Source organism: Micropruina sp. (assembly GCF_047602085.1).
Taxonomy (GTDB): Bacteria; Actinomycetota; Actinomycetes; order Propionibacteriales; family Propionibacteriaceae; genus Micropruina.
This window is the reverse complement of sequence record NZ_JASGID010000002.1, coordinates 1-114157: the sequence shown is the minus strand read 5'-3', so window position 1 is coordinate 114157 and position 114157 is coordinate 1. Positions and strand designations below refer to the sequence as shown.

Genomic DNA, 114157 nt, shown 5'->3' with positions numbered 1-114157 from the left:
CCGGCGACCAGGGCACCGACGATCTCAACGACTACTACCCGGCCGGCTTCTACGGTTCGGGACCACCGCTGAGCACCTGGATGTCGTACATGAGCGTGGCTCAGGACGGCCTGGAAGACATCGCCTTCGACGGGCCGACCCGGCGTGTCTCGACCCAGACGCCGAAGGCCCCGCGGACCACCAGCAAGCCGTCCAAGACGGCCAAGGCGTCCGCGAGCGCCACCACCGAACCGACCACCGAGCCCACGACCGAGCCGACCACCGAGCCGACGACGGAACCGACCACCAGGCCCACGCAAGAACCCACCGTCAAGCCGACGGCGACCCAGACATGAGCGTTGCGCAGGTGCTGGGCGGGGGTCTGGGCCGCCGGGCCGAGCGCGGCGGAGTCTGGTTCAACCCCCAACCGTGGGTGATGCTGGCCGGCACCGTGTCGTATCTGGTGCTGATGCTGCGCCAGTTGCCCTGCCAACTGGGCGGCTCGGTGTACAAGGCGATGTGCTACTCAGATATCGGCCCGCTGTTCTACGCCCGCGGGCTGTCCGAGGGCAAGGTTCCGTTCATCACCGCCGACGTCGAATACCCGGTGCTGACCGGTGCCCTGATGGACCTCGCCCGGCGGATCACGATCGCTCTGGGCGGGCAGACTGGCACCGATGTGACCGATTCGGCCATCGCCCACGCCGCGGCGCTGTTCGTGGGTGTGAACGCGGTGTTGCTGTTCGTCCTGTTCTTGGTGGTGTTGTGGGCGCACCTGCAACTGTCGCGGCCCTGGGACGCCATGATGATCGCCGTCGCTCCGGCGGTGATGACCACCGGCCTGATCAACTGGGACTTCCTGGTGCTGGCGCTCACCGCGCTCGGCGTCGTGGCCTGGGCCCGCAATCGTCCAGGCTGGGCGGGGGTCTGGTGGGGCCTCGGCGTCGCGGCCAAGCTGTACCCGCTGCTGCTGGTGGTGCCGCTGGTGGTGCTGTGCTTGCGCTCCGGACGGCTCAAGGCGCTCGGGCTGGCCGTTGGCGGCGCTGTCGGCAGTTGGGTGGCTGTCAACCTGCCGGTCTACCTGCTCAGCCCGTCCGGCTGGCTCTACTTCTGGACCTTCAACGTCGACCGTGGTGCCGACTGGGGCTCGATCTGGTACGCGCTGAGCTTGATGGGCCGCACGGTCGACGACGTGTCGGGGGCCCAGACCTGGACGATGGTGATCGGGACGGCGGCGATCTGCCTGCTGCTGTTGCTGGCGCCGAGACGGCCGCGGCTGGCGCAGGGGTTTCTGCTGCTGATGGTGCTGTTTCTGGTGGTCAACAAGGTGTACTCGCCGCAGTACGTGCTGTGGCTGCTGCCGTTCGTGGTGCTGGCCCGGCCGCGCTGGCGCGACTGGCTGATCTGGAGCGCGACCGAACTACTCTACTTCGGCGCCATCTGGGCGCAGATCGACGGCTCGCTGTCGTCGGGGTCGGGAGGGAACGGACTGTATGTGGCGGCGGTGCTGGTGCGTATCGCCGGGCAGTTGTGGATCGCCGCCCGGGTGGTGCGCGACATCTTCGAACCCGACTTCGACCCGGTGCGCAACCCGCAGTGGAACAGCCGGCACGCCACCGAAGAGCCGCGGCTGGACGACCCTGACGGCGGGGTACTCAACAACGCCCCGGACGCACCCTGGATGCGGCTGGTGCCGTGGCTGCGCTGACCTACGCCCCGACCCCGCAGGCGGCGCCGGTGGTGCGCGACGGCAGCCGCCTGGTGCTGCAGACCTGGCTGATCACCCGGCTGCTGATGGTCGGAGTGGCGCTGTGGGTGGGCCTGACCACCGGACGCTCGGCCGCCGACTTGCTGGCCAACTGGGACGTGCAGCATTACTTCGACATTGCCAGGCACGGCTATGTGGCCGACAACGACATCGCGTTCTTTCCGGGCTGGCCTCTGGTGCTGCGGACGTTCTCGCTGTTCGGGGTGCCGATGCTGTGGGCCGGGGTGGGGCTGGCCCTGATCTGCTCGGCGCTGGCCGCGGCGGCGCTGTTCCGGCTCGGCGGCCCGCTCGCGGCGGTGGCCTGGCTGCTGGCGCCCACCACGGTTTTCACCATGGTTCCCTATACCGAGGCGCCGTTTTGTGCCGCAGCCTTCTGGGCCTGGGAACGCGCTCGTGCCGGACGCTGGCCCGCGGCCGCCGGGCTGGCTGCAATCGCCTGCACGATGCGGGTGTCCGGGCTGTTCTTGCTGGGGGCGCTGGTGATCCTGGCGGTGACGCAGGCGCGGTCGCAGGCAGTTCGTTGGTCGAGCTCGTCCCGTTGCTGTAGCCCGTCCGGACTCTCTGCCCGGGGGCCGGTGGCGGAGGGGGTCTCGACTCGAGAAAACCAGCCTCGGTCGCAGGCTCCCTCGGCGGCCAGACCCATCCACATCTCGAGTCGAGACCCCCTCCGCCACCTCCCAGTTTTGCGGTGGTTTCGATCGCGGCACTGGTTTAGTCGCTTCCGTTGGTCGAGCTTGTCGAGACCCCTTCCAGCCGTGGAAGCCCCTCGCAGCCATCAGCCGTCCAGTTGGCCTGCGCCCGGCCCTTTGATGGTGGTGCGCGGCTGGTTTCGCGACCAGCGGGTGCGGGCGCTGGCCTGGCTCACGGTTCCGGCGCTCACCCTGTTCGCCTACATCGCCTACCTGTACAACCTGACCGGCGACTGGAACGCCTGGTACCGGGCGCAGTCGACCGGGTGGCCGCGTGGCTTCACCTGGCCCTGGGTGGCGTTGCAGCACACCTGGCAGGCGGCCACGTCGAACGCCTACCCGGCCTTTCCCGAGTGGGCGTGGGTGTTTCGCGGCGAGCTGGCGGCGATGGCAGTCGGGCTCATCGTCACGATCGTCTGCCTACGCAGGCAGCGCTGGGCCGAGGCCTCGTGGGTGGGCATTCAGGTGCTGGCGTTCTCGTGCTCGTACTGGTACCTGAGCGTGAACCGGGCGGTGCTGCTGTGGTTTCCGCTGTTCATCCTGATCGGTGAGCGGCTGTCGGGCGGCTGGAACCTGTCGCCGACGCGGCGGCGGTGGCGCATGCTGCTCACCACGTCCGGCTTCGTCGTGGCCTGCTACGTGTTGTGCTGGTGGTCGTGGCTGTTCTTCACCGGACGCTGGGCGAGCTGAGCCGGCGCGGCATGGTCGAGACTGCCGAAACCGCGCGAGATTACGTCACGGTTGTCGGCCGGTTGCGCTCGCGAGGCAGGGCGAGCGCGAACGGTGACGTAATCTCGCAGCCAAAGTTCCGAATGACTTGTGTGGATAACTGCCTCCCACGGGTTGAAGGGTGCTTCTGACCTGCTGCTATGGGGTGGTGGACGACCTCGACGACCTGATGATGATCACCTCGGTGATGGAGCGCAACGGCGGCGTGCTTCGCCAACGTGACCATCTCGCCTCTCGCCTCACATTCGATCGGCTGGTGAAGTCCGGGTCGATCGCGCGAGTGCTGCCGGGCACCTTCGTCAGCGTCGACCTGCTCACCAATCGGCACACGCGCTGCGCCGCGGCACTCGCCACCTATTCGGGATCGGTGCTGTGGGGCACCGACGCCGTGGCTGCGCTGAGCGGCACGCTGGCGAAGTCGCCGTTCGGTCCCAAAGACACCGTGCTGTTGGCGCACGCACAATCGCGGTACCCGCGCCCCGGGGTGACCTGGGTGCGACGCAGCGTGCCGGACGCCCACCGCGTCCGGGTGAACGGGTTGCGCAGTCCCTCGGCGGCTTATCTGGCGGTGGAGGCGTCCGCTCGCGACTCGGGAGCACTGATCGAAAAGTTTCTGCGTGCCGGCAAGGTCAGGCCGGTGGACCTGCCGGCGATCGTGCCGCTGCTGATCGGCAGCCCCGGACAGGACGTCCGGCGGCGCATTGTCGGCGCCAGCCTCGACAACCCCTGGTCGGGTGGTGAGCGCACGCTGCAGGAGTTGTTGCGCAGGAACCGGATCACCGGTTGGGTGGCCAACGCCGAACTGGTTGTGGGCGGGCAAACCTGCTTTCCCGACATCCTGTTCGAGGCGGCGAGACTGGTGCTGGAGTTCGACGGGTATGGCGTCCACTCGAAACCGGAGGTCTTCGAGTCGGATCGTCGGCGGCAGAACCTGCTGGTGATCGGCGGGTATCACGTGCTGCGCTACACCTGGAAGCAGCTCACCGAGCAGCCGGATGCGCTGATCGCTCAGGTGCGGACGATGCTGGCGCGTGAATCTACGTCTTAGTTGGCCGCACCGTGAGGCGGGTGAGGCGTCCTGAGGTCAAACTGTGACGTAATCTCACGCGTTCGGACGCCGCTGAGCCATGACGCCTCAGCGCTCGATCAGGGCTTCCAGCAGGGTGGTGAGCTGCTCGGCCAGGCCGTTCGGTCGGGGCTCACCGTTCAGCACGCTCATCACCACGGTGTTCTCATACACCGCGCCCAGCAATTCGATCACCGCCGGCGCAGGCATCGCCAATCGTCCGCCGACCCGTCGCGCCGCGATCTCGAGCAGCTCGCTTACCGCTGACGAGATGCCGTCGTGCACCGCGAGCCAGCCCGCGCGCAACTCGGGGGTACGCACCGCGTGCAGCCGCAACTCCATCATCGCGACCTGCTCGGGTACCTCTTTGGGCTGCGCTTCGAGAAAGACTCCGACTGCCTGCGCGATCAACTGCTCGGTGCCGGTCTGGCCGTCGAAGGCGTCGGGAATCACGTCGATCGCCACCTGCATCGCCGCCACATGCTGATCGCACTTGCGCCGCAGCACGTCCAGGCACAACTCGTTCTTCGACTCGAAGTTCGAGTAGAAGGCGCCGCGGGTGAAACCGGCGCGTTCGCAGATCTCTTCCACCGAGGCGCCCAGCACGCCGCGCTCGGCGAACAGTGCCACCGCGGCGTCCAGCAGTCGTTCGCGGGTCGCCAGGCGGCGGGCGCTGGGTTCGCGGGCGGCGATTGCGCCGGGGGTCGTCCGGCGGGCTCGGCCGTGAGCCTCTCGGGTCGTGGTCATCGCGAACATCCTAGCGGTTTGCATACAGACTTGTACTGAATACAATACTGCATCGAATACAGTTGTGTATCGAAACTGCGAGAGGGGACGGCCGATGTCGTCGATGCTGTACCGAATCGGGCGGGCAAGCTATCGCCACGGTCTGCGCGTGCTGATCGTCTGGCTGGTGGTGCTGGCCGGGCTCGGAGGCTCGGTCGCCCTGGCGGGTGGCCCGCAATTCAATGACAGCTTCAAGATTCCCGGTGCCTCCTCGCAGGTCGCCCTCGACCAGTTGAAGATGACCTTTCCGTCGGCTGCGGCCGCGACCGCCCAGGTGGTCTTGCTGCTACCCGAGGGCCAATCGCTCACCGATTCGGCTACCAAGGCCACGGTCGTCGACGCACTCGACACGTTCAAGACCCTGCCGATCGTCGACGACGTGATCACCCCTTACAGCGAGCACGTCACGGGCCTGATCAGCGACAACGGACGCGCCGGGCTCGCCAGCGTGCAGCTCAACGTGACGATGACCACCATCACCGACGTGCAGAAGCAGAGCCTGCAGCAGCAGGCCGAGCAGGTTGCCAGTCTGCTGCCCGGCTCTGAGGTGCACCTGGGCGGTGAGGTGTTCAGCACCCACATTCCGCACTTGAGCATCATTGAGGGTCTCGGCGTGGTGGTGGCCGTGATCGTGCTGCTGATCGTGCTCGGGTCGGTCATCGCGGCGGTCATGCCGCTGGCCACCGCCCTGATCGGCGTGGGCATCGCGGTCGAGATCACCATGGTGGCCTCGCGGGTGATGGAGGTGAACTCGACCAGCCTGATGCTCGCGGTGATGATCTCGCTGGCGGTCGGCATCGACTACGCCCTGTTCATCGTCAGCCGTCACCGCGACCAGCTCAGCGAGGGCCTCGAAGCCGAGGAGTCGACGGCCCGGGCCGTGGCCACCGCCGGTTCGGCGGTGGTGTTCGCCGGGTTGACCGTGATCGTCGCACTGGTCGGCCTGTCGATCTCGGGGGTGCCGTTCCTGGGCGTGATGGGCGTGTTCTCGGCGGTCGGCGTGGGTGTCGAGGTGCTGCTCGCCCTGACCCTGCTGCCCGCTCTGCTCGGCTTCGCCGGCGCCCGGCTGAAGCCCAAGGTGGCCAAGCCCGGCAACAACCGACGCGCTGCCGGCCCGCGGTTCGACCTGCGCCGGGTCTGGGTGCGCCTGGTCACCGCCGTGCCGCTGCTCACCGTTGCGGTGGTGGTGGCCGCTCTGGGCTTGCTCGCCCTGCCGGCCAAAGACCTGCAATTGGCTCTGCCCAACTCCGGACGCAACCCCACCAGCTACGGCGACCGGGTCACCTTCGACGTGGTCAGCCGCGAGTTCGGGATCGGCTACAACGGCCCGCTGGTGGTGACCGGCACGATCGTCGAGTCGGACGACCCGCTGGCGATCACCGACGGCCTGAAGGCCGAGATCGAGGCGATGCCGGGGGTGCAGTTGGTGCCGCTGGCCACCCCGAACGAGAACGCTGACACCGCGCTGATCCAGGTGATCCCGACCACCGGTCCGGACGACCCGGCCACGGCCGAGCTCGTCCAACGGCTGCGTGATCAGCACGACCACTGGTTCAACGAGTACGGCATCGACACCTCGGTGACCGGGGCGACGGCCGTCCAGATCGACGTGTCGCAACGACTCGCCGACGCCCTGTTGCCGTTCGCCATCTTCGTGGTCGGGCTGTCGCTGGTGTTGCTCACCTTGGTGTTTCGGTCGCTGTGGGTGCCGCTCAAGGCGGCGATCGGCTTTCTGCTCAGCGTGGGAGCCGCCTTCGGAGCCACCGCGCTGGTGTTCAATCAGGGCTTCGCCCGGCAACTGATCAACCTCGAAGAACCCGGGCCGGTGATCAGTTTCTTGCCGATCATTCTGATGGGCGTGCTGTTCGGCCTGGCCATGGACTACGAGGTGTTTCTGGTCAGCCGCATGCGCGAGGAATTTGTCCACGGCAACCGATCCGGCTACGTCGAGGACGGCTTCGTGCACTCGGCTCGGGTGGTGGTCGCCGCCGCGCTGATCATGTTCGCGGTGTTCGCCTTCTTCGTGCCCTCGGGCGAGGGTGCGATCAAGCCGATCGCGTTCGCGCTGGCCATCGGCGTGCTACTCGACGCGTTCGTGGTGCGCATGACCCTGGTGCCGGCGGTGATGAAACTCTTCGGACGGCACGCCTGGTGGCTGCCCGGCTGGCTCGCCAGGCGGCTGCCGGTGGTCGACATCGAGGGCGAGACCCTGGCCCATCAACTGAAGCTGCAGAGCTGGCCCGAGGCGGGTGGCCATCTGGTTTACGGCCGCGGCCTGGCCTGCGGCGAGGCGTTCGAGGGCGTCGACGTGGCGGTCAACCCTGGCGAGGTGCTGGTGGTCGAGGGCGAGCCGACGGCCAGACGAGCCCTGCTGATGGCGCTGTCCGGACGGCTGCCGCTCACCGCCGGCGATCTGGTGGTGGCCGGACGGGCGCTGCCCGAGCAGGCCTCCGAGGTGCGCCTGCTGGCGGCGGTGGCGACCACCGGCCATCCGTCGCCGATTCACAGCTTCGACGGCCCGGTGCTGCTGGTCGAAGAGGCTGACCTGTTCACCCGTCCCGAACGCGCGGCGCTGGCCGAGCGGCTGCGCACGCTCACCGAGGCGGGCGGCTGTGCCGTGCTCGCCCACGCTCCCGGCGCCGACCTCTCAGATGTTCTGCCGCCGGCGCATCGCACGTTGACCCTGCAAGGAGAACTCAGTCATGTCTGAAGCCACCCGCACCTTTTCGTGGCGCACCCTGCTCGCCCTGGTGATGATTCCGGTGCTGGTCGCCGGAGGCTTTCTGTGGGGCACCTGGAACGCCGGTGACCGGCTGCAGCAGGTGCAGGCCGCCGTGGTGAACCTCGACGAGGGGGTCACCCTGAACGATCAGTTCGTTCCGCTGGGCCGGCAGTTGTCGGCCGATCTGGTCGACACCAGCAAGGAGCAGAACTTCACCTGGGTGCTGGCCGACGAGGCGCACGCCTGGCCGGGCCTGGCGTCCGGCCGGTACGCGGCTGTGGTGGTGATTCCGAGCAACTTCTCGCGCGCGGCGACGTCGTACGGCAATGACGACCCGACCACCGCCGAGCAGGCCACGATCGAGGTACACACCTCGCCGGTGGCCGGGGTGGCGGATACCTGGCTGGGCAATGTGCTGGCCACCGCCGCGTCCCGCTCGCTGAACGCCACGCTGACCAAGGCCTATCTCGACCGCATCTACCTCGGCTTCAACGACACCGGCAAGCAGTTCCAGACCGTCGCCGAGGCGTCCGGCAAGCTGGCCGACGGCACCGACGAGCTCAGTGACGGCATTCGCTCGGCCGCCGACGGCGCGGGGCAGCTCTCCACCGGGGCGCGGCAACTGGCCGACGGCCTGGGCACCGTGGCGTCCAAGACGTCGTCGCTGCCGAAGCAGACCAAGAAGCTGTCTGAGGGCGTCTCGCAGTACGTCGCCGGCGCGAACAAGCTGGCCCAGACGACCATCGACTCACTGCCCGGCCAGGTCAAGCTCGCCGCCGGACTGCAGCAACTCAGCACAGGGACCAGCGGTGTATCCAGCGGTCTGACCACCTACCAAAGCGCGCTGAGCAGCAACGCGGAGCAGGCTGCCGCCGGCGCGAAACAGATCGCGAAGCTGCTGGCGGATGCGCAGAATGATCCGGCGACCTCTGGGCCGGCGGCGATCGCCGCGATCAAGCAGGCCTGCGGCGTCGACACCGATGCCGAGCACCTGGCCGTGGCCGGCGCGGGCTGCGTCGGCTCGCTGAAGGGGGCGGCCCAGGCGCTGACTCAGGCGGCGCAGGGTCTGGACACCAAAGACGGCGAATCGGGCGAGAGCCTGATCAGCGCCGCCGCGGCGGTCGCGTCCGGCATGAGTTCGGTCAGCGATCAGCTCCAGGACGCCGTGCCGGACGTGAGCACGACCACCAAGCAGCTCAAGCAACTGATCGCGGGCGGCACGCAGCTCGCGTCCGGCACCAAGCAACTGGCCGGCGGCATGCCCGCGCTGACCGCAGGCATCGGCAAGCTCGCCGACGGCTCCGATCAGCTTGCCGACGGGGTTTCCGCGTTGAACACCGGGCTGGGCAAGGCCGCCAATGGTTCTGGTCAACTGGCTGACGGCTCGCGCAAGCTCGCCGACGGCCTTGCCAAGGGGGCCGATCAGGTGCCCAGCTTCAGCAAGGCCGATCGCGAGAACCTGGCCACGGTGGTGGCTGCGCCGGTGAGCACCGACGGCATCGCCGGTGTGGTCACCCCGACCGTGTCGTGGGTCAGCCTGCTGATCGCGCTGGCCCTGTGGCTGGGGGCGCTGGCCACCTTCGCGGTGATCAGGCCGCTGGACTCGCGGCTCGCCCTGTCCACCGCGCCGACCGCCACGTTGATCGGCCGGGCCCTGCTGCCCGGGGTGATCGTGGCCGCGGCCCAGGCGATCGTGCTCACCGGCATCGCTGCCGCGGTGCTGGGCCTGGCACTGCCCAAGGCGACGGCACTGGCCGGGTTTCTCGTGCTCGCCGGGGTGGCGTTCGTGCTGGTCAACCACGCTTTGGCGGCCTGGTTCGGCAATGCGGGACGGCTGGTCTCGATCGCTTTCGCGGTGCTCACCACGGTGAGCGCGGTGACCAGTGCGGTGCCCGGGGTGTTCGACACCCTTCGTCCGGTCTCACCGGTCAGCCCGGCACTCGATGGCCTGCGGGCGATCATCACCGACGCCACCGGGGCGGCCCCGGCGGTGTTCACCCTGCTCGGGTGGGCGGTTGTCGCGCTGGGTGTGAGTACGGCGGCGGTGCTGCGGCGGCGAAGCGTCCGGCTGGCCGAGCTGAGCGCGCTGGCCTGAGCAGGCCACCGTTGGTCGAGCCTGTCGAGACCCTGGCTGGATGTCGACAGACTCGACCAACGGGGTCGGTCCCGCGCGTGCCGGTGCGCGAGCGGTAGACATCGCTCGGCTCGTGCCCGCGCTCTCTCCGGAGTAGATGTCGAGCACCTCCCTGGTCTCGGCAACGTCGAGAGAGCCGCCGATCGGTGGACCCGGCGTTCGTTGAGTTGGGGAGACGCTGATTTTTCGCTGGTCGAGCTTGTCGAGACCTCAAGCGGAGTGCTCCGGAACCGTCCCTTGAACCAGGCGGAACCGTCCCTTGAACCATCCGGAACCGTCCCTTGAACCAGGCGGAACCGTCCCTTGAACCATCCGGAACCGTCCCTTGAACCAGGCGGAACCGTCCCTTGAACCAAGCGGAACCGTCCCCTGAACCAGGCGGAACCGTCCCCGCGGGTGTCAGACCCAGGTGCCGCGGTACAGCACGCCGGTGACCTGCAGGTCGTCGTCCAGGACGACGAGGTCGGCGGGGCCGCCCACCGCCAGGTCGCCGGCGGTCAGGCCCAGGGCGCGAGCGGGATTCACACTCGCCTGCCTCACGGCCAACTGCAGTGCCGGTTCGCGGTCGAGGCCGCAGCTCAGCACGGCGTTGCGAAAGACCAGGTCCATGGTGGCGGTGCTGCCGGCGATGGTGGTGGTGCCGGCCACCCGGGCGACGCCGTCGGTCACGTCCACGTCGAGGGCGCCCAGGGTGTAGGCGCCGTCGGACATGCCGGCCGCTGCCATGGCGTCGGTGATCAGTGCGACCCGGTCGGGGCCGACCCACCTGGTCACGTTGCGGTACAGCGCCGGGTGCAGGTGGACGCCGTCGTTGATCAGTTCGATGGTCACCCGGGGATCCTCGACCAGGGCGGTGATCGGGCCGGGATCGCGGTGATGCAGCGGGCGCATCGCGTTGAACAGGTGGGTCGCTGCCCGTGCCCCCGCCTTGATGCCGGCCCGCGTCTGTTCGTAGGAGGCGTCGGTGTGGCCGATCGCGGCGACCGCGCCGGCGTCCGAGATGCGCCGGATCGCCGGCAGCGCGCCATGCAGCTCGGGGGCGATGGTGACCATCCGGATGGTGCCCTTCCCGGCGGCGAACACCCGGTCGATCTCGGACGGCTCCGGGTCGCGCAGCGCGGTGGGCTCGTGCGCCCCGCAGCGCTGGGCCGATAGCCACGGCCCCTCCAGGTGAATGCCGGCCAGCAGTCCGTCCTGCACCTGCTCGGCCAGCACCGCTACCTGCCGCAGCAGTTCCGCCGGATGCGCGGACACCAGCGAGGCGATCATGGTGGTGGTGCCGTGCTTCCGGTGCAGGTCGCGGCTGGCCAGCGAACTCGCTGCGGTCGCGTCCGGGAAGGCTCCGGAGCCGCCGCCGTGGGTGTGCATGTCGACGAAGCCGGGCACCACGGTGACCGCTCCTAGCGCGTGGGTGGGGGTGCCCGCAGGCACCCCCGCGCCCAGTCCTGAGCCCAGCCCGGTGACCACGGTGCCGGTGACCTCCAGCCAGCCCGGGCTCAACACCCCGGTGCCGGTGACGATCCGCTCAGCGGTGATCAACATGGGTGAATCCTCTCCCTCAGCCGACGGTCACAGGCCTTGCCAGGCCGGCTTCGAGGCATAGGTCTCGCGGTAGTAGCCGGTCAACTGCAGACGGCCCGCCGCGGCCTCATCGAGCAGCACCGTCACATGCGGATGATGCTGCAGGATCGTCGCCGGCCACAACGCACTGACCGGACCCTCGGCCAACTGATGGACGGCCTCGGCCTTCGCCGTCCCGCTGGCCACCAGCACCACGTGCCGGGCCGCCATGATCGTGCCGAGGCCCTGGGTGATGCAGTGCGTGGGCACCTGGTCGATGTCGCCGCCGAAGAAGCGCGCGTTGTCGATCCGGGTCTGCTTGGTGAGGGTCTTGATCCGGGTCCGGGACGCCAGTGACGAGCCGGGCTCGTTGAACCCGATGTGACCGTCGGTGCCGATGCCCAGAATCTGCAGGTCGACGCCGCCCGTCGCCGCGATCGCCTCCTCGTAGGAGGCGCAGAACGCGGGGATGTCGGCAGCCAGGCCGTCCGGGCCGTGCACGCCGCTGTCGTCGAAGTCGACGCGATGCACGAAGTCTCTGCGAATCACGTTGTGGTACGTCTCAGGGTGGTCGGACGGCAGGCCGACGTACTCGTCGAGCGAGAAGCCCTTGGCCTGGGCGAAGCTGACCTCACCGGCCTGGCAGCGGGCGGCCAGTTCGTCGTAGATGTGCAGCGGGGACGATCCGGTGGCCAGGCCGAGCACGGCCTCCGGCTGGCGTTGCAGCAGTGCCGCGATGGCCGCCGCGCCGAGCTTGCCGGCTTCGGAAGCGGTGGGGCAGATGACGATCTCCATGATTGACTCTCTCTTTCTCGGATGGGTGCGCGAGGGGTGGCGGACATCGGAGGAATGGTGTAGACCAATAGTTCAAGATTGGCATAGACCAATACGAAGCGTCAAGCTTTGGTCTCGGCAAGCGATGAGCAAGGCGTCCACCGTTGGTTGAGCGTGCCGAAACCCCTAGTGAGAGCACCCCGTCTGAGGTCTCGACACGCTCGGCCAGCGAAAGAGCAGCGTTTTCCTGGGCCAGTCGTCTCCTAGATTGGCCCCATGACCATGCGAACTCGTGAGGCAGGCCTGCTGCGGGTGCCCAAGTACTACCGGGTAAAGCAGGAGCTACTCGGTCTGATCGCCGATCTGGCACCGGGCACGGCGGTGCCCACCGAGCGTGAACTCGCGGCGCGGTTCGACACCTCACGCACCACGGTGCGCCAGGCCATCGCCGAACTGGTGGTGGACGGCCGGCTGGCGCGCACGCAGGGCAGCGGCACGTTCGTCGCCCAACCGAAGCTGATGGTGGTGCGTCCGCTCACGTCGTTCTCGCAAGATCTGGCCGCCGAGGGGTGGCGCCCCGGCAGCGTGGTGCTCGACATCTCGCAGGTGCCGGCCAGCATCGAGGCAGCCGAACGGCTGCAGGTGCCTCCGAACACCCTGGTGCACCGGGTCGAGCGGCTGCGCACCGCGGCTGAGGAGCCGATCGCGCACGAAGTAGCCCTGTTGCCGGGGCCGTTGCCCGAACTCGCTGAGCGGCTCGCCGAACATGAATCGCTGTACCGCACCCTGCGCGAGTCGTACGGCATCGCCTTGGCCACGGCCGAAGACACCGTCGAGACGGTGCTGGCCGACCCGATCACCGCAGACCTGCTGGGGGTGGATACCGGCCTGCCGCTGCTGCTGATCAACCGCACCGGATGGGATGCCCACGGGCGCAGCGTGGAGTGGTCGACCGGGCGCTTTCGGGGGGACCGGTTTCGGTTCGTCTCACGCCAGCGGCTCGACTGACCCGGTGCCGATCGCCCAACCACTTGCTGCCCGCCCGCCTGCGCGAGCCCAGGTAGCTTGAGCGAGCGATTTCGTGACGTCAGCCGCCGGAGGCGTTGGAGGAGGGGGTGCTGATCGGGGGCTCGGGGTTGGTGGCACTCTGGGCCAATTGCGCCGCCTGCTCGGCGGCCGCCTTGCGCAGTGCAACGGCCCGATGAAAGTCGGCCTGGGTGGGCATGCCGTAGGCGCGCGCGGTCGAATCGTGCAGTTCGACCACGTAGCGGTAGATGCGCTCGGCGAATTGGTGCGCGATCTCGCCCGGCGCCGCCTTCAGTGGACGGCCGAACACCACGTGAACGCTGGGACGCCCCTGCGGCGGCCGAGTCGTGCCGTACGGCATCGCGGCGTAGGCGCCGACCAGCGCGATCGGCAGCACCGGCACGTTGCGGCTGATCGAAAGCGCGGCGTGGCCGGGGGTGAAATTTTTCATCGCTCCGGTGCGTGAGCGGGTGCCCTCGGGGAAAAGCAGCAGGGGAACACCCTCACTGATCAGCACGCCGGCCAGGCCCTTGCGGTTGCGCAGCCCCTTGCGATCGACCGGGAAGGCATTGAAGAACAGCCGGGTGGCCGCCGTGGTGTACCACTTGGTGAAGAAATAGTCGGCGGCGGCGCCGGCGGCCAGATTGCGGCTCAGCCGCTGGGGCAGCGCGCCCATGATCAGCGGGGCGTCCAGATGGCTGGAGTGGTTGGCGACGGCGATGAAGGGTGGTTTCAAGGTGTCGAGATTGCGGCGTCCGTGCTCATGCACGTGCACCGCCGACCAGATGTAGGGCTTCATCAACAACTGCTGGGCAACGAACCGTCCGGCCACCCCGCCGGCCGACGAGTAGCGGTTGGTGTTGTCGTCGTCAGACACCATTCACCCTTCCGCCCGATCGGTCAGCCCATTGTGGCGCAGCAACCCGAGCGACCAGGTTCACTGCCTGCTGTGCTCAAGATACGGGAGGCCTGGCGGGCGGTGGAACGCGGCGCGTGCCTGGCTAGCACTTTCTGTAAGATTCCCACGCTCGGCGGGCATGGAAAAGACCCGCTGTTGTAGGCATCCACCAAAGCCAGCATCGCAATTCTGTCCAAATCCAAAGGTCTCTCACCCCTGTGCTTGGCGGTGGCCGGGCCGGTACGGTCAGGCATGGATACCGCGAAGACGATGCTCGACGCCGCCGAGGCCTTCGTTGCCCTGGTCAGCGAGATACCGCACGATGCCTGGGAGCGCCCGGCACTGGGGGTGTGGGACGTCCGGTCCCTGGTCGGCCACACCGCGCGTGCCGTCACCACCGCCCACGACTACCTGAGCCGCCCGGCCGCCGAGATCGAGCTGAGATCGGCGGCGGAATACCTGGCAGCCGGCTACCTGGTCGATCGGTCGATCCATGACGCGGTGGCAGAGCGGGGCGTCGCGGCCGGTCATGACCTTGGCGACGAACCGGCGGAGGTCGTCGAAACCATGATCGGACGGCTGCGCGCCGCCATCGCGGCTACCGACGGTGACCCGGTGATCGACACCATCCTCGGCGGCATGCGGTTCTCTGACTACCTGGAGACCCGCACCGTCGAACTGGTGGTGCACACCTCCGACCTGGCCCTCGCGGTCGGACGCGAGCCGCGGCTGCCGCCCGCCGCGGTCGCCCGGGTGCTGCACATCATCTGCGACGCGGCCGTGCTGAACGGTCGCGGGCTGGACGCGGTGCGCCAGTTGTCCGCCCGGGACGGTTCGGCGTTCGAACTGCTGTAGTCGCGCTGTTGGTGGCGATGGGCTGGTTGAGCTTGTCGAAACCCCTTTGCCAGCACCAGGTCCCCCCAAGGTCTCGACAGGCTCGACCAACGAACCCGATCTGCGACTGCTGGTCGACCCGTCCGGGCATCTCTGGCCACGCCCGGCACGCGCCGCACGACTGGCACGCAGCCTACACATGCTAATGTATGTGTATGTCGGTGATGGAGCGTCGGTTGCAGTTGCTGCTCGATGAACAGCGGTACGGGCTGGTGTCCGCCGAAGCGTCGCGTAGCGGGCGGAGCGTGGCGGCGGTGATCCGCGAGGCCATCGACTACCGATTCCTCGGCGCCGATGAACGCGGTGCGGCCATTGAGGTCTGGCTCGATCTCACCCGCGATCCGGCCGGCCCCGGGCTCGGCTGGAGCGAGATCAAGGACGGTATTGAGGACGACCTCGCCGGCAGTGTGCGCTGATGCGGCAGAGCTGGTTCGTCGACACCTCCGTGCTGCTGCTCGCCGCCGGCGGCGAGCACCCCGACCGCGAACCCAGCCGGGTGTTCCTCGATACCGCGGTCAGCACCGGACAGGCTGTGCACGCCAGCATCGAGGCGATGCAGGAGTACCTCTTTCATCGCATGCGGGTCACCGACCGGCCCCGTGCGTTGCGCGAAACCCGCGCCCTGCTCGCGGTGCTGCACCTGCACGAGGTAACGGCGGCGGTCTTCCGGCGCTCGCTGGGCGTCGTCGAATCGACCCCGTTACGCGGCCGCGGCGCACTGCACGCCGCCACGGCTCTGGAGGTCGGGTTCGACCGCATCGTTACCCTCGACCGCGACTTCGTGCAGGTACCCGGTCTCGTTGCCGTGCATCCCCGGGACGCCACTGCCGGTCAGTAGGGAGGCGCTGATTTTCGTTGGTCGAGCGTGTCGAGACCGTGGACGACCTGGTGCGACACGTGGTTTCGACACGCTCAGCCAACGGTGGGTGCGTTGGCCAGCGTTCCCTTGCGTCAGGCGCCGACGGCCGCCTTGGTCTCGCGGGCCATGGCCAGCTCCTCGTTGGTGGGCACGACGAGCACGGTCACCTTCGAATCCGGGGTCGAAATCACCCGCGGCTCCTTGGAGCGGACGGCGTTCGCGTCGTCGTCCAGGCTGAAGCCGAAGCCGGCGAGCCGGTCGATGATCGCCTTCCGCAGCACCGGGTTGTTCTCGCCGACACCGGCGGTGAAGGTGATCGCGTCCAGGCTGCCCAGCACCGCTAGGTAGGCACCGATGTAGTGCAGCATCCGGTGCACGTAGACCTCGAGGGCGAGCGTCGCGTCGGGGTCTCCGTCGGCGATCAGGTCATTGATGTCACGAAAATCGGTGGCCCCGCACAGCCCCAACATGCCCGACTTCTTGTTCAGCAGGGTGTCGATGTCGTCGATGCTCATGCCCACCTGACGGGCCAGGTAGGCGTGCAGTCCGGGATCGACGTCGCCGCTGCGGGTGCCCATCACCAGGCCCTCCAGCGGGGTCAGGCCCATCGAGGTGTCCACCGCGACGCCGCCGCGGATCGCCGAGATCGAGGCGCCGTTGCCGAGGTGGCAGACGATCTGGTTCAGCTCCTCATACGGCCGGCCGAGCACCTCGGCGACCTTCTTCGACACGTAGCTGTGCGAGGTGCCGTGGAAGCCGTAGCGGCGAATGCCGTGCTGCTGCGCCACGTCGCGGGCCACCGCGTAGGTGTAGGCCGGGGCGGGCAAGGTCGAGAAGAAGGCGGTGTCGAAGACCGCGACGTGTGGCACGTCCGGCAGCGCTTTGCGGGCGGCGTCGATGCCGGCGATGGCCGGAGGGTTGTGCAACGGCGCCAGCGGCGACAGCTCGCGCAGGGCGTCCAGCATCTCGTCGGTGACCAGCGTGGTCTCGCGAAACTGGGCACCGCCGTGCACCGTGCGGTGACCGACGGCGACCACGCTCGACAGCGCCGGGCCGTGTTGTTCGAACAACTGCACCATCACCGTCAAGGCACGTCCGTGGTTGGGGAAGCCACGCTCCTGATGAAAGGTCTGGCCGTTGACGGTGTGGTCGATGGTGCCGGACTCGTCCCCGATTCGCTGCACCAGGCCCGAGGCCAGCACGCTTTCGTCGTCGGCGTCGATCACCTGGTATTTGATCGATGACGATCCGGCGTTCAGCAGCAAGATGGGCGTGCTCATTCGGGCTCCTCGGAGTGGGGTCGGACGGGGTTTCAGTTGCTGTCGGCCTGGGCCTGAATCGCCGTGATCACCACGGTGTTCACGATGTCGTCGACCAGGGCGCCGCGCGACAGATCGTTCACGGCCTTCTTCAGGCCCTGCAGGATCGGGCCGATCGCCACGGCACCGGAGGACCGCTGCACGGCCTTGTAGGTGTTGTTGCCGGTGTTCAGGTCGGGGAAGATGAACACCGTCGCCTTGCCTGCGACCGGTGAGTTGGGCAGCTTGGTCTTCGCCACGTCGGGGTCGACGGCGGCGTCGAACTGAATCGGCCCCTCCAGCGCGATGTCGGGACGCCGCTCGCGGACGATCTCGGTGGCTTGGCGCACCTTGTCGACGTCGGCGCCCGAACCGGAGGTGCCGGTCGAGTACGACAGCATCGCCACCCGCGGCTCGATGCCGAACGCGATCGCGGTCTCGGCCGAGCTGATCGCGATGTCGGCTAGCTGCTCGGCAGTCGGGTCGGGGTTCACGGCACAGTCGGCGTAGACGTGCACCCGGTCTGTCATGCACATCAGGAACGAGCCCGACACCACCTTGACGCCCGGCTTGGTCTTGATGAACTCCAGGGAGGGACGAATGGTGTTGGCGGTGGTGTTGATCGCCCCCGACACCATGCCGTCGGCCATGCCCAGGTGCACCATCATGGTGCCGAAGTACGACAGGTCTTTCATCTTCTCGCGGGCCTGTTCGAGGCTGATGCCCTTGTGGGCCCGCAGTCGGGCGTACTCGGCCGAGAACTGCTCGACCAGTTCGGGGTCGTCCGGGTTGACGATGTCGACGCCGTCCAACACCCAGCCCATGGCCGAGGCGCGGGTCTTGATCGTCACCGGATCGCCCAGCAGGGTCAGGTCGGCGACTCCGCGCTGCAGCAGAATCGAGGCCGACTCGAGAATGCGGTCGTCGGTCGACTCGGGCATCACGATGCGGCGCCGGTGGCGGCGGGCAAGTTCATTGAGCTGGTAGCCGAACATCAGCGGCGTCACGACGCTGGCGGCCGGCACCTCGAGGGCCTTGATCAGTTCGGCGGAATCGACTCGCTCGGCGAAGATTCGCCGGGCCACCTCAACCTTGCGCGGCGACGAGGTGAAGTGGCCGCGGGTATTGAACACGTCCTGGGCGGTGGTGTAGGTGCCCTTGTCGGTCATGCCGATCGGCAGGTCGAGGTGCATGCCGTCGAATAGCTTCACCACGTTCTCAGGGATCGGGTAGCCGCCGGTCAGGATCACCCCGGTGAGCTGCGGGAACGAACCGGAGTGGTGAGCCAGGATCAGTCCGGGCAGCAGGTCGCCGGAGCGATCGCCGGGCATCAACACAGTGGCTTCGGTGACCAGGCGCGAGAGCACGTTGGGCAGCGTCATGGCGGCCACGATGGCGTCCTGCGATTCGCGGTCGAGCAGGTCGGGGTTGCCCAGCACCTGGGTGGCGCCGACCGCCTCGAACTGGGCGCGCAGGGTGGGGGCGATCAGCAGCGGCTCAGAGGGCAGTGCCGCGACCACCAGGTGGGTGAGCTGGCGCAGGGCGTCAGAGGTCTCGTCCAGGATGGCCGGGTCGACCCGATTGGCGATCACGCCGATGGTCTGCACATGGTGGGCGGTGAACTCGCTGAGCGCCGCGTCGGCCGCGTCGCGAATCTCACGCACGTCGCGTTCGAAGCCGTTGACCACCAGCAGCAGGGCTGCGTTCAAGTTGGCGGCGATGTCGGCGTTGAAGGCGAGCTCGGTCGGGCTGGTGACGTCGGCGTAGTCGGAGCCGAGCACCACGATGGCGTCGAAACGGGGGCTGATCCGGCCGAATTTCTCGACCAGAGTGGTCAGCGCACTCTCGGGGTCGGCGCGCATCTCGTCGTAGGTGATGCCCACGGCGTCGTCGTAGGTGAGGTTGATGCCCGGCAGCGCCAGCAGCATCTCGAGGATGTCGTCGTGCTGCCCGGCGGAAACCAGCGGACGGAACACCCCGACCGACTCGACCTCACGCAGCAGGGTGTCGAGCAACCCCAAGGCAACAACGGACTTACCGGTCTGGCCCTCGGGGGCTGCCACGTAGATTGTTCGAGTCACGCCGCCAGGCTATTGCCTGAGCCCGGACGCTGTCTGCTAGCAGTCCACGGGACGTTCCTGGTTCGGCGGTCGAGCTCGTCTTGCTCGTCGAGACCCGGTTGGTCGGGCGTATCGGCTACGTCGGGTGCACCTGTGGTTATGGGTTCCCGGGCCGGAGCGCTGATCAACGCAACCGTCGCTGCGTGAGCTACGTCGAAACCCCTTGCCAGACCCGGATAGCCTCAGACGGAGTGCTCTGACTAGGGGTTTCGACGTAAGCTCAACCAGCGGTAGGCGCAGTGATCAGCGCTTCGTTAACCCCGTGATCGATCCTGTCGAGACCCCCTACAGTCGATCGGCCAGCCAGGTGAGGTCTTTGACGTGGTCGTCGACGCCGCCCGGGGTTTCGATCACCACCGGGGCGTCCGCGCTACGCAGCACGTCGGCGATGCCCTCGGGGTCGCACTGGCCGGCGCCCCAGTTGGCGTGCCGGTCGGCGCCGGAGTCGAACGGATCGCGCGAATCGTTGGCGTGAATCAGGTCGACGCGCCCCGTGATCGCCTTGATCCGGTCGACCAGCCCCATCAGTTCGTTGCCGCCGGCGTGCGCGTGGCAGGTGTCGAGGCAGAACCCGACCCGATCGGCATTGGCCGAGGCGCCGATGGCCGCCCAGAGCCGGTCGACGCGCTCCAGGTGGCGGGCCATGGCGTTACTGCCGCCCGCGGTGTTCTCGATCAGCAGCGGAACGGCGATGTCGAGGCCGTCGACTGCTTTGAACCAGTTGGTAAAGCCAATCTCGGGGTCTTCACCGGCGCCCAAATGCCCACCGTGCACGATGACGCCGGCGGCACCGATCTCGGCCGCTGCGGTGAGCTGCTTTTGCAGGTGCTGCCGCGACGGTATGCGAATGCGATTGTTGGTGCTGGCCACGTTCAACACGTAAGGGGCGTGCACGTAGAGGGCAACTCCGGCCGCGGCCGCGTCTGCGCGCAGGGCAGCGGCGCCGCCTGCGTAGGCCACCTGCGGCCCCTTCCAGCCCTGCGGATTGCCCAGAAAGAACTGGCTGAGCTGTGCGCCGCGGGCCGTGGCCTCGGCGATCGGGTCGGTAGCGTCGACGTGGGCACCCATCGCAATCATGTGGCTGAGCCTAACCGGGGCGTCCGACACCTCGGGCTGCTCGGGTGCCAACGGTGGTTTGCTGCCCCTCACCCCGGGAACGCACGCGTGTCGAGAACGGAACCGTCGGGTGATCGTGTCGAGACTGAGATGACGATGAATGGGTGCGACAAGATGGCTGGTCGAGACCCAGGCAGGGCACGTCGAGACCTTTGAACGAAACGGGACTGAATGAAACGCGATCGGAAAGCGGGCCCCGAATGACCCTGCGACGCCGGTGGCTGGCTACGGCAGCCGCAGCGGTCGTGCTCGGTCTGGGCGGCGCTCAACTGGCCGGGTGCTCGGCGGCGGACGCCCCGGCTGTGCCCGGATCGGAGGCAGGCGCCAGCCCTGCTGGGGCACAGACAGGGGTGCCCACGGCAACGCCGAGCACCGGCGTGACGCTGTCGGCGACTCCGAGCATCGACCCGTCGCCCAGCGACGCGTTGCGGCCCTCCACCAGGCCGGTCGACGAGCGCACCGGCAAGGAACTCGGCCGGCCGTTCACGGTGAACGGAATCGTCGTGGTGTCGGCCGAGCACCCGGTGAGTGCCGGCTACCGGCCCACGATCGGCGACTTCGAGTTGACTCCGACGGCGGCGAAGGCGTTTCGGGCCATGCAGCGGGCCATCGAGAAGGCCGGGCTGCGGCTGTATGTCGTGTCGGGCTACCGCTCGTACGCCGAGCAGAAGGCGTTGTACACCCATCGGCTGGCCACCATGGGCCGGGCCTACACCCGCAAGTATGTGGCGGTGCCGGGCGCCAGCGAGCACCAGACCGGGCTGGCGGTCGACCTGCGCAGCCCGTCCGGACGCGGCACGTCGTTCGTTCGCACCCGGGAGTGGCGCTGGCTGCGGGCGCACGCGCAGAACTACGGGTTCGTGCTGCGCTACCCCGAGGGTAAGACGAAGCTGACAGGCATCGGCTTTGAGCCGTGGCACTGGCGTTACGTGGGGGTTCAGCAGGCGAAGGCGATCCGGGCGTTGGGCGCTGACGTGACGATCGAGCAGTACCTGCGGCTGGCGTGAGCGGCGCGATTGGCCCCGGTGTCGTCCGGACGGCTAAAGTAGACCCTTGGTGCCCCGTGGCACCATGCACACGCCCTCCTGCCATGGGAAATGCTCATGGCCGCTCGAGACCAGAGGAGGTGGAGTTCGCGTATGCGTCAATACGAAGTCATGGTCATCATCGATCCCGACGTGGACGACCGTCAGGTGAATGGCCTGCTGGAGAAGCCGCTCGCGGGCCTGACTAAGGCCGGTGGAACCGTCGACAACCTGGACATCTGGGGCCGTCGCCGGCTCGCCTACGACATTCGCAAGAAGTCCGAAGGCATCTACGCCGTCATCAACATCACCGCTGAGCCTGCCGACGTGAAGGAACTGGATCGCCAGTTCACCTTGAACGAGCAGATCATGCGCACCAAGGTCATCCGGCCCGACACCCGTTAGAGCGAAAACTGTCGGCCCCGGCTGGCACGCTCTGAGTGACATTCACCGATCGAAAGACACTCTCATGGCAGGCGAAACCATCATCACGCTCGTCGGCAATCTGACCGCCGACCCCGAACTGCGCTTCACCCCGTCCGGGGCGGCCGTGGCCAACTTCACCGTTGCATCGACTCCGCGCACCTTCGATCGGCAGACGAGTGAGTGGAAGGACGGCGACGCCATGTTCCTCAACTGCTCGGTGTGGCGGCAGGCGGCCGAGAACGTCGCCGAATCGCTCACCAAGGGCATGCGGGTCGTCGTGCAGGGCCGGCTCAAGTCGCGCTCGTACGAGACCCGTGAGGGCGAGCGGCGCACCGTGTTCGAGGTCGAGGTCGACGAGGTCGGCCCGTCCCTGCGGTACGCCTCGGCGAAGGTCAGCCGCAATTCCGGCGGCGGTGGTGGCAACTACTCCGGCGGGGGCAACTACTCCGGTGGCGGCAACTCCGGCGGTGGTGGCAACTATTCCGGCGGCAACAACAGCGGCAACAGCGGCAACGACGCGTGGTCGTCCGGCGGCAACAACCGCTCGGCCGGCAACGATCCGTGGGCCTCGGCGCAGAACGACGAGCCGCCGTTCTGATCACCCGCGGACGGGCCCCGTCCGCACCCAGCAAGCAATGTCATTCCGGCTTCGGCCGGGCTCACTGAAAGGGAGCACCACAATGGCCCCACAGCAGCGCAAGCCTGTGAACAAGAAGAAGATCGCGCCGGCCAAGTCGGTGCGCATCGGCCACATCGATTACAAAGACACCGCGACCCTGCGCAAGTTCATCAGCGAGCGGGGCAAGATCCGCGCCCGCCGGGTCACCGGTCTGTCCGTGCAAGAGCAGCGCAAGGTCGCGATCGCCGTGAAGAACGCGCGCGAACTGGCCCTGCTGCCCTACGCCTCGACCGCTCGCTGACCAGAAGGGACGACAGCATGAAGCTCATTCTGACCGCCCCGGTCGACCACCTGGGCATCCCCGGCGAGATCGTCGAGGTGAAGGACGGCTACGGCCGCAACTACCTGCTGCCCCGCGGTTTCGCGATCAAGTGGACCAAGGGTGCCGAGAAGCAGATCGAAGGCATCAAGCGGGCGCGTGATGCTCGCGAGATTCGCAACGTCGAGCACGCCAAAGAGATTCGCAACCAGCTCGAGGCGCTCAGCGTCTCGCTGCCGGCCAACGCGGGCGACAGCGGCAAGCTGTTCGGTGCCGTCACCCCGGCCGACATCGTGCTGGCAGTGAAGAAGGCTGGCGGCCCGGCCGTCGACAAGCGCGCCGTCGAGATCGCCAAGCCGATCAAGACCGTCGGCAGCCACACGGTGGGCCTCAAGCTCACCAGCGGCGTGGTGGCGCACATCAACGTGGCGGTCGTCGCCGCCTGATCACCTGTTCGGTCGAGCCTGTCGAGATGCGTCTCGGCAGGCTCGATCGGCGTTCGGACCGATCAGGGCCGCGCCGGGCGTCGCAACCCAAAGCGTCCACGAGGGTCGCATAGGGTGAATCGGTGAATGATCCAGGGGTTCGTCGGCGCGTGTTCAACTGGGGCCGAATCGCGCTGATCGCCGGTGCCGTCGCGGCGCTGGTGGCAGTGACAGTCGGCGTCCGGGCGCTCTCGGCACCGGTCGAGCGGGCCGGCGTTCCGACCATTGCGGTGCCCTCGCCCAGCGGCACCAGGTTTACCAGTCCGTCGCCTTCGCCCAGCGCGTCCGGCACCGAGAGCGGCACTGCGTCGCCGTCGGCGACCGCGTCGGCGTCGGGCACGCCGAGCAGCAGCATCAAGGCCTCAGGTGACTTCGACTGGGCGACCACGACGGCCGCCGCGGCCGGTTCGCAGGGAAAGCTGTACCGCTACGCGGTAGCGGTGGAGAGTTCGGCCAAGCTGAAGGCCAACACCGTGGCCGGCACCGTCGCGGGCGTGCTCAACGACCCGCGCAGTTGGACCGGTGACGGCGAGGTGCGCTTCGCGCTGGTGCCGCAGTCGAAGGCCACCGTGAAGCTGTACCTGGCCAGTACCAAGACCGCAGCCACGCTGTGCGGCTCTGACGGCGAGGCCGACTTCACCTGCGTGAAGGGCGATGTGGTGGTGATCAACGCCGGGCAGTGGAAGACCGCCGCCGCGAGCTACGCCGGTGACCTCGACGGCTATCGCACGTTCTTGGTCAACCACGCCATCGGGCACCTGCTCGGGCAGCGCGAGGCACAGTGCGCGGGCTCGGGCAAGAAGGCACCGGTAATGCTGCAACAGGGCGCCGGGCTCGACGGCTGCACGGCGAACCCGTGGCCCTAGGGAAGCGCTGACTTCTCGTTGGTCGAGCTTGTCGAGACACGGCTGCACGGCGAACCCGTGGCCCTGGGGAAGCGCTGACTTCTCGTTGGTCGAGCTTGTCGAGACACGGCTGCACGGCGAACCCGTGGCCCTGGGGAAGCGCTGACTTCTCGTTGGTCGAGCTTGTCGAGACCTCGAATAGAGTGCCCTGACCAGGGGTTTCGACAGGCTCGACCAGCGGTGGTTGCGTTGATCAACACGTCGGTGAGGAAGCGCTGCCCGTTAGTGCTCGTGCGGGTCGGCCTCGGCGTCGGCCTGGGTGGCATGGACGGTGCCCGGAAGATGATCGGGTGGCCCGTAGAGGGCGTAGACCTTCAGCGGCTCGTCGCCGATGTTGGTCACGTTGTGCCAAGTGCCGGCCGGCACCAGGATCGCCCAGTCGTCCTGCACCTCGCGGCGGAACGGAAGGTCGTGCTCGGCGGGACCCATCTGCACCAGGCCGCGCCCCTGCTCGACACGCAGAAACTGGTCGTTCTCGGGATGCACCTCAAGACCGATGTCACCGCCGACCGGAATCGACATCACGGTGAGCTGCAGGTGGGCACCCGTCCACAGTGTGGTGCGGAAATTGTCGTTCGTGACGGTCTTTGACTCGATGTCGAAGACGTAAGGCTCTGTGCCACGATCCTTGCTGTACCGGACGGTCATCGGAAACTCCTCGGTTGGGGACGGAACCCATCCTTGCCGAGGGCGCCGACATTTTCGAGCCTTCTGCTGGGTTGGGGAAGCGCTGATTTTTCGCTGGTCGAGCGTGCCGAGACTTCGAACGGAGTGCTCTCACTAGGGGTTTCGACGAGCACAACCAGTGGTTGAGCTGGGCTGTCGCGTTGCCGCAGCGGTACCTGTGAGCTCTCGACACGCTCAACCAACGATTGATCGGTGTTTCCTTGGGTCCGGTACCGACTGATGAGCGGTGCAGCTAGGGTCGATTGCAGGGCAAGGAGGTCGGCCGTGGGCGATGTCGTTCGCACAGCAGTGGTGGTGGGTGCCGGGGCGATGGGGTCGGGCATCGCCGCCCAGCTCGCCAATGCCGGGGTCGTGGTTCGCCTGCTCGATGTGGTGCCCGACGGCGAGACCGACGACCGTTCGCGGCCGGCCCGCGAGGCCATCGCCCGCCAGGTGAAGGGTGGCGGCTTCATGCTGCCGGCGTTCGCCGATCGGGTGACTCCCGGCAATGTGGTCGACGATGTTGCCGCCTACGCCGAGGCGGACTGGGTGATCGAGGCCGTGTTCGAAGACCTCGCGGTGAAGCGCGAGCTGTACGCGAGCATTGAACGCAACCGTGGGGCGTCCACGATCGTCACCTCGAACACCTCGACCATTCCGCTGGCCCAGTTGGTGCACGGTCGTGACCCCGGTTTCACCGCCCACTTCGCCATCACCCACTTCTTCAACCCGCCCCGGCACCTGCCGTTGCTCGAACTGGTGGCGGGCCCGGGCACCGACCCGGCCGTGGTCGAGCGGCTGGTCGCCGCCGGCGATCACCAGCTCGGCAAGACGGTGCTGCGCTGTCGCGACACCCCCGGATTTCTGGCCAACCGCATCGGCAATTTCTGGATGGCTGTCGCGGCGTCCGAGGCGCTGCGCGGTGAGGTCGGCATCGAGACTGCCGATGCCGTGATGGCCAGGCATTTCGGCACCCCCCGCACCGGAGTGTTCGGCCTGTTCGACCTGGTGGGCATCAACCTGGTGCCGCTGATCTGGACCAGCTTTCTGCAGCTACTGCCGTCCGACGACGCCTATCACCGCTTCGACATCACCACCGACCCCACCTTCACCGGTCTGCTCGAGCGCGGGTTGGTCGGACGCCGCGCAGCCGGCGGCTTCACCCGGCGACGCACGACCGCGGACGGCCCGGTCGACGAGGTGCTGGAGGTCGCCGGCTTCAGCTACCGGCCCCGGCAGGTGCCCACCGACCCGGTGCTAAACGCCGAAGGCCTGCGGGCTGCGTGTGAGACCGATTCGGCCGGCGGCCGCTACGCCTGGGCGGTGCTGCGCGAATTGGTGGATTACTGCTGCGCGACGGCACCAGCGATCGCCGACCACGTCGAGCTGATCGATGCCGCGATGACGCTGGGGTACGCGTGGCAGGCAGGGCCGTTCGCGCTGGCCGGACAGGTGGGAGCCGATTGGCTGGTCGAGAGGTTTGAGGCCGAGGGACGTCCGGTGCCCCCGTTGCTGGCCCAGGCCCGCGAGGCCGGAGGGTTCCGGCCCGGCCCCGGTGTGGTGCTGGCGTCCGACGGGTCGGTGGTCGAGGTTGCTCCGGGGCCGCTGACGGTCAGGCAGGCAAGCCGGGTGCTGGCCGAGAACGACTCCGCGGCACTGGTCGACCTGGGGGACGGGGTGGCCTGCCTAACCCTGCGGACCAAGATGAACGTGTGCCAGCCGGGGCTCTTCGACCTGATCGATCGCGCGCTCGAACTGGGCCAGCAGCAGGCGTTCCAGGCCCTGGTGATCGGGTCGGACCACCCGCGGGCCTTCTCGGCGGGCGCCAACTTGAACGTGTTCGCCGGCCTGCTGGAACGCAACGACGCCGCCGAACTGCGGGCCTTCACCGAAAGTGGCCAGCAGGCGTTCGCCCGGCTGCGAGCGGCTGGGTTCCCGGTCGTGGCGGCGGCCCGCGGATTGGCCCTGGGTGGCGGCTGCGAACTGATGCTGGCCGCCCATCATGTCGTGGCGGCGGCCGAACTGTATGCCGGTTTTCCGGAACGCAGAGTGGGACTGATTCCGGCCTGGGGCGGCGTCACCCGCACGTTGATCCGGGCCTCGCTGAGTGGTGTTCCCGATGCTGCAGCCCGGGCGTTCGGGCTGGCGTCGTCGTGCACGATCAGCGGCTCGGCCTTCGAGGCCCAGGCCGAGGGGCTGCTGCTGGCGTCGGACGAGATCGTGTTGAACGGCGCCCGGGTGCTCGAGCGGGCCAAGGCGGCCGCACTCGAACTGGTCGGGGTCGAACGCCGCCCAGAACCAGTCTCGTACGCCTTGCACAGCCCGAGCCTGGAGCCGCTGGACGCGCCGTGGGCGAGCGCGTCCGCAACCGATCGGCGCATCGTGGCTGCGCTGGCCGCGATGTTGACCGGCGACGAACCGGTGACCGAGGCCGAATTGCTGCGCCGCGAACTCGATGTGGCGCTGGAGTTGGTGGTGCTGCCCGCCAACCAGGCTCGGATGCGCCACATGCTGGCAACAAATTCACCGTTGCAGAACTAGAGGAAGCGCTGATTTTTCGCTGATCGAGCTTGTCGAGACCTCGGCCATCACGCTGGGGCAAGGGGTTTCGACAAGCTCAACCAGCGGTGGTTGCGAAATCGGCGCTTTCCTAGGCCCCGACGGTGGAGCCTTGTCGGACCCCCTCCTGAACCGGACCCCGGCGCGCCGTTGTCCACAGAGTTTCCCACAGTCGGGGATAACTACACCCATGTGATTAGCAGGCCCTCGGGGTGGGTACCGTCCGACGTTGCACAGGTTCGGTTTCGTTGCTCAGGTTCAAACCTGAGCAACGAAACCAAACCTAGGCAACGTCCTTCCCGGGTAGAGCTTGTGCGCGTTGGTGATGATGTGGTCTGCCGGGCGGGGCGGTGATCAGCGCTGCTCCGAGTTCAGATCGTGGTGAGCGTGCCGCCGCTCTGCTTGCGGATCGTGGCGACCTTGTTCTTGGTGAAGACGTTGCCGACCGTCGCCAACGTGCCCTTGGTCTTGACCACGATGCCGTATGTGTTGTTGCTCTCGAAGGTGACCGGTGCGGTGACCCGTCCGCTGGTGCTCTTACCCGAGACCACCAGCCCGCTGGCCTTGTTGGAGCCGACCAGATTGCCGGTTCCGCTGACGGTGAGCTTCGACTTGCCGCTGACGGTGATGCCATCTGCGCGGCCTGCGGTGATCTGGTTCGCACTGGCGATGGTCAGCGTGCCCTTGCCAGATACCGAGACGTTGCTGCGCTTCGACGTGGTGATCGTGGAGCTCTGCATGGTCGCCGAACCCTTGGTGGGCACCGAGAGGCCGTAGCGGGACGTCCCGCTGATGCTCACCCGGGCGAGGTCGACCACGGTGCCCGAGCCGGAGGCCAGCACGCCGTTGTATCGGTTATCGCTGATCACGCTGTCGTGGATCGTGGCCTTTACCCCGGCAGTCGTCCCGACACCGTGCCGGCCGTTGTCAGACAGCGTGTTGTCCGACAAGGTGACCTCGACTGAACCCGTCAGCGAGGCGCCGCACACCTTGTTCGACGACATGCTGGTGCCGGTCACGGTGGCCCGTGCCGAAGAGACGCCGAGCCCGTGCCCGATCTTCCCGGTGGTTGATCCGGTCACCGCGAGACCGTTGCCGTCGAGGGTGCTGGCCTTGATCGTGCCGACCGCTCCACTGGACAACTGCAGGCCGTTGCGCCGGTTCTTGATCGCCCGGACTTCAGTGGCGTTGAGCGTGGACGCTTCGCCGAGGTACACGCCGTCCTTGGCGTTGGCGGTGCTGGTCACCTCCGACAAGGTGAGCTGGGTCTTGGCGTAGCCCACGATGCCGTTCTTCTTCGCATTGCGAACAGTGAGGTCGGCCATGTTCAGCGTGGACGTTTTGGAGCCGATCACGTTGGAGGCCTTGCCGGCGGCGTCCCAGATGCCGCCGAAGACGCCGCCGTTCACCCCGTTGAACCAAAGCAGTTGGTCGGCCGACTTGGTGAGCGTGACGGTCGTGCCCGACTCGGCGATCAGAAAGACGTTGTTGGCGACTTTGATCTGCTCAGAGACCTTGAGCGTGCCAGAGGGCAGGGCGATCACTCGGGGCTGGTCGGCACTGGCTGCGGTCTTGGCGGCGGCGGCCAACTCGCTGGTGACGTCACCGGTATGAGTGATTCGGGTCACCTGGTAGCTGCCATCGACGCCGAGCGCCGCGATGGATTCGCTGAGGCTGGCGGCATGCGCAGTGGGTGTGATCGCGAAGCCGGCTAGTGCGGTGGTCGTGGCGAGAACGGTTGCGAAGCGGCGGGGGCCACTGGACATCTGATTGGAGCCTTTCTTGCTCGGCCGATGCTGAAATCCCCCCCGTGTCTCCCGAAGGCAGCAGTGTAGGCGTTGTCGCGACGGCACCTGACCGACGTCCGACCGGCGGCCGACCTGCGCGATGAAGCTCCGGTACGTGTCGATACCGGCTTAGCTCCCGGCCCAACTCGACCAGCGAGGGGGCGCAGCTCTCAAGCCGGCACAGTCGGCAGCGGGGAACTCTTCCACAAGGCCGCGCGAGCCATTGCTAATATCTGATCAAATGATCAGATAAGAGGAGCGCTGATGAATACCGTCAAGGGCCTCGACGCGTGCGTGGTGATCAGCGTGCACCCCGAGAAGGTGCGTCTGGCCACCGGCAACGCTCCGGACGCCGACGAGCTGGCCCGGGTCAGCGCGGTGTTCAAGCTGCTCGGCGACCCGACCCGGGCGCGGCTGCTGTACGCCCTGCTCGAGGCCGGCGAACTGTGCGTGTGTGACCTGGCCGCCGCGACCGCCACCGCCGAGGCGACCGTCTCGCAGGCGCTGCGGCTGTTGCGCGCGTCCGGCGTGGTGACCGGGCGACGCGAGGGCCGCAACGTTTTCTACCGCCTGTCGGACGCCCACGTGAGGTTGCTGCTGGACGTCACCCGCGAACACATAACGCACGGTTCGCTGAGCGCGGATCAGCGCGTGCGATGAGCCACGTGCATGCGCACGGACACGCCGGGGCCGGAGGACGGCACCGCTGGCGCCTCGCGGTCGCGCTCGGCCTGGTGGCGGTGTTCTTCGTCGTCGAGTTGGCCGCCGGCGTGTTCTCCGGCTCACTCGCGCTGCTGTCGGACGCCGGCCACATGGCTGCCGACGTCACCACGCTGGGCGCGGCGCTGCTCGCGACCCGGCTGGCCTCGCGTCCCGACAGCACCGGACGACGCACCTTCGGTTCGTACCGGGCCGAGGTGTTCGCCTCGGGGCTGGCCGTGCTGTTGATGATCGGGGTCGGGGTCTACATCGCGATCGAGGCGGTGGCGCGGATCGGTGCGCCGGCCGAACCGGTCGCCGGGGTGATGCTGCTGGTGGGCGTCGTCGGGCTGGTGGTGAACGCGGCCTGCCTGGTGCTGCTGCGGCCCGGGGCCGGAGAGAGCCTCACCGTGAAGGGCGCCTATCTGGAGGTGATCGCAGATTCACTGGGCTCGATCGGCGTGATCGCGGCGGCCGTGCTGGTCGGTGCCACCGGCAGTGCCTGGTGGGACACGGTGATTGCCCTGGCCATCGCGTTGTTCGTGGTGGTGCGTGCGGTGCTGCTGGGTCGTGAGGTGCTGGCCGTGCTTGGCCAGCACGCGCCCGAGGGCATGGAACCCGCCGCCCTGACCGGGGCTCTGCTGGCCGTCGAGGGGGTGACCGAGGTGCACGACCTGCACGTGTGGCGGCTGACCTCCGGAATGGACGTCGCCACCGCCCACCTGGTTACCAGCGCCACGACAGCGCCCGGACCGGTGCTCGAGGCGGCCAGCAGCACCCTGCGCGAGCGGTTCGAGATCGCGCACGCCACCTTGCAGATCGAGGCGCAGGGAACGCCCGGCTGCCAGGGCGTGGACTGGTGAGAGTGCTCGGCTCGTAGCGTGTCGAAGCCTTGAGCGGCAGCCGCCTGTGGGCCTCTGAGGTCACTCGTGCGGCGCCACGTCCAAGGTCTCGGCCGGCTCGGCTGGGGCAAGGGTCTCGACTGGTCCAACCAGCGGGGTTGCGTCCCGCAGCCATTTCGCCAGCTCTGCCGGTTGCAGGCCGAGCGGACGGGCGTCGATCCGCATCGTCGTAGGGTCCGGCAGGGCGCCGCGCCACGGGCGCGGGCAGACCGTCCGCCGCACCGGCTGGGTGAAGCTGAGCAGCACTGACGAGTCGGACTCATCGACTGCTGTGCAGTGGCTGAGCCGTGCCTGTTCGCGGCCCCAAACCGTCTCGTGCAGCACCTCGTCGTCGACCAGCCACACCGCCGTGGCGTTGCGCCGGCCGGTGAGCGCCAGCGCGCTCAGGGCGCCGAACCAGGCTGCCGGAACCAGCAACAGCAGCGACCATGGCAGCCAGCGGCCGCCGGCCGTCAGGTCGGCGATCAGCACTCCGGCGCAGAGCAAGGCCAGGGCAGAGTCGATCGCCACCTCGAGCCGGTGCTCGCCGGGCCAGGCCTGCACGCCGGCCCCCACCCGGCCCTGCACGGTGGCGGTGCGCGCGGTCGGCTGCGTCGCGTGCCGCACCCGGGCTGCCGCCGTGATGAGCAGGGCAACGGCACCGGTCACGCCGAAGCCGGCCAGCAGCCAGGTGGTCGGTTCGCTGCGGGCCCCGATCGTCCACAGTGCCCAGACGGCCGCGAAAGCCAGCGCGGACGCGACCAGCTCGACCGCCGCCAGGCCGAACCGCTGGCCCGCAGGCACCGGCCGCACCGGCAGGTCGGGCAGCCGGCTCACGGCCCGGACAGGCCTTTTCGACGCCACCACTCGCCCCGGCTCGGCCCGGGTGCCGGCGATGGCTCGCGTGGGTGGCCGGGACGGCTCACGCGGGCCGTCGTCGCTGAACCGTCTGCCGCGCTCGGGGGTGCTGCGGGCGGCCGGGTTCGACATGCTGGTCACGGTAGTGGTCGGGGTGCGGCTCGCACGTCCGGTCTTGTTCGTGGCCAGCACCAGTGTGCGCCGCTCGTCCTGCTCGACGCTGGGGTATTGGTGGTGCTGGGCGGCGGCAATGTGCAGGTGACCGGGTTGCCGTTCGAGGTGCCACCCGACCGGCGCAGAGGGCCACCCAGAGGCGGGCGAATCAATTTCGAACACACGTTGTCACAATGGTCACAACTGTTCGAAAAGTGTCAGAGGCGGCGCCTAGCGTTGCAGGCATGGAGAACCGCCTCGAGCATCACAGCGACGCCGCGCTGGTCGGCATGATCGACGCGGCTCTGACCGCTCTCACCGACGGCCGGCTGCGTCTGTCCAACGACGAGCAGCGGCTGCAGTTGCTGAGTGAGGCGGTGCGCCTCGGCTCGCGGGTGCAGGCCTGGCAGCAGGCGCTGGCAGCCGGTATCGAGGCCGACGAAGTGGCCCTTCGGGCGTACAACACACCAACCGGCACCTGGCTGGCCGACGCGACGCGGCTCACCCGGCGTGAGGCGCAACGACTGGTGAAGGCCGGGCAGGGGCTGGCTCAGTTTCCGACCCTCGGGGCGGCGGCGTTGCGTGGCGAGGTCTTGGCCGGGCAGGCCGAGTCGATCACCAGTGTGCTGGCAGACCTGCCCCGTGACCTCGAACCGGCGGAGGTTGCCCGGGGCGAGAGGCATCTGATCGAGTTGGCCCAGACGCACAACAGTGCCGAGTTGCGCCGGTTGTCGGGTCACTTGCTCGAGGTGCTCGCCCCCGAGACCGCCGATGCGTTGGAGGGTGCCGCGCTGCAGCGGCAGTTGAAGCGAGCGCAGGCCGGACGCTTTCTCGACCTGCGCGACGACGGGCAGGGCTCGACCGTGATTCGAGGCAGTCTGCCCACCGTCGATGCCGAACCGTTTCGGCTGCTGCTCGACAGCTACGCAGCCCAGCTCAAGCGGGGGTTCGAAGCGCTCGACCCGTTGCAGCCGGCACCGACCGCCGGTCAGCGACGAGCGGAAGCCCTGACCCGGCTGGTCGACCGGCACCAGCAGTTGTCGTTGGCCCCGGTGATGGGTGGCGACCGGCCGCGCATCGTGGTCACCGTGTCGTACGACAAACTGCGGCAACAGGCAGTCGATGCCGGCCTGCTCGGCACCATCACCGCTACCGGCGCGAGGGTCTGCGCCCACACGGTGCGACGGCTGCTGTGTGACGCAGAGGTGTTGCCCGTCGTGCTCGGAGGGCCTTCCCAGATACTCGATGTGGGCCGCGCCGAACGCCTCGTCACGCCCCCGATGCGGGTGGCACTGCACCAACGTGACCAGGGCTGCGTCTTCCCCGGTTGGGATACTCCACCTGAGGCCTGCCATGCCCACCACATCGTGCCGTGGCTGCAGGGCGGACCCACCGCCCTGTCGAACCTGGTGCTGCTCTGCCCGCACCATCATGCGCTGATCGAACCCGGCAGCGATCCGGCCGCCGACCGGTGGAGCCTCACCCTGCGCGACGACGGAGTGAGCGAGATCCGGCCACCACGCCGGGCCGACAAAGAACAGAGACCTCGGGTACACGCCCGCTTCCTCACCCGCCGACGTACCTGAGACAAATCCTCCTGCCGAAGGGTCTTAAGGAGTTCGACCGGTGGGCGAGGCGTGCTGCGCTCCACCACCGGTGGTTGAGCTACGTCGAAACCCCTTGCCGAAGACGCATATCCGAAGTCTCGACATGCTCGACCAGCGGTTGGTCGGGTTGATCAGCGCGAGCCTTCTTAGGGGGTGGCGGCCAGGTACACCCAGCGGCCGCCGCGCCGCACAAAGGCCGAGCGTTCACTCTGGCTGCCGTGGTCGTGCCCGGCCACCCAGTGGGCGGTGAACCCGACGATGCCCATCTGGTCGTCACAGGTGCCGTCCACCCGTTCGGTGATCGCAAGGCCCACCCAGTCGCGGTTGACGAGGCGCAGGGTTTCGGGACGGGTGCGCGGGTGCCAGGTGCGCAACAGGTGCTCAGAGTCGCCCAGGGCGAAGGCGGTGTAGCGCGATCGCATCAGCTGCTCGGCCGTGGCGGGCCAGGCCTCCCGGCGCAGGAATGGTGCGCAGCAGTCGCCGAAGCTGCTCCCGCCGCAGGGGCAGGCGGCGTTGCCAGGCAGCGTGGTCACGCCCGGCCCGGCCCAGCGAGCTTGTCGCCGAGCGACTCGATGCCGTTGATCACCCCGCCAGCCTAGACAGTGCTGATCATCGCCGCTCCAGCGCGTCGAGACCGCCGAGTTCAGCGCGCTGGGTCGAAGATTCGCGGAGACTTCCCACACCGCGGCGGACGAAGTGCCCGGGGATGTCGAGCCGACGATTCGACGCTTTCGCACCCGGTCGGCGCACGAAGCGATTGCCAGTCTGTGCAGCGAGGTTCGAACTCAACCACGGTTTGATCGGCACCCTCTTGTCGTGCACGCGGAGAAATGCGCGTATTGGTCTGGGCCTCCGTCGCGGTTCGGTCTCGGCGCGCAGAAACGAGCGTTATGGCTTGCCACGCCGCCGCCATAACGCTCGTTTCTGCGCGGCGGGTTCGGCGGAGGGTGACGGCCGCCCTGATAACGCACGTATCGCGGCGGGGCTCCGAGACGCAGAGCTGCACGCAGGTCTCGACGTGCTGTGACCAACGACGACCGGCGCTTCTCTACGCTGAGCCGCATGAACGTCAGAATCGAGTCGGCGGGTGACTTCGAACGCAGCGTGTACGACGGACGGGCCGCCGCCTACGACCGGCTGATCGGAGCCCGCTGGTACAACCGGCTGCTCTGGGACACCTCTCCCGACGATTACGCGGCGTTCGCACGCGAGGCGGTGGCCTCGGCCCGGGGACCGCTGCTCGAGGTGGCCGCCGGTACGGCCCGTGCCAGCGCCGAGTCGTTTCGGGCCAGCGACCGCACGATCGTGGTCACCGACCGCTCGCGCGACATGCTCAACCACGCGGCCGCTCATATCGCGGGGGAGGGGCCGTTGCGGCCGGGGATCAGGTTCGTGCAGGCAGACGCCTTCGACCTGCCATTCGGGTCTGGGGGCTTCGACACCGTGCTGTGCCTCGGCTTTCTGCATCTGGTGGACGATCCGGTGAGCTTCGTGAACGGACTGCGTGCCCAGGCCCGGCCGGGCGGACGGGTGTTCGTCAGTTCGCTGGTGGCCGCGACCGTCGTGGGCGCCCACTACCTCAGCCTGCTGCACCGGCTGGGCGAGGTTGCCACCCCGCGCACCCCCGCTGAAATTGGCCGACTTGTTCGAGGTGCCGGTGCGCCGGCGCGGGTCGATGGCCTACCTGGTGCTCGCCGCGTGACAATCGGTGCAGCGAGCCTCGACCAAGGGAAACGCTGATCATTCGCTCGTCGAGCTTGTCGAAACCTCGATTTGAGTGCTTTCGCTAGGGGTTTCGACGTCGAGGGTGCAAATGCAAGCTCAACCAGCGGTGGGCGCATTGATCAGTACCTCCCAAGGCCCGTCGCTTGATCGAAGCCGGCCTGATCGACGCCGGCCTGATCGACGCCGGCTCGACCGCACAGTTCCGACCCAGTGAATGCACAGTGTCGACCCAGCCCGGCGAGCGCGGTTGCGGCGTAGAATCCCGGGCATGGCCGACACCCGCACGTTCAACCCCGCGATCAACGCGGTGGGCGAGGCGATCCGCGCAGCGCTCGGCGAGGACGTGCGTCCGGTGTTACCCGGCGAGACGCCTGCGCCAACGTCCCGCAAGACGGACGAGGCCACGCCGCCGGTCACCACGGTGCGCACGTTCACCTTCGGCACCACCGCGAAGAAGCCGGAGTGACCGGTCGAACCCAGCCCGGGCAAGGCCGATAGTCGCAAGGCACCACCCCGTCGTCGAAGCGAGCGTAAGGGCCTCGACACGCTCGACCACCCAGGGCAACTTGACCACCAGGCTGGTCTCAGCCAGTGATCTTGGGCAGCAGCACCGTCGACTCGTCGTCGTCGGCCGGTTCGTCGGGCGGGCTCGTCTCACCGGGCAGCCGCACGATGAACTCGGCGCCGCCCTCGGCCGAGCGCCCGGCCTTCACCCAGCCGCCATGAGCCTTGATGGTCGCCGCCACGATCGACAGGCCGAGGCCCGAGCCGGGGTCATTGCGAGCCGACGGCGATCGCCAGAAGCGGTCGAACACATGCGGTAGCTCGTCGTCGGGAATGCCGGGCCCCTGGTCTGAGATGCGCAGCCGGTCGCCCTCGAGCAGCACATGAATCGTGCCGCCCGGTGGCGAGAATTTGACCGCGTTGTCGAGCAGGTTGGTGATCGCCCGTTCCAGCGAGTCGGGCTCGCCGACCAGAAACAGCGGATTCAGCTCCACGTCGAAGGTGAGCGATGGTCCGCGCCGCTTGGCCCGGGCGATGGATGAGTTGATCACGTCACGCAGGTCGATCGGTTCGGGGTGGGGCTCGACGACGTCCTCTCGGCTCAGATGCACCAGGTCGCCGACCAGTGTGGTGAACTCGCCCAACTGGCCGGCGATGTCGCGCAGAATGTCGCTGCGGGCGCCTTCGGGCAGCATTCGGCTGCGCTCGTCGGCGACCAGCAGCTCGACATTGGTGCGCAGCGAGGTGAGCGGGGTGCGCAGCTCGTGACCGGCGTCGGCGATCAGCCGCTTCTGCCGCTCTCGCGACGACTCCAAGGTGCCCAGCATGGTGTTGAACGAGCGTCCGAGTTCGGCCAATTCGCCCGAGCCGTCCACTGTGATGGGTGTCAGGTCGTTGGTGTCGGTGATCCGGGTGGCGGCCTCGGTGAGCCGCTGCACCGGACGGATCGCCGACCGGGCGATCACGAAACCGATGGCGCTCGACACCGCGGCGCCGAGCACGCCGAACAACACCAGCGACCAGGCCAGGGTGCCCATGATGTTGTTGGTGGCCTGCAGCGGCCGGCCCAGCACCAGGGCGAACTTCTCGGTGGACGACTGGAACGGCACGGCCACGATGCGGTACGGCTCGCCGGTGGACGACACGCCGGTGCGGGCCGATGACCCTTGTTGACGCCTGGCCACCGACAATTCCTGGGGGCCGGGCACCAGCGACACCTTCTCGCCGGGCAAGGTGGTGGGCCGGCCGTCGGACCGAATCAGCATGACGGTGACGTTGGCCGCCTTGAGCGCGTTGGTGTCGAGGCCACCCATGCCCTCGATGTCGACCGCCACCCAGTCGGCGGTGACGGCGGCCACATCGACCAGTTCGCCGTCGAGCTGGTTGTACACGGTGACGTTGGTGATCAGCCACGCCGCGACGCCGGTGACCGCGACGGCGGAGGCCACGGCGGCGGCCACCAGCACGGCGAGGCGGTTGCGCAGCGACCGCTCCCGAAGCGACAACAGCCGGGTCAGCCAACCGTTCACGGGGGCGTCTCGCGCAGCACGTACCCGATGCCGCGGACGGTGTGAATCAGCCGGCTCTCGCCCTCGCCCTCGGTCTTGCGGCGCAGATAGCCGATGTAGACCTCAAGAGAGTTCGCGGTGGTGGGGAAGTCGAAACCCCACACCTCGTTGAGCAGCCAGCCGCGTTCCAGCACCTTGCGGGGGTGTTCGAGAAACGTCTGCAGCAGCGCGAATTCGGTGCGGGTCAGGCTGATCCGCCGACCGGCCCGCTGCACCTCGCGGGTCTGGGCATCGAGCGACAGGTCGCCGAAGGTGAGCAGCTCGCTGCCCGTATGCTCCACGGCGACCGGCTTCGAGCGGCGGGTCAGCGCCCGCAGCCGGGCCAGCAACTCATCGAGCGCGAACGGCTTGGCCAGGTAGTCGTCGGCGCCGGCGTCGAGGCCGTCCACCCGGTCGCCGACGGCGTCGCGGGCGGTGAGCACCAGAATCGGCACGTCGTTGCCGGTGGAGCGCAGCATGCGGGTGGTTTCGAGCCCGTCGAGCCGGGGCATCATCACATCCATGATCACGGCGTCCGGACGCAGCGCAGACAGCCGGGCGAGTGCCTCGAGCCCGTCGCCGGCGGAGGTCACCTCGTAGCCCGAGTACTGCAGCGAGCGGGCCAGTGAGTCACGAACGGCCTGATCATCGTCGACAACGAGGATGTGCATGGGATCAGCCTGCCACGTTCGCCCCGGCGAGTGCCGCACGAACGACACCCAACGGCTCAAGTCGTCAGTTCGCGGACGCGCCGCAGCACCCCGGGCATCGCCGCCTCGACTGCGGCCAACGTGCCCGCGAAGCCGGACTCCGAGCCGTACCACGGGTCGGGGACGCCCGATCCCGGCTCGGCGCCGGGGTCGAAATCGGTCAGCAGCGCCAGGTTGTCGGCATCGGGCGCCAGCCGCCGCAGGTGGCGCAGATGCAGGGGTTCCATCGCGATCACCAGGTCGGCCTCGCGCACCTCCTGCGCCGTGACCCGGTGTGCCCGGTGGCCGCCGGTGGTGTACCCGGCACGAGCCAGCACGCGCTGCGCTCGGGCGTCGATCGGCTCACCCAGCTCTTCGCTCGACACCCCCGACGAGATGAACGACACGCCGGTCAGTCCCTCGCGTTCGGCCCAGCCCCGGGCCACCCGCTCGGCCATCGGCGAGCGGCAAATATTGCCCCAGCAGACGAAATTGACCGTCGCCACCTCAGCGGTTCACTTCGCTCTTGGAGGTGAACGACGAGTTCAGAATGAACGACACCACCGACACGATGAGTGCACCCCAGAAGGCCGACCAGAAGCCGTCCACGTGCCAGCCGAGGTTCAACTGGTCGGCCACCCACGAGGTGAGCCACAGCATCAGCGCATTGATCACCAGCAGGAACAGCCCCAGCGTGATCAGCAGCAGGGGTGCCGTGGCGAACGCGAACAGCGGCTTCACCAGTGCGTTCACGGTGCCGAAGATGATCGCAACGGCGAGAATGCCGACCAGGGCGTCCTGCGGTTCTCGCTCGCGCATGCTGATTCCCGGGATCACCCAGGTGGCGAAGGCCAGTGCCGCAGCGCTGAACAGAAACCGGATGACCATGGCGGCAATTGTGTCATGCCAGACTTCTACCATCGAAGCCTCGACCGAAAGCTGGCCCCGACGTGAACCTGCGCAACCGCCACTTCTTGAAAGAATTGGACTACCGCCCCGCCGAGTGGAAGCGGCTGCTGCAACTCGCCGCACAACTCAAGCGGGCGCGTCGCGACCGGGTTGAGCACAAGCGGCTGGAGGGTTTGACGCTGGCGCTGATCTTTGAGAAGCCGTCGACCCGCACCCGGTCGTCGTTCGAAGTGGCGGCCTACCATCAGGGGGCCAACGTCAGTTACTTCGACGAGACCGGCGCCCACATGGGGCACAAGGAGTCGATCGCCGACACCGCCCGGGTGCTGTCGCGGTTCTACGACGGCATTCAGTACCGCGGCTCGCGGCAGCAGATCGTCGAGACGCTGGCGCAACACAGCTCGGTGCCGGTGTGGAACGGCCTGACTGACGAGTGGCACCCCACCCAGAGCCTGTGCGACATGTTCACCATGCGTGAGTCCTCCGGGCTGGACGACCGCGACATCAGCTTCGCCTACGTGGGTGACGCCCGGTTCAACCAGGGCCGGTCACTGCTGATCGCCGGGGCGATGATGGGCATGGACGTGCGCATCGTCGCGCCGCCGGCGCTGCAGCCCGACCCCGACCTGGTGGTCACCGCGCGGCGGATCGGGGCCGGCACCGGCGCCCGGGTGGGCGTCACCGACGACGTGGCCGCGGTGCGCGGGGTCGATTTCGTGCACACCGACATCTGGGTGTCGATGGGTGAACCGAAGCAGGTGTGGTCACAGCGCATCGACCTGCTCACCCCGTACCGGGTCACCACCGAACTGCTGGAGCGCACCGAGAACCCCGAGGTGAAGTTCATGCACTGCCTGCCCAGCTACCACGACCTCGACACCACGGTCTCGCAGCAGATTCTGGCCGAGACCGGCAAAGAGGTGTTCGAGGTCACCGAAGAGGTCTTCGAGTCACCGGCCTCGCTGGTGTTCGAGCAGGCCGAGAACCGGTTGCACACGATCAAGGCGATCCTGGTGGCCACGCTGGCCGGCTGAGCGGTACCGCCCGCCGTCCGGGCGGCGACGTGTGCCCTACTTTTTCTTGATCGTCACCGGAATGCGCACCGTGGTGCCCGAGTCGTACGCCTTCAGCACCAGCGTGGCCCGTTGTGGCTTCACCCAGCCCGGAACGCGCACCGAGACGGTGGCTTGGCCGTCGTTCACGTCGCCGAAGCCGACCGGCGCGATGCCCATGCCCCACCAGGTGCGCTGTTTCACCTCAAGCCAGGCGATCACGTTGTCGTTGGCCACGCCGTTGGTCTTGAAGTCCAGGGTGTCCTGCGCCAGGGCGTCCTGCGGAACGCCGAGGGTGAACGTCACCTTCTTCTTGAGTTTCAGCCGGGTCGGCAGTTTGTGCACCGATACGGCGCGCAGGGCGAACGACGGGCTGATGGTGCCCTGGTCTTTGATCCAGCCCACCCACGACTCGAGGTCGGCGCGGCCGGCATCTTTGGTGTTGACGCCTTTCGCGATCTCGCGGAAGTTGTCGCCGCCGGCGATCAGGAACGAGCCCGACGCGATGGTGTAGAGCCGCTTGGGCTTGATCGGCTTTCCGCCGACCGAGATGGACGTGATCCGCGACCCCTCGGGCAGCGACGCATCGTAGGTGTAGCTGACGTTCTTCGACAGGCCGAGTTGCAGATAGGGCCGGCTGGGCACGTCGCCGGCCGAGTCGCGCTGCCACTGCTGTTCGAGCACCGTCTTGACCTGAGCGCCGGTCAACTGGGTGGTCATCAGCGAGTTCGCGAAGGGCAGAATGGCGGCGGCCTCCGCATAGGTGATCTCACCGGAGTTGAAGTCGGCGCGGTTGCCGCCCGGGTTCTGCATGCCGATGACGTACTTGTCGCCGTCGCCCAGCACATCGGCGAACATCTGCGCCACCAGGTTCGACATGGTCGACTCGCGCGCCCGGTCGTCACCGCTGATCGTTCCGTCGTCCTTGAAAATGAGCGCCCGGCTGATCGGTTCGGTGGCCGTGCCGATCACCTGCTGGCCGATCTCGGTGCCCTTGGCGATGGCCGCATCGACGATGGTCTTGGCCTCGACCACCCGGGGGTAGGTGGCCAGCAGGTCGCTGACCGGCGTGCTGGTCACCGGAAGCACCGTGGCGGCATAGCTGCAGGTCGCGCCGGTGCTGGCGTCGAGGGCGAGATTCACCCGGCCGACGTTGCCCGCGTAGCTTCCGGCCTGGAGCAGCGGACGGGTGCCGGCCCCGTTGGGCGCGTCGTAGGAGTACACCTGATGGGTGTGCGCGTTGATCACCACCTGGGCACTCTCGTCAAGATTGTTGACGATGTTCGCGAACGCCGTCGACTGCGCCACGTTCTGCGCCAGCGTCTGGGTTCCGTTCGGGGCGCCCTCGTGAATGACCACGATGACCACGTCGGCCTCGCCGTTGGCGGTGTTGCCGTCCTTGAGGTCGGTGATCACGCCGTTGACCGCCGTGATCGGGTCGGTGATGGTCAGCCCGGTCAGGCCGGCCGGGCTGACCAGGCTCGGCAGGTCGCCGGTGACGGCGCCGACGATGCCGACGCGAAGGCCCTGCTTCTCGACCACTTCGTAGCCGGGCAACACCGACGTGCCGGTGGCGGTGCTGACCACGTTGGCACCCAGGTAGGGAAAATTGACCTCCGGGTCGATGCGATCGCGCAGGTCGGGCCAGCCCTGGTCGAATTCGTGGTTGCCGACCGTCGAAGAGGCAAGATCAAGGGTGTTCAGCAGTTCGATCGTCGGTTCGTCGTTTTGAATGAACGATGCGAACAGGCTCGCCCCCACATTGTCGCCGGCCGAGATCACCAGGGTGTTGGCATCGCCGGCAGCGGCGCGCTGCTCTTCGATGGTGCCGATGAAAGCGACCGTGTCGGGGCTGCTGGCCGCGATCCGTCCGTGAAAGTCGTTGAACGTGAGCAGAGTGAGCGGCGTTGTCGTTTCGCAGACCGCGGTGGGCAGGGCGGCGGCCGCGCCGGGGTTGACCACGCACGAGGCGAGGGTGGTGGCGATGGCGATTCCGACCGTGGCCTTCATCTGAACTCCTCTGGTTCGACGGCTCCCTCCCCCTGACAACTCCTGCATTCTTGGCCGGTCGTTGCGCAACACGCAAGGAGTTGCTGTGTAACGGCTGAGTCACGGTGCGCCGATCGGCGTCGGCCCCGCAGCGCGAGAACTTGCCGCAGCGAGAGGTTTCGGCGAGCGCCACCAGTGGCGATGCCGGTGATCAGCGCCCGAGCACACCCAGACTGTGCAGCCAGGCCCGGGTGTCGGCGTCGTCGACCCACTGATGCGCCGTCCAGCCCGCCTGCTGGGCGCCGAGCACGTTCTCGGGCCGGTCGTCGACGAAGGCGATCTGCTGCGGCGCCACCCCCAGGTCGGCGGCCGCGTGGTCGTAGATCGCCCGCTTCGGCTTGGCCGAGCCGATCAGCGCCGACACGTACACGCGGTCGAGGTGCCGGCGCCACGACGCGGCCTCGATGGCGGCGCCCAGGGCGACCGGCGCGTTCGACAGCAGCGCGGTGACCACGCCGGACGCCTTGGTGTCGGCCAGCAGGGCCTCGGCCTCGGGACGAATCCGGGTCCAGATCGTGGCGTCGGTGGTGGCCAGCAGCCGGACGGTCTCGGCACCGTCCGGCAGGCCGAGCCCGGTCAGGATCGGCCCCCAGTAGTCGGCGTCCGGGGCGCCTTCGTCGTAGGCCTGGCGGTCTGTGCAGTAGCCGGCGGCGAAGGCGTCGGCGCTCACCCCGAGCAGGCCGGCGGGGTGGGAATGGATGTCGGGCGGCGAGGCCAGCACCTGGCCCAGATCGAAAACGACGGCGCGGATCATGGGTGCCATGATGGCCCCATGACGACCTGGATCGGCGGCACCCCCGACCGTCCGGCGCGCTTCTTCTCCGGCCCGGACGCGTTCGACGCCTGGTTGGCCGAGCATCACGCCACGCAAACCGAGTTGTGGGTGGGGCTGTTCAAGAAGCACGCCGCCGATCGCGGCCTGACCTGGGCCGATGCGGTCCCGGTCGCGCTGTGCTGGGGCTGGATCGACTCGGTGCTGCACCGCATCGACGACGACACCGTGCGCCAGCGCTGGACGCCGCGCAAGCCGACCAGCAACTGGAGCAAGGTCAACATCGCGCTGGTCGCCGAACTCACCGCCCAGGGCCGCATGCGACCACCCGGCATCGCCGCGTTCGAACGCCGCCGGCTCGACGACCCCGGCTACAGCTACGAGGTCGACGGCCTGCACCTGCCGGCCCGGTACGAGGCGCGGCTGCGGGCCGATGCCGCCGCTGCCGACTTCTTCTACCGGCGGGCCACCGCCTCGTACCGGCGGGTCTGCATCGGCTGGGTGCTGCAGGCCAAGACCGCGGCCACCCGCGACAAGCGCATGGCTGAACTGATCGTCGACTCCGCCGCCGGACGGCTGATCAGAACGCAGCGCTACGGAACCCCACCCACGTGGGCGCGGCCGGTGGCCGAGCCTGTCGCGACCCAGTCGGACAACCCTGCCGAGGAGGCACCATGAAACAGGTCGTGATCGTCGGTGGCGGGCACAACGGGCTGACCGCAGCCGCCTACCTGGCGCGAGCCGGGGTCGAGGTCACCCTGCTCGAGCGCCTCGACGCCATGGGCGGCGCGACAATCTCGTCCGATGCCTTCGAGGGGCTGGACGCGCGCCTGTCGCGCTACTCCTATCTGGTCAGCCTGCTGCCGCGGACGATCGCCGACGACCTGGGCCTGGACGTCTCGCTGGTGCGGCGGCGCTACTCGTCCTACACCCCGGTGCCCGGCACCGACCGGGGGCTGCTGATCGACAACGAGGACTGGGCGGCGACCTGCGACTCGTTCGCATCGGTCGGCGCGGCGGCCGACGCCACCCGGTTCGCCGACTTCTACCGCCGCATCGCCCGCTTCGCCGGGGCACTGTTCGACACCGTCACCGGGCCGCTGCCGAGCGCAGCTGAGGCCCGTGGCCTGCTGGGCGAGGACTGGGACGAGTTCGTGGAGCGTCCGATCGGCGAGGTGATCGAGGCGTCGGTGGGCCACGATCTGGTGCGCGGGGTGATCGCCACCGATGCGCTGATCGGCACCTTCACCAACCTGAACGACTCCACCGACGGCAACCGCTGCCTGCTCTACCACGTGATCGGCGGCGGCACCGGCGACTGGGACGTGCCGGTGGGCGGCATGGGAGCGGTGTCGGGCGGGCTCGAACGCGCCGCGCGGGCGGCCGGCGCCCGGCTGGTCACCGGCGCCGAGGTCACCTCGATCGACCCCGACGGGGCGGTCGGCTACGTGATGGACGGGCAGCAGCACCGGCTCACCGCCGATCTGGTGCTGTGCGGCGCGGCCCCGGACGTGCTGGCCGGGCTGCTCGGCGAAGCGCCGGCGGTGCGGGCCGAGGGCGCCCAGGTGAAAGTGAATCTGCTGCTGCGCCGGCTGCCCCGGCTGCGGCAGCCCGGCGTGCTGCCGCAGGCAGCGTTCGGCGGCACGTTCCACATTCACGAGACGCTCAACCAACTGATCGGCGCACATGCCGCCGCGCTGGCCGGGGCGGTGCCCGACCCGCTGCCGGCCGAGATCTACTGCCATTCGCTGGCCGATCCGTCGATTCTGGGTCCGCGATTGCAAGCGGCCGGCTTCCAGACCCTGACCCTGTTCGGCCTGCAGGTGCCCGACCGGCTGGTCGACTCGTTCGGCAACGACCGGTTGCGCGGCGTGCTGCGTGACGCCGCCCTGGCCAGCCTCGATTCGGTGCTGGCCGAGCCGATCGAGTCGCTGCTGGCCACCGACGTCCACGGGCAGCCCTGCATCGAGGTGAAGACCACCCGCGATCTCGAGCACGCACTGGACATGCCCGGCGGCAACATCTTTCACGGGCCGCTGTCGTGGCCGTGGGCCGAGGACGAACCCCTCGACACCCCGGCCCGGCGCTGGGGCGTGGCCACGGCGCACGACAAGGTGCTGCTGTGCGGGGCGGGGGCGCGGCGAGGTGGCGGCGTGTCGGGCATCGCCGGGCAGAACGCGGCGATGGCCGCGCTCGAGATGCTGGAGTGAGCTGGGCAGTGAACGGTTTTCGCTGTTTCGGCACTGGCGACCCGCTGTACGAGGCCTACCACGACCATGAGTGGGGGGTGCCGCCGGGGTCGTCTGCCGACGAGCGGGAGCTGTTCGAGCGACTCAGCCTCGAGGCGTTCCAGTCGGGGCTGTCGTGGATCACGATCCTGCGTAAGCGCGAGGCGTTTCGGGCCGCGTTCGGGGGCTTCGACCCGGCGGTGGTGGCAGGTTTCGACCAGGACGACGTGCAGCGGCTGCTGGGCGATCCGGGCATCGTGCGCAACCGGCTGAAGATCGAGGCCACGATCGGCAATGCGCGGGCGTTGCTGGCCCTGCACGAGCGAGGGGAGCGGCTGGCGGATGTCTTCGACGCGCACCGTCCGGAGCCACGCGTGGTGCGTCCGGTGTCGTTCGCCGAGGTGCCGGCCTCGACGGTGCAGTCGGCGGCACTGGCCAAGCAACTGAAAAGGTTGGGGTTCCGGTTCGTCGGCCCCACCACGGCGTACGCGGCGATGCAGGCATTGGGGTATGTCGACGACCACCTCGCCGGGTGCCCGGTCGTTCTCTAGGGAAACGCTGATGCTCGCTGGTCGAGCTTGTCGAGACCTCGGGTATGCCGCTGGGGCAAGGGGTTTCGGCCAGCTCAACCAGCGGTGCCAGCTCAACCAGCGGTGCCAGCTCAACCAGCGGTGATTGTCGTGCTCAGCCCTGCTCGGGGCTGCCGCGCAATTGCAGGCTCATCTCTTCGGCGTCCACCACGGCCATGGCCTGGGCCAGCATGCGGGCATCGAACACGCCGTCGTCGCGGGCATCCAGCAGCGCTGCGCGCTGGGCGGCCAATAGGTCGAGCTGCAGCCGCTTCTGGGGCCGGCCGGGCACCCGGGCCCGCTCGTGCTCGGCCACCTGCTTCATGAAGCCGAGCAGGCGTTCGCGCTCGTCGTGCTCGGCCTGGACGTCGTCCGCGGTCGGGGGCGGGCTGAGCCGCTTGACCACCAGCGGCAGCGTGAGGCCCTGAATCAGCAACGAGCCGCCGGCCAAGAAGAAGGCCACCAGCAGCAGCGCCGGACGGCTCGGGGTCGTGGTGGGCAGCGTCTGCGCGGCGGCCAGCGAGACCGCGCCGCGCATGCCCGCCCAGGCCAGCAGGCCACCCTCGCGAGCCCCGATCGGCTGGCTGACCAGGTAATCGACGGTGGCCCGCTGCCGTCGCATCATCGTGCGCAGGCGATCTATGCGTTCGGCGTTCCAGCGCTCCCGGGCCTGCTGGTCGGCGCCTTCGAAAACCGGACGGCGCAGCCCGAGCCTCAGCCGTCGCAACCAGCCGGGAGGGCTCGCGACGTCACCCAGAATCTGTTGCCGCAGCTCGGCCGGGTCATGCTCGGGGTGAGCGGTGCGCGCGGCGATGTAGCGCTCGAGGTCGTCGAAGCGTTGCTGTCGGTTTTGCTGGCGCGCCGTGCGGCGCGTCGCCGACTGCACGAGGGTGATCACGTAGCCGCTGCGAATCAGCACGGTTAGCAGCCACCCTGTCGTCGCGACCCACAAGATCGTGGCCAGCGCGCCCGGAGCGTGCGATCCGTCGTTGATCAGCGCATGCAACTGCAGACCCATCAGCAGGAAAATGCCGCTCTCGAGCACCAGTTCGACCGTCTTCCAGTTCTGGCTGTCTGACAACCGAGCGTGCGGGGTCAGCATGCGCGGTGCCGCGTAACCACAGACCAGGCCGGCGATGACGGCCGCCACCAGTCCAGACGCGCCCACCTCTTCGGCCGGCACGGCGGCCAGAAACGGCGCGGCGTACGAGATCAGTGTCGACACCGTCGGATCGCTGGTGCGGGCCCGCAGCCACAGGTTCAGCCAGCCGGCGGCGAAACCGATCAGGGCGGCGACGCCGAGCGCCCACAGAAAGTCGACCAGCACCGAGCCGAGCGCCACCGTGCCGGCTGCCGCGGCCACCGCCGAGCGCAGCAGCACCAGTGCGGTGGCGTCGTTGAGCAGGCTCTCGCCCTCGAGCATGGTCAATACACGGTGTGGCACTCCGACCCGGCGGGCAATCGCCGTGGCGACGGCGTCGGTGGGGCTCACGATCGCCCCCAGCGCCACGCCCCAGGCGAAGGAGGTGTTCAAGGTCACCGAGAAGAACCACCCCAACGCCAGGCTGCTGACCAAAACCAGGGTGATCGACAGGCCGGCGATCGAACGCAACTCACGCCGAAAATTCATCGACGGCATCGAGACCGCCGACGAGAACAGCAACGGCGGCAGCACGCCGATCAGAACCCACTCCGGCTCAATTTCGAACTCGGGAACGCCGGGCAGAAAGCCCACCAGTGCGCCGAGCACCACCAGCAGCAGCGGCGCAGCCACCCGAGTCAGGTTGCTGAGCCCTGAAATACCGGCGATGCAGAGCAGCCCCAGGGTGATCAGGCTGACGACCAGTACGGGGTTCACGTTGCCTTCTAGGCGATGCCGGCCAGCTCGACCCGGGTGCGCAGAAAGCGGCCGAAGTGCGGCACGGTGAACGCGATCCGGCCGCGCTCGCTGGCGTAGACCAGGCCCTTCTTGATCAGCGCGTCGCGCGCCGGTGACAGCGACTGCGGTTTGCGGCCCAGTATCTCGGCCACGCGCGCCGACGGCACCGCGCCCGAGTCGTCCGGGTCGGCCTCGGCCATCGCGTGCAGGTACTCCCGTTCGGCGGCCGTCGCGCGTTCGAGCCGGGAGCCGAAGAAGCCGACGGCCAGCTCGTGCTCGGCCTCGGGTACGGCCACCGCAACGTCATCGGTGTCGATCGGGGTGCCGGGGGCCTGATCCCACACCACCTTGCCGTAGGCCTGCACGAAGTAGGGGTAGCCGCCGGTCACCCGGTACATCTCGGCCAGCGCCGCCGGGGTGAAGGCGGCCCCCTCGTCGGCAGCCGGCGCGGCCAGTGCCAGATCGGCCGCGTCACGGTCGAGTCGATCGATGCGCGCATAGCCGAACAGCCGCTCCGAGTACGATTTCGACGCGCTGAGCACCGCCGGCAGATGGGGCAGCCCGGCCCCGACAACGATCAGCGGCAGCCCTTGCTGGCCCAGTTCGTGGCAGGCGGCGCACAGGGCGGAGACGTCGTCGGGCCCCAGGTCTTGCAGCTCGTCGATGAAAACGGCCACGCCGCGGCCCTGGTCGGCGGCTAGGCCGGCCACGTCGGTGAACAGCTCGACCAGGTCGATCTCGATGTCGCCGGAGTCGGCCCGGCCGGTCACCGACGGTGCGGTGATGCCCGAGTTCCAGCGGTCGTAGGCCTTGGTGTTCGCCGGTGCCGCGCGTTCGACGAATGCCTTCAGCGTCGACAGCACCGCCGTGGCGTCGGGGTGGCCCAGTTCGCGAATCGCCACGTGCAGTGCCGCGCCCAGTGGACGGCGCAGCCCCTGGTCGGGCCGCGCCTCAAGCTTTCCGGTGCCCCAACCGGCGCGCACCGCCAGCGACCGCATGGCGTTGAGCAGCACGGTCTTACCCACGCCGCGCAGCCCGACCAGCACGATCGAGCGTTCCGGACGGCCCTTGGCCACGCGTTCGAGCACGAACCGGAACGCGTCGAGCTGCGCATCTCGCCCGGCCAGTTCGGGCGGACGCTGGCCGGCGCCGGGGGCGTAGGGGTTTCTGATCGGGTCCATGATCGGACTGTATGACCCTGTCTAGCCCTGAGCGCAGATTGGGGCAGAGTGTCGCAGACGAATCGTCCGGGCGTCGCCGGCGCAGCGAGAGAAATGCTGATCAACCCACCCCGAAGGGTTGAGCTGGTCGAAAACTGTTGCCAGGGGAGCTGCGAATCCGAGGTCGCGACACGCTCGACCTGCGAAAATTCAGGCACCGAGGATTTTGCCCGTGAGTATGACGCGGCGCGGGGTCTCGACCCGGCCAGAGCAGCGGGTGCACGATGAGTAGGCGGGCGTCGAGGCTCGTGGAAAGGAATCGGATGGCTGCCTGACAACTCGGGCTGTCGCGAATCAGCGCGGCCCACCCAGCTTTGACCTACGGTTACGTAACCAGTAACTTAACCCTTCGACGGAGACCGAGCCAGGTTCTCGGGCCCGAAAGGAACTGTTGTGTCCGATCCCGCTGTCGACGACTTCGTGCAGTTGCTGACCCCCGATGGGGAGCGCGTGCCGCACCCGAGGTTCAGTTTCGACGGAAGCGATGAACAGGTTGCGGGCTACCTGCGCGAGATGGTGCTGGCCCGCCGGTTCGACAATGAGGCCACCGCGCTGCAGCGCAAGGGCGAGTTGGGGCTGTGGCCGCCGGCACTGGGGCAGGAGGCCGCCCAAGTCGGTTCGGCGAGCGCCCTGCGGCTGCCGGACTTCGCCTTTCCCTCGTATCGCGAGCACGCCGTCGCCCTGCACCAGGGCGTCGACCCGGTCGAGATGCTGAGCACCTTTCGCGGCACCGCGATGGCGCCGTGGGCCAACGAGGTCGCCGGAATGCACCCCTACAGCTTCGTGATCGGCACGCAGACGCTGCATGCGGTCGGCTATGCCATGGGCTTGCAACGCGATGGTCTGGTGGGCAACCCCGACCCGGCGGCCAACGGCGCGGTGGTGGCCTACTTCGGCGACGGGGCCACCAGTCAGGGCGACGTCAACGAGGCGTTCATCTTCGCCGCCAGCTATACCGCCCCCGTGGTGTTCTTCTGCCAGAACAACCAGTACGCCATCTCGGAGCCGATCGCGTTGCAGTCGAAGATTCCGCTGTACCGGCGGGCCTCCGGCTTCGGATTGCCGGGCGTCCGGGTCGACGGCAACGACGTGCTGGCCGTGCAGGCGGTCACCAGTTGGGCGCTGGATCGGGCGCGGCGGGGCGAGGGGCCGGCGTTGATCGAGGCTTACACCTACCGCATGGGTGCGCACACCACGTCCGACGACCCCACCAAGTACCGCAGCAGCGACGAGACCGAACACTGGCGCGCCCGCGACCCGATCAGCCGCGTGCAGACCTACCTGCTCGGGCGCGGCGCCATCGATCAGGCCTGGTTGGACGCGCTCGAGGCCGAATGCGAAGAGCTCGCGATTCGCGTGCGGGAGGGTTGCGTCACGCTGCGCGAACCTGCGCTGGAAGAGTTCTTCGACTATGCCGTGATCGACCCGCCCGAGATTCTGCTCGAACAGCGTGACGACTACCTCGAATACGAGGCCGGCTTCGACGAGGGTACCTACGCCGAGCCCGACCCGGCCCAGCCCGAGGTTCAGGAGGCGTTCTGATGGCGACGATGACTCTGGCCAAGGCGCTGAATGCCGGCCTTCGGCGAGCATTGGAGGCCGATCCGAAGGTGCTGCTCACCGGCGAAGACATCGGCAAGCTCGGCGGCGTGTTTCGGATCACCGAGCACTTGCAGCGCGATTTCGGGGCCGATCGGGTGGTCGACACTCCGCTGGCCGAGTCGGGAATCCTCGGCACCGCCATCGGGTTGGCGCTGCGCGGGTACCGTCCGGTCGTCGAAATTCAGTTCGACGGCTTCGTCTACCCGGCCTTCGACCAGATCATCAGCCAGTTGTCGCGCTTTCACTTTCGCTCGCACGGGCGGCTCACCATGCCGATCGTGGTGCGCATTCCCTATGGCGGCGGCATCGGGGCGATCGAGCATCATTCCGAGTCGCCCGAGGCGTACTTCGCGCACACCCCCGGGCTGAAGGTGGTGACGTGTTCGAACCCGCTCGACGCGTACTGGATGATGCAGCAGTCGATCGCTTCGAACGACCCGATCATCTTCATGGAGCCGAAGCGGCGCTACCACGAGAAGGGCGAGGTCGACGTCGCGGACGAGCCGATGCCGCTGTTTCAGGCCCGGGTGGTCAAGCCCGGCGACGATCTGACCCTGGTGACCTACGGGCCCATGGTGCGCACCTGCGCCGAGGTGGCGATCGCGGCCGCCGAAGAAGGTCACGACATCGAGGTGATCGACCTGCGCTCGCTGGCGCCCCTCGATATGGCCACCGTGATCGAGTCGGTGCACAAGACCGGCCGCGCGATCGTGGTGCACGAGGCGGCCCTGACCCTGGGCATCGGCGCCGAGATCGCCGCGCGGGTGCAGCAGGAATGCTTCTACGCACTACAGGCACCGGTGCTGCGGGTCACCGGCTACGACATTCCGTACCCGCCCAGCCGGGTCGAAGCGGCGTTTCTGCCCGACCTCGACCGGGTGCTCGACGCCGTCGACCGATCCATGGCCTACTGAGCGTGCGTACCGAACCGATGGCGACTGACAAGGGGAGATCACGATGAAGGAGTTCCGCCTACCCGATCCCGGTGAGGGGCTGGTCGAGGCCGACATCGTCCGTTGGGTCGTGAGCGAGGGCGACGAGGTCAAGGTCAACGACATTCTGGTCGAGATCGAAACCGCCAAGTCGATCGTCGAACTTCCCTCACCGTGGGACGGCCGCATCGCGCGACTGATGGTCGACGAGGGCGCCACCGTCGAGGTCGGCGCGCCCATCGTGCTGATCGACGACGGGGTGGCGGCCGCTCCCGCTCCGGCCGCCGCCGCGCCGGGGTCGGGCGAACCGGTCGTCTCCGCTGCGGCCCCGGCCGAGCCGCTCGCCGATGGACGCCCCGAGAACGTCGACCAGCCGGCGGCCGTGGCTGCCGAGCCGGCACCGGTCTCGGAGGCCTTCCTGGTCGGCTACGGGGCGAAGTCGGCCTCGCTGGCCAGGCGTCCGCGCAAGACCCCAGGCGGCATCGGTAAGCCGATCGGCCCGGTCGCCGAGCAGGTGCACGACTCGTACGCCGCCGCCCAACCGGTGTCGCGGCCGATCGACCAGACCACCACCACCGGGCCGATCACCGCCGAGCCCAGCGGCGACCCGCTGCCCCGTCCGGGGCAGGCGCCGAAGGGTGCCGCGGCGTCGAAACGGGCGCTGGCCAAGCCGCCGGTGCGCCGGCTGGCCCGCGACCTGGGCCTCGACCTCGACCTGGTGGACGGCACCGGCCCCGACGGCACGATCACCGCCGAGGACGTCCTGGCGGCAGCAGTCTCGGCTCGTGGGGGATCCACCCTGAGCGGCTCCCGGGTGGCCGAGCGGGTGCCGCTGAAAGGGGTGCGCCGCGAGATGGCCCGCACCATGGCCGAATCGTTCAAGGTGCCCACGGCAACGGTGATCATGCAGGCCGACGTGACGGCCTCGATGGAGCTGGTTGAGCGGCTGCGCGCCCGGCGCGAGTTCGCCGGGCTACGGGTGTCGCCGCTGCTGATCTTCGCCAAGGCGGCCTGCCTGGCGATCGCGCGCAACCCCGACCTGAACTCCACCCTCGACATGGCTGCCAGTGAGATCGTCCGCAACGAGGACGTGAACCTCGGCATCGCCGCAGCCACCCCGCGGGGGCTGTTGGTGCCCAACATCAAGGGCGCGAACCGGATGAACCTGCTGCAGTTGGCCGAGGCGCTGCACAACATGGTGCAGGTGGCCAAGACCGGCAAGGTGCCCACCGAAGACCTGACCAAGGGCACGTTCACGATCACCAACGTGGGCGTCTTCGGGGTCGACGGCGGCACCCCGATTCTCAACCTGGGCGAGTCGGCGATCATGTGCCTGGGCACCATCGCCCGCCGTCCGTGGGTGATCGGCAAGGGCAGCGAGGAGCAGATCGTGATCCGCTCGGTGTGCACGCTGTCGCTGACCTTCGACCACCGGCTGGTCGACGGTGAGCTGGCTTCGAAATTCCTCAGCGATGTGGCCGCGATCCTGGCCGACCCCGGTCTGGCGATGATGTTTTGACGGTTGAAGACCTAGATCCGGATCCTCGTTCGCGGCGCAACCGCGGCGACGGGCGCATCGGCTAGATTCGTCGCGAAGAACCGGCTCCTCTCGACGAATCTGGGTGTGGCTCATGGGCAAGAAGGTCGACTTCATCGTGGCCGACATCTTGAGTCGCATCTTCCGCCAGCAATGGCCCTCGGGGAAGCTGCCCACCCAGCGGGAGTTCGCGCGAGAGTACGGAGTCTCGAGGTTCACCATTCAGGCGGTGATCGAGAACCTGACGCTGATCGGGGCACTCAGCTCGACCCAGGGTTCGGGCACCTATGTGCGTGAGGGGTTGCGCAGGAATCCCCTGATCTACAACACGATGACCCGCACGCCGTACGAGCAGATCGAATCACGCGTGCTGCACTTGAATCGCACATCGCCCAGCGCCGATGAGGCGCTCCTGTTCCAGCTCCCCGTCGGTGGTGAGATCTGGCAGTTCGACCGACTACGAGTCATCGGCGCAGAAAGTTCTCAGATCGAACACACGGTGATGCCGGTGGACATGTTCCCCACCTTGTCGCGCACCGTTTTGGAGAAATCGGTCCAGGAGTTCGTGGAGGCTGCTGGCTACCGCATCTCGCACTACATGACGAGTTATCGGCCGGTGACCGTCTCGCGACAGTACGCGACCATCTTGGAATGCCGCCGCGGAGCCCCGGCCATGGCCATCGACAGCCGCGGCGTGCTGACCGACGGTCGGGTCTTCGCGCACAGCGAGATGATCGCGCTCAACTATGTGGTGTCTTACATCAGCCGATTCGACCGAGAGGTGCACCAAGCCCGGCTCTAGGGAAACGCTGATTTCTCGCTGGTCGAGCTTGTCGAGACCTGGGCCAGAGTGCCCCCACTAGGGGTTGCGACAACCTCAACCACCCCCCGATGGCCTGCTGCGCGCCGCTTCGCATCGCCTCGCTTGTTCCCCGTGTGAGCGGCACCGCGAGACACCTCTCGCGACGGCCAGGCAGTGACAGGCACACCCCAGTGTCGCCCCGGGTCAGGGAGTGACCAGGGAGCCATCGGCAATGCGACTGGTGGTCCAGGGATGCTCTTTGAATACCCCTGGAAACGCTGCGGCCGCATGCGCGTCGAACGAGACGCCGATGCCGGGTTCCTCCGAGGGGCGCAGGAATCCGCGGGACTGCACGGGGTAGCCACCGAAGATCGTGGCAGTGTTCGGTTGCACGGCAAGGTTCTCTTGAACGCTCGCATTGTGCAGGTGCACGTTCAAGTGCGTGTTGACCGCCAAGCCGACCGGAGTGATGTCGGACGGGGTGTGCCAGGCCAGCCGAATGCCCATGGCATCGGCGAAGTGCGCCACCTTGAGGGCGGGGGTGATGCCGCCGATCTGCGAGACGTGAATGCGCAGGAAGTCGATCTGACGATGCGCGACGAGCTGTTCCCACTCCTTGGGGTTGTTGAACAGTTCCCCGGTTGCGAGCGGGGTCGACGTCTGGGCCCGCAGCGTTTCGTACCACCCGGTCTGCTCGAGCGGCAGGACGTCCTCGAGAAAGTACAGACCGTAGGGCTCGCACTGCTTCGCGAATCGGATCGCGTCGGAGGGACTGAGTCGCTCATGCACGTCGTGCAGCAGCTCGATGTCGTCGCCGTACCGGTCACGAACGGCCTGGAACAGCCGCAGCGTGGTGGTCGCGTACTGGTGCGGGTCGTAGTAGCTGCCGGGAAGTGGATTCTCGGGTACATGCAGGTCGGTCGCATTGCCGCCGTAGAAGCCCAGTTGAACCCGAACGTGGCGGTAGCCCTCGGCGAGGTAAGAGTCGATTTGGGTGTAGAGCTCGTCCAGATCATCGGCCACCGCGTGGGCGTAGGCCGAGATCGCCGTCCGCGAGCGTCCACCGAGAAGCTGATACAGCGGCATCCCCGCCAGCTTGCCCTTGATGTCCCACAGTGCCATGTCGATGCCGGCGATAGCGTTGTTGAGCACCGGGCCGTTGCGCCAGTACGAGTTCATCCGCATCGTGTGCCACAGGTCTTCGATGTCGTTGGCGTCGCGACCGAGCAGAAGTGGTCGGAGGTAGTCTTCGACCGCGCTCCGAACGGCCTTGGGCCGGAACTGGAAGGTGGCGCAGCCGAGGCCCGAGACGCCGGCGTCGGTGGTGACCCGCACGACCACCAGGTTGTGCTTGTCCGGCTTGGTCGTGATGGCCTCGACCTGAGTGATCGTGTTGCGCGTCATCAGGGGTCCTTTCGCTGCAGGTCTCGGCCGCCATTCAACCGGCTGTGCCGGTCGAGTCGCCAGCGTGGTCCGGTGAACTCGGGCAAACCCGTCTGATTGTCAGTCCAATGCTTTCTCGGCTTCGCAATAGTCCAGCGCGCATGCTCCAATCTAAGCAATCGGAACCGGAGATTGGATCGGTACCAATGCTCGGCTGGATCGAGCTGTGAATGAGAGAGGGGAACTGTTGATGCGCTACAGCGAGGTAGCTGAGAAGGTCATCGCCGCCGTCGGCGGAGTGGGCAACGTCAGCAACGCGTGGCACTGCATGACACGCCTGCGCTTCGACCTCAAAGACGCGGGCAGCATGGACATGGCGGCGCTTGAAGCCATCCCGGAGGTGATCGGAACGAACGTGCAGAACGGTGAGCTGCAGGTGGTTGTCGGCACCGAAGTGGAGAAGTACTACGAGCATCTGGCCGACAAGCTCGGACTCGCCGATAAGTCGGGCAACCCCGACGGGGCCGGTCACAAGCGTGGCTGGGTCGCCCTGGCCATGGACACGGTGTCTGGTGTCTTCGGGCCGATCGTGCCGGCGATCGCAGGGGCGGGCATGATCAAGGGCCTGATGGCCGGCCTTGCGGCGCTGGGCGTGATCTCGAACAAGAACGACACCTACCTCGTCATCGACATGCTCGCCAGCGGTGTCTTCACCTTCTTGCCATTCTTTGTGGCCGCGTCCGCGGCGAAGATCTTCAAGACGAACATGTTCATGGCCGTCGCCATCGCTGCCGCTATGCAGTACCCGACGATGACCGCCGCCGCAGCCGCCAAAGAGATCTCGGCGTTCATGCTGTTCGGCGTCATCCCGGTCCCGGTGTTCAACTACGCAGGAACCGTGATTCCGATCATCTTCTCGGTCTTCGCGCTCAGCCACATCTATCGCTGGGTGGATCGGGTGCTGCCACGCGTCTTGCGGACGGTCTTCACCCCCACCTTCTCGCTCTTCATCGCCGGCACGCTGGCGCTCACGGTGATCGGACCCATTGGCATCTTCCTGGGCAATCAGCTAGCGGCCGGAGTTGCCTGGCTATTCGCCTTCTCGCCGATCCTTGCCGGCGTCATCTTTGGCGCCACGCGCCCGATCGCCATCTTCACCGGCCTGCACCATGCCGAGACCCCCATCGCGTTGCAGAACTTCGCGAACCAGGGCTGGGACATGCTCATGCCGATGATGTTCATGGCCAATATGGCCATCGCCGGTGCGACCGCGGCGGTCTACTTCAAGGTGCGCGGCAAGGATCAGAAAACGGTCGTCGCCTCCGCTGCCGTGTCTGGCCTGCTGGGCATCACCGAACCGGCCCTGTTCGGCGTGCTCTCCAAATACCGCCGCGCGTTCGTGGCGGCCACGATCGGCAGCACACTCGCGGCGACCTTCTTCGCCGTCACCGGCGTGCGGATCTACGCCTACATCCTGTCGTCGATCTTCAGCTTGCCGGCCTACGTCGGACCGTACTTTCCGTTCGCATTGACCGGCATCGCCATCGCCATCTCCAGTTCGTTCGTCTTGACGCTGTTCCTGGTGCCGGCCGAGCCGCCGGCGGACGAATCTGCAGGCGTCGTGGAGGCTGCATCGCAGGGAGTCGGGACCAACGGTGAGCGCGTCGAGCTGGTTGCGGTCGCGCGAGGCGCCTTCGTGCCCCTTGAAGAGGTCAGCGACGCGGTCTTCGCCAGCAAGACGGTCGGCGATGGCTACGCGTTGCAGCCTGCTGACGGCGACGTGTACGCACCGGTGTCGGGCACCATCACGGTCGTCTTCCCGACCAAGCACGCGATCGGCCTGAAGACCGACGACGGGGTCGAGGTTCTCGTTCACCTCGGCATCGACACGGTCTCGCTCCAGGGTGAGGGTTTCGAGGTCTTCTGCACGCCCGGCGACCGGGTCACCCCGTCGACCCTGATCGCCCGGGTCGACCTCGAGGCCGTCCGTGGTGCCGGGAAGGATCCGGTGATCCTGGTATTGGTGACGAATCTCGGCACGGTCTGTACCGTCGGCAAGTTCGACAACACCGCCGCTCTTGAGCGAGGGGACAGCGTCGTATCGGTCAGCGCGGCCGTCTGATCGGCTGCCAACCCGATCTTTGTCGCTGGTCGAGCTTGTCGAGACCTCAAACGGTTGTCGAGACCTCAAGCGGGGTGCGCCCGCTAGGGGTCTCGACAAGCTCAACCAGCACTGGACGAGACCGCGCCGGATGAGGCGCCGTGCCGGGGGCAGCCAGACCCGCGAGCGTGAGCATCGATGGGGTACGAATCACGGATGCCTAATCCATCGGGATTGACGATGAGTCGACCCAGCCGGACGATGAGTTCATGGCTGACGCTGATTCGTTCTGCGAGTTGTTCCCGCAGGTCTACCTGGCCTTTCACCGCCGTGACGGACGCCGCAGCGAACTGACCAATGCCTCCCGGGCGGTGCTCACCCATCTGGCTGGGTCTGGCCCGATCACCGTGGGTGCCGCGGCTCGACATCTCGACCGTGCCCAGTCGGTGGTCAGCGACATCGTCACCCAACTGGAAGGCCACGGCCTTCTGGAGCGCGAGCCAGACCCAGAAGACCGACGCCGCACCCTGGTCTGGCTGACCGAAGCCGGGATCAACCGGCTGCGCGCTGACGCCGACGTGCTCGACCGCACTCTGGTCGCCCACGCCATGGAGCAACTGGACGACACCACTCGCCACGAACTGATCGACGCGCTGAAATCCCTGATCGCCGTGGCCCGACGAAAGGACCACCAATGACCACCCAGACCGCTTCATGTGAGAGCTGTGGCATGCCTATCGAGAGCGGGCGCTATTGCCAGTACTGCACCGATGCCGATGGAATCCTGCAAGATTTCGACACTCGCTTCGCCGCGATGGTCGGCTGGCAGAGTCGACGCCACCCCGACCAATCTCACGAGGCAATCGAGGAACAAACCCGGGCCTATATGTCGTCCCTACCGGCCTGGCGCGGTCACCCGCGACTGGCTGATCGCACGCTCGACGACTGCTGACACCCAGCGAGATCGGCCGTCGACTGCTCGTCGACGAGTCGGAGGCGGTTACCCACGTCTGGGTCTGACAGGCTGAAGGCATGGCCCGTAGCGATGTGCTGATCACAACCAGCGAACTGGACGGCGTCCTTGCCGACGTCGACCTGCTTGACGTGCGCTGGCGGCTGGGCGAACCGGCAGGTGAGGGTCGTGAGCGTTACCTGGCCGGCCACCTGCCGGGTGCCCGCTTTCTCGACCTGGAGACGGTGCTGACCCGGCACGGCGAGCCCACCGAGGGCCGACACCCGCTGCCCGACGTCGACACCCTGGAGGAGGGCCTCGGCGCCCTCGGGGTGGACGGCTCCAGGCCGATCGTGGTGTACGACGAGGCGGGTTCGTTCGCGGCGTCCCGGGCCTGGTGGGTGCTGCGCTGGGCCGGCCTCGGCGTGCGTGTGCTCGACGGCGGCATCGGCGCCTGGACGGCGCAGGGCCGTCCGCTGGAACGGGGCGAGGTGCCAGCCAACCGGGTGGACCTGCTGGTGACCCTGGGCCACCTGCCCACGATCGAGGCCGATCGGGCGGCCGGTTTCGACGGCACCCTGATCGACGCCCGGGCAGCCGAGCGGTACCGCGGCGAGATCGAGCCGCTCGACCCGGTGGCCGGCCACATTCCGGGGGCGGTCAACGTGCCGGTGAGCCAGTTCTTCAGCGCCGACGGACGCCTGCCCGGCGACGATCGCCTCGCCGAACTGCTCGACCGTCCGGGCCCGCTGGGCGCCTATTGCGGTTCGGGGGTGAGTGCCGCCCAGCTAGTACTGGCGGCGGCCGCGATTGATCGGCCGGTGGCCCTGTTCCCCGGTTCCTGGTCGGCGTGGAGCAACCAGGGCCGTCCGGTCGCCACCGGAGAGTGACGGTCGTGACCTACCCGACCACGGCAACCACCCTGCTGGGCAACATCGAGGCCAACCTGCGCGGCGTGCGCGAACGGGTCGGCGACCGGCTGGTGCTGGCGGCGGTCAAGGCCAACGCCTACGGTCACGGCGCCGCGGCGGTGGCGGCGATGATCGAGCAGCGCAAGGCGGCCGACTGGCTCGGGGTGGCCACCGTCGATGAAGGCCGCCAGTTGCGCAGCGCCGGCATCACCCTGCCCATCTTGAAGCTGTCACCGACCCGTGGCCCCGATGAGGTGGGTCGCGCACTGGTATCGGCACTCACCTTGACCGTGGCCGACGAAGCGTCGGCCACGGAAGTCTCCCAGGCCGCAGAACGGATCGGGCTGACCGGGGTCGCGGTGCATCTGAAAATCGACACCGGTATGCGCCGGGTCGGCGTCGAGCCGGCTCAGGCACCGGACCTGGCGGCTCGGATCGTGGCCGATGCCCACCTGCACCTGCAGGGCGTGTTCAGCCACCTGCCGATCTCTGACAGCCCGGACGGAGATGACTTCACCCGGGCGCAGATCGAGAGCTTCCGGCGCACGGTGACCGCCATCGAGGACGCCGCTGGCCCGGTCGAACTGAAGCACCTGGCCAACTCGGGCGCGGTGCTGGGTCACCCGGAGAGCTGGTTCGACCTGGTGCGGCCCGGAATCATGATGTATGGCAGCCTGCCCGACCCACGCGTCGAACGGACTGTCGAGCTGCGCCCCGGGTTGGCCTTGACAACGGAGATCTCGTTTCTGAAACCCGTAGCCGCAGGCGAAACCGTGGGCTACGGACGCACCTGGACGGCCCCGCGCGACACCTGGGTCGCCACCATTCCGGTCGGTTACGGCGACGGCTATTCGCGGTTGTTGTCGAACCGCGGCCGGGTGCTGATCGCCGGGGTGTCGTACCCGATCATCGGCCGGGTCTGCATGGACCAGGCCATGATCGACGTCGGCCCCGAGCCGCTGGTGAGGGTGGGCGACGAGGTGGTGCTGATCGGACGCTCCGGTGCCGATGAGATCACCGTGACCGAGGTCGCCGACCTGATGGGTACGATTCCCTACGAGGTGACCTGCCTGATCACACCGCGGGTGACCCGGGTGTACCGGTGAGCGCCCACTCATCGTGAAAGCGCCGCTCGATCGTGGTCGAGCATGGCAGAGACCTCGAACGCGGTGCCCTGCCAAGGCCGTGCCCTGACGAGGGGGTTCGTCGAGCTCAGCGATCAGCGGGTCTGTTGGCGGCACTCCACGTGGCTCCGATCTGCGGGCCGTGCCAGTGTTCACAGCGGCACCGTCTGCAGCACGCGAACCGCATCGAGCCGATTGGCGAGTTCGATCAGCACCTGAAGCGTGCCATCGCACACCACCGCGTCGAACAGGTCCACCTGCATGCCCTCGGCCAGGCCGTTGATCGTCACCGGGGACGCTGCCCAGGTCAGCCCGTCTGTCGAACGGTGCAGGGTCACGCTGCGGTGGTCGTCGGCCAGCACTAGTTGTAGAAACTCGTGGTCGCTCGCGGCGAAGAGGGTGACCGCATGGTTGCCTTCGATCGCCTGAAACGTCCAATGCCGGCCCCCGTCGGTCGATCGCCAGGTGGCCCGAACCGGTCGCGGCGACCGTGCATTGCCGACCCAACCCAGCCCGAGCAACACGCCGTCGACCATCTGCACCGTACGGATCGCCGCGTCGGTGTAGCCCGGCGAGCTCACCGGAACCAGCCGCCAGCGCCGATTGTCACCGCTCACCCAGGCCGCCGGCCGTCGATGGCCTGGCGTGCCCACCTCGCCGACCGCCACCAGTCCCTTCGGCAGCGCCAGCACGGCGCTCATGCTGCGGGCGTTGCTTTCGAGCCCGTGCAGGTCGTCCAACGGGGCGCGCGGGTCGAAGTAGTCGCCGCGCGAGGTCACCGTCGTGGGGGTCCCCTGCACCCAGCGCACGGCGTCTGGCGAGGTGTAGGCGAGCGCGCTCGTCCGGGCACTGCCGTTGCTGGACTTCTCGCCCACCACCACCCAGCGGCCGTGCCCCCAGGTCGCGTCGTCGATCGACGAATAGTGGTACTGGGCCACCGAGTTGAAGGCTTTGGGTTGGGTGCGGCGCCAGTTGATGCCGTCGCTGGAATCCAGTACGAAGGCGTGCTGGTCGTTCTGCGTGCCGGTGGCCAGAAAGCCGCCCGTACCGTTCCAGTGCACAGCGTCGACGGTCTCGCCGGCCACGTCGCGCATGACGGTCGGAACGCCGAAACCCGAACTGCTCCTGTGCCACAACACCGACGCGCCCTGCGCCGAGCCGTAGGCTTCCACCGCGCCGTTGACCACCAGCAATCCGAACGGTTGAACGTTGGCGGTGGCGTTCGGTGGGGGTGTGACCTCAGCGTCCGTCACCGCACCATCGGGGTGCACGGTCCACAAGGCGCTGACGCTTGGCCGGCTCTCGACCCCGACCGCCAGCACCGCCCCGTCGCCGAGCGCGACGCCGACCGGGCCGGTCACGGAATCGCGGTGCACCGGGGTGCTGAGCAGTCGCCACTTCGTCGCGCCGGCCTCAAGGGCCTGCAGCAACACCCGTTCGCGTGAGCCCGGGTTCTTGGTGGTCTGCGCCACCAGGGTCCGGCCACCGACCTGCACGAGCTCGCCGACCCCCGACGACTCGTCGAACTCATCGAGGCGCGGCAGCGCGCGCCAGGCGCGTAACCCGGTGCTGCGCAGCAGCAGCGGTTGGTAGGTGTCTTCGTCCTGGTCGAAATACGAGCCGCCCACGACGAACCCGTCCTCGGTGGCCACCACGTGGCTGAGCCAGGCGGCGAAATCGCCGGAGTCGGACGGCTCCCGCACCGGCCGCCACGACGCACCCTGGTCGGCGGAGGTGAACAGCAGGGCGAGTTGGGATCGTCCTTTCGTCACCGTGGTCAGCTCGCGGGAGCCGACCGCCACGAGTCGATCGCCGCGAACCGCGACCTCGCTCAGCGCGCCCCGGCCCGGCAGCTTCAGCACCCGCCAGGCGACCCCGTCGTCGGAACGCCAGACCCGCGGACGACTGGCCGCCGTCGTCCAGTGCCTGCCGACCGCGATGAAGCCGCCGCCCGGCATTCCGACCACCGAATTGAACTGATCGGTCTCAGGGTTCACACCGGTGATCTGGCGGCGGCTCCAGACCTGGGCGTCGTCGCTGGTCCAGGCGATCGGGGTGTCGTCGTGGCCCCCCAACGCCAGCCATCGGGGGGTCTGACCGATGGACGACACAGCCACCAGTCCCGACGCCCACTCGCCGACCTGGGTGGCCTGGGCGGCGGCCTCGGTGAGCTGGGCCGTTCGCCAAGTCACCCCGCCGTCGACCGACGATCGCAGCACTGGCACCGCGGCCCCGCCCTGAACGGTGGCCTGCATCACGATCACCCGCCCGTCGCCGGCGAGGGCCTGGATCGACGTGGTCGCGCCCGGGCCCCGATCGGGCAGGGTCGAAAACTGCTGCGCCGGCAGCTTCGGTGCGTTGACCTGGGCGCCGACCGGGCTTAACGCCGCCGGCGGGTCGCTGGTGCAGGCGGTGAGCACGAGCACGCACGTGAGCAGCGCGGTGAGGGCATGCGGGCGGTGAGACATGGGCAGCACGCTAAGCGGTGGCCCACCCGATTTCGGTGGCCAGGGCTCCCGGGCAGGAAATCTGTGGATAACTGCGGGCGCAGAGGCTCAGTGCCCCGGCGGCACCGGCCCGCCCGGACGTTCCCGCTGCACCAGGTCGAGCAGTTCGTGCCAGGCCTCGATCTTCATTCGCTCCCGGCCAAAGGACGCTCCCCGGTTGGCCTCGGCCGTCTCGATGCGCCGCCAGTCGTCGAACGTCGAGGGGTGGTACCCGCGGTCGGCCAGCAGGCCGAGCACGTCCACCCGGTCGGTGCGCGGGCCGAGCGCGGCCAGGTCGTCCAGCACCTGCTGCACGGTCTCTTTGGCGTCGGACTTGTTGGTGCCGATCACGCCCACCGGGCCACGTTTGATCCAGCCCACGACGTATTCCCGGGGCGCCACCTCGCCGCCCTGAAGCACCCGCCCCTGCGCCGACGGAATCACCCCCAGTGCTTCGTCGAAGGGCACCCCGGGCAAAGCCACGGCCCGGTAGCCGATCGCCCGCAGTACCAATTGCACGTCGAGCCGCTCGGTCTCGCCGGTGCCGACCACCCGGCCGTCCGGGCCGATCCGGGTGCGTTCGAGCACCAGCCCCGTCACCGGATCGCCATGCAGCTCGACCGGGCGACGCCAGAACAGAAAGTGCAGCCGCACCCTCGGGTGCCCGGCCGGCTCGGCCGGCTCGGCCGGCTCGGCCGGCTCGGCCGATGAGCGTTCCACCGCGTCGCGCAGCACGGTCAGGTTCGCCCGGCTACGGCGGTCGAGCAGATCGTCGTCGACCCACTCCGAGCACGGGGGCTCGACGCTCACCCGCACCCCCGGGGTGGTGCACAGCTCACGCAATTCGGGGGTGGTGAAGCTGGCCTGTTGCGGCCCGCGGCGTCCGATCACCCACACGTCGCTGATGCTGGCCCGGCGCAGTTCGGCCAGCACCTCCTCGGGCATGTCGGTGGAGTCGAGGGCCAGCGGCTCCTTGGCCAGCATGCGGGCCACGTCGACGGCCACGTTGCCCACGCCGACGGCCGCCGCCTGGCGCACTCCCTGCAGCGACTGCGGCTCGGCGTCGGGGTGCCCTGAGTACCAGGCCACGAACGCGCGGGCCGAACGGCTGCCGGCGGCGTCCTCGCCGGGCACGCCCAGGCGCAGGTCTTCGCTGGCCCCCACCGCATAGATCACCGCGTCGTAGCCTGCCACCAGCTCGTCGCGGGTCACCTCGTGGCCGAACCGCACCAGCCCCAGAAACCGGACGGTGGGCGAGTCGAAGACCCGCGCCAGTGCGGTGGCCACCGACTTGATCGAGGTGTGGTCGGGCGCGACGCCGTAGCGCAGCAGGCCGTACGGCGTGGGCAGCCGATCGAAGACGTCGACCTGCACGCCGGGGTGAGCGCTCAGAAACTGGGCGGCGAACAGCCCGGACGGCCCGGCTCCGACGATCGCGACGCGGTAGGTCGGCCCAGGCATAGCCGGCACCCTATCGCTCAGTCGCCCACCGCGCCGTCGATCGCTTCGCGCAGCAGGTCGGCGTGGCCCAGGTGCCGTGCCTCCTCCTCGATCAGGTGGGTCAGGATCCAGCGCAGGCTCACCCGGCCGTGCCGCCCCTCGTGGACGGCGAGGGCGTCCAGTCCGTCAGGTCGGGCCACCGCGGCGTCGATCACCGCGTCGGCCCGGGCCACCGCGGCGTCGAACAGCCCGCGCAGATGCTCGGGGGTGTCGTCGGCGGCGCTGTGAAACTCCCAGTCGGGGTCGGCATCCCAGTCCGCCGACTGCCAGGGTTCGCCGATCGGCTGGCCCTCAAAGGCGCCGACCAGCCAGTCCAGCTCGACCAGGGCGGTGTGCTTGAGCAGCCCGCCCAGGGTCATCGTCGAGGGGTGTCCGGGTAGCGTCCGGCCGAGCTGGTCAGCGCTGAGCCCCTCGGTCTTGCGGCGCAGCACGTCGCGCTGAAAATCCAGAAAGCCCCGCAGCGTCGACGCCTCGTCGCCGGCTACCGGCGGATCAGTCACCTGGGTCATTGCAGCAGTGTACGAAACGGAACCGCCAGGAGGTCACCCGGGCCGAGCGGGTTGAGCTCGTCGAGACCACGATGTCGGCACGGCTTGGTCAGCGAAGCGCTGAGCAACGCAACCCTCGCCGGTTGAGCTTGTCGAAACCCCTAGTGAAAGCACTAAAAGCGAGGTCTCGACAGGCTCGACCAACGAAGAATCATCGATTCCTCAGGCTCGACCGACGCCGATCAACGCTCGATCACGCCAAGAACTGCTGGTTCATCACCGGAACGTACCCGTTGGTCTGGCCCGCCGCGTTGGGGTGGAAGCTCGCGATCAGCGAGTTGTCCGGGCTGTTGATCCAGGGCCGACGGGAGCACCAGGGGTGGGCGCTGAACCGATTGGCCGGGTTCGCGAACGAGCCGCCCGCGGCCAGTGCGGCCTGCCGCAGTCGTCGGTTGAGCCTGGTGGTCAGGTTGTTCAACCAGGCCCGCTCGCGCGCGCTGAACGCGGTCAGCGGGCTGCAGTCGCGGCTGCCGAACAGGCGCGGGTACCCCACGACGATCAGCCGGGCATAGCGGGCCTGGGCCCTGATCGCGGTGAACAGCGCGGTGGCGTCGGCTCTGAAATCTCCGTTCAGGTACGCCCGCGCCTGCCGGACGGCCGCGGCACAGGCCTTGTTGCTGTGGGCGGGGGTGCAGGTCAGTAACAGCGAGGCGAAGCCGATGTCGTTGCCGCCCACCTGGACGCTGATGAAGTTGGTGTCGGTGGGCACCTGGGGCAACTGGCTGGCGGCCACGCTCTGCATCGTGGCTCCGGCGCACGCCAGGTGGGTGAGGTCGAGACTGTTTGCCGCCGCCACCTGCACCGGGTAGGCCTGCGCGGTGCCGGCCGGCACTCGTCGAGGGTCGTCCCGGCGCCGAGACCGGCCGCGTAGGAGTCGCCGAGCGCGACATAGGTGATGGCGTCGGCGGCCGGGCGTGGCACGGCCGAAGCCGGGGTGAGGTTGATGACGGAGGTCAGAACGGTGAGCGCGGCAACCATTGCCGCAACGGTGCGCCGAGGGCGAAGCACAGTTGATCCTTTCCCCTCCCGGCCCCGGCCTCAGGGTGGCAACCGCGATCACTTAGGCGCAAGCAAGAGACTCCACTGGTTGGAAGTGTTCCTTGAGCACCGGCCGCCATTTGTTCGACGGCAGATGGGCGTGCATCGCCGCCAGGGCTGTGGCGTACTTCGAGACGCTGTCCGGACGATGCCCCAGCGACCACAGCAGGCGGTCCATTCCGGCGGCTCGTCCGGTGGTCTTGGTCTCGATGATCGACAATGCCGGACGGGCCAGCCAGGACCCCGTGCGCACGTCCCACCAGGCCAGTTCTGAGTCGATCGTCGCCCGAGAGGCGGTGGCTTCGTGAAACAGCGTGACGCGGCGGTAGTCGACCCGCATCGCGGCCGACAGCCGGGCCACCGGAGGGTTCCGCACGCCGGCCCTCCGCAGGGTGTGCCCGACGAAGGCCGCTCCTTCGTCGGTGAGCCGTCCGTTCAGCACGTGCGCGCCGGGCAGCCGATGCTTCACGGTGTGTTCGCCGCTGCGGGTCTTCACCTCTAGAAAGCTCGCGCCGTTCGACTCGTAGGTGCGGCTGCGCACCTTGAACCGGCGGCGCCGGCCGCGCGCGGCGAGTAGATAGGTGTCGAGTCCGTCGGTGTCGAGGTAGACCGAGGTGTAGCCCAGTTCGCTGACGCCGTCGATCTCAAGCACCCGGGTGGACGGGTCGACCAAGGCCAGGGCCATCTCGGCGTCGGCGCCGGTCAGGGCGTATTTGCGGTCGACCCGGGTCTGCAGGCTGCCGACCTCGATCAGTTCGTCGAGGCCGATCGGCCGCAGCGCGGTGGTGCTGGTGATCGTCACGGTGGGCTTCTTTCGTCGAGGTGAATGCGACGTGACCAATCAACCAACACCGACTGTGCGCGGGCTGTGCCGTTACTGCGGCACCTGCTGTGAACCGGTAGGGACACACCAGTGAACCAAAGAGAACCGTCCCCAGTGGTTCGTTCACCCGTCCGGCCCGTTGGCTGAGCGGGTAGAAGCCCTTTCACCGCGGCATGCCCGAGGTCTCGACGAGCGCGACCAGCGAGAATCGGCGTCTTTGTCAGGCCTTTCGGCGCCGGCTCGGGGCGACGGTCTCCTCAGTCGTTAGACGACCCGCGTCGCCGCCGGACGAACTCGCGCCGCGCGTACTGCCCCAGGGCGTAGGTGAAGTACCCGTCGGCCGCCGCGCCCACGCCGCCGCCGATCAGCGGAATGCGCTTGGCCACCTGCACCACCGCATGCTTGCCGGCCATCTTGGTGCCCAGGTCGCCGAAGACCCGCTCGCTGATCTGCCGGTCGAGCGCGGGGTCGAACACCGGGGCGGTGGCCACCAGGAACGGCCGGCCGGGCAGTTTGCTGGCCGCCACCTGCTTGCGCACCTCGTCCTCGCCGAGCATGGCCAGGGTGAGCGCCACCCGCACCCGCCGGTCGTCCACGTCGTAACCGCGCAGGTGCACGATCGCGGCGATCATCCGCATCTGCACCACCGCCAGGCCGGCCAGGTTCGCCGGCAGCGCGACCGGCAGTGTGAGCAGCCCGCCCAGGTTGGTCAAGAAGCCCTGGGCCCCGGCCAGGCTGACGTGCTGCCTGACCAGCGCGTCGACGGCCGCCTCATGCTCGCCGCGGGTCTGTAACGTGCGGGCTGCCGCACTCTTGGCGCCGGGAATACTGCCGCGGCCCTCGATGGCGAACTCCAGAATGCTGCGCAGCACGCCACCGGCCACTTCGGGCGCGCGCTGCACGAGGCCCTTGCTCGGCTCCGGCGGGGTGGTCATCTGATGGTGCCTCCTGGCTGACTGCGACCGTTCCAATCTACTCACCGCCGGGCGACGCAGCATCGGGGTCGCCCCTGGCCGACCCTGCCTGTTAGGGAGAGCACGCCGTTCGAGGTCTCGCCAAGCTCGACCACCGGGCGGTGGCACAATCGTGCAATGAGTCGTCCCGGCATCTTCGGCCCTGCGCGCGATTGGCCCGCGCAGGATCTGATCGGCCTGTCGGACGAGATCGACCCCGATCTGGTGGTGCTCGCCTACCGCTGTGGCGTGTTCCCGATGCCGTTGCACAACTCGTGGTTCCCGGCCCGGATGGGCTGGTGGTCGCCGATGCGGCGCGGGGTGCTGCTGCCGGACGGAATGCGGGTCACCCGCTCGCTGCGCAAGGCCGCTCACCACTACACCACCACCGTCGATGCCGCCTTCGAGCAGGTGCTGGTCGGCTGTGCCGACCCGGCCCGTCCGCACGGCTGGATCGACGACGACATCGTCGGCGTGTTCACCGAGCTGCACCGGCGCGGCGTGGTGCACAGCATCGAGACCTGGACCCCCGACGGCCGGCTGGCCGGCGGTCTGTACGGGGTGTCGATCGGTGGCCTGTTCGCGGGGGAGTCGATGTTTCACGACGCGGCGATCGGACGCGACGCGTCCAAGGTGGCGCTGCTGCGGCTGGTGGCGGCGCTGACCGGCGACGAGGTGCCCGACCGGATCATCGACGTGCAGTGGCGCACCGATCACCTGGGCACCCTGGGTGCGATCGAGATCGACCGCGACGAATACCTCTCGGTGCTCGACGAGACCCTGGCGCTGCCCACCCCCGACTGGGCCGCAGAGGCGAGCCAGGGGCCCCGCGTTGCCTGAACTGCCCGAGGTCGAGGCGCTGCGGTCGTTTTTGCAGCAGCGTTTGGTCGGTGCCACCATCGCCCGCACCGAGCTGGTGGCGTTCAGCGCCCTGAAGACCTTTCAGGTGCCGCTGGCGGCCCTGCATGGTGCCGAGGTCACGCAGGTGCGCCGCTACGGCAAATTCATCGCCATTGACGGCGGCGGCACCTGGCTGGTGTTTCACCTGGCCAGGGCGGGGTGGCTGACCTGGAAGGACGCCATGCCGGCCAAGCCGGCCCGGCCCGGTCGTGGCCCGTTGTCGCTGCGGGTGGTGCTGGCCGACGACTCCGGCTTCGACCTCACCGAGATGGGCACCCAGCGCAAGCTGGCGGTGTACGTGGTGGGCGACCCGTCCGAGGTCGCGATGCTGAGCACCCTGGGGCCTGATCCGCTGGCCGATAGCTTTGACTCCGACGCGCTGGCCGCCATTCTGGCCCGGGCCGGACGAGCCCAGCTCAAAGGGGTGCTGCGCGACCAGCGGGTGATCGCCGGCATCGGCAACGCCTACAGCGACGAGATTCTGCACGCCGCGAAACTGAGCCCGTTCAAGCCGTCCAATGCGTTGTCGCACGACGAGCAGCAGCGGTTGTTCGAGGCGATCAAGCACGAGCTGGGCGACGCGATCGAGCGTTCGGTCGGACGCGCCGCGAAAGAACTCAAGGGCGAGAAGAAGATCGGCCTGCGGGTGCACGGCCGCACCGGTGAGCCGTGCGGCGTGTGTGGCACCACGATCGCCGAGGTGAGCTTCGCCGATTCGTCGCTGCAGTACTGCCCCGGTTGCCAGACCGGTGGCAAGCCGCTGGCCGACCGCCGGATGTCTCGGCTACTGAAGTAGCCGATCGATCTCAACGGGCCGGGCCTGGTCGGGTGAACGCGCCCAGACCGGACGGGTTTCACGTGCAACAGTGGTGCTGCCGACTCACCAGTTGAGGGCGTCCAGGTCGGCGATCAGGGCGGGCACGCTGCGGTCGCCGAAGTGCCGAATGCCGAGCAGCCGGTGGTGTAGCCCGAGCACGAGCCGGCGCTCGCCGAGGTCGTCCGGGATCGGCCATTCGTGCTCGTACGCCTCCCAGAACTCCGGTGGGAACGGGTTCCGGCTGGGGCCGAGCATGTGCACCAGGTCGAGTTCCCGATCGGCGAACGACACCTCGGGGTCGATCACCCAGCGGCCCGCGACGGTGTTGCCGGTCCACAGATCGCCGTGGGTCAGCGACGGCACCGGACGGCTCGGCAGCCTCGCCTGCACCGCCCCGTCACAGGCCCGTTGCAGCCGCCGGGCCAGCTCGCGCGGAACCGACGGATCGTCCAGATGGGTGCGGACGCGGTGCTCGGCGAAGAAGCTCGGCCAGTCCTCCGACCAGGCATTGGGTTGCAGGAACCGTCCGGCCCGGTTGTCCTGGTGCCAGCCGTAGCGGGGACCGGTGCAGCGGTGCATCCGGGCGATCGTGGTGCCCATCGCCGCCCAGTCCGGAGTGCCGTCCAGATACTCCAGCACCAACCGAGCCCCGGACGCCGCCAGGACGTCCGGCGTCGGCACCCCGGCCGTCCGCAACGCCGCCAGCCCGTCGGCCTCACCCGCCGCCGGATAGGGACAGTCCTTGACCACCACCCGGCGTCCGTCGGTCAGGGTCGCCAACCGGGTACTGCCCACCCAGCCGCCGCCCAACGGTTCCAGCGACACCGGCTCCGGCAACTCCGCCGGCCAGCCGTCCAGCAGGTTCGTCGCGGCGTCCATCGCCGCACCGTAGCGCAGGCGTGCTCGGTGGTTGCTTGGAACCGTCGAGGAGACTGTGCCCGAGGCGTCCCCAGGATGAGAGTGAAGAGCCATGAAAGCGTTCCGAATGATGGTCGTCACCGGGCTCGTGCTGGTGGTCGGCGGCGCGATCGCGCTCTATGCGGGCGGGCTGTGGGCCGACGAGAACGGCACGGCTGGCATCCCCGCCCTGTGGCTGATCCCGCTCGCCGGACTCGCCCTCGCCGCGGTCGGCGTGTCCGGGCGAACTCGGCAGACTCGCCGGCCTGCCCCGCCCGTCAAATAGCGACCGATTCGGCAGGCGTCTCGCCTGCTCAGGCACAGCGGCCCTGAAATCGGTCGCTATCTGACGAGCGCCCCACGAACCGGGCGCTTCCGTCCCCGATAACATGATGATCTCGACCAGACGCATCCACTGGGGTGTGGCGCGGCACGGCCGATAGTCTCAGCCCTGCTGTCTACCCCGAGGAGCCCCCGATGCCGAACGCGCTGGTCGCCAAGGCCCGCGCGATCCTCGATCAGAAGTGGACCAGCGACGCGCGCCTGGGTTTGGTGCTGATGGTCGCCGCCACCCTGGTCACCATCGTGGTCGCGTTCATGGGGCCGTCCGCGGTGGCGTTGCGGCTCGGTCCGCGCAGCAGCCTGATGCCGCCCTGGTACCTGCCGGGCGGCATCGTCTCGCTCAACGAGTGGGTCGCGGTGCTGGGCCTGTGGCTGGCGATCGCGACCGGCTCGGTCGGGCTGTGGATCTGTTACCGCGCGGTGGACGCCGGCTGGCGGCCGAACGTGCACCGGCTGTTCGTGCTGGGCGCCGCGCTGTGCACCGTCACCTCACTGGTCCCACCGCTGACTTCGGCCGACGTGCTGATGTATGCCGCCTACGGACGCCTGATGGTGCTGGGCTGGAACCCCTACGACATCACCCCGGCCAACATCATCCGGCAGGAGTACGACCCGGTGATGCGCTGGGTCGAGGCGCCCTGGCAGGACACGCCGTCGGTGTACGGCCCGATCGCCTCGTTCAGCCAGTGGCTGGCCGCCACCCTGGGCGGCGAGAGCATGCACCAGGTGGTGTTCTGGCTGCAGATGTTTGCCCTGATCCCGTTTCTGGTCGTCGGGCTGATCACGGTCAAGATGGCGCACGGCGACCCGGCCTTCCAGACCCGGGCGGTGCTGTTCACCGTGCTCAACCCGATCATGATCTGGTCGATCTGCGCCCAGGCGCACAACGAGCCGCTGACCTTGATGTTCGCGGTCGCCGGGTTCTGGTTCATGCGCCGCAACGCCTGGCTGGCCGGCTTGGGCATCGGCTTGGCCGGCTGCGTGAAGGTGTCGCTGGTCTACTACGGCATAGCCATGGTGTGGGGCTATCGGCACCAACCGCGCAAGCTGGTGCAGTTGTGTGTGGCCGCTGCCGCCACCATCGGCCTGGGCTACGGGCTGTTCGCGCCGCAGGCGCTGTTCGCCGCGGCCCGCAACACCAGCTACGTGTCTGCCGGTTCGTGGACCGAGTGGCTGCACGCGCTGGGTCAGCTCACCATAGGCGACGCCGCCTCGCGCCGGGTGATGAGCACCCTGGGCATGATCGGGCTGTTCGCCATCGGCTGGATGCTCAGCCGGGTGTTGCCCTGGGTGACGGCTCCCGGAGCCCTGCCCGGCACCGACCCGCGTCGCGACCCGCTGACCATCACGGTGCGCACCGCAGCCCTGCTCACCGCGGCCTGGCTGATCACCTCGCCCTACACGCTCAGTTGGTACGACCTGATCACCTGGGTGCCGCTGTCGCTGATGGCGGCGAACCGGCTCGACGTGATCACCATGTGGCGCGGCACCTGGCTGTCGCTGGCCTACGTCGCCGGCCGGGTGATCGAGTTCGGCCCGGGCGTGGTGGTGGCCGGCTTCATCATGCGCGACATCCTGTGCACTGCGGCCCAGATCGGGGCCATCGTGTGGGTGATCTGGTGGTGGCGCAGCGAGGGCCGTGAGCTGCCCAGCATCCAGTTGTTGCGCGACGGCTGGCGCCGGTTCCGCGGACGCCCGGCGGCTGGCTGACCCCCCGGGCCGGTCGAGCCGGTCGGAGCCCGCTGGGTGCCGGTTGCACCGGGCGGGGCACGAAGACCCCCGACCACGGCGGATACCCCGCGCCGGGTGCGGTAGGGGGGGTGGCCGGTTCGCCGCACCCGGTCGGTGCAGCGGGGTGCCGGCGGCCTCGGCGTGGCGTCCGTAGACTGTGCCGGTGATCCCGACCCCCGAGCCCGGCCAGCGCAGTGCCGGACCGTCCCGGCTGGTCGTGGTCGGCGCCGCCGCAGGCATGGGCAGGTGGCTGTCTGACCACCTGTTCGCCGATCTGCCCTGGCAACAGGTGGTGTTGATCGACACCGCGCAGTCGGCCACGCTGCTGGCCGCAGCAGCGAGCGCGTACGGCGACACACCGGTGCGCGTCGGCACGCTCGCCGAGGTCACCGACGAGCTGGCCCGGCCCGGGTTCGTGATCTGCGTGGCCGTGCCCGACAGTGCCGCCCCGGGCGTGCTGGCCGAACTGGACGCCCTGGTGCAGCACGATGCGCCCATCGTTCTGGTCAGCGTCGGATTCGTCTGGGCCACGGACGTGCTGAGCGCCGTGCCCGGACGCACCGCCGTTGCCCTGCACCCGCTGCTCGACACCAGCGCGCACTCACTGGACGGCCAGACAGTTTGCGCCACCGAGGTGCGTGGCGCGGCCACCGGCTGGCTGGCCGGAGCGATCACCGGCCGGGGCGGCATCTACACCGTGCTGTCACCCGAGCAGCACGACCGCAGCATGACCTACGTGCTGGCGATGGCCCACCAGTCGCTGCTCGGCTTCGTCACCGCTGTCGCCGACAGCGGGCTCGACCTCACCGACGAGCTGTGGGCCACCCGCACCCCGCTGTTCGAGGCGCTACTGGGGCTGGCCGTCAGCGTGCTCGAAGAGAACCAGGAAGTGACGCTGACCCATATTCAGGCCAGCCTGCGCGGCGAGCAGGCGGCCGCCGAATTGGCCGCCGCGGCTGAGTCGGTCAGTGCCGCGGTCGCGAACCGCGAGGCACTGCCGGCCCGGGTGTCCGCCACCCGCGAGGTGTTCACCGGTGCCCTGTTCGACACCGTGCGCAACACCGCGACCGCCACGCTGAGCGCCGGCCAGTCCAAGCGGGCAACGCTCGCCCGGGTGCGCCGGCTGGGCGGACTGGTCGGGCTGCACCCGAGCGGACGTCCGGACAAGCTACGGGTCGGACGGCTGGTCGAGCTCACACCGGTGCACCTGGTGCTGGAGGAGCTGCTGGTGGGCCCCAAGGGCGCCGCCGCTCTGCTGCACGGCCCTGGCGTGCGCAACGCCGCCCGGCTGGGCCGGCGCGCCGGCGTGGTGCGCACCCGGTTCGGCATCGGCCACGTCGAGGTGCTCTCGGATGCCGAGCTCGAGGTGGCCCTCGACGTCTGGTTGGCGCACGTGCGCCGCGACATCCGTTTTCTGGTGCCCGAATCGGTGGCCGGTGACGGTGTCGCGTCGGTGGTGCGTGAGCAGCGGGGTGTGGGTGCCGCGCAGTTGGTCAGTGAGGCGGTGCGCACCGGGCAGCGGGCGGTGGTGATCCGCACCGGCATCCGCGCCGACCTCGACCTCGACCAGACCATCGAGAGCCTGCGCCGGGCGGTCGAGGTGGCCTACGCCTGGCCGCACGGGGTGTCGCGGCCGGCCCGTGGGCGGCGGGCGCAATTGCGTTACCTGGGCCCACCCGGCAGCTTCAGCGAGTATGCCGCCCGGCAGTTCGCCGTCGGACTCACCGGCGCCGGCGAGGCCGACGTGCAGATCGAGCCGACCGATTCGTTCGACGAGGTGATCGACCACACCCGCGGCGGCGGGCTCGGGGTGCTGCCGATCACCAGCTCGGCCTCGGGCCTGGTCAGCCGTGCGGTGCGGGCGCTGCTCGGCTCTGACGCCGAACTGATCGCCGGCGGTGTGGTCGACGTCGCGGTGCGCTTCGACGCCTATGCGGCGGCCCCGGTGTCGCTGGCCGAATTGCGTGGCGCGCCGGTGTTCAGCCATCCGCAGGCGCTGGCCCAGTGTGCGAGCTTCGTCGCCCGCTGGGGGCTCGACCCGCAACCCTGCGCATCCACCACCGACGCGCTGCGGCGGCTGCGCCAACGGGACGCTCCGGCGATCGCGATCGCGTCGTCAGGGGCCGAGGGCGATCACCCGTTCGTGCACGTGGTCGAGCGCGAGATCGACGACCTGTCGGGCTCGATCACCCGGTTTCTGATCGTCGGCCGGCCGGATGCCTTCGCCGACCACCGCGACGGCTCCGACCCCACGCTGCGGCGCATCGTGCTGGCACCCTCGGTGGCGGCGATCGCCCACCTGGTGGGTCGCGGGGCCGGCTTCGACGAGTTGCTCACCGACGCCGACGGCCAGTGCCTATGGGTGAGCAGCCAGGCGATCAGCGCGCTTCCCGACGGCGTGCGTGACCTGGGTTCGGTGCCCTGGTCGCCCCGCACGCCGGTGGTGCGGCCGACCCCCGGCTAGGGAACCGCGGATCTTTCGCTGGTCGAGCGTGTCGAGACCCCGCTTTTTGTGCTCTCACTAGGGGTTTCGGCAAGACTTAACCAGCGGTGGGCGCGTTGCTCGGCACTTCCTGAGAATCCGCCGTTGACGAAATACCGATTGTTGCCTTCGTTGCGGAGCGTGGGCGATTCAGTTGGGCACGATCACGGTCAACGCCTGGGGCACCACGGTGGCCCGCATTCGGCTGCACTGGCCGGCGGCGTCGCCGTCCAACTGGTACTCGACCGGTTCGGTGCATTCGATCAGCACCGTGCGGCCCTGCCCGCGGTCGATCTCGGAGGCCTCGGGCAGCGGCAGGATCACGCTGGTGGTGATCCGCAGCCAGTCGGCCACGTTGCTGGGGGAGGCTACGAACAGGTCGAGCAGCCCGTCGTCGAACCGGGCATCGGGCAGCAATTGCACGTTGCCCTGCAACTGGCCGACGTTGCCCACCATCACCAGGCCGGCGTGCCGTTCGATCGGCTCGTCGTCGTCGAGCCGCACCGTCACGTCGAACGACGGCAGGTTGGCGGCGTCGCCGGCAGCCATCACGTAGGCGGCCGGGCCGATCACCTTCTTCAGAGCGTCGTCGGTGCCGCTCATGATGCGGGCGTCGAGCCCCATGCCGGCCATCACCGCGATGTGCTCGGGTTCGGCGTCGTCGACCACCACCTCGACCAGGTCGATGGTGGTCGGCCGGCCCTGAAAGATCACGGTGAGCGCCTGCGATTCGTCCAGCGGTATCGACAGGTTGCGGGCCAGCAGGTTGCCGGTGCCCGACGGCACCAGCCCCAGCGGAATGCCGGTGCCCGACAACTCCGAGCAGACGACTCGTACGGTGCCGTCGCCGCCGGCCACCAGCACCAGGTCGGCTTTGGCCTCGATCGCCGCGCGGGTCATGCCGCGTCCGGGGTCGTCGGCCGAGGTCTCCAGAAACATCGGTGTGGCGCCGTTCTGCCGGCATTCGTACTCGACGTGGCGCCGGAACGCGGCCCAGTCGGGAATCTTGGTCGGGTTCACCACGATCGCGCAGCGGCGCCGTTGCTTCGTCGCCAGTGCCGCGGCCCGGGTGGGTCGCTCGGGCCGCATCCGCACACGGGCCACCGCCACCGAGACGCTGGCGCTGAAGCCGCCCCACAGCAGGCCGCCGACCAGGTCGGTGATCCAGTGTGCGTGCAGCAGCCACCGGTCGAGCCCGATCACCACGATCAGCACGATGCCCAGCCAGCGGGTGACTTCGATCAACTGCCGCGGCTGCCGAGTGGTGGTGGTGGCGGCGATCGCGATCACGGCCCCGGTGGCAGCCGCCACCAGATGCCCGGACGGGTAGGCGTAGCCCTGGTTGGTGATCAGTTCGGGCACCGAGCCCGGCGGGCGTTCCCGCGCAAAGAGCTGCCGCAGCAGTTCGTGGCCGCCCCAGCCCACCGCCACCGCCGACACGACCGCGACGGTGAGATTGCGCAGCCGCCGCCGATACGCCCACGCCGCCACGCCCAGCAGCCCGCCGTAGACCACGACCGGGTGAAAAGTGACCGCGACCGCCGCGGCGATCTGAATGGCGGGGTTCTGCCACTGTGCGGGCGGGGCCTGCAGGGCGTCCAGGCCCTGCAGCGCACCGGTGAAGGTGAGCCACGTCCACAAGGCGAAGCCGAGCGCGAAGCCGATCGTCGCGCGGGGCGCGAGTCCGAGCCGGCTGAAACCCATGGGACATTCTGGCACCCCTTGAGTCGGGCGGTTCGCAGTCGCAGCCCACGGTCAGGAGCACGTGCCGATCAGGGCGACCGGCAGCGGTTGAGTTCGAACCCTCCCTGGGCTGCCTGGCCGGGTGTTCGTTCGGCACCGGATCGGGCAACCACTGATTTCGCTGGCAGCCTTGTCGAGACCTAGCTGATACCGCCCTGGTGAGGGGTTTCGACACGCTCAACCGGCGGGGGCTGGGTTTGAGCGGACGGCGGCGGCGGGACGGCCCACGCTCAGGCGGCCGGCGCTGGGTTCCGGCGGGTGCCCGATAGGCTGGACGGATGATCGATCCGAAGTTGCTGCGCACCGACCCCGACGCCCTGCGTGCCGCGCAGGAGGCGCGCGGCGAGTCGTCCGAACTGGTCGATCAACTGGTGACAGCAGACGAGCGGCGCCGGTCGTCGATCGCGAGTTTCGAGACTCTGCGGGCCGAACAGAAGAGCATCGGCAAAGAGGTGGCGCGCGCCACGGGCGACGACAAGGCTCGGCTGATCGCCCGTACCCGCGAGCTCTCGGCCGCGGTCAAGGCCGCCGAAGCGTCCGCCGCCGAGGCCGGGGCTCGGTTCGACGAGCTGATGCTGGCAATGCCCAACCCGGTGTTCGCCGACGTGCCTCTCGGCGGCGAAGACGACTTCGTGGTGGTCGAGAGCCACGGCACCCCGCGCGATTTCGCGGCCGAGGGGTTCACCCCGCGCGACCACCTCGAACTGGGTGAGATGCTCGGCGCCATCGACATGGCCCGGGGGGCCAAGGTGTCGGGGGCCCGGTTCTATTTTCTCACCGGGCAGGGGGCGCTGCTCGAACTGGCCCTGGTCAATCTGGCCATGGCCAAGGCCACCGAGTGGGGCTTCACGCCGATTCTGCCGCCCGCGTTGGTGAAGCCGTCGGCGATGGAGGGCACCGGCTTTCTCGGTCAGGCGGCCCAAGACGTGTACCACCTGCCGGCCGACGACCTGTACCTGGTCGGCACCTCAGAGGTGGCCCTGGCCGCCTTTCACAGCGACGAGATTCTGGACGCCGCCAGCCTTCCCCGGCTCTACGCCGGCTTCTCACCTTGCTACCGCCGCGAGGCCGGCAGCTACGGCAAAGACACCCGCGGCATCTTCCGCGTGCACTGGTTCGACAAGGTCGAGATGTTCGTTTACTGCCGTCCCGATGAGGCCGACGCCTTGCATCGCAAGCTGCTCGCCTTCGAGAAGGACTTCATCGCCGCGCTCGAGCTGCCCTTCCAGGTGCTCGAGGTGGCCGCCGGAGACCTGGGTCTTTCGGCGGCCCGCAAGTACGACTGCTATGGCTGGATCCCCACCCAGGGCAGGTACCGCGAGATCACGTCCACCTCGAACTGCACCACGTTCCAGGCCCGCCGGCTGAACATCCGGATGCGCTCCGAGGCCGGCACCGAGCCGCTGGCCACGCTCAACGGCACCCTGTGCGCGATGACCCGGATGATCATTCTGCTGCTCGAGAACCACCAGCAGCCGGACGGCTCGGTGCGCGTTCCGGCCGCCCTGCGCCCCTATCTGGGTGGCCGGGAGTCGCTCACCCCGGTGAACTGACGAAGCGCTGACTTTCGTTGGTCGAGCGGGTCGAGACCCCAGGAACTCCGTTGCGGGAGGGGGTTTCGACAAGCTCAACCAGCGAAGAATCAGCAGCATCCAGCCCACGAGTCAGCGGGCGAGCACGTGCGCGGTGACCGCGGCCTGCTGGCGGCACAACCCGAGTTCGCGCCGGTACAGAAACAGCGGCACCGCGCAGATCGGGCCCAGCACCAACACCGAGACCAGGTGGGCCCACAGCGAGCTGACCTGGCGCTGCCAGCCCTCCCAGCCGATGAACGCCAGTGCCGCTCCGGTGAGCAGCAGGGTCTCGGTGCTGCCCCACGGCTGGGTACGCGACACGAAGTCGCCGAGATAATTGCGTTCGGTCGGCAGCGCGGCGATCACGAAGTACCAGTTCCCGATCAGGCCGACGACGGCGGCGGCAAGGTAGGCGGGCGCGAGCAGGCGCGGTCGATCGTGCATGGGGGAGAAAAACCTTTCGTGGCGTCGTTGCCGTCGTCCAGCATGCACCCACCCGACCTCGAACTCCACCACCTGACCAGGAAACTCCACCACCTGACCAGGATCAGTGGCCTCGGTTTGCCGCGGCGCCGAGCATCCTGACAGGCTGGCATAGACATGGTGACGAAAGAGCCCGACTGGCGCCCGCGACTGGTTGCCCTCGACATCGACGGCACACTGCTCGACCACGAGAACCGGCTCCCGCAGTCGGTGATCGACGCGGTGGGTGCCGTGGTGGCGGCCGGCGTTCCGGTGGCGCTCAGCACCGGACGCCCTTGGGACGGCTCCCGGCCGTTGGTCGAGGCGCTCCGCCTGCCGCCCGGGCAGCATGTGTTGTCGAACGGCGCGGTGCGGGTCAGCTACCCGCCGCTGGACGTGCTCGAGCAGATTACCTTCGACCCATCCGAGGTGATCACCCGGGTACTTGCCGAACACCCCGAGGCCACCTTGGCGGTCGAGATGATCGGCCGCGGGTTCAAGGTAAACCGTCCGTTTCCCGAGGGTGAGCTGGCCGGTGAGATGGTCATCGTCGGCATTGACGAGTTGATCGCCGAACCGGTCACCCGGGTGGTGGTGCGCGACGCCAATGCCTCCGAGCAGGACTTCATCAGGCTCGCCCACCGGGTCGGCATGGAGGGGGTCAGCTACTTCATCGGCTTCACCGCCTGGCTCGACATCGCCCCAGAGGGTATCGACAAGGCGTTCGGCCTGGCTGCGCTGTGCGCCGACCTGGGCATCGATGCCGCGGACGTGCTGGCGCTGGGCGACGGCCGCAACGACATCGAGATGCTGCGCTGGGCCGGACGCGGCGTGGCGCTGGGCGACGCCCCCGCCGAGGTGCGCGCGGCTGCCGATCATGTCACCGACCGGTTCGCCGACGGCGGTACGGTGCGTGAGCTGCGGCGCTGGTTTCCGGGCTGAGCGCGGCCGGCCGGTTCAGGCTGAATCACCATTGGGTCGGCGTGCCGAGAGCCCGTAGGAACTGCTGATCAACGCAACCGCCGCTGGTTCAGCTCGCCGAACTCCGACGACCTGTACGCCCAGCCGTTGCACCCCTACACGATCGCGCTGATGTCGGCGATCCCGATCCCCGACCCCGAGGTCGAAGATCGCCGCGAACGCATTCTGCTGCGTGGCGACCTGCCCAGCCCGGCCAATCCGCCGTCCGGCTGCCGCTTTCACACCCGCTGCCCCTACCGGCAGCCGACTCGCTGCGATACCGAGGTGCCCGAACTGCGGGTAATCGAGGGGCACCCCGGTCACCGGGTGTCGTGCCACTGGGCCGAAGACATCGTGGACGGCCGGGTGCAGCCGGCGTCCGCGCTGGTGGTGGAGGCGCCGATCGAGGCTGCGGCGTCCGGCGCCTGACCACACCGCATGTTCCCTGGTGGCGGTCAGGCGACCCGGCGCTCCCGGGAACGATGCTGACGGACGATCGCGGCGAAGGCGGCCAGCACCCGTTCGAGGGTCGGCTTGCCGATCGCCAGGCGCACCTCGGCCGGGCTGTTGCGGGCTCGGCGCAGGTGCCGCTTCACGGTCGACAGCGAACAGCCCAGCCGCATGGCGAGCACCTCGAGGCTCTCGTGCGGGTTGGCCTGGCGCAGCCGGACCACCTCGTCATGGTTGAGTTGGCGGTTGCCGCGCACCACACCGGCCAGCGAGTCGAAGTCGTCGGCCTCGACCTGAACGCCCAGGGCGGTGCGCAGTTGCGCGCGCTGGGACTGGGTGGTGCCGGCCACGAAGCCGGCCACGTCGTGGTTCACTACGGCGTCGTACAGGCACGAGCTGAACAGCGGGCAGTCGGCGCACACGGCCGCGGCCCGCGCGCTGAGCAGTGCCGTCTGACGCTGGGTGTCGGCGCTCTGACGCGCCTTGGCCGAGTCCTCCAGCAGTTCGTGCTGAAACAGGGCCGTGTGGTCGATGCAGGCCGCGCGGTTCGTGCAGGTGGTGGGCATGTCGTTCTCACTTCCGTGACTGATCCTCTGGGGGCTTTGACGCGAGGGGTCACGATTCGGTTGCAAGGGTCATCCGGAGCCGGCCTGCATAGGGGCGCTGGTGCACCCGGTCTGATCAACTCCGTCGGCCGGAGACCCTCGGGGGTGGGTCGGTACCGAGCCAACTAGATGCGACGCTACCCTGAGCGCCACTATGTATTCCAGGGGAGCACTACCCATGCAGGCATTCCACGCGGAGCCGGACTGGTTGACCACGATGGCCGACGGAACGGTGAAACAGCTCAACCCTTTCTCAGGCACCGAGGTGTGGACGGTGGCGGGCCGGGGCAATCGTCCGCTTGGCGTGACCCTGCCCGACCCGGTGCCACTCGACCCCGCCCAGCACGGCCGGCACTGCGCGTTCTGCGAGCAGCGCTACTTGGAGACGCCCCCCGAGAAGTCGCGCCTGGTGCGGCACGCCGACGGCACCCGCGAGGTTCGCTACGGCACCACCGCCGAGGATCTGTTCGCCACCGTTGCCGAGTTTCGCCGGGTGCCCAACCTGTTCGAGATTCTCAGCTACCAGTACTGGAACGCCAACTACGGCTACACGCTGCCGCCCCGAGTGGCCGCCCGTAAGGCCGCCTACGTGGAGTCGGCACTGGGCCGGGAGCACATTCTCGGCGTGGTGCGCACCAAATTGCTGGCCGGCGGGCGCACGCAGCACCAGGTGGACGCGCTGACCGAGGACGAGCAGGTCGATGTTGCGTCCGGCTTCTTCGGTGGCGGGCACGATGTGATCATCGGCCGCCGGCACTACGTCGACGGGGCCACCGACAACACCCAACTGGCGGGGTCGGGCACGATGACGCCCGACGAGCACGGGGCGTTCCTGGCGTTCACCGTCGAGTCGATCCAGGCACTGCTCAACCTGAATCGGTACGCCCGTTACGTGGTGGTGTTCCAGAATTGGCTGCGCCCCGCCGGGGCGTCCTTCGACCACCTGCACAAGCAACTCGTCGCCGTCGACGAACGCGGCGTGCAGGCTGAGCGGGCAGTGGCGCGGCTGCGGCAGAACCCCAACGTTTTCAACGAAGACGCAGTGAACTACGCCGGCTACAAGAATCTGGTGTTGGCCGAGAGTGACCATGCGATCGCCTTCGCCGGCTTCGGCCACCGCTTTCCTTCGCTCGAGATCTACTCCAAGAGTGCGCAGTGCGACCCGTGGGAACAGTCGCCGGACGAGCTGCGCGGCATGTCAGACCTGGTGCACGCGCTGCATGCCGCCACCGGGGTCGCCGTGCCGAGCAACGAGGAGTGGCACTATCGACCGGTCGACGTCGACGTGGCGATGCCGTGGCGGATCGTGCTCAAGTGGCGCATCTCGACGCTGGCCGGCTTCGAGGGAGCCACCAAGATCTACCTCAACACCCTCGACCCGTGGGCGCTGCGCGACCGGCTGGTGCCACGGCTGCTCGAACTGCGCGACGAGGGCCGGATCAGCCCCGACCTGCGCATCGGCAACGAGGCCGAGTGTCGTCCCAACTCGTTGCGGTACCACTGTGGCTAGGGAAGTACTGATCCATGCGCCCACCGCTGTTTCAGCGTGTCGAAACCCCTAGTGAGAGCACTTCGTTCGAGGCCTCGACACGCTCGACCAGCGTTTCCCCAACAGAATTCGGGTCGAGTTCGGCACAACCTCAGAGGCGCTGCGCCGGCCGCGATTTCACCCTCAGCCACTGGTGGTCTGTTGCTCACGCCAGGGTGAGCCGCCCGGGGTGGGGGCACAATGGGACCGCACCCGATGAAAGGGCACGCATGTCGACACCACAGTGGCAAAGCCTTCCGGTGCCGCCGAACTCGGGCGGCACCGGCTGGGCGAATTTCTCGGCCGACCCACGTGACGAGCGCTACCAGCAGTTGCGGGCCTCGGACGCCGACCGTGGCAATGCGGCGGCGATGCTGGCCGACGCCTACGCCGATGGGCGTCTCGACAAGGACGAATACGATCAACGACTGAACCAGGCGATGAGTTCGAAGATTCTGGGCGAACTGGTGCCGGTGCTGAACGACATCACCCTCGACCGGCGCGAGCCGGACGTCGCTGGGTACGCCCCCGTGGCGGCGCCCACGCGGGGACGCCGCGGGCGGAGCCGCTCGTTTCCGCGGTGGTGGATCAGCATGGCCGTGATGTTCAACGTGATCTGGCTGATGTCGGTGCTGGGCGCCGGTCACTTCGTCTACTACTGGCCGATGTGGCCGATGCTGGGCACCGCCGTTCCGATGATCATGGGCCTGATCAACGGCAACCAGCGTGGTGAAGATCGTCGTCGTGCGCAGTTGCCGCCCTCGGCGCACGACGATCTGCGCTGAGCCGCTGGGCGAGGCCTTCTTCGAAGGTTGAACTCGTCGCGACCCGTTGGCTGGTCGTGACGGACGATTCGCCGGGTGTGGTCTATGCCCCCGCAGAGCGGGCCGCGGCGGTCGCTTCGCCCGGGTGGGTGGCTCGTTGCTGCGCTGGATTCGGCTTGAGAGGGCACCGCACCCCGTCGCGGGGTTCCCGGCCCGTGACCTCGACGCGGTACTCGCGCGGCGATCCTGGGTGATGGCCGGTTCACGTCGGGCCCAGTCACCGTGGTGCCGAGACCTCGCGGGGCATCGACGGGCCCACGTGGTGCGTTCAGGCCGACTGGCCGAGTTCCTTGGTGCCCACCCGCACCCGGTTGCCGTCGGGGTCGGTGACCTCGAAGTCGCGCGCCCACGGGTGCTGCTCGACGGTGACGCCGAAGGCCCGGGCGATCTCGTCCACGTTCGGCACCCAGACGAAGACCAGCGACGGCCCACTAGATGAGTAAGTCCAAGGTCGGTGTGGCGTCTGGGGGTTGAAGGGGAGGGTGTCGCAGAGTCGGTGTTGCTAACCCATGTCAAGCTCTGGAGGCTTTGATGGACACCGATCTGGACACCCTCGCGATTGCACTCTACGTGACTGCTGATGATCTGTTGAAGGCTCATCCCGAACAGGTTCCGCAACGGCCTGAGGTCGGGTTCGTTGAGCGGATCAGTGATGCTGAGCTGATCGTGTTGGCGGTGATGCAGGCGTTCCTGGGTTACACCTCGGAGGCCCGCTGGTTGCGGTACGCCCACCGGCATCTGAGGCCGATGTTTCCGTATCTGCCGCGTCAGTCCGGCTACAACAAACGGTTGCGGAAGCTGAACGGCACCATGGCGTGGCTCGCTGCCGAGCTGGCCCGACATGTGCCGGTCGCGAGTGATGATGTGTGGGTGGTGGACTCCACCCCGGTGGAGTGTGGCCGGTCTCGGGAGACCGCGAAACGCTCTGACTTGGCCGGATGGGCCGAGTACGGCTATTGCGCGTCCCATTCCCGTTACTTTTGGGGGCTCAGGTTGCATCTGGTGTGCACCCTGCACGGATTGCCGTTGGCGTGGGCGTTGACCGGCGCGAAAGCCAACGAACGTGACGTGGTGGAGCACCTGCTCGATTCCACTGCGGCGTTGCAGGACCGGCCCACCCGGCGACGCCAGATCATCATCGCGGACAAGGGTTACAGCGGCCGCGAGTTCGAAACCGGACTGACCGAGGTCGGGATTGATCTGCTCCGCCCGGCCCGTAAAGGAGAGAAGCCCCGACCCGGCCAGCGGTTCTTCAAACCACTGCGCCAAATCATCGAATCGGTCAACGACACGTTGAAAGGCCAACTCGACCTCGAAGCCCACGGCGGACGCACCCCAGCCGGCGTCGCCGCCCGGGTCGCGCAACGCATCCTCGCCCTCACGACCGCCATCTGGCACAACCACCAAGCAAACTCCCTAGCCAGAAGAAACCTGGTCGCCTACGACCACTAACACCCCCTGGAATTAGTCATCTAGCATCTGCGACGTTCTCGCTGAGAAATATGTCGGCACCGTCGCGACGAATGCCCATGAAGCGGTGCGTGGTGCCGCCGCCGTAGCGGTGGGTGAAATCGTGCCGAAAGCCGATCTGCCGCCACCAGGCCAGCGACCGATCCACATCGGCGACCCGAAGGATCGGAACCACCTGAGTCATCTGAACCCCTCCCCGTGGGTCTTTGGCACCCCCCATGATGCCCCGGCGCCGCCCGCATCGGCCGAGACCCGCCGGAACCTGGCGCTGCACAACTCTCTGGGGGCTCGCAGAGTGGCTATTCGGCGAACGGTCGGGGTGGGACGGGAGACGCACAGCCAATCGACAGAATACGAACACCGGCGTAACGTTGACCGGCTATGCACGATTTCCCACCGCGGATCGACGCGTACACGCGCGCCGAGACCGCCCGGCCGGACACCCGCAGCCCAGCACGGTTTCTGCTGTGGACGCTGCGGGTGCAATTCGACGTGCTCATCGCCTTGTCGATCGCCGGGCTGGCGTGGTTTCTGCCCAGCGCGCTCAGCCCGTATCTGCTGGGCCGCACCATTGACGCGGGCATTCTGGTCGGCGACTGGGCAGCCACGCTGCTGTGGGCGGGACTGCTCGCTCTGGTGATTCTGGTCGGGGCCGCCAGCGGCATCGTGATGCACACCTTCGCCGTGCGCGGCTGGCTGATCTCGCTGTACGGCACCCAGAAGCTGGTCACCCGCAAGTCGGTGCAACTGGGTCACGTGCTCAACCGGCGCCTGCCCACCGGCGAAGTGCTGAGCATCTCGTCGTCAGACTCCGACATCTTCGGCGCCACCTTCGAGGTGGTGGCCCGGGCCATCGGTGCCCTGGGCGCATTCGCGGTGGTGGCCGCCCTGATGCTGAACACCTCAGGCCCGCTCGGCCTGGTGGTGCTGCTGGTCGCGCCCCTGCTGGTCGCCGCGGCGACGCCGGTGCTGCGTCCGTTGAACCGGGCGCAGACCGCCGAACGCACCCAGAACGGCGAGCTGACCTCGCAGGCCGCCGACATCGTGGCCGGGCTGCGCATTCTGCGCGGTATCGGCGGCGAGAAGACCTTCGGCGACAACTACGCGGCGCAGTCGCAGCGAGTGCGCCGGCTGGGCGTCACCGCGGGCACCTGGCAGGCCGTCGTCGAGACCCTGTCGGTGCTGTTGTCGGGGCTGCTGCTGGTGATCCTGGTCTGGCTGGGTACCCACGAGATGATGGCCGGACGGCTCACCCTTGGCCAGTTGATCAGCTTTGTCGGCTACGCGATCTTCATGGTGTGGCCGCTGCAGACCATGTTCGAAGTGGCGCAGAAATGGGTGCGCGGCCTGGTCTCGGCGCGCAAGACGGTGGCACTGCTGAGCGCTGAACTGCCGTGGCTCGACGGTAGCCGCGAAGTGTCGCCGCGCCCGCGACTGCTCGACGAACGCTCGGGCGTCACCGTCGAGCCGGGCGAGTTTCTCGTCGTGGTGAGCGCCGATCCGGACGAGTCGGCGGCGCTCGCCGACCGGTTGGGTCGTTACCTGCCCGCCGGTGCCGGCCTGGGCAACGACGAGTCCGACGAGGAGCTGAAGGGCCGGGCGGCGCGGCTGGCGCGCGCCGAGAAGGAACGCCGCCGGGCCGAGGTGGCGCGGCAGGACGCCGAGACCGCCGCAGCCCCCTGGGGCGTCAGCGCCGACGGCCTCGACTACCAGCACTACCGCATCGGCTCGTTGCGCGAGCGGGTGCTGGTCAGCGACGCCGGCAGCCAACTGTTCGCCGGCACCTTTCAGCAGGCGGTCGACCCGCTCGGCGGGCACAGCCGGGAGCAGGCCGAGCAGGCGTTGTGGTCGGCCGCTGCCGACGAGGTCTTCGAGTCGCTGCCGGACGGCTGGGCGAGCCGGGTGGACGAGAAGGGCCGCGGGCTGTCGGGCGGGCAGCGGCAACGGGTGGTGCTGGCCCGGGCGTTGCTGGCCGACCCCGAGGTGCTGGTGTTGGTCGAGCCGACGTCCGCCGTCGACGCGCACACCGAAGAGGCGATCGCCGTTCGCCTGGCCGAGCACCGACGGGGCCGCACCACCGTGGTGATGACCGGCTCGCCACTGCTGGTGCACCGGGCCGACCGGGTGGCCTTTCTCGCCGACGGACGGCAGGTGGCCACCGGCACCCACGACCAGCTCATCCGCGAAGACGCGGACTACCGAGCGGTGATCAACCGGGGAATGGAGGGCGAGGATGACCACTGATCAGTTGACCCTGTCGGCCTCCACCTGGTCGGAGGAGCCGAACCGCGTCGAGCTGCCGTCCGAACTGGCGCACCCCAGGCCCGGGTTCGCCGGCCTCGGCGAGCGGTTTCGCACCCGTCGGGCTCGCGCGGAGGCGTTCTTTGCGGGGTCGCGCAACCCCGAACGCGGGCTGCCGGTGGCGCACAACGCGACGGCGTTCGCATTCATCGGGTCGCTGCTGTCGACCCGGCGCCGTCTGCTGAGCGCCGTGGTGGTGTTCAACGTGCTGGCGGCCACGGCGGGCCTGATCGTGCCGCGCCTGCTGGGCGACTTGGTCGACGAGGTGGCGGCCGGCGACACCCCACTGGCTGCGGTCGATGCGATCGTTCTCGGCGTCGCCGGCGTGGTGGTGGCGCAGGGGTTGCTGACGTTCGCGGCCCGCCGGGCATCGGCCGTCTTCGGCTACGACCTACTGGCGGCCGCGCGCGAGGCGATCGTGCGCACCGTGCTGCGGCTGCCGCTGGGCCGGGTCGAGTCGGCCAGCTCGGGCGACCTGCTCACCCGGATCACCTCAGATGTGTCAAAGATGAGCGAGTCGGTGCGCTGGGCGTTCCCGCAGTTGGTGATGTCACTGGTGGTGACCGGCCTGACCATCGTGGCGATGGTGCTGAACTCGTGGTTCCTGGCGCTGCCGCTGGTGGTGTCGATCACCGTGCTGGTCACCGTGACCCGGGTGTACCTGCGCCGGGCCATGCCCGGCTACATCACCGAGTCGGGCACCTACTCGCAGATCAACTCGACCATGACCGAAACCGTCGAGGGGGCCCGCACGGTCGAGGCGCTGGGACTTCAGGACCGCCGCATCGAGATCGGCGAGAGCGACATCGAGGCGTCGAACCAGGCCGAGCGCTACACCATGACGTTGCGCAACCTGCTGTTCATCTTTCTCGACGCCAGCTACCAGTTGCCGCTGGTGGCCGTGGTCGTGCTGGGCACCTGGGGGTATGCCAACAACTGGGTGACGATCGGGCAGATCACCACGGCCGCGATCTACGTGCAGCAACTGGTCGAGCCGCTTGATCGGCTGATCGAGGTGGCCGACCGGTTGCAGATCGGCCTGGCCGCCACCACCCGTCTGCTGGGCATCGCCGAGGTGCCGCAAGACCGGACGCCCGGCACGGCCCGTCCGATCGACAATCATCTGGCGGGACGCGACCTGCGGTTCGCCTATCGCGCCGGCCGCGACGTGCTGCACGGCGTCGACCTCGACCTGCGACCGGGGGAGCGGCTGGCGGTGGTGGGGCCGTCCGGGTCGGGCAAGTCGACGCTGGGCCGGCTTTTGGCCGGCATCAACGGCCCCCGCACCGGTTCGGTGTTGGTGGGCGAGGTGGAACTGATGGCGCTGCCGCTGGACGTGCTGCGCACCGAGGTGGCTTTGGTCACCCAAGAGCATCACGTGTTCGTGGGCACCGTGCGCGACAACATCGTGCTGGCCCGCGACCAGCAACTCACCCCCGAGCAGGGTGATGCCGCGGTGCTGAACGCGTTGCGCGCCGTGGATGCGCTCGACTGGGTGCTGCGGCTGCCGCAGGGGCTCGACACCATGCTGGGCCACGGCCGCACCGAGCTGACCCCGGCCCAGGCGCAGCAGGTCGCCCTGGCTCGGCTGGTGGTGGCCGACCCGCACACCCTGGTGCTCGACGAGGCGACCTCGCTGATCGACCCGCGCACGGCCCGGCACCTGGAGGGGTCGATGGCCGCCCTGCTCGAGGGGCGCACCGTTGTGGCGATCGCGCACCGGCTGCACACCGCGCACGATGCCGACCGGATCGCCGTGGTGATCGACGGCCGGATCGCCGAGTTGGGCTCGCACGCCGAACTGCTCGACGCGGGCGGTGAGTATGCACGGCTGTGGCACACCTGGCGGTCGTGATCGCGCCGAGCGGTTCCGCCTACCTACGGAACCTCGTGAGAGAACACTGATTTTCGTTGGCCGAGCTTGTCGAGACCTTTGATATTCGGCTGTGGCAGGGGTTTCGGCAGGCTCAACCAGCGGTGGGTGCGTGGAGCGGCACTTCCTTCAGGCCCAGGTCAGCAGTAGCTTGCCGACGGCGTCGCCCGAGCCCAGGTGCTCGTGGGCGGCGGCCACGCTCGCGGCAGGAAACCGGGTCTCTTGGGCCGGCTTGATCGCGCCCGAGGCGAACAGCGGCCAGATGGTGTGCACCACCTCGGCGCAGATGGCCGCCTTCTGCTCTGCCGGACGGCCGCGCAGGCTGGTCGCGGTCACCAACCCCCGCTTGGCCAGCAGCCGGCCCAGATCGAGAGTGCCCTTGCGGCCGCCCTGCAGCCCGATCACCACCAGCCGTCCGTCGTCGGCCAGGGCGTCGGTGTTGGCGTCGAGGTACTTGGCGCCGATCACGTCGAGAATCACGTCGGCGCCGTGGCCCGCGGTGGCGACGAGCAGTGCCCCCAACCAGTCGTCGTGGTAGTCGAAGGCGGCCTCGGCACCGAGCCGGCGGCACAGCGCCAGCTTGTCGGTGCTGCCCGCGGTGGCGAACACCCGTGCCCCCAGCGCCGCCGCGTACTGAATCGCGAAGCTGCCGATGCCGCCGGTTCCGCCGTGCACCAGAAACGTCTCGCCGCCGGCCAGCGCCACCCGGGTCAGGTTGGATGCCACCGTCGCAGCCACCTCGATCAGCCCGGCGGCGGAGACCAGATCGATGCCCTGCGGCGGCCGGACGACCTGGCCGGCGGGCACCGCGACCAGTTCGGCATACCCGCCGCCGGCCAGCAGTGCCACGCACTCGTCGCCGACCCGCCAACCCTCGACGTCGGGGCCGAGGCCGGCGATCCGTCCGGAGACCTCGAGCCCGATGATCTCGGAGGCTCCCGGCGGCGCCGGGTAGAAGCCCTGCCGCTGCAGCAGATCGGCCCGGTTGACACCCGAGGCCAGCACGGCGATCAGCACCTCGCCGGGGCCGGGAGCCGGGTCGGGAACGTCCGTCAATTGCAGCACCTGTGGGCCGCCGAAGCCGTCAGTCACGATCGCGCGCATGCCCCCAGCCTGGCACGCCACCGGCGGCGGCGCTGGTGTCTGGCAGCTCGACCAACGAATCGGGGTCACCTGCGGGCGTCCGTACCCACTAGCATGTGACCTCGGGCGAGGTCGCATAGTGGACTAGTGCAGCCGCCTTGAAAGCGGCCGAGCGGAAACGCTCCGTGGGTTCGAATCCCACCCTCGCCGCGTGTCGTCCCGCGTTCATGTGCTCACCCCGCCGTTGCCCCTGCGTGCCTTCGGGGTCGCAGCCCTGCTCGCGGTGGCCGGGGCCGCGCTGACCGTGACGAGTTCTGCGGCCCGGCTGCCGACGGTGTTGACGGTGATGGGGTGGATTCTGCTGGCCGGTGCCGTGGCGCTGTGTGTCGTGGCCGCCAACTCGTGGCGGCGCATGCGGGTGCGGGTCGAACTGAGCGACGACGGTTACGTCATCGACGGCCCGGACGCCCACGAGCAGGGTCGTTGGGCTGACGTCACCAAGGTGACCCAGACGCCCACCACGTTGGTGATTCACCACGGGCCCGAACACCGGGTGCGGCTGGTCAGCCGGCGCGGTGTCACCGCCGAACTGATCCACCTCACCGGCGACCTGGCCCGCCGGCTCGATGCGAACCGGGGCTACAGCACGCAGCTTTGAGCGCTCAGCCCTTCACCGGGTGGTAGGCGCACGAGTCGCTGAGGTCGTCGGACGCGCTCGACGCGGTGCTCGACTTGGTCGGCTTCGGGCTGGCTGAATCGCTCGGCGAGGCGGACGGGTCGGCGCTGCTGGTCTTGCTGCTGGCAGCCTTGTCGGCCTCCTTCAGCGCCTTCTGCACCTTGCGCTGGACGGACGGCCAGGGCGGGTCGGCGCTCACCCAGCCGGCAACACCGGGCTGGAACACCACGCTGTGCAGGTTGGTGTTCTTCACCTTCAGCGCCAGGTCGATCATGGCCGGCAGCTTGCTGCGCGGAATATCGGTCGAGATGGTCTTGGCGCCGGCCGAGGCGATCTTCTCGAAGTTCGCCAGCACGACCTCGGGCTTGGCCTGCTGCACCACCGCGTTGATCACGCAGCGCTGGCGCTCCATGCGGCTGTAGTCGGAGCCTTTCACGTGGTAGCGGCCACGGGCGTACCACAGCGCGTAGCGGCCGTTCATGTGCTGGTTGGGGCCCGGTTCGATCCATTCTTTGGGCGGAATGTTCTCCGACGTCTTGCCGCCCATCGGGATGCGGTAGTTCACGTTGAGGGTAATGCCACCCAGGGCGTTGATGAACGACTTGAAGCCGTCCATGTTGATGATCACGTAGTAGTCGAGCTTGCCCAGCCCGAGTGCTTCGCCGACACCGATCTTCATCACCTCGGCGCCCACGTTCTTCACGTTGTCGCCCAGCGCACCCTTGGCCAGATGCGGCGGAATGTTGTTGTACATGGCGTTCAAGAAGTACTCGGCGTTGGCGCCGCTGACCCCGTCGTAGAAGCCGTTGGGGTAGAGCTTGTGCAGCGGGGAGCCTTCGGGGAACGGAATGCGCGCGGTCTGTCGGGGCAGTGAGAACAGTGTGGTGGCGCCGGTGTTGGTGTTGATCGAGGCAACCATCACCGTGTCGGCGCGCAGGCCCAGTGAGGGGTCGCGGTTGGTTCCGGAGTCGCCGCCGATCACCAGCACGTTGATCCTGTCTCGGCCGGCCCAGGGGTCGGCGGACGCCGTGGCATCGGGAGCCGCGGAGCCGGTGGCCATGGGGTCGGTGTCGTCGCCGAAGATCGTCCCCAGTGCCTCGGCAGCCGATCTCGAGTACTCGGCGCCGACCGTGAGCGGGGTGGCGACGGCCAGCGACAACACACCGACCAGCATGCCGCCCAGCGCCCGCTGGGTGCGCGACGGGCTGAGCGGGCGCAGCGCGAGGTGCGTGGTCGTGATGACGCCTACCCACACCACGGCGAGCACGAGCAGGCCGATGGCGATGCCGTTGAGCACGTCCACGTTGGAGAACAGGGTGGTGATGCGGTCGCGTCCGCCCGTGGCCAGGTAGGCGGCGGTCAGCAGGATCGCGGCGAAGACGCCCATCACGGCCGCGCCGGACGCCTTGCGTCCGGCATGCCACAGGCCCAGCCCGGGGATCAGGGTGCCGAGTGCCGTCCACAGCACGGCCCAACGGAACCGTCCGTGCGCGGTGGCCCGTCGTGGTACCTCAGCGGAGTCGGCGGGCAGGGCGTCGTCCGCCGGGTCGGGCAGCACGCGCTTAGGTTCGGACATGTAGTTCCTTGGGTTCGTTCGAGACACGCCGATTGTAGTAGTTGACTCCACTGGCCCCGGCATCTGCCTAGGGGCGCACTCGAGGGTTGCTGCGCGACCCCGCTTTGCCGGGGTCGCGCAGCCTCTAGTACGCTCGGTGATTGGCCGAGGAGGTGTCGCCTAGTCCGGTCTATGGCGCCCGCCTGCTAAGCGGGTTTGGGTTTATCGCCCATCGCGAGTTCAAATCTCGCCACCTCCGCCATGACAAGGGGAAACGCTCCTCCCGCGGGTCTGCGGGAGGAGCGACATGAAAGCGCCGATTGTCGCTGGTCGAGACGTCGGGTATGTGGTGCGGCCGCCGAATCGCCGCATGGTCCGGGCCGCCGAGGGAGCCGCCGAGTTCGACATTGTCGCTCCGGCGCCAGCCTTCTCTAGGCTTTGTGACGGAGGTGGCCTTGATGAGTACGGAATCTGCTGGTCACAGATCGGGCTGGATGGTCGTGACGGCCGCCGGGCTCGCTATCGCCCTGCTGGGTGGGGCTGCCGGTGCCATAGTTGCGTCGCGACTGAACCCGGCGTCCGGCACGTCGTGTGACACGGTGCGGGTGGCCGAGACTGTGCTGCCGTCGGTGGTGACGGTCTTCGCCACGGCTGCCAACGGTCAGGGCGGCACCGGTAGCGGCGCGATCACTACCGCCGATGGTGTAATCGTCACCAACGACCATGTCATTCACGCGGCGGTCGCGGGCGGCACCATCGAGGTGCTGATGAACAGCGGTGAAAAGGTGCCGGCCACCCTGGTGGGAACCGACCCGATCACCGACCTGGCGGTGCTGCACATTGCCAAGACCGGGCTGCCGGAGTTGCCTCTGGATGCCGCCAATACCGTCGTGGTCGGCCAGCCCGTGGTGGCACTGGGTGCCCCGTTGGGGCTGTCGGGCACGGTCACGTCGGGCATCATCAGCGCCCTCGACCGCAACGTTCCGGTGCCTACCGGCGCCGGCGGCACCACGATTCTGACGGGCGCGCTCCAGACAGACACCTCGATCAACCCGGGCAACTCCGGCGGGCCGCTGGTCACCTGCGACGGCCGGCTGATCGGCGTCAACACTGCCGGTGCGGCCGTGCCGAACGCCAACGGTGAGGCCAGCGGGGGTAGCGTCGGCCTCAACTTCGCCGTCTCGGCGCCCACCGCCAGCCGGATCGCGTCCCAGATTCTCGCCGACGGACGCGCCACGCACCCGTGGATCGGTGCCCAGATCGCCGAGATCACCCCCACCACGGCGGCCCGGTTCGGGGTTCGGCAGGGGCTCTTCGTGCAGCAGGTCGTGAAGGATGGCCCGGCCGCTCGTGCCGGGCTGCAAGCCGGTGACGTGCTCGTCACCATCGGGGGCAAACCGGCTACCGGACTGTCACTGGCCTGGCTGCTGGTCAGCGCGAGCGTGGGCGATCAGGTTGAGGTCGAGTACCTGCGTGGCAGCGAGTTGTCGCGGGCGACCTTGACCCTGATCGAGCAGCCCTGACGCAGGCGCTGATCGACGTGACGCCCTGGTGCGACGCGTCCGCCGCTGGTCGAGCTTGTCGAGACCCCCGAGTGTTGGCTGGTCGAGCTTGTCGAGACCCTCCGATATGGGGCTCCGGTAAGGGGTTTCGACAGGCTCAACCAGCCGTAAGCGCGTTGCTCGGCGCTTCGTTAGCGGGTGGTGGGGAGGCCCGCTTCGACCCAGGCGGCCATGCCGCCGTCCACGCTCTTCACCTCGTGGTAGCCCTGCGCCTTCAGCAGCAGCAGCGCGTACAGCGAACGGGTGCCGGCCGCGCAGATGGTGACCACCGGGCCGCTGTGATCGCCGGGCAGGCCGGCGGTGCTGCCCTTCGACAGCTCGGGCAGCGGCATGTTCAGGCTGGCATCGATGCGCACCCGGGCCACTTCGTCGGGGTTGCGGACGTCGATCACCGGCACCCCGGCGTCGAGCAGCCGTTTGGCCTCGGACACGTCGATCACGTCGGGGCCGTTCTTGGCCAGAGCGAACGCGGCGTCGAGATGTTCGGCGAACGGATTGGCCGGTGGCCTCACAGCTGCGGTTTCCTCGGGTGGGAAAAGGTCGGGCAGGTGCCGCCGGAACGACGACAGGTACTTCCAGGCATTATCGGGAAACACCACCACGGCGACCACGCCCGGCTCATCCGGCACCGTCCGCAGCGCACCGGCCAGCGCGAGGGCGCAACTGGGGCCGGCGATCAGGCTCTCTTCGACGTGCAGCTTGCGGCACAGCGCGTACGCCTCGTCGTCGGTGATCTCGACCAGGGCGTCGTAGGCCTCGGGGGTGAAGAAGTCGGTCAAGGCCAGCGCGCGTCGGCTGCGCACGCCGGGAATATCGTGGCCGTCGGTGGGGTGCACGCCGATCACGGTGACCGCGGGGTTCTGCTCCTTGAGGTATCGCCCGGTGCCGGTGATGGTGCCGCAGGTGCCCAACGAGGCGACGAAGTGGGTGACCGCACCGCCGGTTTGGCGCCAGATCTCGGGCCCGGTGGTGCGATAGTGCGCCTCAGGATTGGCCGGGTTCTGGTACTGGTTCAGTTGCTTCCAGCCCGGCTGCTCGCCCAGTTCGGCGGCGCGGGCCATGGCGCCCTCGGGCTGCCCAGGCATCGGGCACAGGGCGTCGTCGAGTTCGTGCAACTGGGTGCCGAACAGCCGCAGCGCGGTGCGCTTCTCCAACGGGATCTCGCGCGACAAGGTGGCGGCGAAACCGTAGTGGCGGTTGTTCGACACCATCGCCAGGCCGATGCCGGTGTTGCCCGAGGTGGGCTCGACCAGATTCTGCAGCGTCTCGCCGTGTTCTTCGGCGTCGCGAATCAAGTTGGCCGCCACTCGGTCTTTCACCGCGCCGAACGGGTTGTACCACTCCAGCTTGGCGTACACCGTGGCGTGCTCGAACCCGGTCACCCGCTGCAGTCGGACGATGGGCGTCGGGTTCTCTGCACTGGGCAGCAGGTCGAGCACGGAGTCGTAGGTGCGCAGGCTGTGGTCCGACACGGGGCAGCTCTCTTTCACTCAGTGGCACACGGGGCGCGCGAAGCGGTGCGGTCAAGCCGCGGAGCATCCACCCGCCCCATTTGCTAGTAAACCAGTAGGAGAACTAGGGTAATGCGCAATCAGGCAGGAGGTCATCGCGTGGGACGCCCAATAGATGGTGATACCATTGCACGCATGGTCGCCGCGCACAACGCCTCGCTGCTGGGGCGCCCCTGCGCGCGAATGTGTTGTCGCTGTCTCTGACGGCCTGACGACGCCCTCCTGATCGCACCCCAATTGCGGTCTCCACCTTTCGTTGCGGTCGACGCAGGATGGTGTGTCAGGCAGGACTCGAACCCGAAACTGCCTTTGAAGGACACCCGATGCCACCTATCACGCAGAACCAGCCGGTTACCGCCGGCAAGGTCGACCCGCGCGGGCAACGCTTCATCGCCACCGTCACCGCCGCGTTGTTGATCGTCATTGTGCTGCTCGGCCCGGGAGCCGGCCTGCCGGTGCTGATCGTGCAGACCCTGGCCTTCGCGGCCGGGGGGCTGCTCGGCCTGGGATATCACCCGTGGGGCTGGATCTTTCGCACCACGGTGCGTCCTCGGCTGGGCGCGCCCACCGAACTCGAGGACGCCGCCCCGCCCCGGTTCGCGCAGGGCGTCGGGCTGGTGTTCGCGCTGGCCGGGCTGGTCGGTGCGCTGGCCGGCTGGCCGACGCTGTTCTACGTGGCGATCGGCTTCGCGCTGGTGGCCGCGCTGCTCAACGCGATCTTCAACTTCTGCCTGGGCTGCGAGATGTACCTGCTCGGCAAGCGGGTGCTGGCCCGATGACCGGGGTGTGGGTCGTGCTGGCTGCCGTCGCGGTCGCGCTGGGCTTCGGGGGGTACCGGGCACTCACCGATGGACGCGCCCGGGTTGTGCGGCAACCCGCCGACCAGGCGCCACGGCTGGACGCCGAGGCGCTGGGCGAGCCGCTGGGCGGCCAGGCCACGTTCGTGCAGTTCTCGGCCACCGTATGTGCGCCCTGCCGAGCCACCCACAAGCTGCTCACCGAAGTGACCGACCGGCGGCCCGCAGTCAGTCACATCGACATCAATGCCGAGACCCGACTCGATCTGGTCGAACGGTTCGGCATCACCCGTACCCCCACCGTGCTGCTGCTTGACGGCACCGGCGCGGTACGGCACCGCATCGTCGGCGCGGCCCGCCGCGACGAGGTGCTGCAGGCTCTCGACCAGGTGGCCGCTCCGGCCGCTTGAACCCCCTGATTCGCAACAACCCTGGAGGAAAGACAATCATGGCCTACTTCAAAGATGCGACCGAGCTGATCGGACGCACCCCGCTGGTACAGATCAACCGGCTCTATGGCGACAGCGAGGCCATCGTGCTCGCCAAGCTCGAGTACTACAACCCGGCCAACTCGGTGAAGGACCGCATCGGCGTATCGATCATCGATGCCGCCGAGGCCGACGGTTCGTTGCAGCCCGGTGGGACCATCGTCGAGGGCACCTCGGGCAACACCGGCATCGCGCTGGCCTGGGTCGGCGCGGCTCGCGGCTACCGGGTGATCATCACCCTGCCCGAGACCTTCAGCAAGGAGCGCCGGGCGGTCCTGCGGGCGCTGGGTGCCGAACTGGTACTTACCCCGGGGGCCGACGGCGTGCCGGGCGCCAACCGCAAGGCTGAAGAGATCGCCGCCGAGATTCCGGGCGCGATTCTGGCCCGTCAGTTCGACAACGCCGCCAACGTGGCGATTCACCGCAAGACCACCGCCGAAGAGATCTGGGCCGACACCGAGGGCAAGGTCGACATCGTGGTGTCGGGCGTCGGCACCGGTGGCACCATCACCGGCGTGGGCCAGGTGCTCAAGCAGCGCAAGCCCGAGGTGAAGCTCTATGCGGTGGAGTCGGCCGAGTCGGCGGTGCTCTCGGGCGAACCGAAGGGCCCGCACAAGATTCAGGGCATCAGCCCGGGCTTCGTGCCCTCGATTCTTGACCTCGGGGTGGTCGACGGCATCATCAAGGTGACCTCCGACGACGCCATCGAGTGGGCCAAGCGAGTGGCGAAAGAAGAGGGCCTGCTGCTGGGTATCAGCTCCGGCGCCGCGTTGCGTGCCGCCGCCGACCTGGCCGCCGACCCGGCCAACGCGGGCAAGACCATCGTGGTGGTCACCCCCGACTGGGGTGAGCGCTATCTGACCACGCCGCTGTACGCGGACCTGCTCGTCTGAACCCAGCGTCGCAGGTAGAGACCCGTCGCCGCGTGCTTCGTGGTGGGGTCTCGTTCCGCTCCGGGTGCTGCACCCGGTTGTGCCCCGTCGGTGTGGCAGGGGGGTCTCGACTGGTTCAACCAGCGCCGGCCGAGTTGGTCGAGCCAGTCGAGACCCCAGATTTTTCAAATCTCGACCCGCGCAACCAATATTGGCCGAGCTGGTCGAGCTTGTCGAGACCCCAATTTTTCAAATCTCGACTGACTGGCGCAATATTGGTTGCGCTGGTCGAGAACCCTCGGTTCATCGAATTTCGACATATGGACCGATGGTGGGGTAAATCGCACAGCGCTCTTGCCGCCATGTTTCGCGTCGACTATATTGATGTTCATGATTCTCGCGACGGCTTCAATCTCGGCTGGTGGCAGCTCCGGGTCCGGTCGCCCGTTGAGCGCTGTCACTAGGTTGGACGCTGCATGTTCGAACCGAATGTGTTGCCGCTGAACGAGCGGGCATAACGGCTCCGGCGAGCCAGTTCGCCGCTGTTGAGCCAATGATCATTGAGCCGCCACGGCGAACATTGTCACAGGCTGCTCTCGCTGCGAATGATACATATTCATGTCTGCGTGCGACAAGCATGTGGCGCACATCATTTCTCAATCACCCCATATTTTGAGGAGCTATACGGATGTCTGACAATGATCAACACCAACAGCGCGATCGAGACGCGCACCGGCGCCGTCTTCTACTGGTCGGGCATGGCCTGTTGGCCGGCCATGCGCCGTCCGCGCAGGGCCCGGGGCTGGTGCCCGAGGTGTCTGCCCCCGTCGCGTTGTACCAGTTGCCCGCGCCGGCGTTCGCGCAGCGGCCGCAGGTATCGCACGGCGTCTCGCGCCCGCCCCAGGTGGCCGAACGGCTGGCCGAGCTCGACGAGCTCGAGCGAGTCTTCGAAGATGTCGCTGGCCTGGTTGACCAGGGGTATGAGGTGATCGGGCTGGCCGTTCCGGGCCGACTGGTCAACTCGCGGTCGGGTCGGGCTTGGCTCGACCGCGTCCGCACCATCGCCCACACCGTCGCCGGCCTCACCCCGGAGGTCTGGACGGTGACCGCCGGCCAGGCGGCACCGTTCGACCCGACCGCCCAGCCCATTCGCACCGCCTCGTGAGGCAAGCGCCGATCGGCGTGCATGCACCGCTGGTCGAGCGTGTCGAGACCTCGAGCGGGCTGGCCTTTCGAGGGGTTTCGGCACGCTGAACCGGCGGTGGGCGCATTGATCGGTACTGCCCTGGGGGAGTGTTGATTCTTCGTTGGTCGAGCTTGTCGAGACCTCGAGCGGGCTGGCCTTTCGAGGGGTTTCGGCACGATGAACCGGCGGTGGGCGCATTGATCGGTACTGCCCTGGGGGAGTGTTGATTCTTCGTTGGTCGAGCTTGTCGAGACCTCGAGCGGGCTGGCCTTTCGAGGGGTTTCGGCACGCTGAACCGGCGGTGCGTGCATTGATCGGTACTGCCCTGGGGGAGTGTTGATTCTTCGTTGGTCGAGCTTGTCGAGATCTCGAGCGGGCTGGCCTTTCGAGGGGTTTCGGCACGCTGAACCGGCGGTGCGTGCATTGATCGGTACTGCCCTGAGGAAGTGTTGATTCTTCGTTGGTCGAGCTTGTCGAGATCTCGAGCGGGCTGGCCTTTCGAGGGGTTTCGGCACGCTGAACCGGCGGTGGGCGCATTGATCGGTACTGCTCTCACGGGTGATGTGTGCGCGAACACGCCGTCCTAGAGATTCCGGAGGAGAGGCTGTCGACCAGCAGACTTCGCCTACCTGGAAGATCTCGTAGAGTTGGTTCGGCGAAAGGGAACCACCATGGCGAAAACGGACGACCATGACCGGCAGCAGGCGAGGTGGCTACCGAGCCCACAGCAGCACGATTTTCCCGCGGCAGCCTCTTACCTGGGCATGCTGGCCACCGCCGCGGCGGTCGACTCGCTGATCGAGCCACTCCGGGCCGCTCCCGTCACGCACCTGAAGGCCAAAGACCTGTTGCGCGCCGCGCAACTGCCGCTGTTGCCGGCCGACAACGTGCATGTGGCGAGCGACCTGCGCAAGATTGCGGAAGGCCAGCCGTTGTCGCCGGTGCTGCTGGTTCGCGGGGACCTCACCCGCGGCGTACCGGCCCAGATCGCCGACGGCTATCACCGGGTTTGTGCGTGCTACCTGACCGACGAGAACAGTGAGGTGCCCACGGTGGTGATCGATCCGTGAGTTTCGCCCTGCTGGCCCTGATCTGTGCGGTGGCTCTGCTCGGGCCGGTGGTCAGCCTGAACCGCTTCGCGCATATTCCGGTGGTGATCGGCGAGCTCGCGGTCGGCATGCTGCTGGGCACCAGCGGGCTGGGCGTGGTCGATGCCACCGACCCCGTCTTGTCGTTCATGGCCGAGATCGGGTTCGCCCTGGTGATGTTCGTGGCAGGCACCCATGTGCCGCTGCGCGAGCCGGCCATGGCTGCCGGGCTTCGAGTGGGCGTGCTGCGCGCGCTCGGGGTGGGCCTGCTGGCAGCGCCGCTGGGGGTGGTGATCGCTCAGCAGTTCGGCACCGGGCACGGGCCGCTGTACGCGGTGCTGATCGCTTCGTCGTCGGCGGGCATCGTGCTGCCGATGCTGGGCGGGGTGCGGGTGACCACCCGGGCGGGCTTGGAGTTGTTGGTGCAACTCGCCGTCGCCGATGCCGCCTGCATCGTCGCGCTGCCGCTGGTGCTCGACCCTGCGCACGCCGGACGGGCTGCGCTTGGTGCACTAGCGGTGCTCGCGCTGGCCGCGCTGTTCTTCGGCGTGCTGTGGTGGGCGCAGCGCCGTGGCCTGCGTGAACGCGTCCACCAGGTGAGCGAACGGCGCGGGCTGGCGGTGGAGCTGCGGGTGACGTTGACTTTGCTGTTCACCCTCGCAGCGGTCGCGGCCACGGTGAGCGTGTCGGTGATGCTGGCCGGCTTCGCTATGGGCCTGGCGATGTCGGCAGCCGGCGAGCCGCGTCGGGTGGCCAATCAGGCCTTCGCCCTCACCGAGGGCTTCTTCGCCCCGATCTTCTTCGTCTGGCTGGGCAGTTCGCTCGATCTGCGCTCGATCGGGCAAAACCCGTCCACGATCGGCCTCGGGGTTGCCTTGGGCCTGGCGGCGGTGCTGGCACACGGAGTGCTGGCCCTGACCCGACAGCCGTTGCCGATCGCGCTCACCGCCACCGCGCAACTGGGGGTGCCGGTGGGAGCGGCGACGCTGGGCAAGAGCATGGGGGTGCTGGTCGACGGTGAAGCGACCGCCATGTTGCTCGGCGCGCTGATCACCATCGCGGTGGTGACCGCTGTCAGTGGGCGGGTGGTGGCACTGGTGTGCGACCCCGACGGTGCGACACAGTAGGCGAATGCCGACCCAGCCCGCCGACCGTCACGACGTGATGAGGGTGCAGGGTGCCCGCGAGAACAACCTGAAGAACATCGACGTCGAACTGCCCAAGCGCCGCCTCACCGTGTTCACCGGGGTGTCGGGTTCGGGTAAGAGTTCGCTGGTGTTCGGCACCGTGGCCGCCGAGAGCCAGCGGCTGATCAACGAGACCTACTCGGCGTTCGTGCAGGGGTTCATGCCCACCCTGGCCCGCCCCGAGGTCGACCTGCTCGACGGGTTGACCACGGCGATCATCGTCGACCAGGAGCGCATGGGCGCCAACCCGCGCTCGACCGTGGGCACCGCCACCGACGCCAACGCCCTGCTCAGAATCCTGTTCAGCCGGCTCGGCGACCCACAGATCGGCCCGCCGACCGCGTTCTCGTTCAACGTGCCGTCCGCCTCGGGCAGCGGGGCGATCACGGTGCAGCGCGGCGACAGGACGATCGCCGAGAAGGCGTCGTTCAGCGTTCTGGGCGGCATGTGCCCGCGCTGCGAGGGCCGTGGCAGCATCACCGATTTCGACCACACCGCGCTCTACGACGCCACCAAATCGCTCAGCCAGGGAGCGCTGCTCGTTCCCGGCTACTCGATGGACGGCTGGTACGGCCGCATCTACCGAGGCTGCGGCTTCTTCGACGCCGACAAGCCGATCGGGAGGTTCACCAAGCGGCAACTGCACGACCTGCTCTACAAGGAGCCGACCCGGATCGAGGTCGAGGGCATCAACGTCACCTTCGAGGGCCTGATCCCCAAGATTCAAAAGTCGATGCTGGCCAAGGACGTCGAAGCGATGCAGCCGCACATCAGGGCCTTCGTCGAACGCGCGGTCACCTTCACCGACTGCCCCGAGTGCGCGGGCAGCCGGCTGGCGCCCGAGGCCCGCTCGTCGAAGATCCGGGGCATCAACATCGCCGACGCCTGCGCCATGCAGATCACCGACCTGGCCGCCTGGGTCGAGGGCCTCGACGAGCCGTCCGTCGCCCCGCTGCTGGGGTCGCTGCGCGACCTGCTGAACTCGTTCGTCGAGATCGGCCTGGGGTACCTGTCGCTGGCGCGGCCCTCCGGCACCCTGTCGGGCGGAGAGGCGCAGCGCACCAAGATGATCCGGCATCTCGGTTCGTCGCTCACCGACGTGACCTACGTGTTCGACGAGCCCACCGCCGGGCTGCACCCGCACGACGTGCAGCGGATGAACGACCTGCTGCTGCGGCTGCGCGACAAGGGCAACACGGTGCTGGTCGTCGAGCACGAGCCCGACACCATCGCGATCGCCGACCACGTGGTCGACGTGGGCCCGGGGGCGGGTGCGGCCGGGGGAACGGTCTGCTATCAGGGCACCCCGGCGGGGTTGCGGGCCTGCGGCACCATCACCGGACGGCATCTCGACGACCGGGTCGGGGTCAAAGATTCGGTGCGCCCGCCGAGCGGGGTGCTCGAGATTCGGAGCGCCCGTACCAACAACCTGCGTAGCGTGGACGTCGACGTGCCGCTGGGCGTGCTGGTGGTGGTCACCGGGGTGGCCGGGTCAGGCAAGAGCTCGCTGGTGCACGGTTCGATTCCGCCCGGTGCCGGGGTGATCTCGGTGGACCAGAGCCCGATCAAGGGCTCGCGGCGCAGCAATCCGGCCACCTACACCGGGCTCCTCGAACCAATTCGCAAGGCGTTCGCCAAGGCCAACGGCGTAAAGCCGGCATTGTTCAGCGCCAACTCAGAGGGTGCCTGCCCGGCCTGTAACGGCGCCGGCGTGATCTACACCGAACTGTCGGTGATGGCCACGGTGACCACCACCTGCGAGGCCTGCGAGGGCCGGCGGTTTCAGCCGGCGGTGCTGGGCTACACCCTGGGCGGCCGCAGCATCGCCGACGTGCTGGCCATGCCGGTGAGCGAGGCCGAACGCTTCTTCGGCGAAGGCGTTGCCCGCACCCCCGCAGCGCACACCATCCTGCTGCGACTGGCCGACGTCGGCCTCGGCTACCTGAGCCTGGGCCAGCCGCTCACCACGCTGTCGGGCGGCGAGCGGCAGCGGCTCAAGCTGGCCACCCATCTGTCGGCCAAGGGCGGCACCTACGTGCTGGACGAACCCACCACCGGCCTGCACCTGGCCGACGTCGAGAACCTGCTCGGACTGCTCGACCGGCTGGTCGACGCCGGCACGTCGGTGATCGTGGTCGAACACAACCTGGCGGTGATGGCGCACGCCGACTGGATCATCGACCTGGGCCCGGGGGCCGGTCACGACGGCGGACGGATCGTGTTCGAAGGCACTCCCGCCGAGTTGGCGGCGGACGCGTCCACCCTGACCGGGCAGCATCTCGCGGCTTACGTGGGCGGCTGAGCCGCAAGTTCGTCGTGAAGCCTGCGGCCGGCCGTTGGGCGAACTGAGGAAACGCTGACTCTCTCTGGGCGAGCTTGTCGGGGCCTCGGATATCGCTGCCGCAAGGCTTTTCGACGTAGCTCAGCCAACGGTGGTGGCGTTGATCAGCGCTTCCTTAACCGGAGTCTCTAACCTTCGATCCACCGAAAGTTAACCGTTGGACGCCGCTCGTCGGTGATGGTGGCCTCAGCCCAGGCGGTGATCTCTGTGTTGTGGACGGCGCGTTCGGCGATGCGTCGGCCGAGGCATTGCCTGATCAGTGCGGCAGCCGCCTCGGCCACCTCTGCAAACTCGTCGCCGAGCTTGACCTCGCCGCTTGCCAGCTCGTCAAGGCGCCGGTCGATCGTCTCGTCCCAGGCGGCGTCGATCTTGCCCCGTTCCTCCTCATCTACCTGCTGCAGAGCGAGGGCAGCGATCTCACGCTCGTCGGCATCGAGGGCCTCGCCCGCCTCAATGTAGTCTGCCGGCTTCGGAGTCATGCAACCAGTGTCGGGCGGGCGCTGACATCGAACCAGAGAACCCGGCGGATGGTCTCGAGCGCGGGTAACTGCTCGAGCTTCGCGGCCTGCGGCAACGGCAAGGCCGCGGTCCGGGCGAGGTCGCGTCGGTCCCGCTCGGCCTGAGCGGTCGAATTGGTTCAGACGCGCCCGAGCGCCATTTCAAGCAACGAACCGGCCATGCGCTCGACCGAGTCGAGTCGAGGGTCCCAGCCGGTCGCGACAAGCTGCTGGTAGCCGACAACGGAGGCATTGAGCGTGATCGCGCGACGCCGAGCCTCTTCATCATCGAGCCCGAGTGCCACGAGAACTCCAGCGATGAACGAAACTCGTCGCTCAGTCACGCGCGCAACCCTGTCTGCGACACCGTTGCGCTCGGCTGCCGCGTAGAGCGTGGCCTCCCCGCCGCGCTGCGGGGTTTGGTTCGTGACAAGCCAGACAAGGCGTTCGAGCTTCGCCCTGGGGTCTTCTGCCTGATCCACCTCGGCAATCAGCACTTCGGTCTGCAACTGTTCCCACTTGTCGAGCACGGCACTCACAAGGGCTGCGCGATCAGCAAAATGCCAGTAGAAGGACCCCTTTGTCGCGCCGATTTCACGGGCGACCGGCTCGACTGCGATGGCGTCGACGCCCTGGTCGATGAACCTCTGATACGCCGCGGCGACCCAATCGTCGCGAGTCAGTCTTGCCATGGCCTACCCCTCACGTATCTCCCGAGCGAAGCGTACGAACGCAGCCACTTGACCACGACCATACTATGCCGTACGGTCGGCTATACGCTACCGTATGGTCTTGAAGGAGGCATTGAGGACGATGAACCTCCTCTGGCGAATGATCCTTGTTCACCTGCGCGCAACCCGACTGCTGCGACGAGACGGCAACCTGTCGCTCACCGGTGTCTCGGTCATCAAACTGACAACACTGCCGACGGACATCGACATCCTCCGACACATGAACAACGGTCGATACCTCTCACTCGCCGATCTTGGCCGATGGGATCTGGTCGTGCGTATCGGCGTGTTTGCGCGCACTCAGCAATTGGGCTGGATCCCAGTCCTGTCACAGGCCAGCGCAACCTTTCGCAAACCGCTCGTCGTCGGGCAACGGTTTGAATTGCAGACCCGCATGATCGGAACCGATGATAGGGCCGTCGTCATGGAGCAGCGGTTCGTGCGCGACGAAGAGATCCACATGCGGTTGATCACACGCACTCGGTTCGTCAAGCGTGCCGGCGGCATTGTCACGATCGATGAACTCCACGAACAGTTCGGCACCATTCCCGATGAGGTACCTGACTGGGTACACGGTTGGGCAGACGCATCGCGTTTGGCATCGACCAAGCAGCAGTTGCCCAGCGACTGGACGTAGCCACACGTGAGCACGAGACTGGCGGCGATCCCAGAGGGAAGCGTCCGGATCAAGGACGCTCGGCGAAAAGCCGAGCGCGAGGTGCATCTGATGCCGTTCCGCATCGGGGTCGTTCCGGTGACTGTTGCCGAGTTCGCCACGGGGCGCTGCGACATGGCCGCGCACAACGGACTTGAGCTCCCCGCGACAGGCGTCCGCTGGTTCGACGCTGTGGCGTGGTGCAACACCGCATCTCAGGCTGACGACCTCGAACCTGCCTACCGGTTCGACGGCGACCGTGTGCGCTGGAACGCCGCCGCTGACGGCTACCGCCTACCGACCGAGGCTGAGTGGGTCTATGCGTGCTTCGGCGGCGGCACCCGCCCTCAGTACGGGGCGCTCGTAGAGATCGCCTGGACGGCGAAAGACGACATCAGCCGCCCACAACCCGTTGCCCGCAAAAAAGCGAACGGTTACGGACTGTTCGACACGCTCGGCAACGTGTGGGAATGGTGCTGGGATCGCCTTGATCCCGCTCGCTACGCCGACTACCGAGTTTTGAAGGGTGGAGGCTGGGCCGATCCCGAATGGAGCTGTCGTAGCGATGTGCGCCGAGGTAGTGCACCCGACGCCCTGGTCGAAGACGTAGGGTTTCGTGTCGTGCGCGGAACGGTCGCGACAAGTGCTGATGCCGACGGCGGACAAGGGTGGACCGAGCGCGGGGACCGCGAACGAGCGACGATGTCGCCGCTACCGACAGGTTGGACGCCACTCCTCGTGTGACCCAGTCCTGCCGTGCGACACGCTCTAGTCGGTCTGCACCAGCTCGAAGGTGGTGCTGCCCACCTTCATCGTGAGCTGGCTGCCCGAACAGGTGGCCGAACCCGTGCCGTCGAACCCGAGCAGGGTGGCGATCTGCGTCAGCGTGACCGTGGAGGTCTTGCCGTCGGTCTTGGTTGTGGCGGTGCCGGACGACGTGGTGATCTCGAAGGCCAGGGCGCTGGGTTCGCCGGCGTACGTGCCCTCGATGCTGCCGTCGACGATCAGCCGTCCTGACCGATTGTTGCTCTTGACCGTGATCGCATCGTCGTCATCGAAGTCGATCTCGTAGCGCCCGTTCTCGAACTCGACGTCGATCTCACCGCCGCTGCCCGTGCCGAGCGCACCGTCGGCGTCCGTGGCCACGAACGACGTCATTCGGTACTCACCCGACGGGCAGGCCGGGGCCGAGGCAGTCGGCGAGGCTGTGGTGTCGGGGGTGGGGGCCACGCTGATGGCGGGAGCCGGGGTGGTGGGTGCCGACGGCGCAGCGGTGCAGCCGGCGAGCAGCAGCGGCAGGCCGGCGGCAGCGACGACGGCGCGGGGGGCGATACGCATGCGTACGAGCCTACCCGCGGCCCTCGACGAGCCCTGAGCTCGGGCGATCCGGCCGGTGGTCAGGACGCCTCGGCGATGCGCCGGCGCAACGCCTGGAGTTGCTCGGTGAGCTGCTCGGGCAGTGTGTCGCCGAATTGGTCGAAGTAGTCCTGGGTCAGGTCGGCCTCGGTGGCCCAGGCGGCGGGGTCGAGGGTGAACAGCTCGTCCAACTGCTCGTCGGTGACATCGAGCCCGGTGAGGTTGAGGTCTTCGCGCCGGGGCTGGCGTCCGTTGATCGCGTCGACGGCGTCGACCTCGCCGTTCACCCTTCTCAGCGCCCACTCGATGGCGCGGGAGTTGTCGCCGAACCCGGGCCACAGAAACTTTCCCTCGGCGTTCTTGCGAAACCAGTTCACCTGAAACACCCGCGGTGCCTGCTCGCCCAGGGTCTCGCCGATCTCGAGCCAGTGGCTCCAGTAGTCGGCCATGTTGTAGCCGCAGAACGGCAGCATGGCGAACGGGTCACGACGCAGTGCTCCGACCGCACCCTCGGCCGCCGCGGTCTGCTCCGAGCTGACCGTGGCGCCGACGAACACGCCGTGCTGCCAGTCGAAAGTCTCGGTGATCAGCGGCACGTTGCTGGCCCGCCGTCCGCCGAACAGAATCACGTCGATCGGCACGCCGGCGGGGTCCTCCCACTCGGGCGCGATCGACTCGGCCTGGTCGGCGCGTACCGTGAACCGGCTGTTCGGGTGTGCCGCAGGGGTCGACGACCCGGGCGTCCAGTCGTTGCCCTGCCAGTCGATCAGGTGACCGGGCGGCTGGTCGGTCAGGCCCTCCCACCACACGTCGCCGTCGTCGGTGAGGGCCACGTTGGTGAAGATCGTGTCGTGGTCGAGGGAGTTCAGCGCGGTCGGGTTGGTCGCCTGCGAGGTGCCGGGGGCGACGCCGAAAAAGCCCGCCTCAGGGTTGATCGCATACAGCCGTCCGTCGTCGCCGGGGCGCATCCAGGCGATGTCGTCGCCGATGGTCTCGACCTTCCAGCCCGGAATCGTCGGACGCAGCATGGCCAGGTTGGTCTTGCCGCAGGCGGACGGGAAGGCGGCGGTCAGGTGGTAGGTGCGGCCGTCGGGGCCGGTGATCTTGAGAATCAGCATGTGCTCGGCCAGCCAGCCCTCGTCACGGGCCAGCACCGAGGCGATCCGCAGCGCGTAGCACTTCTTGCCCAGCAGCGCGTTGCCGCCGTAGCCGGAACCGAACGACCAGATCTCGCGGGTTTCGGGAAAATGCGTGATGTATTTCTCGTCGTTGCAGGGCCACGGGACGTCGGCGCGGGTGTTGCCGTCGGAGTCCACCAACGGGTAGCCGACCGAGTGGACGGCGGGCACCCAGTGCGCGCCGGAGCCGATGCGGGCCAGCGGCTCGGCACCGATGCGGGTCATGATGCGCATGCTGACCACCACGTAGGGCGAATCGGTGATCTCGATGCCCAGCTTCGAGATGGAGCCGCCCAGCGGGCCCATCGAGAACGGGATCACATACATGGTGCGACCGCGCATGCAGCCATTGAAAAGCGTTGCCAGAGTGCGCTTCATCTGGCTGGGCTCGGCCCAATTGTTGGTCGGGCCGGCATCGGCCTCGTCGGCCGAGCAGATGTAGGTGCGCGACTCGACCCGGGCCACGTCCGAGGGTGTGGAGCGGGCCAGGTAGCTGTTCGGGCGCTTCTCGGGGTTCAGAGCGATCAGGGTGCCCGCGGCGACCATTTCGGCGTAGAGCCGGTCGCGTTCGGCCTCGGAACCGTCGCACCAGTGCACGGCGTCCGGTTCGGTGAGGTCGGCGACGCCGGCCACCCAGGTAATCAGGGCCTCGCTGGCCGCGAGTGGCGCGCTCTCGGCGATCTGGCGGGCGTCGACCGGCATGATGAACTCCTTCTGCCTGCGGCGTTGCAAGCGGTTGGTGCTGTCACCCATCCTGCCGCATGCGGCAACGCCGTGGGTTTCGGTCGGTTGGACTCACCTCGGCCGAATCAACTAAGGTTGTACGTCGGTGGTTCGGCATCATGCGCGCGCCACCGGTAAGCGCCCGTAGCTTAACGGATAGAGCATCTGACTACGGATCAGAAGGTTGGGGGTTCGAATCCCTCCGGGCGCGCCAGGGCATCTCAGAGGAACTCAGGTCCATGTCTGAGTTCTTTTTGGTTCGCGCGAGGTGTCGTCGCTCCGCTTTGGTCGGAGGTGAACCGATTGTGACCGTAGTGAGGTCAAATCTCCCCGCCGGTGCGGGGGTTGCAGTCGATCGGGCTGTCATGAAGCTTAGAGAAGCGCTGATCAACGCAGTCCTCGCTGGTTGAGCTTGTCGAAACCCCTAGTGAGGGCACTCTATCCGAGGTCTCGACAAGCTCGACCAACGAAAACTCAGCTTGGAGTATGCCGAGGCGGCACAGAGAACTAACATTGTTACCGTAATTGACTCTCTGCTACCGTAGAAGCTCTGGGTGTGGCCCGGGTTCAGGAACTGTCAGCGCGCCCCAGTAGCTTCCCTGATCAAGCAGCAGAGAGGAGAGTGCGATGGAGTGGTCCTGCTTAGCTCGGTCAGTGTGGGGCAAGCTAGACCCGGCCTCGGATGGCTGGATGCCGTTGGTGAGGCACTTGGAGGACGCGGCGGCAGTTGCGGATTACCTTTGGGAGAGCTTCCTGTCGCCTGCGACGCGGGGTTTCATCTGTGAGTCTCTGGGGCTGACGGATGATCAAGGACGTCGGTTGGTCTGCTGGCTGGCCGGCATCCATGACATCGGCAAAGCGACGCCAGCATTCGCTGCGAAGGCGCTGCCGATCCTGCCGCAGGTGTTGGACCGCATGCGTGACCATGGGCTCGATGCACGGCCAACGCCTGAGGACCGACAAGTGCCGCACGCTACCGCCGGGCAGTTGCTGCTCGACGACTGGTTGGCCGGTCGCTACCCGTCGTCGGCGAAGCGCGTCCGGAGCACGTTGACGTGTGTGGTGGGTTGCCACCATGGCGCGACGCCCTCGGCGTTGGTGCTTCAGGCCGCTCGTAATCACCCACTTCAACTCGGGGATGGGCGCTGGCATGAGGTGCGCGTGGAGATCTTGGACAAGATGACCGAGCATGTGGGTGCTGGCGACCATCTGGAAGAGTGGCTGAATCGACGTGTGTCGGTGCCGGTGCAGGTTCTGCTTACCGGCATCGTCATCATGGCCGACTGGATCGCGTCCAATACCGACTACTTCCCCTATGTCGACGACCTCTCCGGTGATCGGTTAGGTTCCGCGCTCGACGTTCTTGATCTGCCGGAGCCATGGCTCCCGATCGCAGGAGCGGCCGATGCGGATCAGCTTCTGGTGCAGCGATTCCCGGCGCTGGAGGGGTGTCGTGCCCGCCCGCTTCAGGAAAGTCTGCTTGCGCAAGCCCGCAACGCGCGTGAACCAGGCCTGTTCATCGTCGAGGGACCGATGGGTGTCGGGAAAACGGAAGCGGCTCTGCTCGCTGCTGAGGTGCTGGCGGAGCGTTTCGGGCTTGGCGGGGTATTCGTCGGCTTGCCGACGATGGCGACTGCAGATCCGATGTTCGATCGCGTGCAACGGTGGCTGAGAACGACGGTGACCGACCGTGATGTAAGCATCACATTGGCGCATGGCAAGGCTGCGCTTAACGACAACTACGCAGGCTTGCTGCGGCGCAATTGGAGCGGGAGGCTCTACAGCGACTCTGACTCGGGCGATCCCGTAGGCGAGGTAGTGGTCAACGAGTGGCTCCGCGGCCGCAAACGGAACGGTTTGGCCAGCTTCGTCATAGGCACGATCGACCAGAGCCTCTTTGCCGCGCTCAAGGCTAAACACATCGTTCTGCGGCACCTCGGTTTGGTGGGCAAGGTCGTGATCATTGATGAGGTACACGCTGCGGATGACTACATGCGTGAGTACCTCAAGCGATTGTTGTGCTGGCTCGGCGCTTATCGAACGCCGGTTATCCTGATGTCGGCAACCCTTCCTCCGGGGCAACGGGACGAGTTCCTTCGTGCCTATGCTGAGGGAAGCGGGTCGATGCAATCGATCGCAACATCCCGATCGGACGACTATCCCCGGATCTCGATGTACGACCATCAACTCGCCGAGATCGCAGTAGCGTCGGACGCCCGCGTACTCGATGTGAGTCTGGGGCGCCTCTCGGACGATCTGGACAACCTCGTCACCTTGCTCCGTGCGGCGCTGGTGGATGGTGGCTGCGCCGCGGTGATCTGCAACACGGTTACCCGGGCACAGGAGACGTTCGCGGCTCTGCGGGACGAGTTCGGTAGCCACGTCCGGCTCGTGCACAGTCGGTTTATTGCACCCGATCGAGCCCGACGCGAAGCCAGACTCGTCCAGGAATTGGGGCCGACAGGCAACCGCCCTGACCGCCTAATCGTCGTAGGCACACAGGTGCTCGAGCAGTCCTTGGACGTCGACTTCGATCTGATGGTGACCGATCTGGCGCCGGCGGATCTGATGCTGCAACGGGCCGGGCGTCTGCATCGTCATGCGCGCAAGGACCGGCCAGAGGGAGTCGCTCATCCGAAGCTATGGATTCGTGGTGTGGTCGATTGGCAGGCCGACCCCCCGCAGGCCGTGCGTGGCTCGCGAGCCGTGTATGGGAGCCAGCGGATCTTACATGCCGCCTCCGTGTTGAAGGAGTTGCAGTCCATCCGACTCCCCGACGACATCCCACGCCTCGTCCGGTTGGCCTATGACCCAGAAGCTCAGCCTCCTGACGGTTGGCAGGACGTATGGCACGCGGCAGAGGATCAGGACTTCAGGCAACGGCAGCGCGCAATCGCGCGAGCCCACACCTACCTCATCGACTCACCGGCGAAGCCGAGCACCATCAGTGGTCTGATCGATGTGGAGGCGGGTGACCCAGACAGGGCCGAGGAGCAGGGCAAGTCTCAGGTGCGCGATAGCGACGAAGGACTGGAGGTGATCGCGCTTTGGCGCACCGCGGATGACTTGCTTCATCTCCCTGCCGGAATCGCGCGCTATGCCGGAGCGGTCGTTCCGGAAGGTGTTCAGTGGGGCACCGCAGCAGACGAGAAACTGGCCCGCGCGATGGCCGCTTGCACGCTGAGGTTGCCCGCGTCCCTGTGCTATCCGGCCGTGATCGACAGCGTGATTTCGGACTTGGAGTGCATGGCTGACTATTCCGGCTGGCAGCAGTCCCGCTGGATTGCTGGACAACTCGTGTTGGTTTTCGATGATTCCGGAGTTTCGCAGGTGGCTGGTCGTGTCTTGTCTTACGATTCCGAGCAGGGCCTCCGAGTGTCCAGTCCCGAGGAGTCAGGTCGATGACGACAGATGGTGGTGCGTTCAACCTCCTGGATGAACCGTGGGTTCGGGTGCGCACGCACACCGGCGAGGTCCTCGACCTGTCGCTGCGTCAGGTATTCGAGCGTGCACATCACCTGAATGGACTTGCTGGGGAGGTTCCGACCCAAGACGTGGCCGTCCTGCGCGTGCTCGAAGCCGTCCTACTTGGAGCCACGAGGTCCGACCACCTCCGTAGCGATGACGAGAGCATCGACCTGTGGGACGCTTGGTGGCGTTCCGGGAAGTTCCCCACAGATGTTGTGTGGGGCTATCTCGAGAGGCATCACGAGCGCTTCTACCTCCTGCACCAGAGTGAGCCATTCATGCAGGTGGCTGATCTGCATACCGCCAGTGGAAACGCATCCGGTCTCATCAAGCTGATAGCCGACGTGCCCGATGGGCACCAGTACTTCACGACCAGAGCGGGCCGAGAGATCGAGTCACTTTCCTTGGCGGAAGCCGCCCGATGGCTTGTTCACTGCCATGCTTTCGACCCGGCGGGAATCAAGACCGGAGCTGTTGGCGATGATCGAGTAAAGGGGGGCAAGGGCTACTCGATGGGTTATCCGGCCTGGGTCGGGAACCTGGGCGTCATCGTTGTCAACGGTGCAAACCTGTTTGAGACGCTGCTGCTCAACCTGCCACTGTCGCTAGGGACCAATCCTGACGATCGCCCGGTCTGGGAGCGCCCAGCCTTGCCGTCTGGCGTGTGTGCTGACCATCTCGCACCGACTGGCCCCGCCGACCTGTTCACTTGGCCGTCGCGCCGTGTCCGTCTGCTGGAGCGGAACGGGCTGATCGTTGACGTACAGATCTCCAACGGCGATCGCCTGGGTCCGCAGAACCAGAGCGGCAACGAGCCGATGTCCTCTTGGCGCAAGAGTCAGAACCAGTCCAAGCGTGGCGAGGGCGACGTGTATATGCCCGTGCTGCATGTGCCGGAGAAGAGGATCTGGCAAGGCCTTGGCTCGCTACTGATCACGGCTAGGGGTGTCACCCATCGGGCACCCGTCCTGGACTGGCTAGCCACGCTGATCGAGTCAGGATGCCTGCCGGCCGGCTTCCGCGTCCGGCTACGGACGGTCGGGCTCGAATACGGAGCGCAGGCCAGTTCGATCGCGGGCGCGGTCGACGACGGCCTGGACGCGCGTGCTGCCGCGCTCACTGAACCGATCCTGGCCCAGTGCGCTGTGGATGCCGCGGCCCGAGCCGGTAGCGCCGTCGTTGCCTTGGCGAACCTAGCCAGCAACCTGGAACAGGCGGCCGGAGGTGACTCCGAGCGTCCCAGGTCACGCACCTTCGAGTTCGGCTACAGCCTGTTGGACGGACCGTACCGGCGCTGGTTGAGTGACCTGGTAGACGTAGCCACCATTGCCGAGCGTCTTGACGACTGGAGTCAGCAGGTGCGGCGGATCCTTCTGGATGCCGGTCAGTCCCTGATTACGGCCGCCGGGCCGGCCGCTGTCGTCGGGCGTCCGGTTTCCAGGATGGGGTCCGATGAGAAGCAGCGCATCGATTCAGGGCTCGCCGAGATCTGGTTCCGCGCGGCATTGAACAAGGCGCTCGGAATCGCCCCCGTTCCGCAACGTCAGGAGGTCGCATCATGACGGATCCCAAACCTGCGGTCACCCGCGCGGAAGTGTTGAGCGAGGACGTGGGCCGGCGCGTGCGACGGCTCCAACGCTCGTACCTCGACCCCTCCGATGGGGAAAACTCCGAGTCCACCGCCACACTGGCTCGCCTACGTCGCTGCGCGCCGGACGCCGTCGGCGCGGACCCGATGGTGTGGGCGGTGACCCTCGCTGATCTTCCTGACCAGCTACGTTCCCGGAACAAGGATGATGAGGCTAGTCCGGCGGAGAGAGCCGTCCATGCTGCCTTGGTGCTCTACGCCACGCATCAGCAGTCGAACCAGATTCCTGTCCACGTCACGGGAGCCAGCTTGGGAGGTGCTGTCCGGCGGTTGGCGGAGGCCAGAGCGCACAACGGTGAACCGGACGAGTCAAGCATTCGTCGCCTGCATCAAGTGGTACTGGCAAATGATGCACCAGGCCGCCTGCACCATCTGCGAGGTTTGATCACCCTGTTGCGCAGCGAGTCCGATCCGATCCCGCTTGACTACGCCCAGCTAGCCGTCGACCTCTGGCGGCTTCTCGATCCCAAACAGGACAGCGCACACGTTGTGGCCCGATGGGGTCGCGAACTGCACAACCGGCCGCGCGCCACGACAGGAGAATCCGAATGAACCTCACCATCGATGTGCACGTCATCCAGTCCGTGCCGCCGAGCAATCTCAATCGCGATGACACAGGTAGTCCCAAGACGGCGGTCTACGGCGGAGTGCGGCGCGCCCGGGTGAGTAGCCAGGCTTGGAAGCGTGCAACGCGGCGTGACTTCGAGGACTACCTGGATACGACGGAGTTCGGCGTGCGCACCAAGCGGGCGGTCGAACTGCTGGCCGGACGAGTCCAGCGGCTGAATCCGTCCATCGGTACAGAGGATGCCCAGGCCCGGGCCACCGCTGTCCTCAACCATGCAGGACTGAAGACCAAGGCGCGTCGCAAAGCTGAGGCAGGAGAGCCCGAACTCACGGAGTACCTGGTTTTCTTCAGCAACCAGCAACTGGACAAACTCGCTGCCCTGGCGGTCGAGTCCGACGGTGGTCCACCGAACGCGCGCGCTGCCAAGAACATCCTGAAGGAGGGCAACAGCTTCGACCTCGCATTGTTTGGGCGAATGGTCGCCAACGACGCTGATCTCAACGTCGACGCGGCCTGCCAGGTAGCGCACGCGTTGAGCACGCATGCCGTAACGAACGAGTACGACTACTACACCGCGGTTGACGATGAGAACCCGGAGGACGAGACCGGCGCGGGATGATCGGGACCGTTGAGTTCAACTCGGCGACCCTCTACCGATATGCGACTGTGAGTGTGGGTGCTCTTCACGAGAACCTCGGGCACAGCGAAGCGACTGCGCGGGCGGTCGAGGCATTCGTTCGCTCGTTCGTGCAGTCCATGCCCACCGGGAAGCAGAATACGTTCGCG

Annotated in this window: 100 protein-coding genes, 3 tRNA genes and 2 pseudogenes (1 of these 105 cut by a window edge); 66 read left to right on the top strand and 39 right to left on the bottom strand. The window is 68.0% G+C overall.

Annotated features, from left to right (window positions below; genetic code table 11):
- From QM721_RS01355 to QM721_RS01340, 4 genes and pseudogenes are all read left to right on the top strand, one after another.
- Positions 1-335: the end of a transglycosylase domain-containing protein gene (locus QM721_RS01355; protein ID WP_415118228.1), read on the top strand. 1786 nt of this gene lie to the left of the window's left edge; only the last 335 of its 2121 coding nucleotides appear in the window; its start codon lies beyond the left edge, outside the window; it ends in the stop codon at positions 333-335.
- On the top strand, positions 332-1687 hold the full coding sequence (locus QM721_RS01350) for a glycosyltransferase family 87 protein (RefSeq protein ID WP_415118226.1): 1356 nt from the start codon (positions 332-334) through the stop codon (positions 1685-1687). Before QM721_RS01355 ends, QM721_RS01350 begins: the two co-directional genes overlap by 4 nt.
- A pseudogene (locus QM721_RS01345) lies at positions 1675-2406 on the top strand (mannosyltransferase family protein); the annotation flags it as partial. The gene QM721_RS01350 and the pseudogene QM721_RS01345, both read left to right, overlap by 13 nt.
- 880 nt (positions 2407-3286) lie before the next feature.
- Entirely contained in the window at positions 3287-4213 is a 927-nt protein-coding gene (locus QM721_RS01340) for an endonuclease domain-containing protein (RefSeq protein WP_415118224.1), read from the top strand.
- Positions 4214-4300: 87 nt separating this feature from the next.
- Here the strand turns inward: QM721_RS01340 and QM721_RS01335 are convergent, their stop codons facing one another.
- A complete protein-coding gene (locus QM721_RS01335; protein WP_415118222.1) occupies positions 4301-4978 on the bottom strand; it encodes a TetR/AcrR family transcriptional regulator in 678 nt (225 codons plus the stop codon).
- Positions 4979-5072: 94 nt separating this feature from the next.
- Between QM721_RS01335 and QM721_RS01330 the strand changes: the two genes are divergently transcribed.
- Positions 5073-7727, top strand: a complete 2655-nt coding sequence (locus QM721_RS01330) for an MMPL family transporter (protein WP_415118220.1) — start codon at positions 5073-5075, stop codon at positions 7725-7727.
- Positions 7720-9834, top strand: a complete 2115-nt coding sequence (locus QM721_RS01325) for a YhgE/Pip domain-containing protein (RefSeq protein WP_415118218.1) — start codon at positions 7720-7722, stop codon at positions 9832-9834. Before QM721_RS01330 ends, QM721_RS01325 begins: the two co-directional genes overlap by 8 nt.
- 438 nt (positions 9835-10272) lie before the next feature.
- Here QM721_RS01325 and nagA read toward each other — a convergent pair whose 3' ends face one another.
- On the bottom strand, positions 10273-11415 hold the full coding sequence (gene nagA / locus QM721_RS01320) for an N-acetylglucosamine-6-phosphate deacetylase (RefSeq protein WP_415118216.1): 1143 nt from the start codon (positions 11413-11415) through the stop codon (positions 10273-10275).
- A 27-nt stretch (positions 11416-11442) separates the two neighbouring features.
- Positions 11443-12228: a glucosamine-6-phosphate deaminase gene (gene nagB, locus QM721_RS01315; RefSeq protein ID WP_415118214.1), complete on the bottom strand. Its 786-nt coding sequence runs from the start codon at positions 12226-12228 to the stop codon at positions 11443-11445.
- A gap of 255 nt (positions 12229-12483) precedes the next feature.
- Between nagB and QM721_RS01310 the strand changes: the two genes are divergently transcribed.
- Entirely contained in the window at positions 12484-13215 is a 732-nt protein-coding gene (locus QM721_RS01310; RefSeq protein WP_415118212.1) for a GntR family transcriptional regulator, read from the top strand.
- A gap of 79 nt (positions 13216-13294) precedes the next feature.
- Here the strand turns inward: QM721_RS01310 and QM721_RS01305 are convergent, their stop codons facing one another.
- On the bottom strand, positions 13295-14110 hold the full coding sequence (locus tag QM721_RS01305) for a lysophospholipid acyltransferase family protein (protein ID WP_415118210.1): 816 nt from the start codon (positions 14108-14110) through the stop codon (positions 13295-13297).
- A 273-nt stretch (positions 14111-14383) separates the two neighbouring features.
- On the opposite strand from QM721_RS01305, the gene QM721_RS01300 reads away from it, so the two are divergent.
- The 3 genes from QM721_RS01300 (at position 14384) to QM721_RS01290 (ending at position 15863) form a co-directional block, all read left to right on the top strand.
- Complete coding sequence (locus QM721_RS01300) at positions 14384-14986, top strand: maleylpyruvate isomerase family mycothiol-dependent enzyme (RefSeq protein WP_415118208.1); 603 nt, start codon at positions 14384-14386, stop codon at positions 14984-14986.
- Between the two features lie 194 nt (positions 14987-15180).
- Entirely contained in the window at positions 15181-15441 is a 261-nt protein-coding gene (locus tag QM721_RS01295; protein WP_415118207.1) for a hypothetical protein, read from the top strand.
- Positions 15441-15863, top strand: coding sequence for a type II toxin-antitoxin system VapC family toxin (locus tag QM721_RS01290; RefSeq protein WP_415118205.1), 423 nt, complete (start codon positions 15441-15443; stop codon positions 15861-15863). Before QM721_RS01295 ends, QM721_RS01290 begins: the two co-directional genes overlap by 1 nt.
- A gap of 113 nt (positions 15864-15976) precedes the next feature.
- Here QM721_RS01290 and QM721_RS01285 read toward each other — a convergent pair whose 3' ends face one another.
- From QM721_RS01285 to QM721_RS01275, 3 genes are all read right to left on the bottom strand, one after another.
- Positions 15977-17164, bottom strand: a complete 1188-nt coding sequence (locus tag QM721_RS01285; RefSeq protein WP_415118203.1) for an acetate/propionate family kinase — start codon at positions 17162-17164, stop codon at positions 15977-15979.
- Positions 17165-17196: 32 nt separating this feature from the next.
- The gene (gene pta, locus QM721_RS01280; RefSeq protein WP_415118201.1) at positions 17197-19263 is read right to left on the bottom strand and encodes a phosphate acetyltransferase; all 2067 of its coding nucleotides are present in this window, start codon (positions 19261-19263) and stop codon (positions 17197-17199) included.
- Positions 19264-19587: 324 nt separating this feature from the next.
- Positions 19588-20379, bottom strand: a complete 792-nt coding sequence (locus QM721_RS01275; RefSeq protein WP_415118199.1) for a deoxyribonuclease IV — start codon at positions 20377-20379, stop codon at positions 19588-19590.
- A gap of 239 nt (positions 20380-20618) precedes the next feature.
- Here QM721_RS01275 and QM721_RS01270 point away from each other — a divergent pair, with 239 nt between their 5' ends.
- The 6 genes from QM721_RS01270 to QM721_RS01245 all read left to right on the top strand — a co-directional run bounded on the left by QM721_RS01270 (position 20619) and on the right by QM721_RS01245 (position 24158).
- Positions 20619-21425 carry a D-alanyl-D-alanine carboxypeptidase family protein gene (locus tag QM721_RS01270; protein WP_415118197.1) on the top strand — a complete coding sequence of 269 codons (807 nt, stop codon included), beginning with the start codon at positions 20619-20621 and terminating at the stop codon, positions 21423-21425.
- A gap of 132 nt (positions 21426-21557) precedes the next feature.
- Positions 21558-21848 carry a 30S ribosomal protein S6 gene (rpsF, locus tag QM721_RS01265; protein WP_105186645.1) on the top strand — a complete coding sequence of 97 codons (291 nt, stop codon included), beginning with the start codon at positions 21558-21560 and terminating at the stop codon, positions 21846-21848.
- Between the two features lie 64 nt (positions 21849-21912).
- On the top strand, positions 21913-22467 hold the full coding sequence (locus tag QM721_RS01260; protein ID WP_415118195.1) for a single-stranded DNA-binding protein: 555 nt from the start codon (positions 21913-21915) through the stop codon (positions 22465-22467).
- Positions 22468-22549: 82 nt separating this feature from the next.
- Positions 22550-22789, top strand: coding sequence for a 30S ribosomal protein S18 (gene rpsR, locus QM721_RS01255; RefSeq protein ID WP_415118193.1), 240 nt, complete (start codon positions 22550-22552; stop codon positions 22787-22789).
- 17 nt (positions 22790-22806) lie between these two features.
- Positions 22807-23253, top strand: coding sequence for a 50S ribosomal protein L9 (rplI, locus tag QM721_RS01250; protein WP_415118191.1), 447 nt, complete (start codon positions 22807-22809; stop codon positions 23251-23253).
- A gap of 122 nt (positions 23254-23375) precedes the next feature.
- Complete coding sequence (locus QM721_RS01245) at positions 23376-24158, top strand: DUF3152 domain-containing protein (protein WP_415118189.1); 783 nt, start codon at positions 23376-23378, stop codon at positions 24156-24158.
- A gap of 261 nt (positions 24159-24419) precedes the next feature.
- Here QM721_RS01245 and QM721_RS01240 read toward each other — a convergent pair whose 3' ends face one another.
- Positions 24420-24845, bottom strand: a complete 426-nt coding sequence (locus tag QM721_RS01240; RefSeq protein ID WP_415118187.1) for a cupin domain-containing protein — start codon at positions 24843-24845, stop codon at positions 24420-24422.
- A gap of 303 nt (positions 24846-25148) precedes the next feature.
- Between QM721_RS01240 and QM721_RS01235 the strand changes: the two genes are divergently transcribed.
- Complete coding sequence (locus QM721_RS01235; protein WP_415118185.1) at positions 25149-27404, top strand: 3-hydroxyacyl-CoA dehydrogenase/enoyl-CoA hydratase family protein; 2256 nt, start codon at positions 25149-25151, stop codon at positions 27402-27404.
- 389 nt (positions 27405-27793) lie between these two features.
- Here QM721_RS01235 and QM721_RS01230 read toward each other — a convergent pair whose 3' ends face one another.
- Positions 27794-29188: a right-handed parallel beta-helix repeat-containing protein gene (locus QM721_RS01230; protein WP_415118183.1), complete on the bottom strand. Its 1395-nt coding sequence runs from the start codon at positions 29186-29188 to the stop codon at positions 27794-27796.
- Between the two features lie 285 nt (positions 29189-29473).
- Between QM721_RS01230 and QM721_RS01225 the strand changes: the two genes are divergently transcribed.
- Both QM721_RS01225 and QM721_RS01220 read left to right on the top strand, forming a co-directional pair.
- Positions 29474-29869 (top strand): ArsR/SmtB family transcription factor, encoded by a 396-nt coding sequence (locus QM721_RS01225; RefSeq protein ID WP_415118181.1) that lies wholly within the window; start codon positions 29474-29476, stop codon positions 29867-29869.
- On the top strand, positions 29866-30771 hold the full coding sequence (locus QM721_RS01220) for a cation diffusion facilitator family transporter (protein WP_415118179.1): 906 nt from the start codon (positions 29866-29868) through the stop codon (positions 30769-30771). Before QM721_RS01225 ends, QM721_RS01220 begins: the two co-directional genes overlap by 4 nt.
- 60 nt (positions 30772-30831) lie before the next feature.
- Here the strand turns inward: QM721_RS01220 and QM721_RS01215 are convergent, their stop codons facing one another.
- Positions 30832-31983: a hypothetical protein gene (locus QM721_RS01215; RefSeq protein WP_415118177.1), complete on the bottom strand. Its 1152-nt coding sequence runs from the start codon at positions 31981-31983 to the stop codon at positions 30832-30834.
- A 62-nt stretch (positions 31984-32045) separates the two neighbouring features.
- Between QM721_RS01215 and QM721_RS01210 the strand changes: the two genes are divergently transcribed.
- Positions 32046-33386, top strand: coding sequence for a DUF222 domain-containing protein (locus QM721_RS01210; protein WP_415118175.1), 1341 nt, complete (start codon positions 32046-32048; stop codon positions 33384-33386).
- Between the two features lie 167 nt (positions 33387-33553).
- Here QM721_RS01210 and QM721_RS01205 read toward each other — a convergent pair whose 3' ends face one another.
- Complete coding sequence (locus QM721_RS01205; RefSeq protein WP_415118173.1) at positions 33554-33940, bottom strand: YchJ family protein; 387 nt, start codon at positions 33938-33940, stop codon at positions 33554-33556.
- A 529-nt stretch (positions 33941-34469) separates the two neighbouring features.
- Here QM721_RS01205 and QM721_RS01200 point away from each other — a divergent pair.
- Together QM721_RS01200 and QM721_RS01195 are read left to right on the top strand one after the other, a co-directional pair.
- Positions 34470-35147: a class I SAM-dependent methyltransferase gene (locus tag QM721_RS01200; RefSeq protein ID WP_415118171.1), complete on the top strand. Its 678-nt coding sequence runs from the start codon at positions 34470-34472 to the stop codon at positions 35145-35147.
- A gap of 253 nt (positions 35148-35400) precedes the next feature.
- On the top strand, positions 35401-35598 hold the full coding sequence (locus QM721_RS01195) for a hypothetical protein (RefSeq protein ID WP_415118169.1): 198 nt from the start codon (positions 35401-35403) through the stop codon (positions 35596-35598).
- A gap of 118 nt (positions 35599-35716) precedes the next feature.
- On the opposite strand, the gene QM721_RS01190 is transcribed toward QM721_RS01195, so the two are convergent.
- From QM721_RS01190 to QM721_RS01175, 4 genes are read right to left on the bottom strand one after another with little or no spacing between them, the layout of a single operon-like run.
- Entirely contained in the window at positions 35717-37165 is a 1449-nt protein-coding gene (locus QM721_RS01190) for an ATP-binding protein (protein WP_415118167.1), read from the bottom strand.
- Positions 37162-37854, bottom strand: coding sequence for a response regulator transcription factor (locus QM721_RS01185; protein ID WP_415118165.1), 693 nt, complete (start codon positions 37852-37854; stop codon positions 37162-37164). Before QM721_RS01185 ends, QM721_RS01190 begins: the two co-directional genes overlap by 4 nt.
- A 56-nt stretch (positions 37855-37910) precedes the next feature.
- Entirely contained in the window at positions 37911-38378 is a 468-nt protein-coding gene (locus QM721_RS01180) for a low molecular weight protein-tyrosine-phosphatase (RefSeq protein ID WP_415118163.1), read from the bottom strand.
- A 1-nt stretch (position 38379) separates the two neighbouring features.
- Positions 38380-38760: a phage holin family protein gene (locus tag QM721_RS01175; protein WP_415118161.1), complete on the bottom strand. Its 381-nt coding sequence runs from the start codon at positions 38758-38760 to the stop codon at positions 38380-38382.
- Between the two features lie 62 nt (positions 38761-38822).
- Here QM721_RS01175 and argF point away from each other — a divergent pair, with 62 nt between their 5' ends.
- Positions 38823-39815 carry an ornithine carbamoyltransferase gene (argF, locus tag QM721_RS01170; RefSeq protein ID WP_415118160.1) on the top strand — a complete coding sequence of 331 codons (993 nt, stop codon included), beginning with the start codon at positions 38823-38825 and terminating at the stop codon, positions 39813-39815.
- A 36-nt stretch (positions 39816-39851) separates the two neighbouring features.
- On the opposite strand, the gene QM721_RS01165 is transcribed toward argF, so the two are convergent.
- Together QM721_RS01165 and QM721_RS01160 are read right to left on the bottom strand one after the other, a co-directional pair.
- Positions 39852-41843, bottom strand: coding sequence for a bifunctional metallophosphatase/5'-nucleotidase (locus QM721_RS01165; RefSeq protein ID WP_415118158.1), 1992 nt, complete (start codon positions 41841-41843; stop codon positions 39852-39854).
- 190 nt (positions 41844-42033) lie between these two features.
- Positions 42034-42636 carry an HAD family hydrolase gene (locus tag QM721_RS01160; RefSeq protein ID WP_415118156.1) on the bottom strand — a complete coding sequence of 201 codons (603 nt, stop codon included), beginning with the start codon at positions 42634-42636 and terminating at the stop codon, positions 42034-42036.
- 18 nt (positions 42637-42654) lie between these two features.
- On the opposite strand from QM721_RS01160, the gene QM721_RS01155 reads away from it, so the two are divergent.
- Genes QM721_RS01155 through QM721_RS01145 form a run of 3 tightly spaced genes read left to right on the top strand, consistent with a single transcriptional unit; the run spans position 42655 to position 45433 of the window.
- On the top strand, positions 42655-43332 hold the full coding sequence (locus tag QM721_RS01155; RefSeq protein WP_415118154.1) for a YdeI/OmpD-associated family protein: 678 nt from the start codon (positions 42655-42657) through the stop codon (positions 43330-43332).
- Entirely contained in the window at positions 43329-44864 is a 1536-nt protein-coding gene (locus QM721_RS01150; protein ID WP_415118152.1) for a phytoene desaturase family protein, read from the top strand. The genes QM721_RS01155 and QM721_RS01150 overlap by 4 nt, the downstream gene beginning before the upstream one ends.
- Positions 44861-45433 carry a DNA-3-methyladenine glycosylase I gene (locus QM721_RS01145; RefSeq protein ID WP_415118150.1) on the top strand — a complete coding sequence of 191 codons (573 nt, stop codon included), beginning with the start codon at positions 44861-44863 and terminating at the stop codon, positions 45431-45433. Before QM721_RS01150 ends, QM721_RS01145 begins: the two co-directional genes overlap by 4 nt.
- A gap of 133 nt (positions 45434-45566) precedes the next feature.
- Here QM721_RS01145 and QM721_RS01140 read toward each other — a convergent pair whose 3' ends face one another.
- Both QM721_RS01140 and QM721_RS01135 read right to left on the bottom strand, forming a co-directional pair.
- Positions 45567-47309, bottom strand: coding sequence for a cation:proton antiporter (locus QM721_RS01140; protein WP_415118148.1), 1743 nt, complete (start codon positions 47307-47309; stop codon positions 45567-45569).
- A gap of 8 nt (positions 47310-47317) precedes the next feature.
- A complete protein-coding gene (locus tag QM721_RS01135; protein WP_415118146.1) occupies positions 47318-48511 on the bottom strand; it encodes an ATP-binding protein in 1194 nt (397 codons plus the stop codon).
- A 432-nt stretch (positions 48512-48943) separates the two neighbouring features.
- Between QM721_RS01135 and pdhA the strand changes: the two genes are divergently transcribed.
- From pdhA to QM721_RS01115, 4 genes are all read left to right on the top strand, one after another.
- The gene (pdhA, locus tag QM721_RS01130; RefSeq protein ID WP_415118144.1) at positions 48944-50092 is read left to right on the top strand and encodes a pyruvate dehydrogenase (acetyl-transferring) E1 component subunit alpha; all 1149 of its coding nucleotides are present in this window, start codon (positions 48944-48946) and stop codon (positions 50090-50092) included.
- Complete coding sequence (locus QM721_RS01125) at positions 50092-51066, top strand: alpha-ketoacid dehydrogenase subunit beta (RefSeq protein ID WP_415118142.1); 975 nt, start codon at positions 50092-50094, stop codon at positions 51064-51066. Before pdhA ends, QM721_RS01125 begins: the two co-directional genes overlap by 1 nt.
- Positions 51067-51109: 43 nt before the next feature.
- Positions 51110-52603, top strand: a complete 1494-nt coding sequence (locus tag QM721_RS01120) for a dihydrolipoamide acetyltransferase family protein (RefSeq protein ID WP_415118140.1) — start codon at positions 51110-51112, stop codon at positions 52601-52603.
- 112 nt (positions 52604-52715) lie between these two features.
- Positions 52716-53423, top strand: a complete 708-nt coding sequence (locus tag QM721_RS01115; RefSeq protein ID WP_415118138.1) for a GntR family transcriptional regulator — start codon at positions 52716-52718, stop codon at positions 53421-53423.
- A gap of 204 nt (positions 53424-53627) precedes the next feature.
- On the opposite strand, the gene QM721_RS01110 is transcribed toward QM721_RS01115, so the two are convergent.
- On the bottom strand, positions 53628-54827 hold the full coding sequence (locus tag QM721_RS01110) for an enolase C-terminal domain-like protein (RefSeq protein WP_415118136.1): 1200 nt from the start codon (positions 54825-54827) through the stop codon (positions 53628-53630).
- Positions 54828-55056: 229 nt separating this feature from the next.
- Here QM721_RS01110 and QM721_RS01105 point away from each other — a divergent pair, with 229 nt between their 5' ends.
- The 5 genes from QM721_RS01105 (at position 55057) to alr (ending at position 59876) form a co-directional block, all read left to right on the top strand.
- Positions 55057-56928, top strand: a complete 1872-nt coding sequence (locus QM721_RS01105; protein WP_415118134.1) for a glucose PTS transporter subunit IIA — start codon at positions 55057-55059, stop codon at positions 56926-56928.
- A gap of 248 nt (positions 56929-57176) precedes the next feature.
- Positions 57177-57605 carry a MarR family winged helix-turn-helix transcriptional regulator gene (locus tag QM721_RS01100; RefSeq protein ID WP_415118132.1) on the top strand — a complete coding sequence of 143 codons (429 nt, stop codon included), beginning with the start codon at positions 57177-57179 and terminating at the stop codon, positions 57603-57605.
- Positions 57602-57859, top strand: coding sequence for a zinc ribbon domain-containing protein (locus QM721_RS01095; RefSeq protein ID WP_415118130.1), 258 nt, complete (start codon positions 57602-57604; stop codon positions 57857-57859). The genes QM721_RS01100 and QM721_RS01095 overlap by 4 nt, the downstream gene beginning before the upstream one ends.
- 80 nt (positions 57860-57939) lie before the next feature.
- Positions 57940-58749 (top strand): sulfurtransferase, encoded by an 810-nt coding sequence (locus QM721_RS01090; RefSeq protein WP_415118128.1) that lies wholly within the window; start codon positions 57940-57942, stop codon positions 58747-58749.
- 5 nt (positions 58750-58754) lie between these two features.
- Positions 58755-59876, top strand: coding sequence for an alanine racemase (gene alr / locus QM721_RS01085; protein ID WP_415118126.1), 1122 nt, complete (start codon positions 58755-58757; stop codon positions 59874-59876).
- Positions 59877-60046: 170 nt separating this feature from the next.
- Here the strand turns inward: alr and QM721_RS01080 are convergent, their stop codons facing one another.
- From QM721_RS01080 to QM721_RS01055, 6 genes are all read right to left on the bottom strand, one after another.
- A complete protein-coding gene (locus QM721_RS01080; protein ID WP_415118124.1) occupies positions 60047-62362 on the bottom strand; it encodes a hypothetical protein in 2316 nt (771 codons plus the stop codon).
- An 87-nt stretch (positions 62363-62449) separates the two neighbouring features.
- Positions 62450-63841, bottom strand: coding sequence for an FAD-dependent oxidoreductase (locus QM721_RS01075; protein ID WP_415118122.1), 1392 nt, complete (start codon positions 63839-63841; stop codon positions 62450-62452).
- A gap of 17 nt (positions 63842-63858) precedes the next feature.
- Positions 63859-64389 carry a DinB family protein gene (locus tag QM721_RS01070; protein WP_415118118.1) on the bottom strand — a complete coding sequence of 177 codons (531 nt, stop codon included), beginning with the start codon at positions 64387-64389 and terminating at the stop codon, positions 63859-63861.
- Between the two features lie 232 nt (positions 64390-64621).
- Positions 64622-65260, bottom strand: a complete 639-nt coding sequence (locus tag QM721_RS01065) for an SGNH/GDSL hydrolase family protein (protein ID WP_415118106.1) — start codon at positions 65258-65260, stop codon at positions 64622-64624.
- Between the two features lie 228 nt (positions 65261-65488).
- Positions 65489-66268 carry a polyphosphate polymerase domain-containing protein gene (locus QM721_RS01060; protein WP_415118104.1) on the bottom strand — a complete coding sequence of 260 codons (780 nt, stop codon included), beginning with the start codon at positions 66266-66268 and terminating at the stop codon, positions 65489-65491.
- A gap of 278 nt (positions 66269-66546) precedes the next feature.
- Positions 66547-67224 carry an EcsC family protein gene (locus QM721_RS01055; protein ID WP_415118102.1) on the bottom strand — a complete coding sequence of 226 codons (678 nt, stop codon included), beginning with the start codon at positions 67222-67224 and terminating at the stop codon, positions 66547-66549.
- A 156-nt stretch (positions 67225-67380) separates the two neighbouring features.
- On the opposite strand from QM721_RS01055, the gene aat reads away from it, so the two are divergent.
- Positions 67381-68082, top strand: coding sequence for a leucyl/phenylalanyl-tRNA--protein transferase (aat, locus tag QM721_RS01050; protein WP_415118100.1), 702 nt, complete (start codon positions 67381-67383; stop codon positions 68080-68082).
- Positions 68075-68938 carry an Fpg/Nei family DNA glycosylase gene (locus QM721_RS01045; protein WP_415118098.1) on the top strand — a complete coding sequence of 288 codons (864 nt, stop codon included), beginning with the start codon at positions 68075-68077 and terminating at the stop codon, positions 68936-68938. The genes aat and QM721_RS01045 overlap by 8 nt, the downstream gene beginning before the upstream one ends.
- 84 nt (positions 68939-69022) lie before the next feature.
- Here the strand turns inward: QM721_RS01045 and QM721_RS01040 are convergent, their stop codons facing one another.
- Positions 69023-69838, bottom strand: a complete 816-nt coding sequence (locus QM721_RS01040; protein ID WP_415118096.1) for a fructosamine kinase family protein — start codon at positions 69836-69838, stop codon at positions 69023-69025.
- A 91-nt stretch (positions 69839-69929) separates the two neighbouring features.
- Between QM721_RS01040 and QM721_RS01035 the strand changes: the two genes are divergently transcribed.
- From QM721_RS01035 to QM721_RS01025, 3 genes are all read left to right on the top strand, one after another.
- Positions 69930-70142, top strand: a complete 213-nt coding sequence (locus QM721_RS01035; RefSeq protein ID WP_415118094.1) for a hypothetical protein — start codon at positions 69930-69932, stop codon at positions 70140-70142.
- 191 nt (positions 70143-70333) lie between these two features.
- A complete protein-coding gene (mptB, locus tag QM721_RS01030) occupies positions 70334-71908 on the top strand; it encodes a polyprenol phosphomannose-dependent alpha 1,6 mannosyltransferase MptB (RefSeq protein WP_415118092.1) in 1575 nt (524 codons plus the stop codon).
- Between the two features lie 184 nt (positions 71909-72092).
- Positions 72093-74393, top strand: a complete 2301-nt coding sequence (locus QM721_RS01025) for a prephenate dehydratase domain-containing protein (RefSeq protein ID WP_415118090.1) — start codon at positions 72093-72095, stop codon at positions 74391-74393.
- A gap of 168 nt (positions 74394-74561) precedes the next feature.
- Here the strand turns inward: QM721_RS01025 and QM721_RS01020 are convergent, their stop codons facing one another.
- Complete coding sequence (locus tag QM721_RS01020) at positions 74562-76115, bottom strand: bifunctional phosphatase PAP2/diacylglycerol kinase family protein (protein ID WP_415118088.1); 1554 nt, start codon at positions 76113-76115, stop codon at positions 74562-74564.
- Positions 76116-76432: 317 nt separating this feature from the next.
- Between QM721_RS01020 and serS the strand changes: the two genes are divergently transcribed.
- Positions 76433-77707 carry a serine--tRNA ligase gene (serS, locus tag QM721_RS01015; protein ID WP_415118086.1) on the top strand — a complete coding sequence of 425 codons (1275 nt, stop codon included), beginning with the start codon at positions 76433-76435 and terminating at the stop codon, positions 77705-77707.
- Positions 77708-77818: 111 nt separating this feature from the next.
- On the opposite strand, the gene QM721_RS01010 is transcribed toward serS, so the two are convergent.
- Positions 77819-78172: a DUF2834 domain-containing protein gene (locus tag QM721_RS01010; RefSeq protein WP_415118084.1), complete on the bottom strand. Its 354-nt coding sequence runs from the start codon at positions 78170-78172 to the stop codon at positions 77819-77821.
- 189 nt (positions 78173-78361) lie between these two features.
- Here QM721_RS01010 and QM721_RS01005 point away from each other — a divergent pair, with 189 nt between their 5' ends.
- Both QM721_RS01005 and QM721_RS01000 read left to right on the top strand, forming a co-directional pair.
- The gene (locus tag QM721_RS01005) at positions 78362-79132 is read left to right on the top strand and encodes an HAD family hydrolase (protein ID WP_415120078.1); all 771 of its coding nucleotides are present in this window, start codon (positions 78362-78364) and stop codon (positions 79130-79132) included.
- A gap of 24 nt (positions 79133-79156) precedes the next feature.
- Positions 79157-79579 (top strand): oligopeptide/dipeptide ABC transporter ATP-binding protein, encoded by a 423-nt coding sequence (locus QM721_RS01000; protein ID WP_415120076.1) that lies wholly within the window; start codon positions 79157-79159, stop codon positions 79577-79579.
- Positions 79580-79605: 26 nt separating this feature from the next.
- Here QM721_RS01000 and QM721_RS00995 read toward each other — a convergent pair whose 3' ends face one another.
- Positions 79606-80166, bottom strand: a complete 561-nt coding sequence (locus QM721_RS00995; RefSeq protein WP_415118082.1) for a WhiB family transcriptional regulator — start codon at positions 80164-80166, stop codon at positions 79606-79608.
- A 217-nt stretch (positions 80167-80383) separates the two neighbouring features.
- Here QM721_RS00995 and QM721_RS00990 point away from each other — a divergent pair, with 217 nt between their 5' ends.
- Together QM721_RS00990 and QM721_RS00985 are read left to right on the top strand one after the other, a co-directional pair.
- The gene (locus QM721_RS00990; protein ID WP_415118080.1) at positions 80384-81715 is read left to right on the top strand and encodes a DUF4921 family protein; all 1332 of its coding nucleotides are present in this window, start codon (positions 80384-80386) and stop codon (positions 81713-81715) included.
- 248 nt (positions 81716-81963) lie between these two features.
- Positions 81964-82518: a DUF1707 SHOCT-like domain-containing protein gene (locus tag QM721_RS00985; protein ID WP_415118078.1), complete on the top strand. Its 555-nt coding sequence runs from the start codon at positions 81964-81966 to the stop codon at positions 82516-82518.
- A 307-nt stretch (positions 82519-82825) separates the two neighbouring features.
- On the opposite strand, the gene QM721_RS00980 is transcribed toward QM721_RS00985, so the two are convergent.
- Positions 82826-82954, bottom strand: a complete 129-nt coding sequence (locus QM721_RS00980; protein WP_415118076.1) for a hypothetical protein — start codon at positions 82952-82954, stop codon at positions 82826-82828.
- Between the two features lie 134 nt (positions 82955-83088).
- On the opposite strand from QM721_RS00980, the gene QM721_RS00975 reads away from it, so the two are divergent.
- Positions 83089-84009, top strand: a complete 921-nt coding sequence (locus tag QM721_RS00975; protein ID WP_415118074.1) for an IS982 family transposase — start codon at positions 83089-83091, stop codon at positions 84007-84009.
- Between the two features lie 16 nt (positions 84010-84025).
- Here the strand turns inward: QM721_RS00975 and QM721_RS00970 are convergent, their stop codons facing one another.
- On the bottom strand, positions 84026-84211 hold the full coding sequence (locus tag QM721_RS00970) for a glyoxalase superfamily protein (RefSeq protein WP_415118073.1): 186 nt from the start codon (positions 84209-84211) through the stop codon (positions 84026-84028).
- A 197-nt stretch (positions 84212-84408) separates the two neighbouring features.
- Between QM721_RS00970 and QM721_RS00965 the strand changes: the two genes are divergently transcribed.
- Positions 84409-86271 (top strand): ABC transporter transmembrane domain-containing protein, encoded by a 1863-nt coding sequence (locus QM721_RS00965; RefSeq protein WP_415118072.1) that lies wholly within the window; start codon positions 84409-84411, stop codon positions 86269-86271.
- Positions 86261-88183: an ABC transporter ATP-binding protein gene (locus tag QM721_RS00960; protein WP_415118069.1), complete on the top strand. Its 1923-nt coding sequence runs from the start codon at positions 86261-86263 to the stop codon at positions 88181-88183. Before QM721_RS00965 ends, QM721_RS00960 begins: the two co-directional genes overlap by 11 nt.
- A 147-nt stretch (positions 88184-88330) precedes the next feature.
- On the opposite strand, the gene QM721_RS00955 is transcribed toward QM721_RS00960, so the two are convergent.
- Complete coding sequence (locus tag QM721_RS00955) at positions 88331-89305, bottom strand: NAD(P)H-quinone oxidoreductase (protein WP_415118067.1); 975 nt, start codon at positions 89303-89305, stop codon at positions 88331-88333.
- Positions 89306-89409: 104 nt separating this feature from the next.
- On the opposite strand from QM721_RS00955, the gene QM721_RS00950 reads away from it, so the two are divergent.
- A tRNA-Ser gene (locus QM721_RS00950) sits at positions 89410-89494 on the top strand.
- Between the two features lies 1 nt (position 89495).
- Complete coding sequence (locus QM721_RS00945) at positions 89496-89942, top strand: YcxB family protein (protein ID WP_415118065.1); 447 nt, start codon at positions 89496-89498, stop codon at positions 89940-89942.
- 4 nt (positions 89943-89946) lie between these two features.
- Here the strand turns inward: QM721_RS00945 and QM721_RS00940 are convergent, their stop codons facing one another.
- On the bottom strand, positions 89947-91536 hold the full coding sequence (locus QM721_RS00940; RefSeq protein ID WP_415118063.1) for an LCP family protein: 1590 nt from the start codon (positions 91534-91536) through the stop codon (positions 89947-89949).
- 148 nt (positions 91537-91684) lie between these two features.
- On the opposite strand from QM721_RS00940, the gene QM721_RS00935 reads away from it, so the two are divergent.
- Both QM721_RS00935 and QM721_RS00930 read left to right on the top strand, forming a co-directional pair.
- Positions 91685-91777: transfer RNA gene (locus QM721_RS00935), tRNA-Ser, on the top strand.
- A gap of 196 nt (positions 91778-91973) precedes the next feature.
- Positions 91974-93038: a S1C family serine protease gene (locus QM721_RS00930; protein ID WP_415118061.1), complete on the top strand. Its 1065-nt coding sequence runs from the start codon at positions 91974-91976 to the stop codon at positions 93036-93038.
- Positions 93039-93208: 170 nt separating this feature from the next.
- Here QM721_RS00930 and QM721_RS00925 read toward each other — a convergent pair whose 3' ends face one another.
- The gene (locus tag QM721_RS00925; RefSeq protein ID WP_415118059.1) at positions 93209-94549 is read right to left on the bottom strand and encodes a pyridoxal-phosphate dependent enzyme; all 1341 of its coding nucleotides are present in this window, start codon (positions 94547-94549) and stop codon (positions 93209-93211) included.
- A gap of 362 nt (positions 94550-94911) precedes the next feature.
- Here QM721_RS00925 and QM721_RS00920 point away from each other — a divergent pair, with 362 nt between their 5' ends.
- The 7 genes from QM721_RS00920 (at position 94912) to QM721_RS00890 (ending at position 102508) form a co-directional block, all read left to right on the top strand.
- Complete coding sequence (locus QM721_RS00920) at positions 94912-95367, top strand: DUF4395 domain-containing protein (RefSeq protein ID WP_415118058.1); 456 nt, start codon at positions 94912-94914, stop codon at positions 95365-95367.
- Positions 95364-95795, top strand: a complete 432-nt coding sequence (locus QM721_RS00915) for a TlpA family protein disulfide reductase (RefSeq protein ID WP_415118057.1) — start codon at positions 95364-95366, stop codon at positions 95793-95795. Before QM721_RS00920 ends, QM721_RS00915 begins: the two co-directional genes overlap by 4 nt.
- A gap of 38 nt (positions 95796-95833) precedes the next feature.
- Positions 95834-96766, top strand: a complete 933-nt coding sequence (cysK, locus tag QM721_RS00910) for a cysteine synthase A (protein ID WP_415118055.1) — start codon at positions 95834-95836, stop codon at positions 96764-96766.
- 667 nt (positions 96767-97433) lie between these two features.
- A complete protein-coding gene (locus tag QM721_RS00905; protein WP_415118054.1) occupies positions 97434-97910 on the top strand; it encodes a hypothetical protein in 477 nt (158 codons plus the stop codon).
- Between the two features lie 692 nt (positions 97911-98602).
- Entirely contained in the window at positions 98603-99001 is a 399-nt protein-coding gene (locus tag QM721_RS00900) for a hypothetical protein (protein WP_415118052.1), read from the top strand.
- Complete coding sequence (locus QM721_RS00895) at positions 98998-100146, top strand: cation:proton antiporter (RefSeq protein ID WP_415118050.1); 1149 nt, start codon at positions 98998-99000, stop codon at positions 100144-100146. Before QM721_RS00900 ends, QM721_RS00895 begins: the two co-directional genes overlap by 4 nt.
- A 4-nt stretch (positions 100147-100150) precedes the next feature.
- Complete coding sequence (locus QM721_RS00890) at positions 100151-102508, top strand: ATP-binding cassette domain-containing protein (RefSeq protein ID WP_415118048.1); 2358 nt, start codon at positions 100151-100153, stop codon at positions 102506-102508.
- 167 nt (positions 102509-102675) lie between these two features.
- Here QM721_RS00890 and QM721_RS00885 read toward each other — a convergent pair whose 3' ends face one another.
- Positions 102676-103026 carry a hypothetical protein gene (locus tag QM721_RS00885; protein ID WP_415118046.1) on the bottom strand — a complete coding sequence of 117 codons (351 nt, stop codon included), beginning with the start codon at positions 103024-103026 and terminating at the stop codon, positions 102676-102678.
- A 158-nt stretch (positions 103027-103184) separates the two neighbouring features.
- A complete protein-coding gene (locus QM721_RS00880) occupies positions 103185-103736 on the bottom strand; it encodes a TetR/AcrR family transcriptional regulator (protein ID WP_415118044.1) in 552 nt (183 codons plus the stop codon).
- A 100-nt stretch (positions 103737-103836) separates the two neighbouring features.
- Here QM721_RS00880 and QM721_RS00875 point away from each other — a divergent pair, with 100 nt between their 5' ends.
- Together QM721_RS00875 and QM721_RS00870 are read left to right on the top strand one after the other, a co-directional pair.
- Positions 103837-104412, top strand: a complete 576-nt coding sequence (locus tag QM721_RS00875; protein WP_415118042.1) for a thioesterase family protein — start codon at positions 103837-103839, stop codon at positions 104410-104412.
- 6 nt (positions 104413-104418) lie between these two features.
- The gene (locus QM721_RS00870) at positions 104419-105174 is read left to right on the top strand and encodes a formylglycine-generating enzyme family protein (protein ID WP_415118040.1); all 756 of its coding nucleotides are present in this window, start codon (positions 104419-104421) and stop codon (positions 105172-105174) included.
- Between the two features lie 24 nt (positions 105175-105198).
- On the opposite strand, the gene QM721_RS00865 is transcribed toward QM721_RS00870, so the two are convergent.
- Together QM721_RS00865 and QM721_RS00860 are read right to left on the bottom strand one after the other, a co-directional pair.
- Positions 105199-105768 carry a hypothetical protein gene (locus QM721_RS00865; protein ID WP_415118038.1) on the bottom strand — a complete coding sequence of 190 codons (570 nt, stop codon included), beginning with the start codon at positions 105766-105768 and terminating at the stop codon, positions 105199-105201.
- Positions 105769-105827: 59 nt separating this feature from the next.
- A complete protein-coding gene (locus QM721_RS00860) occupies positions 105828-107666 on the bottom strand; it encodes a phosphoenolpyruvate carboxykinase (GTP) (protein WP_415118036.1) in 1839 nt (612 codons plus the stop codon).
- 159 nt (positions 107667-107825) lie between these two features.
- Between QM721_RS00860 and QM721_RS00855 the strand changes: the two genes are divergently transcribed.
- The 5 genes and pseudogenes from QM721_RS00855 to cas7e form a co-directional block, all read left to right on the top strand.
- A tRNA-Arg gene (locus QM721_RS00855) sits at positions 107826-107901 on the top strand.
- Between the two features lie 413 nt (positions 107902-108314).
- Positions 108315-111092 carry a CRISPR-associated helicase Cas3' gene (cas3, locus tag QM721_RS00850; RefSeq protein WP_415118034.1) on the top strand — a complete coding sequence of 926 codons (2778 nt, stop codon included), beginning with the start codon at positions 108315-108317 and terminating at the stop codon, positions 111090-111092.
- The gene (casA, locus tag QM721_RS00845) at positions 111089-112717 is read left to right on the top strand and encodes a type I-E CRISPR-associated protein Cse1/CasA (protein ID WP_415118032.1); all 1629 of its coding nucleotides are present in this window, start codon (positions 111089-111091) and stop codon (positions 112715-112717) included. Before cas3 ends, casA begins: the two co-directional genes overlap by 4 nt.
- Positions 112714-113355: a type I-E CRISPR-associated protein Cse2/CasB gene (gene casB / locus QM721_RS00840; protein WP_415118030.1), complete on the top strand. Its 642-nt coding sequence runs from the start codon at positions 112714-112716 to the stop codon at positions 113353-113355. Before casA ends, casB begins: the two co-directional genes overlap by 4 nt.
- Positions 113301-114157, top strand: a pseudogene (gene cas7e / locus QM721_RS00835) (type I-E CRISPR-associated protein Cas7/Cse4/CasC); the annotation flags it as partial. The gene casB and the pseudogene cas7e, both read left to right, overlap by 55 nt.

Coding starts and splice junctions, on each gene's coding strand:
- QM721_RS01350 (WP_415118226.1), top strand. CDS start 332: ATGAGCGTTGCGCAGGTGCTGGGCGGGGGTCTGGGCCGCCGGGCCGAG.
- QM721_RS01335 (WP_415118222.1), bottom strand. CDS start 4,978: ATGACCACGACCCGAGAGGCTCACGGCCGAGCCCGCCGGACGACCCCC.
- QM721_RS01330 (WP_415118220.1), top strand. CDS start 5,073: ATGTCGTCGATGCTGTACCGAATCGGGCGGGCAAGCTATCGCCACGGT.
- QM721_RS01325 (WP_415118218.1), top strand. CDS start 7,720: ATGTCTGAAGCCACCCGCACCTTTTCGTGGCGCACCCTGCTCGCCCTG.
- nagA (WP_415118216.1), bottom strand. CDS start 11,415: ATGTTGATCACCGCTGAGCGGATCGTCACCGGCACCGGGGTGTTGAGC.
- nagB (WP_415118214.1), bottom strand. CDS start 12,228: ATGGAGATCGTCATCTGCCCCACCGCTTCCGAAGCCGGCAAGCTCGGC.
- QM721_RS01310 (WP_415118212.1), top strand. CDS start 12,484: ATGACCATGCGAACTCGTGAGGCAGGCCTGCTGCGGGTGCCCAAGTAC.
- QM721_RS01300 (WP_415118208.1), top strand. CDS start 14,384: ATGGATACCGCGAAGACGATGCTCGACGCCGCCGAGGCCTTCGTTGCC.
- QM721_RS01295 (WP_415118207.1), top strand. CDS start 15,181: ATGTCGGTGATGGAGCGTCGGTTGCAGTTGCTGCTCGATGAACAGCGG.
- QM721_RS01290 (WP_415118205.1), top strand. CDS start 15,441: ATGCGGCAGAGCTGGTTCGTCGACACCTCCGTGCTGCTGCTCGCCGCC.
- QM721_RS01285 (WP_415118203.1), bottom strand. CDS start 17,164: ATGAGCACGCCCATCTTGCTGCTGAACGCCGGATCGTCATCGATCAAA.
- QM721_RS01275 (WP_415118199.1), bottom strand. CDS start 20,379: ATGATTGCGATGGGTGCCCACGTCGACGCTACCGACCCGATCGCCGAG.
- QM721_RS01270 (WP_415118197.1), top strand. CDS start 20,619: ATGACCCTGCGACGCCGGTGGCTGGCTACGGCAGCCGCAGCGGTCGTG.
- rpsF (WP_105186645.1), top strand. CDS start 21,558: ATGCGTCAATACGAAGTCATGGTCATCATCGATCCCGACGTGGACGAC.
- QM721_RS01260 (WP_415118195.1), top strand. CDS start 21,913: ATGGCAGGCGAAACCATCATCACGCTCGTCGGCAATCTGACCGCCGAC.
- rpsR (WP_415118193.1), top strand. CDS start 22,550: ATGGCCCCACAGCAGCGCAAGCCTGTGAACAAGAAGAAGATCGCGCCG.
- rplI (WP_415118191.1), top strand. CDS start 22,807: ATGAAGCTCATTCTGACCGCCCCGGTCGACCACCTGGGCATCCCCGGC.
- QM721_RS01240 (WP_415118187.1), bottom strand. CDS start 24,845: ATGACCGTCCGGTACAGCAAGGATCGTGGCACAGAGCCTTACGTCTTC.
- QM721_RS01230 (WP_415118183.1), bottom strand. CDS start 29,188: ATGTCCAGTGGCCCCCGCCGCTTCGCAACCGTTCTCGCCACGACCACC.
- QM721_RS01225 (WP_415118181.1), top strand. CDS start 29,474: ATGAATACCGTCAAGGGCCTCGACGCGTGCGTGGTGATCAGCGTGCAC.
- QM721_RS01220 (WP_415118179.1), top strand. CDS start 29,866: ATGAGCCACGTGCATGCGCACGGACACGCCGGGGCCGGAGGACGGCAC.
- QM721_RS01210 (WP_415118175.1), top strand. CDS start 32,046: ATGGAGAACCGCCTCGAGCATCACAGCGACGCCGCGCTGGTCGGCATG.
- QM721_RS01200 (WP_415118171.1), top strand. CDS start 34,470: ATGAACGTCAGAATCGAGTCGGCGGGTGACTTCGAACGCAGCGTGTAC.
- QM721_RS01195 (WP_415118169.1), top strand. CDS start 35,401: ATGGCCGACACCCGCACGTTCAACCCCGCGATCAACGCGGTGGGCGAG.
- QM721_RS01185 (WP_415118165.1), bottom strand. CDS start 37,854: ATGCACATCCTCGTTGTCGACGATGATCAGGCCGTTCGTGACTCACTG.
- QM721_RS01175 (WP_415118161.1), bottom strand. CDS start 38,760: ATGGTCATCCGGTTTCTGTTCAGCGCTGCGGCACTGGCCTTCGCCACC.
- QM721_RS01165 (WP_415118158.1), bottom strand. CDS start 41,843: ATGAAGGCCACGGTCGGAATCGCCATCGCCACCACCCTCGCCTCGTGC.
- QM721_RS01160 (WP_415118156.1), bottom strand. CDS start 42,636: ATGATCCGCGCCGTCGTTTTCGATCTGGGCCAGGTGCTGGCCTCGCCG.
- QM721_RS01155 (WP_415118154.1), top strand. CDS start 42,655: ATGACGACCTGGATCGGCGGCACCCCCGACCGTCCGGCGCGCTTCTTC.
- QM721_RS01150 (WP_415118152.1), top strand. CDS start 43,329: ATGAAACAGGTCGTGATCGTCGGTGGCGGGCACAACGGGCTGACCGCA.
- QM721_RS01135 (WP_415118146.1), bottom strand. CDS start 48,511: ATGGACCCGATCAGAAACCCCTACGCCCCCGGCGCCGGCCAGCGTCCG.
- QM721_RS01125 (WP_415118142.1), top strand. CDS start 50,092: ATGGCGACGATGACTCTGGCCAAGGCGCTGAATGCCGGCCTTCGGCGA.
- QM721_RS01120 (WP_415118140.1), top strand. CDS start 51,110: ATGAAGGAGTTCCGCCTACCCGATCCCGGTGAGGGGCTGGTCGAGGCC.
- QM721_RS01115 (WP_415118138.1), top strand. CDS start 52,716: ATGGGCAAGAAGGTCGACTTCATCGTGGCCGACATCTTGAGTCGCATC.
- QM721_RS01110 (WP_415118136.1), bottom strand. CDS start 54,827: ATGACGCGCAACACGATCACTCAGGTCGAGGCCATCACGACCAAGCCG.
- QM721_RS01105 (WP_415118134.1), top strand. CDS start 55,057: ATGCGCTACAGCGAGGTAGCTGAGAAGGTCATCGCCGCCGTCGGCGGA.
- QM721_RS01100 (WP_415118132.1), top strand. CDS start 57,177: ATGGCTGACGCTGATTCGTTCTGCGAGTTGTTCCCGCAGGTCTACCTG.
- QM721_RS01095 (WP_415118130.1), top strand. CDS start 57,602: ATGACCACCCAGACCGCTTCATGTGAGAGCTGTGGCATGCCTATCGAG.
- QM721_RS01090 (WP_415118128.1), top strand. CDS start 57,940: ATGGCCCGTAGCGATGTGCTGATCACAACCAGCGAACTGGACGGCGTC.
- QM721_RS01080 (WP_415118124.1), bottom strand. CDS start 62,362: ATGTCTCACCGCCCGCATGCCCTCACCGCGCTGCTCACGTGCGTGCTC.
- QM721_RS01075 (WP_415118122.1), bottom strand. CDS start 63,841: ATGCCTGGGCCGACCTACCGCGTCGCGATCGTCGGAGCCGGGCCGTCC.
- QM721_RS01070 (WP_415118118.1), bottom strand. CDS start 64,389: ATGACCCAGGTGACTGATCCGCCGGTAGCCGGCGACGAGGCGTCGACG.
- QM721_RS01055 (WP_415118102.1), bottom strand. CDS start 67,224: ATGACCACCCCGCCGGAGCCGAGCAAGGGCCTCGTGCAGCGCGCGCCC.
- aat (WP_415118100.1), top strand. CDS start 67,381: ATGAGTCGTCCCGGCATCTTCGGCCCTGCGCGCGATTGGCCCGCGCAG.
- QM721_RS01040 (WP_415118096.1), bottom strand. CDS start 69,838: ATGGACGCCGCGACGAACCTGCTGGACGGCTGGCCGGCGGAGTTGCCG.
- QM721_RS01035 (WP_415118094.1), top strand. CDS start 69,930: ATGAAAGCGTTCCGAATGATGGTCGTCACCGGGCTCGTGCTGGTGGTC.
- mptB (WP_415118092.1), top strand. CDS start 70,334: ATGCCGAACGCGCTGGTCGCCAAGGCCCGCGCGATCCTCGATCAGAAG.
- QM721_RS01020 (WP_415118088.1), bottom strand. CDS start 76,115: ATGGGTTTCAGCCGGCTCGGACTCGCGCCCCGCGCGACGATCGGCTTC.
- serS (WP_415118086.1), top strand. CDS start 76,433: ATGATCGATCCGAAGTTGCTGCGCACCGACCCCGACGCCCTGCGTGCC.
- QM721_RS01010 (WP_415118084.1), bottom strand. CDS start 78,172: ATGCACGATCGACCGCGCCTGCTCGCGCCCGCCTACCTTGCCGCCGCC.
- QM721_RS00995 (WP_415118082.1), bottom strand. CDS start 80,166: ATGCCCACCACCTGCACGAACCGCGCGGCCTGCATCGACCACACGGCC.
- QM721_RS00990 (WP_415118080.1), top strand. CDS start 80,384: ATGCAGGCATTCCACGCGGAGCCGGACTGGTTGACCACGATGGCCGAC.
- QM721_RS00985 (WP_415118078.1), top strand. CDS start 81,964: ATGTCGACACCACAGTGGCAAAGCCTTCCGGTGCCGCCGAACTCGGGC.
- QM721_RS00975 (WP_415118074.1), top strand. CDS start 83,089: ATGGACACCGATCTGGACACCCTCGCGATTGCACTCTACGTGACTGCT.
- QM721_RS00970 (WP_415118073.1), bottom strand. CDS start 84,211: ATGACTCAGGTGGTTCCGATCCTTCGGGTCGCCGATGTGGATCGGTCG.
- QM721_RS00965 (WP_415118072.1), top strand. CDS start 84,409: ATGCACGATTTCCCACCGCGGATCGACGCGTACACGCGCGCCGAGACC.
- QM721_RS00960 (WP_415118069.1), top strand. CDS start 86,261: ATGACCACTGATCAGTTGACCCTGTCGGCCTCCACCTGGTCGGAGGAG.
- QM721_RS00955 (WP_415118067.1), bottom strand. CDS start 89,305: ATGCGCGCGATCGTGACTGACGGCTTCGGCGGCCCACAGGTGCTGCAA.
- QM721_RS00940 (WP_415118063.1), bottom strand. CDS start 91,536: ATGTCCGAACCTAAGCGCGTGCTGCCCGACCCGGCGGACGACGCCCTG.
- QM721_RS00930 (WP_415118061.1), top strand. CDS start 91,974: ATGAGTACGGAATCTGCTGGTCACAGATCGGGCTGGATGGTCGTGACG.
- QM721_RS00920 (WP_415118058.1), top strand. CDS start 94,912: ATGCCACCTATCACGCAGAACCAGCCGGTTACCGCCGGCAAGGTCGAC.
- QM721_RS00915 (WP_415118057.1), top strand. CDS start 95,364: ATGACCGGGGTGTGGGTCGTGCTGGCTGCCGTCGCGGTCGCGCTGGGC.
- cysK (WP_415118055.1), top strand. CDS start 95,834: ATGGCCTACTTCAAAGATGCGACCGAGCTGATCGGACGCACCCCGCTG.
- QM721_RS00905 (WP_415118054.1), top strand. CDS start 97,434: ATGTCTGACAATGATCAACACCAACAGCGCGATCGAGACGCGCACCGG.
- QM721_RS00900 (WP_415118052.1), top strand. CDS start 98,603: ATGGCGAAAACGGACGACCATGACCGGCAGCAGGCGAGGTGGCTACCG.
- QM721_RS00890 (WP_415118048.1), top strand. CDS start 100,151: ATGCCGACCCAGCCCGCCGACCGTCACGACGTGATGAGGGTGCAGGGT.
- QM721_RS00885 (WP_415118046.1), bottom strand. CDS start 103,026: ATGACTCCGAAGCCGGCAGACTACATTGAGGCGGGCGAGGCCCTCGAT.
- QM721_RS00880 (WP_415118044.1), bottom strand. CDS start 103,736: ATGGCAAGACTGACTCGCGACGATTGGGTCGCCGCGGCGTATCAGAGG.
- QM721_RS00865 (WP_415118038.1), bottom strand. CDS start 105,768: ATGCGTATCGCCCCCCGCGCCGTCGTCGCTGCCGCCGGCCTGCCGCTG.
- QM721_RS00860 (WP_415118036.1), bottom strand. CDS start 107,666: ATGCCGGTCGACGCCCGCCAGATCGCCGAGAGCGCGCCACTCGCGGCC.
- cas3 (WP_415118034.1), top strand. CDS start 108,315: ATGGAGTGGTCCTGCTTAGCTCGGTCAGTGTGGGGCAAGCTAGACCCG.
- casA (WP_415118032.1), top strand. CDS start 111,089: ATGACGACAGATGGTGGTGCGTTCAACCTCCTGGATGAACCGTGGGTT.
- casB (WP_415118030.1), top strand. CDS start 112,714: ATGACGGATCCCAAACCTGCGGTCACCCGCGCGGAAGTGTTGAGCGAG.